The organism is Gulosibacter sp. GYB002, from assembly GCF_036577665.1.
GTDB lineage: Bacteria > Actinomycetota > Actinomycetes > Actinomycetales > Microbacteriaceae > Gulosibacter > Gulosibacter hominis.
Genome location: NZ_JARBDD010000003.1, coordinates 170,815 through 285,612, shown reverse-complemented (window position 1 = coordinate 285,612; position 114,798 = coordinate 170,815). Strand labels below are relative to the sequence as shown.

General features: G+C 62.5%; 106 protein-coding genes, 8 tRNA genes and 4 pseudogenes (2 of these 118 cut by a window edge). 74 read left to right on the top strand and 44 right to left on the bottom strand.

The window, feature by feature from the left end; genetic code table 11:
• From PV375_RS03495 to PV375_RS03480, 4 genes are all read left to right on the top strand, one after another.
• On the top strand, positions 1-754 hold the end of the coding sequence (locus PV375_RS03495) for a hypothetical protein (protein WP_332106139.1). The gene continues 968 nt to the left of window position 1, outside the view; the window shows 754 of its 1,722 coding nt (coding positions 969-1,722); its start codon lies off the left edge, out of view; its stop codon occupies positions 752-754.
• On the top strand, positions 751-2,406 hold the full coding sequence (locus PV375_RS03490; protein ID WP_332106138.1) for a S8 family peptidase: 1,656 nt from the start codon (positions 751-753) through the stop codon (positions 2,404-2,406). Before PV375_RS03495 ends, PV375_RS03490 begins: the two co-directional genes overlap by 4 nt.
• A 161-nt stretch (positions 2,407-2,567) precedes the next feature.
• On the top strand, positions 2,568-2,891 hold the full coding sequence (locus PV375_RS03485) for a WXG100 family type VII secretion target (RefSeq protein ID WP_201518006.1): 324 nt from the start codon (positions 2,568-2,570) through the stop codon (positions 2,889-2,891).
• A gap of 33 nt (positions 2,892-2,924) precedes the next feature.
• Positions 2,925-3,215: a WXG100 family type VII secretion target gene (locus PV375_RS03480; protein ID WP_201518005.1), complete on the top strand. Its 291-nt coding sequence runs from the start codon at positions 2,925-2,927 to the stop codon at positions 3,213-3,215.
• A gap of 574 nt (positions 3,216-3,789) precedes the next feature.
• Here the strand turns inward: PV375_RS03480 and PV375_RS03475 are convergent.
• Positions 3,790-4,959: an FHA domain-containing protein gene (locus PV375_RS03475; protein WP_332106137.1), complete on the bottom strand. Its 1,170-nt coding sequence runs from the start codon at positions 4,957-4,959 to the stop codon at positions 3,790-3,792.
• 57 nt (positions 4,960-5,016) lie between these two features.
• Positions 5,017-6,324, bottom strand: a complete 1,308-nt coding sequence (locus PV375_RS03470) for a hypothetical protein (protein WP_332106136.1) — start codon at positions 6,322-6,324, stop codon at positions 5,017-5,019.
• A 156-nt stretch (positions 6,325-6,480) separates the two neighbouring features.
• Between PV375_RS03470 and eccCa the strand changes: the two genes are divergently transcribed.
• Positions 6,481-10,506, top strand: coding sequence for a type VII secretion protein EccCa (gene eccCa / locus PV375_RS03465; protein WP_332106135.1), 4,026 nt, complete (start codon positions 6,481-6,483; stop codon positions 10,504-10,506).
• Between the two features lie 300 nt (positions 10,507-10,806).
• Here the strand turns inward: eccCa and PV375_RS03460 are convergent, their stop codons facing one another.
• The 4 genes from PV375_RS03460 to PV375_RS03445 all read right to left on the bottom strand — a co-directional run bounded on the left by PV375_RS03460 (position 10,807) and on the right by PV375_RS03445 (position 13,240).
• Entirely contained in the window at positions 10,807-11,619 is an 813-nt protein-coding gene (locus PV375_RS03460; protein ID WP_332106134.1) for a M56 family metallopeptidase, read from the bottom strand.
• 3 nt (positions 11,620-11,622) lie between these two features.
• Complete coding sequence (locus tag PV375_RS03455; RefSeq protein ID WP_332106133.1) at positions 11,623-12,012, bottom strand: BlaI/MecI/CopY family transcriptional regulator; 390 nt, start codon at positions 12,010-12,012, stop codon at positions 11,623-11,625.
• A gap of 294 nt (positions 12,013-12,306) precedes the next feature.
• A tRNA-Gly gene (locus tag PV375_RS03450) sits at positions 12,307-12,380 on the bottom strand.
• A gap of 167 nt (positions 12,381-12,547) precedes the next feature.
• Entirely contained in the window at positions 12,548-13,240 is a 693-nt protein-coding gene (locus PV375_RS03445; protein WP_332106132.1) for a hypothetical protein, read from the bottom strand.
• A gap of 174 nt (positions 13,241-13,414) precedes the next feature.
• On the opposite strand from PV375_RS03445, the gene PV375_RS03440 reads away from it, so the two are divergent.
• From PV375_RS03440 to PV375_RS03425, 4 genes are all read left to right on the top strand, one after another.
• Positions 13,415-13,933: a ferritin gene (locus PV375_RS03440; protein ID WP_332106131.1), complete on the top strand. Its 519-nt coding sequence runs from the start codon at positions 13,415-13,417 to the stop codon at positions 13,931-13,933.
• 69 nt (positions 13,934-14,002) lie between these two features.
• Complete coding sequence (gene dcd, locus PV375_RS03435) at positions 14,003-14,608, top strand: dCTP deaminase (RefSeq protein WP_201613425.1); 606 nt, start codon at positions 14,003-14,005, stop codon at positions 14,606-14,608.
• 12 nt (positions 14,609-14,620) lie between these two features.
• The gene (locus tag PV375_RS03430) at positions 14,621-15,274 is read left to right on the top strand and encodes an NUDIX hydrolase (RefSeq protein ID WP_332106130.1); all 654 of its coding nucleotides are present in this window, start codon (positions 14,621-14,623) and stop codon (positions 15,272-15,274) included.
• A gap of 33 nt (positions 15,275-15,307) precedes the next feature.
• Positions 15,308-16,381: a VIT1/CCC1 transporter family protein gene (locus PV375_RS03425; RefSeq protein ID WP_332106129.1), complete on the top strand. Its 1,074-nt coding sequence runs from the start codon at positions 15,308-15,310 to the stop codon at positions 16,379-16,381.
• Positions 16,382-16,473: 92 nt separating this feature from the next.
• Here PV375_RS03425 and PV375_RS03420 read toward each other — a convergent pair whose 3' ends face one another.
• Genes PV375_RS03420 through PV375_RS03410 form a run of 3 tightly spaced genes read right to left on the bottom strand, consistent with a single transcriptional unit; the run spans position 16,474 to position 19,081 of the window.
• Positions 16,474-17,064, bottom strand: coding sequence for a DUF4333 domain-containing protein (locus PV375_RS03420; protein WP_332106128.1), 591 nt, complete (start codon positions 17,062-17,064; stop codon positions 16,474-16,476).
• Between the two features lie 20 nt (positions 17,065-17,084).
• Positions 17,085-18,014 carry a hypothetical protein gene (locus PV375_RS03415; protein ID WP_332106127.1) on the bottom strand — a complete coding sequence of 310 codons (930 nt, stop codon included), beginning with the start codon at positions 18,012-18,014 and terminating at the stop codon, positions 17,085-17,087.
• Positions 18,011-19,081, bottom strand: a complete 1,071-nt coding sequence (locus tag PV375_RS03410) for a trypsin-like serine peptidase (protein ID WP_332106126.1) — start codon at positions 19,079-19,081, stop codon at positions 18,011-18,013. The genes PV375_RS03415 and PV375_RS03410 overlap by 4 nt, the downstream gene beginning before the upstream one ends.
• A 118-nt stretch (positions 19,082-19,199) precedes the next feature.
• Here PV375_RS03410 and PV375_RS03405 point away from each other — a divergent pair, with 118 nt between their 5' ends.
• The 7 genes from PV375_RS03405 to PV375_RS03375 all read left to right on the top strand — a co-directional run bounded on the left by PV375_RS03405 (position 19,200) and on the right by PV375_RS03375 (position 28,566).
• Entirely contained in the window at positions 19,200-20,207 is a 1,008-nt protein-coding gene (locus PV375_RS03405; RefSeq protein WP_332106125.1) for an LLM class flavin-dependent oxidoreductase, read from the top strand.
• Positions 20,208-20,622: 415 nt separating this feature from the next.
• Positions 20,623-22,215, top strand: a complete 1,593-nt coding sequence (locus tag PV375_RS03400) for a DUF7059 domain-containing protein (protein WP_332106124.1) — start codon at positions 20,623-20,625, stop codon at positions 22,213-22,215.
• 117 nt (positions 22,216-22,332) lie between these two features.
• Positions 22,333-24,894, top strand: a complete 2,562-nt coding sequence (locus tag PV375_RS03395; protein WP_332106123.1) for a DUF7937 domain-containing protein — start codon at positions 22,333-22,335, stop codon at positions 24,892-24,894.
• Positions 24,895-24,981: 87 nt separating this feature from the next.
• Positions 24,982-26,046, top strand: coding sequence for an FUSC family protein (locus tag PV375_RS03390; RefSeq protein ID WP_332106122.1), 1,065 nt, complete (start codon positions 24,982-24,984; stop codon positions 26,044-26,046).
• Between the two features lie 58 nt (positions 26,047-26,104).
• Positions 26,105-26,422: a hypothetical protein gene (locus PV375_RS03385; RefSeq protein ID WP_332106121.1), complete on the top strand. Its 318-nt coding sequence runs from the start codon at positions 26,105-26,107 to the stop codon at positions 26,420-26,422.
• Positions 26,423-26,451: 29 nt separating this feature from the next.
• Entirely contained in the window at positions 26,452-28,083 is a 1,632-nt protein-coding gene (locus PV375_RS03380; RefSeq protein WP_332106120.1) for an alpha/beta hydrolase, read from the top strand.
• 3 nt (positions 28,084-28,086) lie between these two features.
• Positions 28,087-28,566 (top strand): hypothetical protein, encoded by a 480-nt coding sequence (locus PV375_RS03375; protein WP_201518228.1) that lies wholly within the window; start codon positions 28,087-28,089, stop codon positions 28,564-28,566.
• 42 nt (positions 28,567-28,608) lie between these two features.
• Here the strand turns inward: PV375_RS03375 and PV375_RS03370 are convergent, their stop codons facing one another.
• Together PV375_RS03370 and PV375_RS03365 are read right to left on the bottom strand one after the other, a co-directional pair.
• Complete coding sequence (locus PV375_RS03370; protein ID WP_332106119.1) at positions 28,609-29,784, bottom strand: sensor histidine kinase; 1,176 nt, start codon at positions 29,782-29,784, stop codon at positions 28,609-28,611.
• On the bottom strand, positions 29,777-30,448 hold the full coding sequence (locus PV375_RS03365; RefSeq protein ID WP_332106162.1) for a response regulator transcription factor: 672 nt from the start codon (positions 30,446-30,448) through the stop codon (positions 29,777-29,779). Before PV375_RS03365 ends, PV375_RS03370 begins: the two co-directional genes overlap by 8 nt.
• Positions 30,449-30,684: 236 nt before the next feature.
• On the opposite strand from PV375_RS03365, the gene PV375_RS03360 reads away from it, so the two are divergent.
• From PV375_RS03360 to PV375_RS03345, 4 genes are read left to right on the top strand one after another with little or no spacing between them, the layout of a single operon-like run.
• On the top strand, positions 30,685-31,185 hold the full coding sequence (locus tag PV375_RS03360; protein ID WP_201518230.1) for a hypothetical protein: 501 nt from the start codon (positions 30,685-30,687) through the stop codon (positions 31,183-31,185).
• Positions 31,186-31,194: 9 nt separating this feature from the next.
• Positions 31,195-32,250, top strand: a complete 1,056-nt coding sequence (locus PV375_RS03355) for a peptidoglycan-binding protein (RefSeq protein WP_332106118.1) — start codon at positions 31,195-31,197, stop codon at positions 32,248-32,250.
• Positions 32,247-32,951 carry an ABC transporter ATP-binding protein gene (locus tag PV375_RS03350; protein WP_332106117.1) on the top strand — a complete coding sequence of 235 codons (705 nt, stop codon included), beginning with the start codon at positions 32,247-32,249 and terminating at the stop codon, positions 32,949-32,951. Before PV375_RS03355 ends, PV375_RS03350 begins: the two co-directional genes overlap by 4 nt.
• Positions 32,948-34,147, top strand: coding sequence for an ABC transporter permease (locus tag PV375_RS03345; protein WP_332106116.1), 1,200 nt, complete (start codon positions 32,948-32,950; stop codon positions 34,145-34,147). Before PV375_RS03350 ends, PV375_RS03345 begins: the two co-directional genes overlap by 4 nt.
• Positions 34,148-34,310: 163 nt before the next feature.
• On the opposite strand, the gene PV375_RS03340 is transcribed toward PV375_RS03345, so the two are convergent.
• The 3 genes from PV375_RS03340 to PV375_RS03330 all read right to left on the bottom strand — a co-directional run bounded on the left by PV375_RS03340 (position 34,311) and on the right by PV375_RS03330 (position 34,637).
• Positions 34,311-34,383 (bottom strand) — tRNA-Phe (locus PV375_RS03340).
• A 51-nt stretch (positions 34,384-34,434) separates the two neighbouring features.
• Positions 34,435-34,508 (bottom strand) — tRNA-Asp (locus PV375_RS03335).
• A gap of 56 nt (positions 34,509-34,564) precedes the next feature.
• Positions 34,565-34,637, bottom strand: a tRNA-Glu gene (locus tag PV375_RS03330).
• A gap of 288 nt (positions 34,638-34,925) precedes the next feature.
• On the opposite strand from PV375_RS03330, the gene PV375_RS03325 reads away from it, so the two are divergent.
• Positions 34,926-36,284 (top strand): M23 family metallopeptidase, encoded by a 1,359-nt coding sequence (locus tag PV375_RS03325; RefSeq protein WP_201521096.1) that lies wholly within the window; start codon positions 34,926-34,928, stop codon positions 36,282-36,284.
• A gap of 169 nt (positions 36,285-36,453) precedes the next feature.
• On the opposite strand, the gene ppa is transcribed toward PV375_RS03325, so the two are convergent.
• Positions 36,454-36,942 carry an inorganic diphosphatase gene (gene ppa / locus PV375_RS03320; protein WP_332106115.1) on the bottom strand — a complete coding sequence of 163 codons (489 nt, stop codon included), beginning with the start codon at positions 36,940-36,942 and terminating at the stop codon, positions 36,454-36,456.
• Positions 36,943-37,095: 153 nt separating this feature from the next.
• Here ppa and tilS point away from each other — a divergent pair, with 153 nt between their 5' ends.
• Positions 37,096-38,130 (top strand): tRNA lysidine(34) synthetase TilS, encoded by a 1,035-nt coding sequence (tilS, locus tag PV375_RS03315; protein WP_201521097.1) that lies wholly within the window; start codon positions 37,096-37,098, stop codon positions 38,128-38,130.
• A 35-nt stretch (positions 38,131-38,165) separates the two neighbouring features.
• Positions 38,166-38,783: a hypoxanthine phosphoribosyltransferase gene (gene hpt, locus PV375_RS03310; RefSeq protein ID WP_332106114.1), complete on the top strand. Its 618-nt coding sequence runs from the start codon at positions 38,166-38,168 to the stop codon at positions 38,781-38,783.
• A gap of 77 nt (positions 38,784-38,860) precedes the next feature.
• Here the strand turns inward: hpt and PV375_RS03305 are convergent, their stop codons facing one another.
• Positions 38,861-39,589, bottom strand: coding sequence for a hypothetical protein (locus PV375_RS03305; RefSeq protein WP_332106113.1), 729 nt, complete (start codon positions 39,587-39,589; stop codon positions 38,861-38,863).
• Between the two features lie 459 nt (positions 39,590-40,048).
• Between PV375_RS03305 and ftsH the strand changes: the two genes are divergently transcribed.
• The 5 genes from ftsH to PV375_RS03280 are packed head-to-tail and all read left to right on the top strand — an operon-like array spanning position 40,049 to position 44,984.
• Positions 40,049-42,028: an ATP-dependent zinc metalloprotease FtsH gene (gene ftsH, locus PV375_RS03300; protein WP_201518239.1), complete on the top strand. Its 1,980-nt coding sequence runs from the start codon at positions 40,049-40,051 to the stop codon at positions 42,026-42,028.
• 7 nt (positions 42,029-42,035) lie between these two features.
• On the top strand, positions 42,036-42,638 hold the full coding sequence (folE, locus tag PV375_RS03295) for a GTP cyclohydrolase I (RefSeq protein ID WP_332106112.1): 603 nt from the start codon (positions 42,036-42,038) through the stop codon (positions 42,636-42,638).
• Positions 42,635-43,456, top strand: coding sequence for a dihydropteroate synthase (gene folP, locus PV375_RS03290; RefSeq protein ID WP_332106111.1), 822 nt, complete (start codon positions 42,635-42,637; stop codon positions 43,454-43,456). The genes folE and folP overlap by 4 nt, the downstream gene beginning before the upstream one ends.
• Entirely contained in the window at positions 43,453-44,424 is a 972-nt protein-coding gene (gene folK / locus PV375_RS03285; RefSeq protein ID WP_332106110.1) for a 2-amino-4-hydroxy-6-hydroxymethyldihydropteridine diphosphokinase, read from the top strand. The genes folP and folK overlap by 4 nt, the downstream gene beginning before the upstream one ends.
• Positions 44,421-44,984, top strand: coding sequence for a DUF3180 domain-containing protein (locus PV375_RS03280; protein ID WP_332106109.1), 564 nt, complete (start codon positions 44,421-44,423; stop codon positions 44,982-44,984). The genes folK and PV375_RS03280 overlap by 4 nt, the downstream gene beginning before the upstream one ends.
• 9 nt (positions 44,985-44,993) lie before the next feature.
• On the opposite strand, the gene PV375_RS03275 is transcribed toward PV375_RS03280, so the two are convergent.
• Positions 44,994-45,662, bottom strand: coding sequence for a potassium channel family protein (locus tag PV375_RS03275; RefSeq protein ID WP_201518242.1), 669 nt, complete (start codon positions 45,660-45,662; stop codon positions 44,994-44,996).
• Positions 45,655-47,064 carry a TrkH family potassium uptake protein gene (locus PV375_RS03270; protein WP_332106108.1) on the bottom strand — a complete coding sequence of 470 codons (1,410 nt, stop codon included), beginning with the start codon at positions 47,062-47,064 and terminating at the stop codon, positions 45,655-45,657. The genes PV375_RS03275 and PV375_RS03270 overlap by 8 nt, the downstream gene beginning before the upstream one ends.
• A 156-nt stretch (positions 47,065-47,220) precedes the next feature.
• On the opposite strand from PV375_RS03270, the gene PV375_RS03265 reads away from it, so the two are divergent.
• From PV375_RS03265 to PV375_RS03250, 4 genes are all read left to right on the top strand, one after another.
• The gene (locus tag PV375_RS03265; RefSeq protein WP_230972581.1) at positions 47,221-47,436 is read left to right on the top strand and encodes a helix-turn-helix domain-containing protein; all 216 of its coding nucleotides are present in this window, start codon (positions 47,221-47,223) and stop codon (positions 47,434-47,436) included.
• A gap of 81 nt (positions 47,437-47,517) precedes the next feature.
• Positions 47,518-47,616: a 30S ribosomal protein bS22 gene (locus PV375_RS03260; protein WP_005504750.1), complete on the top strand. Its 99-nt coding sequence runs from the start codon at positions 47,518-47,520 to the stop codon at positions 47,614-47,616.
• Between the two features lie 80 nt (positions 47,617-47,696).
• The gene (gene nhaA, locus PV375_RS03255) at positions 47,697-48,941 is read left to right on the top strand and encodes a Na+/H+ antiporter NhaA (RefSeq protein ID WP_332106107.1); all 1,245 of its coding nucleotides are present in this window, start codon (positions 47,697-47,699) and stop codon (positions 48,939-48,941) included.
• Positions 48,938-49,174: a glutaredoxin family protein gene (locus PV375_RS03250; RefSeq protein WP_332106106.1), complete on the top strand. Its 237-nt coding sequence runs from the start codon at positions 48,938-48,940 to the stop codon at positions 49,172-49,174. Before nhaA ends, PV375_RS03250 begins: the two co-directional genes overlap by 4 nt.
• On the opposite strand, the gene PV375_RS03245 is transcribed toward PV375_RS03250, so the two are convergent.
• The gene (locus PV375_RS03245) at positions 49,171-49,641 is read right to left on the bottom strand and encodes an Lrp/AsnC family transcriptional regulator (RefSeq protein ID WP_332106105.1); all 471 of its coding nucleotides are present in this window, start codon (positions 49,639-49,641) and stop codon (positions 49,171-49,173) included. The two genes, PV375_RS03250 and PV375_RS03245, sit on opposite strands and share 4 nt — an antisense overlap.
• A 240-nt stretch (positions 49,642-49,881) precedes the next feature.
• Between PV375_RS03245 and PV375_RS03240 the strand changes: the two are divergent.
• The 3 genes and pseudogenes from PV375_RS03240 to PV375_RS03230 all read left to right on the top strand — a co-directional run.
• Positions 49,882-50,925 (top strand): annotated as a pseudogene (locus PV375_RS03240) (thiamine pyrophosphate-dependent enzyme); the annotation flags it as partial.
• Positions 50,926-51,018: 93 nt separating this feature from the next.
• Positions 51,019-52,098, top strand: a complete 1,080-nt coding sequence (locus PV375_RS03235) for an alpha-ketoacid dehydrogenase subunit beta (RefSeq protein ID WP_442903923.1) — start codon at positions 51,019-51,021, stop codon at positions 52,096-52,098.
• 2 nt (positions 52,099-52,100) lie between these two features.
• Positions 52,101-53,498 (top strand): dihydrolipoamide acetyltransferase family protein, encoded by a 1,398-nt coding sequence (locus PV375_RS03230; protein WP_332106104.1) that lies wholly within the window; start codon positions 52,101-52,103, stop codon positions 53,496-53,498.
• 5 nt (positions 53,499-53,503) lie between these two features.
• On the opposite strand, the gene PV375_RS03225 is transcribed toward PV375_RS03230, so the two are convergent.
• The 4 genes and pseudogenes from PV375_RS03225 to pflB form a co-directional block, all read right to left on the bottom strand.
• On the bottom strand, positions 53,504-54,310 hold the full coding sequence (locus PV375_RS03225; RefSeq protein WP_332106103.1) for a DUF1345 domain-containing protein: 807 nt from the start codon (positions 54,308-54,310) through the stop codon (positions 53,504-53,506).
• A 26-nt stretch (positions 54,311-54,336) separates the two neighbouring features.
• Entirely contained in the window at positions 54,337-55,644 is a 1,308-nt protein-coding gene (gene aspS, locus PV375_RS03220) for an aspartate--tRNA(Asn) ligase (RefSeq protein WP_332106102.1), read from the bottom strand.
• Positions 55,645-56,292: 648 nt separating this feature from the next.
• Complete coding sequence (gene pflA, locus PV375_RS03215; RefSeq protein WP_332106101.1) at positions 56,293-57,135, bottom strand: pyruvate formate-lyase-activating protein; 843 nt, start codon at positions 57,133-57,135, stop codon at positions 56,293-56,295.
• 11 nt (positions 57,136-57,146) lie between these two features.
• A pseudogene (gene pflB, locus PV375_RS03205) lies at positions 57,147-59,509 on the bottom strand (formate C-acetyltransferase).
• Positions 59,510-59,670: 161 nt separating this feature from the next.
• On the opposite strand from pflB, the gene PV375_RS03200 reads away from it, so the two are divergent.
• The 5 genes from PV375_RS03200 to ccsB all read left to right on the top strand — a co-directional run bounded on the left by PV375_RS03200 (position 59,671) and on the right by ccsB (position 64,441).
• Complete coding sequence (locus tag PV375_RS03200) at positions 59,671-60,306, top strand: histidine phosphatase family protein (protein ID WP_332106098.1); 636 nt, start codon at positions 59,671-59,673, stop codon at positions 60,304-60,306.
• A complete protein-coding gene (locus PV375_RS03195; RefSeq protein ID WP_332106097.1) occupies positions 60,303-60,908 on the top strand; it encodes a TlpA family protein disulfide reductase in 606 nt (201 codons plus the stop codon). The genes PV375_RS03200 and PV375_RS03195 overlap by 4 nt, the downstream gene beginning before the upstream one ends.
• Positions 60,908-61,762, top strand: coding sequence for a cytochrome c biogenesis CcdA family protein (locus PV375_RS03190; protein WP_332106096.1), 855 nt, complete (start codon positions 60,908-60,910; stop codon positions 61,760-61,762). The genes PV375_RS03195 and PV375_RS03190 overlap by 1 nt, the downstream gene beginning before the upstream one ends.
• Before the next feature lie 106 nt (positions 61,763-61,868).
• Entirely contained in the window at positions 61,869-63,389 is a 1,521-nt protein-coding gene (resB, locus tag PV375_RS03185; protein WP_332106095.1) for a cytochrome c biogenesis protein ResB, read from the top strand.
• Entirely contained in the window at positions 63,386-64,441 is a 1,056-nt protein-coding gene (gene ccsB / locus PV375_RS03180; protein ID WP_442903921.1) for a c-type cytochrome biogenesis protein CcsB, read from the top strand. Before resB ends, ccsB begins: the two co-directional genes overlap by 4 nt.
• Before the next feature lie 28 nt (positions 64,442-64,469).
• On the opposite strand, the gene PV375_RS03175 is transcribed toward ccsB, so the two are convergent.
• Positions 64,470-65,486 (bottom strand): o-succinylbenzoate synthase, encoded by a 1,017-nt coding sequence (locus tag PV375_RS03175; protein ID WP_332106094.1) that lies wholly within the window; start codon positions 65,484-65,486, stop codon positions 64,470-64,472.
• A gap of 19 nt (positions 65,487-65,505) precedes the next feature.
• Between PV375_RS03175 and PV375_RS03170 the strand changes: the two genes are divergently transcribed.
• Genes PV375_RS03170 through PV375_RS03155 form a run of 4 tightly spaced genes read left to right on the top strand, consistent with a single transcriptional unit; the run spans position 65,506 to position 69,141 of the window.
• The gene (locus tag PV375_RS03170; protein ID WP_332106093.1) at positions 65,506-65,931 is read left to right on the top strand and encodes a hypothetical protein; all 426 of its coding nucleotides are present in this window, start codon (positions 65,506-65,508) and stop codon (positions 65,929-65,931) included.
• Positions 65,932-65,966: 35 nt separating this feature from the next.
• Positions 65,967-66,875, top strand: a complete 909-nt coding sequence (locus PV375_RS03165; protein ID WP_332106092.1) for a 1,4-dihydroxy-2-naphthoyl-CoA synthase — start codon at positions 65,967-65,969, stop codon at positions 66,873-66,875.
• Positions 66,875-68,140 (top strand): AMP-binding protein, encoded by a 1,266-nt coding sequence (locus tag PV375_RS03160; protein ID WP_332106091.1) that lies wholly within the window; start codon positions 66,875-66,877, stop codon positions 68,138-68,140. The genes PV375_RS03165 and PV375_RS03160 overlap by 1 nt, the downstream gene beginning before the upstream one ends.
• A gap of 17 nt (positions 68,141-68,157) precedes the next feature.
• Positions 68,158-69,141, top strand: a complete 984-nt coding sequence (locus PV375_RS03155; protein ID WP_332106090.1) for a 1,4-dihydroxy-2-naphthoate polyprenyltransferase — start codon at positions 68,158-68,160, stop codon at positions 69,139-69,141.
• Here the strand turns inward: PV375_RS03155 and PV375_RS03150 are convergent.
• Positions 69,138-69,479, bottom strand: a complete 342-nt coding sequence (locus PV375_RS03150) for a DUF4229 domain-containing protein (protein ID WP_332106089.1) — start codon at positions 69,477-69,479, stop codon at positions 69,138-69,140. The two genes, PV375_RS03155 and PV375_RS03150, sit on opposite strands and share 4 nt — an antisense overlap.
• Positions 69,480-69,603: 124 nt before the next feature.
• Here PV375_RS03150 and PV375_RS03145 point away from each other — a divergent pair, with 124 nt between their 5' ends.
• The 3 genes from PV375_RS03145 (at position 69,604) to PV375_RS03135 (ending at position 72,856) form a co-directional block, all read left to right on the top strand.
• A complete protein-coding gene (locus PV375_RS03145) occupies positions 69,604-70,029 on the top strand; it encodes a PLD nuclease N-terminal domain-containing protein (RefSeq protein WP_201613451.1) in 426 nt (141 codons plus the stop codon).
• On the top strand, positions 70,026-71,924 hold the full coding sequence (gene menD / locus PV375_RS03140; protein ID WP_332106088.1) for a 2-succinyl-5-enolpyruvyl-6-hydroxy-3-cyclohexene-1-carboxylic-acid synthase: 1,899 nt from the start codon (positions 70,026-70,028) through the stop codon (positions 71,922-71,924). The genes PV375_RS03145 and menD overlap by 4 nt, the downstream gene beginning before the upstream one ends.
• A 71-nt stretch (positions 71,925-71,995) precedes the next feature.
• Positions 71,996-72,856: a polyphosphate kinase 2 family protein gene (locus PV375_RS03135; protein WP_332106159.1), complete on the top strand. Its 861-nt coding sequence runs from the start codon at positions 71,996-71,998 to the stop codon at positions 72,854-72,856.
• A gap of 23 nt (positions 72,857-72,879) precedes the next feature.
• Here PV375_RS03135 and PV375_RS03130 read toward each other — a convergent pair whose 3' ends face one another.
• On the bottom strand, positions 72,880-74,142 hold the full coding sequence (locus tag PV375_RS03130) for an isochorismate synthase (RefSeq protein ID WP_332106087.1): 1,263 nt from the start codon (positions 74,140-74,142) through the stop codon (positions 72,880-72,882).
• 104 nt (positions 74,143-74,246) lie between these two features.
• Between PV375_RS03130 and PV375_RS03125 the strand changes: the two genes are divergently transcribed.
• The 3 genes from PV375_RS03125 to PV375_RS03115 all read left to right on the top strand — a co-directional run bounded on the left by PV375_RS03125 (position 74,247) and on the right by PV375_RS03115 (position 77,518).
• Positions 74,247-74,975 carry a class I SAM-dependent methyltransferase gene (locus tag PV375_RS03125; protein WP_332106086.1) on the top strand — a complete coding sequence of 243 codons (729 nt, stop codon included), beginning with the start codon at positions 74,247-74,249 and terminating at the stop codon, positions 74,973-74,975.
• Positions 74,972-76,087 carry a polyprenyl synthetase family protein gene (locus PV375_RS03120; protein ID WP_332106085.1) on the top strand — a complete coding sequence of 372 codons (1,116 nt, stop codon included), beginning with the start codon at positions 74,972-74,974 and terminating at the stop codon, positions 76,085-76,087. Before PV375_RS03125 ends, PV375_RS03120 begins: the two co-directional genes overlap by 4 nt.
• Before the next feature lie 66 nt (positions 76,088-76,153).
• Positions 76,154-77,518, top strand: a complete 1,365-nt coding sequence (locus tag PV375_RS03115) for an FAD-dependent oxidoreductase (RefSeq protein ID WP_332106084.1) — start codon at positions 76,154-76,156, stop codon at positions 77,516-77,518.
• A 16-nt stretch (positions 77,519-77,534) separates the two neighbouring features.
• On the opposite strand, the gene cls is transcribed toward PV375_RS03115, so the two are convergent.
• Positions 77,535-79,040, bottom strand: a complete 1,506-nt coding sequence (gene cls / locus PV375_RS03110; RefSeq protein ID WP_332106083.1) for a cardiolipin synthase — start codon at positions 79,038-79,040, stop codon at positions 77,535-77,537.
• Positions 79,041-79,048: 8 nt separating this feature from the next.
• On the bottom strand, positions 79,049-79,537 hold the full coding sequence (locus PV375_RS03105; protein WP_201518272.1) for a YajQ family cyclic di-GMP-binding protein: 489 nt from the start codon (positions 79,535-79,537) through the stop codon (positions 79,049-79,051).
• 49 nt (positions 79,538-79,586) lie between these two features.
• On the opposite strand from PV375_RS03105, the pseudogene PV375_RS03100 reads away from it, so the two are divergent.
• Both PV375_RS03100 and PV375_RS03095 read left to right on the top strand, forming a co-directional pair.
• A pseudogene (locus tag PV375_RS03100) lies at positions 79,587-79,841 on the top strand (ZIP family metal transporter); the annotation flags it as partial.
• A gap of 170 nt (positions 79,842-80,011) precedes the next feature.
• Entirely contained in the window at positions 80,012-80,416 is a 405-nt protein-coding gene (locus PV375_RS03095) for a ZIP family metal transporter (RefSeq protein WP_332106163.1), read from the top strand.
• 193 nt (positions 80,417-80,609) lie between these two features.
• Here the strand turns inward: PV375_RS03095 and PV375_RS03090 are convergent, their stop codons facing one another.
• Together PV375_RS03090 and PV375_RS03085 are read right to left on the bottom strand one after the other, a co-directional pair.
• A complete protein-coding gene (locus PV375_RS03090) occupies positions 80,610-81,416 on the bottom strand; it encodes an NYN domain-containing protein (protein WP_332106082.1) in 807 nt (268 codons plus the stop codon).
• Between the two features lie 87 nt (positions 81,417-81,503).
• Positions 81,504-81,585 (bottom strand) — tRNA-Tyr (locus PV375_RS03085).
• 78 nt (positions 81,586-81,663) lie between these two features.
• Between PV375_RS03085 and PV375_RS03080 the strand changes: the two genes are divergently transcribed.
• The 8 genes from PV375_RS03080 to PV375_RS03045 all read left to right on the top strand — a co-directional run bounded on the left by PV375_RS03080 (position 81,664) and on the right by PV375_RS03045 (position 87,896).
• Positions 81,664-82,488 (top strand): inositol monophosphatase family protein, encoded by an 825-nt coding sequence (locus tag PV375_RS03080; protein WP_332106081.1) that lies wholly within the window; start codon positions 81,664-81,666, stop codon positions 82,486-82,488.
• Positions 82,489-82,579: 91 nt separating this feature from the next.
• Entirely contained in the window at positions 82,580-84,082 is a 1,503-nt protein-coding gene (locus PV375_RS03075) for a M23 family metallopeptidase (RefSeq protein WP_332106080.1), read from the top strand.
• A gap of 89 nt (positions 84,083-84,171) precedes the next feature.
• Positions 84,172-84,243, top strand: a tRNA-Thr gene (locus PV375_RS03070).
• Positions 84,244-84,276: 33 nt separating this feature from the next.
• Positions 84,277-84,350: transfer RNA gene (locus PV375_RS03065), tRNA-Met, on the top strand.
• Between the two features lie 393 nt (positions 84,351-84,743).
• Positions 84,744-85,220, top strand: a complete 477-nt coding sequence (locus PV375_RS03060) for an FBP domain-containing protein (protein WP_332106079.1) — start codon at positions 84,744-84,746, stop codon at positions 85,218-85,220.
• 133 nt (positions 85,221-85,353) lie between these two features.
• Positions 85,354-85,674 carry a hypothetical protein gene (locus PV375_RS03055; protein ID WP_332106078.1) on the top strand — a complete coding sequence of 107 codons (321 nt, stop codon included), beginning with the start codon at positions 85,354-85,356 and terminating at the stop codon, positions 85,672-85,674.
• The gene (locus PV375_RS03050; protein WP_332106077.1) at positions 85,674-87,398 is read left to right on the top strand and encodes a hypothetical protein; all 1,725 of its coding nucleotides are present in this window, start codon (positions 85,674-85,676) and stop codon (positions 87,396-87,398) included. The genes PV375_RS03055 and PV375_RS03050 overlap by 1 nt, the downstream gene beginning before the upstream one ends.
• Positions 87,399-87,461: 63 nt before the next feature.
• Positions 87,462-87,896, top strand: a complete 435-nt coding sequence (locus PV375_RS03045) for a hypothetical protein (protein ID WP_332106076.1) — start codon at positions 87,462-87,464, stop codon at positions 87,894-87,896.
• Between the two features lie 8 nt (positions 87,897-87,904).
• Here PV375_RS03045 and PV375_RS03040 read toward each other — a convergent pair whose 3' ends face one another.
• Complete coding sequence (locus tag PV375_RS03040; protein WP_442903922.1) at positions 87,905-89,416, bottom strand: protein adenylyltransferase SelO; 1,512 nt, start codon at positions 89,414-89,416, stop codon at positions 87,905-87,907.
• 202 nt (positions 89,417-89,618) lie between these two features.
• Here PV375_RS03040 and PV375_RS03035 point away from each other — a divergent pair, with 202 nt between their 5' ends.
• Entirely contained in the window at positions 89,619-90,992 is a 1,374-nt protein-coding gene (locus PV375_RS03035) for an NAD-dependent succinate-semialdehyde dehydrogenase (RefSeq protein ID WP_201521132.1), read from the top strand.
• A gap of 132 nt (positions 90,993-91,124) precedes the next feature.
• On the opposite strand, the gene PV375_RS03030 is transcribed toward PV375_RS03035, so the two are convergent.
• Complete coding sequence (locus PV375_RS03030) at positions 91,125-92,069, bottom strand: LysR family transcriptional regulator (protein ID WP_332106074.1); 945 nt, start codon at positions 92,067-92,069, stop codon at positions 91,125-91,127.
• Between the two features lie 68 nt (positions 92,070-92,137).
• Between PV375_RS03030 and PV375_RS03025 the strand changes: the two genes are divergently transcribed.
• On the top strand, positions 92,138-93,634 hold the full coding sequence (locus PV375_RS03025) for an aminotransferase class I/II-fold pyridoxal phosphate-dependent enzyme (RefSeq protein ID WP_332106073.1): 1,497 nt from the start codon (positions 92,138-92,140) through the stop codon (positions 93,632-93,634).
• Here the strand turns inward: PV375_RS03025 and PV375_RS03020 are convergent.
• Positions 93,631-94,296: an HAD-IA family hydrolase gene (locus PV375_RS03020; RefSeq protein WP_332106072.1), complete on the bottom strand. Its 666-nt coding sequence runs from the start codon at positions 94,294-94,296 to the stop codon at positions 93,631-93,633. The two genes, PV375_RS03025 and PV375_RS03020, sit on opposite strands and share 4 nt — an antisense overlap.
• On the bottom strand, positions 94,293-94,463 hold the full coding sequence (locus tag PV375_RS03015) for a hypothetical protein (RefSeq protein WP_201518844.1): 171 nt from the start codon (positions 94,461-94,463) through the stop codon (positions 94,293-94,295). Before PV375_RS03015 ends, PV375_RS03020 begins: the two co-directional genes overlap by 4 nt.
• A gap of 173 nt (positions 94,464-94,636) precedes the next feature.
• Between PV375_RS03015 and PV375_RS03010 the strand changes: the two genes are divergently transcribed.
• The 5 genes from PV375_RS03010 to PV375_RS02990 all read left to right on the top strand — a co-directional run bounded on the left by PV375_RS03010 (position 94,637) and on the right by PV375_RS02990 (position 98,274).
• A complete protein-coding gene (locus PV375_RS03010; protein WP_332106071.1) occupies positions 94,637-95,524 on the top strand; it encodes a class II glutamine amidotransferase in 888 nt (295 codons plus the stop codon).
• Positions 95,525-95,585: 61 nt separating this feature from the next.
• Positions 95,586-96,032: an FAS1-like dehydratase domain-containing protein gene (locus PV375_RS03005; protein WP_332106069.1), complete on the top strand. Its 447-nt coding sequence runs from the start codon at positions 95,586-95,588 to the stop codon at positions 96,030-96,032.
• Positions 96,029-96,457 (top strand): MaoC/PaaZ C-terminal domain-containing protein, encoded by a 429-nt coding sequence (locus tag PV375_RS03000; protein ID WP_201615007.1) that lies wholly within the window; start codon positions 96,029-96,031, stop codon positions 96,455-96,457. Before PV375_RS03005 ends, PV375_RS03000 begins: the two co-directional genes overlap by 4 nt.
• On the top strand, positions 96,454-97,500 hold the full coding sequence (locus tag PV375_RS02995) for a UDP-N-acetylmuramate dehydrogenase (protein WP_332106068.1): 1,047 nt from the start codon (positions 96,454-96,456) through the stop codon (positions 97,498-97,500). The genes PV375_RS03000 and PV375_RS02995 overlap by 4 nt, the downstream gene beginning before the upstream one ends.
• 6 nt (positions 97,501-97,506) lie before the next feature.
• Positions 97,507-98,274, top strand: coding sequence for a hypothetical protein (locus tag PV375_RS02990; RefSeq protein WP_332106067.1), 768 nt, complete (start codon positions 97,507-97,509; stop codon positions 98,272-98,274).
• Positions 98,275-99,176: 902 nt separating this feature from the next.
• Here the strand turns inward: PV375_RS02990 and PV375_RS02985 are convergent.
• The gene (locus PV375_RS02985; protein ID WP_201518527.1) at positions 99,177-100,373 is read right to left on the bottom strand and encodes a pyridoxal phosphate-dependent aminotransferase; all 1,197 of its coding nucleotides are present in this window, start codon (positions 100,371-100,373) and stop codon (positions 99,177-99,179) included.
• 217 nt (positions 100,374-100,590) lie between these two features.
• Here PV375_RS02985 and PV375_RS02980 point away from each other — a divergent pair.
• The 5 genes from PV375_RS02980 to PV375_RS02960 all read left to right on the top strand — a co-directional run bounded on the left by PV375_RS02980 (position 100,591) and on the right by PV375_RS02960 (position 103,307).
• Positions 100,591-100,663, top strand: a tRNA-Trp gene (locus PV375_RS02980).
• Between the two features lie 247 nt (positions 100,664-100,910).
• Positions 100,911-101,465: a preprotein translocase subunit SecE gene (gene secE, locus PV375_RS02975; RefSeq protein WP_332106066.1), complete on the top strand. Its 555-nt coding sequence runs from the start codon at positions 100,911-100,913 to the stop codon at positions 101,463-101,465.
• Between the two features lie 73 nt (positions 101,466-101,538).
• Positions 101,539-102,453, top strand: coding sequence for a transcription termination/antitermination protein NusG (gene nusG / locus PV375_RS02970; RefSeq protein ID WP_332106065.1), 915 nt, complete (start codon positions 101,539-101,541; stop codon positions 102,451-102,453).
• A gap of 227 nt (positions 102,454-102,680) precedes the next feature.
• Positions 102,681-103,013: a hypothetical protein gene (locus tag PV375_RS02965; protein WP_332106064.1), complete on the top strand. Its 333-nt coding sequence runs from the start codon at positions 102,681-102,683 to the stop codon at positions 103,011-103,013.
• Between the two features lie 15 nt (positions 103,014-103,028).
• Positions 103,029-103,307 (top strand): hypothetical protein, encoded by a 279-nt coding sequence (locus PV375_RS02960; protein ID WP_332106063.1) that lies wholly within the window; start codon positions 103,029-103,031, stop codon positions 103,305-103,307.
• 19 nt (positions 103,308-103,326) lie between these two features.
• On the opposite strand, the gene PV375_RS02955 is transcribed toward PV375_RS02960, so the two are convergent.
• The 5 genes from PV375_RS02955 to argC all read right to left on the bottom strand — a co-directional run bounded on the left by PV375_RS02955 (position 103,327) and on the right by argC (position 108,864).
• A protein-coding gene (locus PV375_RS02955) for an IS3 family transposase (RefSeq protein ID WP_332106062.1) occupies positions 103,327-104,561 on the bottom strand; the annotation gives its coding sequence in 2 pieces (ribosomal slippage) (positions 103,327-104,270 and positions 104,270-104,561; 1,236 coding nt in all).
• A 79-nt stretch (positions 104,562-104,640) separates the two neighbouring features.
• Positions 104,641-105,591: an ornithine carbamoyltransferase gene (argF, locus tag PV375_RS02950; RefSeq protein ID WP_332106061.1), complete on the bottom strand. Its 951-nt coding sequence runs from the start codon at positions 105,589-105,591 to the stop codon at positions 104,641-104,643.
• A 53-nt stretch (positions 105,592-105,644) separates the two neighbouring features.
• The gene (argB, locus tag PV375_RS02945) at positions 105,645-106,580 is read right to left on the bottom strand and encodes an acetylglutamate kinase (RefSeq protein ID WP_439108915.1); all 936 of its coding nucleotides are present in this window, start codon (positions 106,578-106,580) and stop codon (positions 105,645-105,647) included.
• Positions 106,581-106,654: 74 nt separating this feature from the next.
• Positions 106,655-107,821 carry a bifunctional glutamate N-acetyltransferase/amino-acid acetyltransferase ArgJ gene (gene argJ, locus PV375_RS02940; protein ID WP_332106060.1) on the bottom strand — a complete coding sequence of 389 codons (1,167 nt, stop codon included), beginning with the start codon at positions 107,819-107,821 and terminating at the stop codon, positions 106,655-106,657.
• Positions 107,818-108,864, bottom strand: a complete 1,047-nt coding sequence (argC, locus tag PV375_RS02935) for an N-acetyl-gamma-glutamyl-phosphate reductase (RefSeq protein ID WP_332106059.1) — start codon at positions 108,862-108,864, stop codon at positions 107,818-107,820. Before argC ends, argJ begins: the two co-directional genes overlap by 4 nt.
• A 105-nt stretch (positions 108,865-108,969) precedes the next feature.
• Here argC and PV375_RS02930 point away from each other — a divergent pair, with 105 nt between their 5' ends.
• Both PV375_RS02930 and sufU read left to right on the top strand, forming a co-directional pair.
• Positions 108,970-110,265, top strand: coding sequence for an aminotransferase class V-fold PLP-dependent enzyme (locus PV375_RS02930; protein ID WP_332106058.1), 1,296 nt, complete (start codon positions 108,970-108,972; stop codon positions 110,263-110,265).
• A complete protein-coding gene (gene sufU, locus PV375_RS02925) occupies positions 110,265-110,732 on the top strand; it encodes a Fe-S cluster assembly sulfur transfer protein SufU (RefSeq protein ID WP_332106057.1) in 468 nt (155 codons plus the stop codon). Before PV375_RS02930 ends, sufU begins: the two co-directional genes overlap by 1 nt.
• 10 nt (positions 110,733-110,742) lie before the next feature.
• On the opposite strand, the gene PV375_RS02920 is transcribed toward sufU, so the two are convergent.
• The 4 genes and pseudogenes from PV375_RS02920 to ppk2 form a co-directional block, all read right to left on the bottom strand.
• Complete coding sequence (locus PV375_RS02920; RefSeq protein ID WP_332106056.1) at positions 110,743-111,954, bottom strand: MFS transporter; 1,212 nt, start codon at positions 111,952-111,954, stop codon at positions 110,743-110,745.
• A gap of 362 nt (positions 111,955-112,316) precedes the next feature.
• Positions 112,317-112,820: a thiol peroxidase gene (tpx, locus tag PV375_RS02915; protein WP_332106158.1), complete on the bottom strand. Its 504-nt coding sequence runs from the start codon at positions 112,818-112,820 to the stop codon at positions 112,317-112,319.
• A gap of 348 nt (positions 112,821-113,168) precedes the next feature.
• Positions 113,169-114,005: pseudogene (locus tag PV375_RS02910) on the bottom strand (EamA family transporter); the annotation flags it as partial.
• Positions 114,006-114,088: 83 nt separating this feature from the next.
• Positions 114,089-114,798, bottom strand: the 3' portion of a protein-coding gene (gene ppk2, locus PV375_RS02905) for a polyphosphate kinase 2 (protein WP_201518369.1). The gene runs 190 nt beyond the window's last position; the window shows 710 of its 900 coding nt (coding positions 191-900); its start codon lies off the right edge, out of view; its stop codon occupies positions 114,089-114,091.

Below are 114,798 nucleotides of genomic sequence, written 5' to 3'. Positions count from 1 at the left end.
CAGTGCTGCCGCGGGTGCCGCTGGTCGCGGCGGGGCCGCGGGCGGTCGTGGAGCCGGATTTGTGGGAGGTTTCGGCGCTGGTGCCGGTGCTGGTGCTGGTTCAGGTGCCGGACGCGGTGTGAATGCTCCCGGTGTTCGGGGCGCAGGAGTCGCTGCAGTGCCGGCCGGTCGCGGTGTTGGAGCCGCGGGCGTCTCGGGTGTTGCCGGTGCCCCGGGTGGTACCGGTGCTACCGGTGCCGCAGGTGCCCGTGGTGGTGCCGGCGCCGGCATGGGGCGCGGGCCCGGCATGATGCCGATGGTTGGCGGTGGTGCGGCTGGTAGTAGTGCCGGTGCATCCGGTCAGCGCAATAGCGGCGGACGCGGTACCGGTGCTCGCGGTGGTGCTGCGATGGTGAAAGGCGGTGCCGCAGGCGCTGCTGGCTCGGGCGGTGCGCGTGGTCTTGGTGTCGGCGGTGGTGCTGCTGGTGTCGGCGCGGGTGCCGGTCGAGGAGCCGGGGCTGTCGGCGCCGCCGGTGCCGGCCGTGCCGGAATGGGTATGGTTCCGTTTGCCGGTGCTGGTGCCGGAGCGGGCGCCGCTGGCCGCGCCAAAGGCGGCCGCGACGAGCGCAATAACCGTCGCCGCAACAACTTTGGTGCCTCCGGTGTCGAGTTTTACGAGGCACCGCAGCAGGTTGAGGTCGGTGCTGCCGGTGAGGCCGGCTCGGTGACCGACCGCGTGATCGAGGTCGCGGCCCCGGAAGGTGACCGCTGGTGACCCCAATTGCTCGAGTAGGTATTTGGCGACGCTCGCAGATGGCTGCGGGCGTCGCCCTAGTTGCGCTAGCCGGCAGCCTATTTGCCCCGGCAATGCAGTCGGCAGCGGCGGCAGAGACCGCCAGCTGGTTCAATAGCGAACTCGGCTACGACCAGCTTCTCGAACAGGGACATGACGGTTCAGGGGTCACAATCGCGATCGCCGAAACCGGTGTTGACCTCAATTCACCCGACCTGCAGGGCGCAGATATTGAGGTCGTGCCAATGCCAGACGAATGCGCACCGCTGCGCGACCTCGCCGAACAGGGCACAGTCGTCGACCTTGACGGCGGCAACTATCAAGACTCGATCAATCACGGGACCAATGTCGCGGCCATGATCGTGGGGCAGGGTGGCCCGGAACGCATCCAAGGTGTCGCACCCGGCGCGAAACTGCTGGTAATGGAGATTCCGTTCGCGGTCACACCAAGCTCGTCACAGTGGCCCGAAGCCTGCGACCCGATGGCGGTTCTCGGCGGCGGCCGGATGGCAGATGCCGAACAACGCGGAGCCGACATCCTGTCAATCTCGATGCTCGGTCCCATCCAGCCCACCAGCTACCAGAGCGCCTACTGGCAGATGCAGGGCAAGGCACTGGTGACCGGTGCGGGTAACGACGGCAACGTCACTGCAGAATCAGCCGGCCTGCCGGGTGTGGTGACCGTCACCGCAACCAAACCGGGCAATGCAGCCACCGACTGGGCTGCGTCAGGCACCGGGCTCACCGTGGCAGCACCCGGTGAGGGGCTCGCGCTGCGCGAGGTAGACGGCAACCTCACGACCGGCGGTTCGGGCACAAGTTTTTCAGCACCAATCGTTGCCGGCACACTCGCACTGGGGCGCCAACAGTGGCCGGATGCAACGTACAACCAGCTCATCCAATCACTCACGGCAACAGCGACAGGCGGCGGTGCCGTTTCAGACACGCTCGGTTACGGTGCCATCGACCCGGTGAAATTCATCCAGAACGACCCCTCGCAGTACCCCGATGAGCCGCTGACCTACCCAGATTCGGTAAACGCCGACCCCGACTGGGATGTGATCCGAGAGATCTGTGACGGCTTCCCGCTCGATGAAACCATGGGATACGTCAGCAATTACCGGGTGGATGCGGGCATTAATCCCGATGTCGTGAAATGGCTGCCGCAGGTGGCAAAAGACGAGGGCTGGCTTGGAATGGCGCCAGATGCCGGTTCATGGGGTGCTGCCGCGCCGAGCGAGGCGGATGGGGCGGATGCTTCGGATGCATCCAGTGCGGCCCCGGCAGAGCGGGGAGGAATTGACCTTCCCATCCTGATCGTGCTCGGCGTAATCGCTGCGGTGGTGATTATTGCTGTGGTGGTGATTGCGGTGGTCGTTGCGAGTCGCAAAAAAGACCAGCCTGGACAGGTGGTGCCAGCGCACGAGCCGCATGCATCCGGTGGATATCACCGCGGTCACCGCGATGGTTACGCGGCACCGGCTGGCCACCCGAACGGTTACCCGGGGCGGCCGCAGGCGCATCCCGGTGCCCGAAGTGACGCATCCGGGGCGCAGGTACCTCCGCAGGCGCCGAATTGGCAGCATCCGAATCATCGTCCGGGTGAACAATCGGGTGAACAGCACCGTCCGTAGAAGGCGCAATCGGCCACTACTTTTGAGAAAAAGCCCTGGTCAGTGCCGATTCTCAAAAGTAACGGAAAAGCAAATTGTCAAATTACCCGAAATCCGTATACTGCACACGCAATCCGCACGAAGCAGGCACACGTCTGCGAACCAATACCCAGAGGTGAATCATGACTGTAAACGCAGAAGCTGGTGCCATTGATCGTGGTGCCCAGATCGTCAACACGTCGCGCAGCGAGCTGACCCAGACCATTTCGACCCTCCGTGGCCAGATCGAGGCAATCTCGGTGGGTGCTTTCGACGGTCGTACCGCCACCCAGTTCCGTCAGCTCATGACGCGCTGGGACGAAGACGCCAACCGTCTCGTTTCGGCTCTCGACAACTTCGAGTCGGACCTCCGCGGCACCCAGGCAGACTTCGACACCACCGATGAGGAGCGCGCAGCTTCGCTCAACATCGAAACCTCGAACATCAACTTCACCTACGGCGCCTAGTCGGCGGCAACGAATCGAAAACGGAGAAAAATCATGACTGACATTCGTGTTGACTACGGCGTAGTTGCCAGCGCACAGAACGACATCGACACCGGTTCGCGCAACATCTCGAACCAGCTCGACGACATGGAGAACCAGCTCAAGCCGCTCGTTGAGCAGTGGACTGGTGAAGCTGCTAACTCGTACCAGGTCGCCAAGGCTAACTGGAACTCGGCCCTCACCGACATGAGCCAGGTTCTGCAGCAGATCAAGGCCCTGCTCGGCGAATCGGCCTCGAACTTCAACCAGACCGACCGCAGCGGTGCGGCTCGTTTCGGTGGCTAATCACTAGTTCGACGCCGTTCAGGCTAGCGACAAGACCCTGGCTCTCGCCGGGGTCTTGTTGTGTCTGCGGTGCTCGTCCGGTTTCCGCTTCCCCGGCTCCGCCTCCCCGGCTCCGCCTCCCCGGCTCCGCCTCCCCGGCTCCGCCTCCCCGGCTCCGCCTCCCCGGCTCCGCCTCCAGCCCCCACCTACCTGCCCCCACCCCTTTCCACAGCAAGTGACCCTGTAACTGTTAAGTGACCCTGTTGTAGGAGGGTCAGTTGACAGCTAACAGGGTCATTTCGTGTCTGGAGGCGGGGGTAGCACGGTCGCGTGTGTGGGGCACGCTCGTCTCGTGAAATAGTGCCTCGCCTTCGTCGCTCACTCCGGCTGATAAGTGACCCTGTAACTGGCGAATGACCCTGTTATAGGAGGGTCATTTAGCAGTTACAGGGTCATTTCCTGTCGCGGGTGGCGAGGTGTCGGGAGGCGCGGGTGGCGAGGTGTCGGGAGACGGGGGTGGCGAGGTGTCGGGAGGCGGGGTGGCGTGGTGGCGGCCAGCCTCGCCGCGCGTCAGGCTCGCGGCGCGTCAGCGCGGCTAGCGCAGCTGCAGTGTAAACCGGCCGATGCGGATCTCATCGCCCGGCAGCAGCGCGACCGGCGAGTCGGCACTCAGCGTCAGCTCGTGCCCGTCTCGGTGCAGACGAGTGCCGTTCGCCGACCCGAGATCCGTGAGCAGCACCGCGCGCTCAATCACATCAATCGCAAAGTGCGTGCGCGAGATTGAACGCTGGTCATCCGCGATCGTCACCACTTGCTCGCCATTATCGGCCGACGGCTTGCGTCCCACGAGCATCCGGCCAACCAGCTGCTCGCTGCGGCCATCCGGCAGCAGCAGCTGCGTCGGCGCAGCGGGCACCTCAACCTTTTCGGCCATTTGGGTGTCATCGATCGACTCGGGCACAGACTCTGGCTCGAGATGCTGAAACACGGTTGGTGACGGATCGTGAGCGGCCGGAACTTGGGCTGTCGGGCCGGGATGCATCGGGCTCTTTGGTAGCGCCGGTCCGGGATGCATTGAACTCGGTGGCAGCACCGGTACCGGCTGGTTTGCTACCGGATATGCGTGCCGTGATTGCGGGCGCTGCGGCATCTCCGGTGTCGGCGGCACGGATGCCGGCCGAGCAGCCGGCGTCGCGGATGATCGCGCCGCAGCGGTGGGCAGCGAATCTGCGGATGCATCCGGGGCCTGGCCGGCAATTCCCGGACCAACGACACCGGCGCGGGCACCAACACCGGTGCCGGTACCCATACCGGCGCGGGCACGCTCAGCGGGCACCGCATCCGCAGCACCCGTAGGAATATCCGGCCGCGCGCCGGCTGCATCCCGGGACGCTGGAGTCGGCTGGGCAGCGCCGGTCTCGTGCCACGGCTGCACCGATTGATACGCGCCGAAGCCGTGGTCTTCGATCGCCTGCTGTACTTCCGCGCTCGTCTGCGCAGCATCCGAGTCACGGGTGCTGCCAATCCCGAACACCGATGTCAAAATCCAGGTACCAGGGGCCGCTCCAGTTATGCGCCAGATGAACCACCACACCACGAGCAGCTGCCCACCGACGATGATGGTGAGCGGCCACGATTCGTGGCTGAGCCACCAGCAGCATCCGGCCGCTGCGCCAATAAAAACGAGGTCGACGAGCAACCCCAGCCACGATGGGCGCTGTGCCGACCCAGTTGTTTCGAGCGCATCAGCAGACGGTGTTGCCACGGTGGCTGGTCCTCTCGTATTCGTTTGGCGCAAAAAATGCGACCCTTCCGGCGGGCATCATACCGAGGCTCGAATCGCACTAAACAGGCCGCAGGTGACGATGGCGGCGGGTATTGCCAGCCCGAGCGCCACCCGCTCAAACACATCCGCCATGCGGGTAATGAGCGGCGCATACATGCCTTTTTTGATCCAAATTCCCACCGCGCAGCAGCCGGCGGCGCCAAGTGCCGCGCCGATGATCCACACCAGTTCATCGCCTGGCGGCCGCAGCAGAAGAAAGCCGCACAGCAGCGCCACCACGACCATGCGCGGGGTCCAGCGCGCAAAGGCGGTGCGTGAGTCGCGCGGCTGCAGCAAAAAGTGCGCGAAGGCGATGCAGACCAGTGCGAGCGCGGCCCAACCCTCGATGGTTGGCTCGCCGATGTAGCCCATCACGCCCGGCGCCGAGGCGATGAGTACGATGCAAGCGGTGCTGATGGCGACGGTGTGGAGGCCGCTCGCCAGCCGCAGGGTATGACGTACGCGCGCCGAGGTGATGCGGGATGGTGAGTGCGTTTCGGGTGCGTGCACCGAGGGTGCGGTGCTCATTACCGCGGGCATATCGATGAGTTGTTCGTCGGGAACCCGCACCGAAAGCGACGGGGCGAGCCCGAGCATCGCCACGGCCGCGGCTACACCCAGCGGGGCCGCAACGGCGTTATCGGTTTGCGCGATGCTGATAATCGAAAGCCCGACGGCGGGGATAAACCACAGCCGGATCGCCGACTCGTAGTGTTCGTGCCGGTGCAGTGTCGGCACCAGCATGGCCGCGAGCGCGCCGGCCCAGGTAAAAACAAGCGCGTACGACCAGCCGGCGGCGATGGTGGGATGCGGCACCAGCGCGGCCGCTGCGGCTGCGGCGGTGACCGGGGCAACTAGGCCGTGCCAGATTGGCTGTGTGGCGAGTCGCCACAGTAGCGATACTGCGGCCGCGGCGAGTACTGCGGCGAGGGTGATTCGTAGTGGCCAGTTCTCACTCAGCAGCAGGCTGATGATCGGGCTCAGGGCGGCCAGGATGCAGATCGCAGCTAGCGGTGCCAGTGAGGTGCGCTGCTCCACCTGTTCGGCGACCTTCGCGGCGTCGGTGCGTTCGGCCGAGCTGACCTCATGTTTGCTGCGCAAAAAGATAGTTGCGCCGGCAGGGATGGTGGTGCCAAACACCTCGGTTTCGGCGAGTTTGCGGCCAAGTTCGTCGAATGCATCCACGGGGTCGGATGCGGTGCTCACCTGTGCGAGCACACCGGCGACGGTTGAGCGTGCGGGCACCGCAATATCGAGCACCTGGTCGCCCCGGTACAGAGTTGCGGTGGTCTGGCTATCGGGCACGCCCTGCACCTCGTTTCGGCCCGGCGGATTCGAACAGATTCTTAGCGGTCGCAGCGGGTTACACCTTGCGGTTCAGGCAATCTGCCCGCCGCTTTGACGGGCTATAGTCTAGGGCAGCAAAACGGCGATCAGGCCAACTCAAGTCAACTCCCGGGGGTGCGAGTGCCGACTCCACGATCAGGCAATGTCGAGCGGCCGAGGCTTCCGAAGGGAACCATTACGATCCAGCCGCCGCCCGATGTTGTTGAGGGGGCTGGGCCCGGCAACATTTTGGCGATGGTCGTGCCGATGTTCGGGTCGATGGGCATCATGGTGTTCATGGCCTTTTCGGCCAACGCCAATCCGCGCATGCTGTTGATGGGCGGCACGATGGTGGTGTTGATGATCGCGATGGTGGCGTTCACTGTTGCGCGTCAGATTTCGCAGCACCGCACAAAGGTGACCAATCAGCGGCGGGAATATCTGGCCTATCTGGGAGATTTGCGCAGGGATGTGCGGCGCGCGGTGGTCGATCAGCGCGCCTTCGCTACCTGGAATCTGCCGAATCCCGAAGCGCTGCCGATGATTGTGCAGCAGCGCGAGCGGCTCTGGGAGCGGTCTGAGCCCGTGGCAGACACGTTTACTGCCCGCATCGGCACCTCGACGCAGCGGCTCGTGCTCGATCTGCGCGAGCCGGAGCTGTCGCCGCTTTCGACCTCCGATCCGGTTTGTCTTTCGGCGGTGACCCGTTTCGTGTCGACTTTTGATCACATTGACGATCTGCCGGTGGGCTTGAGTGTCGCCTACTACGGGCGTATTGAGGTGGCCGGGCAGCGTGAGCACGCCCGTGATTTGGCGCGCTCGATGGTTACTTCGCTGGCCACCCTGGTGAGTCCGGAACTGCTTCAGGTGGCGCTGATCGCTGACGAGGATGGCCTGCAAGAGTGGGACTGGCTCAAGTGGCTGCCGCACGTTCGCAGTCAGCAGACGGATGCGCTGGGCGGGATGCGCATGATGGGTGGCTCGTTTGCCGAGGTGCGTGATCTGCTGCCCGACGACATTTTTGAACGGGCACGGATGGTTCCCGGTGGCGCGCCGGATGTGGCCCTGCCGCAGGTCATCATCATTGTTGACGGTGTGCAGCTTTCGGTTCACGAACGGGATGCGCTGCTGCGCCAGGGGATTTGCGTGGTCGAGTTGCTCGAGGAGTGGGGCAAGCTCGATGACTACACGACGCTGCGCTTGGTGGTGACGCCGCGCACTGACGGCACTCGCGAGCTGACGGTTGCGACGCTGGCGGATGGTTCGAATACGCTCACCGCCGATGCGATGTCTCGGGCGCTGGCGTTGACGGTTGCGCGCAGGCTCGCTCGCTACGGCGGGGCGGGCGCCGACGAGCTGGCCGAGTCGGCTGCGCCGCGGGGTACCAGCGACCCCACTCGCCAGCGCGACCTCCTCGAACTCTTGCACCTGGGCGATATTCGTGACTTCGATCCGAATGTTGACATTGTCATGCGCCAGGGGCGTGACCGGCTCAATGTGCCGTTCGGTGTGACGCCCGAGGGTGTGCCTGTGAAGCTCGACATTAAAGAGAACGCGCAGCAGGGTATGGGGCCGCACGGTCTGCTGATTGGTGCGACCGGTTCGGGTAAATCGGAGGTGTTGCGCACCATCGTTGCGGCCATGGCGCTGACGCACAGCCCCGAACAGCTCAACTTCGTGCTGGTCGACTTCAAGGGTGGTGCCACGTTTGCCGGGATGGCCGAGATGCCGCACGTGTCAGCCACGATCACGAACCTCGAGAGTGAGCTGTCGCTGGTTGACCGTATGGAGGAGGCTCTGCACGGTGAGATGGTGCGGCGACAGGAAGTGTTGCGCGCGGCCGGTAACTACCCGAACGTGCGGGAGTATGAGCAGGCACGCCGCGAGGGGAAGCACAACTATCCGCCGATGCCGGCACTGTTTATCATCCTGGATGAATTTTCTGAGCTGTTGAGTGCCAAACCGGCCTTTATTGACACCTTCGTGGCAATCGGTCGACTGGGTCGTTCGCTCGAGATCCACCTGCTGCTGGCCACCCAGCGACTGGAGGAATCGAAGCTGCGCGGTTTGGAATCGCACCTGTCATACCGGGTGGGTTTGCGCACCTTCTCGGCGCAAGACTCGCGTGCGGTGATCGGTACACCGGATGCATACGAGCTCCCGGCGGTGCCCGGTGTCGGGTTTTTGAAAACCGCCGGTGAGGGAATGACGCAATTCCGTGCATCCTATGTGGGTGCGCCGCCGAAACCGCGCCGCGCTGAATCGGTAACCGCCGCCCCGAAACGCTCGAGTGCGGCGCGCATCCTGCCATTTACGGCGGCCCCGGTGCTGGAACGTGAACCCGACCCGGCAACCCTCGAACCTGCCGAGCCCGAGACCGTGGTGAAAGAGGGCGACGAGCGCTGGGAGGGGATGTCGATTGCCGATATTGCCATCCAAAAACTGCTCCCGATGCAGCCGAAGGCGCATCAGGTGTGGCTGCCGCCGCTTGATCTTCCCGACACGCTCGATCAGCTCTTTGGTGACCTGGCGATCAACCGTGATTACGGGCTGCATTCGCCCAGCTGGCGGGCGAAGGGTCGGCTCACCGTGCCCATCGGCATTAAGGATGTGCCGCGTGAACAGCGCCGTGAACACATGGTGCTCGAGCTCACCGGCGGTGCCGGTAACGTCGTGGTTTACGGTGGCGCCCAGTCGGGTAAGTCGACGGTGCTGCGTACGCTCGTGATGGCGCTGTCGCTCGTCAATACGCCGCGAGAGGCACAGTTTTACATCCTTGATTTTGGTGGCGGTACCTTTGCCGGTTTCCGCAACGCACCGCATGTGGCCGCGGTGGGAAGCCGCGACCGTCCCGATGTGGTGGCGCGCGTCATTGCCGAGATCACGGCGATTATGGCCGACCGTGAGGCGTATTTCCGCGAGCACGGTATTGATTCGATCGGCACCTATCGGCGCGGTCGGGATGCGGGCCGTTACGACGACGGTTATGGCGATGTTTTCCTGGTGATTGACGGCTGGAACAACATGAAGGCCGATTTTGTCGACCTCGACCGCACTATCCAAGACCTTGCCGGTCGCGCGCTGGCGCTGGGTGTGCACCTGGTGGTTGCCACGGCTCGGCAGGCCGATATGCGTCAGGCGCTGCAGGGCGCGTTCGGTTCGGTGTTTGAGCTGCGGCTTGGTGAGGTGCGCGACTCGACCATCAACGCCAAAAAGGCGGCACTGGTGCCCGAGGGGACTCCGGGCCGCGGTTTGGCTCCCTCGGAGCATCACGTGTTGGCTGGCCTGCCGCGTATCGATGGCAAAAATGAGACCGAAACTCTCGCCGATGGCGTCGCCCATGCCTGGAACGCGATCGGTTCAGCTTGGCAGGGTGAGCCGGGTCCGAAGCTCAAGATGCTGCCCGAAATGCTGCCGCTTGAGCGGGTGCGTGCCGCGGCGAAACCGGAGGTTGCCGGCGGGGTGCTGCTCGGCATTGACGAGGCCCGCCTCGAACCGATTGGTTTTGACCCGGTAGCTTCGCCGCATCTGTTTGTCTTTGGTGATTCGCAGACGGGTAAGACGGGCGTGCTGCGATTGATTGCGCACGAGGTGATGCGCCTGAACCGGCCGCCACAGGCGCAGTTTTTCCTGGTCGATTTCCGTCGCAGTATGTTGCAGGAGATCCCGGATGTGTATCTCGCCGGCTACTACACGAACCACCAGGTGACCACCGCCGCGATGGCCGAAATTGCCGGGCTGCTGAAGCAGCGACTGCCGGGTAAGGATGTGACGCCGCAGCAGCTGCGTGACCGGTCATGGTGGCAGGGACCGGAGTTTTACATCATGGTTGATGACCTCGACCTCGTGAACACTTCGCAGGGTAATCCGCTGGCGCCGATCGTTGAATTGTTGCCGCAGGCGCGGGATGTGGGTCTGCACCTATTCATTACGCGCCGCTCGGGTGGTGTTTCGCGGGCGCTGTTCGATCCCGCGATTCGCGCGCTCACCGACCTGGGCGCCACCGGGCTGCTGCTGCCCGGTAGCCCCGAGGAGGGGCCGGTTATTGGCAAGATTAAGTTCCAGCCCGGGCCAGCGGGCCGCGGTCAGCTGATTTCGCGGGCCAACGGTCGGCAGTTGATTCAGGTGGCGTATGTCGAGCCGCAGCTGGCCGATGAGTGATGTGCGGCGCCGTTCGCCTGGCAATTTGCTGGAGGTCTACATCTTGTCGTTGACCAGGATGCATCCGTGCCGTTAATCTACTACCGCATGTAGTAGTTGCCGATCGCTGCAAAATCAATGGCTGAGTGACCCGTTGAAATTGCAGCACCGCGGTTGCAGCAGACCGTGGTGGCGGCGAAGTGGAGCCCGCCGCTACCAGAGTCGATAACTACCGGATGCAACGCCGTAGGGGGCCGATTGATCGAGCGGCAGCAGCGCCAGATCGTCGGCCCCGGGTGCTTTTCCGAGGGCGGCCGCCTGCTATTGCTGTAGTCGGATGGGGTCGGGTAGGTGCCGCTTACGGCCCATTGGCCAGATGCGCAGCGTCAGCCGCATGGCGCGCGCCTCAAGTGACGCATCCCCGGTCGCATTCCCCATTTTGACGAGCGCATTGGCGAGATTCGCGGCGCCGGCCTGCTTGCCGGCCGTATCGTCGGCGATCAGCTCAATCAACAGCGCGGTGGCGCGTTTAAACTCGCGGCCGGCGGGCAACCAATTCGGAAGCAAGCGTGCTGACACCGAAGCGATTCGCATCAGGCGTGGATGCGAACCGCGCAGGTGCGCGTATTCGTGCGCGACCACCGCCTGTAGTTCGGCCGGGCTGAGCAGCGCTTCGAGGGCCGTCGAATACATGATTTGGGCGCCCCGGCCCGGAACTGCGCAGGCAAAAGGCGAGTCGCTGGCGATTCGTGCCAGGGTGAACCCGCGGCGCTCCTCAAGCTCGAGCGCGGTGCGGGCCAGCGCGATGCGCTCGCGGTCTTGGGCGCGCTGGAGCGGCTCGTCGATCTGTGCGACGATCGCGATCGCGCCGCCGACAATTGCCAGGGCGCCCCACGCTGCCCCGGTGAGGATGAGCGACTCGGTTACCGTCGACATGTTTGCGGTGTCGAGGCTTGGCAGGATGAGCGCGAACAGTGCGTTGAGCACGAGTGCGCAACCGGTGAAAAACGTGGCGAACCACATTGAGAGCGCGAGTTTCGGACGGTGGACCGTCCAGGTTGCGCGACTCAGCAATGGGGGCACTGCCAGGATGCACACGAGTGTGAGTGCGAGCGAAATCGCTGCGGCAATCATTGGTTAGCGGCGCTTGTGCTTTCGGGTCGACTGGTTGAAAGCGGTCATGAGCAGGTCGATATCGGCGTCATCAAGATTTCCCGCGAATTGCAGCAGCGCGGCTTCGCGTTCGCCGGTGTTGTTGAGTGCGGTGAGCATCCGCTCGCCGGCGTGCTCACCCGCGCTGTGGGTGGGGATGAAGCGCACTTTTCGGGGTGATTCGGCCTGCCGCTGCACCTGGCCCTTGCGTTCAAGCCGGTCGAGCGCGGTCATCAGCGTCGTGTAGGCGGGGGTGTGGCCGCTGAAGCGGTCTTGGATGTCGCGGGCGCTGATTGGTTCGTCGGTGGCCCAGAGAATCTGCATGACCTCGCCCTCGAGTTCACCGCGTTCGCGGGTGCGGTCGCCAGCCATCATGCCTCCCAGAAGATCTACAACGACTCTACATGATGTAGAGCGCCCCGCCGCATCCGCGCCTATATTTGCCTTCTGTGTGTCTTCGCGTCATTTGTATGTGGCAGAGCACGCACAATTAACGCGAACACACACGAATCCCGAGTGTGCAGTGCGGGGTGATGCCGGAAGTGCAGTGCGGGGCGATGCAGGGAGTGCGGTGCGAGGTGATGCCGCGGGTGCGGTGCGGAAGGTGGCCCCGCGGGTGCGGTGCGAGGGGAGGTGCTCGCGAGATGGCAGCGTGCCGTGTGCGAGGAGTGGAGGGGCTGACGGGAATCGAACCCGCGCCGTCTGCTTGGGAAGCAGAAGTTCTGCCATTGAACTACAGCCCCGAACGCTGCATCGCAGCAAAAGGCAAGTATAGCACCGGGCCGCACCGGCATCCCGGCCCGCTACCGCCGCTGCCGTGCCATGCCGGATGCAGAACACCGGGCCCCGAGGTCACCCCGGCGCGCTTGGCACCGGAGGCCGCGGGGCCCAGCCTGACAAACAACCGCCGCTATGGCAGCTGAACGAGTTCAGGGTTTGCAGCAACAACACCGTCGAGTGCCGAGAAGTTGTACTCGCCGCCACCGCCGTGGTTAATAACGGTGATCCACACATCGTCCACGAACATGTAGTACACGTGGGTCTTGGTGTCCGACTTACTATCTTCGGGCACCACGAGTTCGCGGAACACGGTTACATTGCCGAGCTTCGACTCAGCCAGCTCGTCTTTACGCATCTGGTCGATCGCTTCGTCGCGCACCCGCGCATCAACTTCCGAAACGTTCTCTACCACGTGGCCCTCAAAATTGACGGGCCAGAAGCAGATGCGGGATGAGCTCGCTTTGTTGTAGAAGGGCTGGTATTTGTTGAGCGGCTCCATCGTGTCGGGCGACACCCGCTCTGACAGGTCCGGCAGCTCAACTTCGCCAGCCTCATAAGTGAATTGGTCGGGGCCAAAGTCTTCGTGCTCTTGCTGAGCTGTGGCGTTCATCGCATCGCATTCGGGCAGGTTTACGGGCGACGAGCCATTTTCGCTACCAGATTCCATGGTGTTCACCGCATCGGCGGTCTGACCTTGAGAGGGGACCGTCTGCGGGTCGGTGTTCTGAGCGTCAGCGTCACTGCTGCAGCCGGTCAGCGCAAGTCCTGAAACGCATAGCAGGCCGAAGGCTGTAGCTGCGCCTTTAGTTGTGAGGGTTCGCATGTTCAACATCTCCCTTGGGACGTGCTTGCATCAATTGCGCGGCCCACGTTACCGATCCAGATGCAGAGCGCAATACTCGAAAACTTGTGATCAAAACGCAACCGTCCGGATGCAACTACAGACGGATACCGGAACACTCACCGGATTCACAACTTAAAGAAATAGCTTTCAACCATGGAAATTAAAGGCAAGCTCGCATCCGCAATCAACACCCAGATCACTCTCGAGCAGCATTCCGCACTCGCCTATGAGCAGCTCTCGTACGACATGGAAGCGCTGGATCTTCCGGGGATTGCCAGCTGGTTCCGAGCCCAAGCGGAGGAAGAGCGCGTGCACGCAGCCAAATTTGCGCAGCACCTGCTCGACCGCGGCGGCCGACCCCAGCTCGAAAAAATTGATGCGATGACCGAGCAAGCCGAAACGGTGCTCGAAGCATTCGAAGCGTCACTCGCACAGGAAAAGCGCGTCTCAGATGCCATCCGCGACCTCTACCGCATCGCCACTTCCGAGGGCGATATCGATTCGCTGCCGCTACTGCACTGGTTCATTGACGAACAGCTTGAAGAAGAGGCCAGCGTCAGCGAAATCATCGGCCGGGTGAAACTCATCGGCGACGACGGCGCCGGCCTGCTCAAACTCGACCAAGAACTTGGCTCGCGCCCGGGCGGCACCAATCTCGCCGAAGCCGAATAGTCCTCGCCGAGACCGAAAAGGAACTGAATAGCTCGCGCATCCCGGCGCGGATGTGACTACGCTGGCGTTATGCTGCTCAGCGACCGTGACATCCGCGCCGGCATCGATGCCGGCACCATCGTGCTCGACCCGTGGGATCCACAAATGGTGCAGCCCGCGAGCGTCGACGTTCGGCTCGACCGATACTTCCGACTGTTCGACAACCACCGGTATCCGTCGATCGACCCGTCTCAAGAACAGTCTGAACTCACGCATCTCATCGAAACCGCGCCCGACGAGGCATTCATCCTGCATCCGGGTGAATTCGTGCTCGCCGCAACCTACGAGCAGGTCACGCTCGGCAACGGTATCGCCGCGCGCCTCGAAGGAAAATCATCGCTGGGGCGGCTCGGTCTGCTGACCCACTCAACGGCCGGGTTCATCGACCCCGGTTTTCAGGGGCATGTGACCCTCGAACTTTCAAACGTGGCCACGCTACCGATCAAACTGTGGCCCGGTATGAAGATCGGGCAGCTGTGCTTTTTCCAGCTCTCATCGGATGCCGAAGTGCCGTACGGATCAAAGCAGTACCAGTCGCGGTATTTTGGCCAGCGCGGCCCGACCGCATCCCGATCGTTTCAAAATTTCAGCACCGTCGATGTTTCGCAGCGCACCGATGGCGCCCGCGGCGCCTAGTAGCTCGCCACCATGCCCATCCCCGAATTCATTGTCGAGCTGCGCGCCAAAATCGGCCACGCACCACTGTGGCTGATCGGTTGCACGGCAGTGGTGCTGCGTCCCCATGCAAAAGATGCCGCAACGCTCGCCGACGCTGAAACCGCCGAACAATCAACCGGCACGGTGAACGCCGCACAGGCGCCGCGCGTCGGTCGGGGATTGCGAGCCGTCGACCGACAGAGATGGTCGGCGGGCGACGGCACCGAAGACGTGCTGCTGGTGCAGCGCGCAGACGACGGTCTTTGGGCGCCCGTGACCGGCGTGGTCGACCCCGGAGAGCATCCGGCGATCGCTGCCGTTCGGGAAACGTTCGAAGAAACTCGCGTGGATGCACAAATTGAGCGGCTCGCGCAGGTGCACGTCACTGATCAGGTCACACACGCCAACGGCGATATCGCGCAGTACACCGGCCTGGTGTTTCGATGCCGCTATCTTGATGGCATCGCCGGGGTGGGGGATGACGAATCGCGACAGGTGCGCTGGTGGCCCAGCAATCTACTGCCGCCGATGCGTCAGGTGCATCGGGATGCAATCCAGGCGGCGCTCGCATCCGATCCGCTGTGTGAGCTGCGCGATGGCGACAACATAATTCCGGTTCGACCGCCAGCGCAGGACCTAGGCTAGAGAGGTTGTTGACCTCTCTCGTGAAAGGTTCGCATGTCGACCGCCCCCTCACCCCAGCAGATTCGGCGCTGGCGCCGGTACCTCGCCAACGAACGCGCTGAGGCCGCCACGTATCGCGCGCTCGCCGAGCGACGCACCGGCGAAGAACGCGAAATTTTGCTTGAGCTGGCAGAAGCAGAGGGCCGGCACGAAGCGCACTGGATGGCGCTACTCGGTGAACACGCAACCAAACCGCGGCCGCCGAAAGCAGACCTGGCAACCCGCCTATTTGCCCGCTTTAGCCGCCGATTTGGTTCGGTGTTCACACTCGCGCTGATGCAGAATGCCGAGGCGCGCTCACCCTATTCAGCCGACCCCGACGCCACCGCGCAGATGGCGGCAGACGAACGCATCCATGAAGAGGTGGTGCGCTCGCTCGCCACCCGATCGCGGGCCCGGATGAGCGGTACCTTCCGCGCCGCAGTATTCGGGCTCAACGACGGTCTGGTGTCAAACCTTGCGCTCGTGCTCGGTATTGGTGCCACGGGCGCCCCGGCGCCACTCGTGCTGGCAACCGGTATCGCGGGATTGCTGGCTGGCGCGCTCTCGATGGGTGCCGGTGAGTTCGTGTCGGTTTCGTCACAGCGCGAACTGCTGGCCGCATCCGCCCCTCGTGCCGGCACGGCCGACCAGATTCCGCTGCTGGATGTGGATGCCAACGAGCTCGAGCTCGTGTATCGCGCTCGCGGTATGAGCCGGGAGGAAGCGGCCGCACGCGCCAAAAACATGTTCGCGCGACTGGATGCGGCTGAGCGGCTGAGCGAGCACACCGACACGCATGAGGAGATTGGTACGCCGTGGGGCGCAGCGATCTCGAGTTTCCTGTTTTTCGCAGCCGGCGCCATCATTCCGGTGCTGCCATGGTTGTTCGGGATGCACGGGCTGCCGGCGGTGCTGGTGGCTGCGGTTGTCGTGGGCGCAGCGTTGCTACTTACCGGCGGTGTGGTGGGTGTGCTGTCGGGGGCCTCGCCCTGGAAGCGGGCGCTTCGGCAGCTGCTGATCGGATATGGCGCGGCCGCGGTCACGTACCTGCTGGGGCTGGCGTTTGGCGGTGTAGTTGCTGGCTAACAGAGCTTCCCGGTGAGCTGCGAGTGCCGGTTAACTGAGCTTGCCGGCTAACTGAGCTTGCCGGCTAACTGCGTGTGCCGGCGAGCTGGCCGCTAGTGTTCCGGTGCGCCGACGATCAGCTGCCCAGACTGGGACGATTGGGTGACGGTCACGGTTTGGGTGCCCTCGTTGTATTCAAACTCGCACTGGAATGAATTGCCCTGCTCCACCTTCACCCAGGCCGGGCAGTTCACGCGGTCAACATCGGTGAGCCCGAAATCGTCACGCAGCACATTCGTGACCTCTGATTCGAGCTTGTTTTCGTTGTAGCTGAACACCTGGTTGGCGAAGAAAAAACCGGCTGCGGCGCCACCGACAATGCCCAACGGCAGCAGCAGCGAGAGCACCGCGACGGTACGGCGGGCGCCGCGTCCGGGCTTGTGATTTTTGCGGCGGCCTCGTTTTTTGGGTTCTTCCCATTTCATTGGGGCGGGGGTGCCGTAGTTTGCCTGGCCGGTGGTGTACGAGCTCAGCGGTGCGGGCGCGGCGGGGGGAGTGTTCGACGATGCCTTGGGCACCGGCTGCCAGCGCGGCGCCGGTTGGGGTGCGCCGCCGTACGACTGCGGGGATGCGTTGCCCTGCGGCTGCTGCGGGTGGCGTTGCCCAAAGCGCGGGCCCTGCGGCTGATTTGGGGGAGTGGTCATCGGTTTTTCCTCTCAAACCATCACATCGAATTGAGCCGGCGCAGGAAGTCATCGAGCTGCTGCCGATTGGTAATTCGCAGTACATCATTGCCGGGGATGGCATCGTCGGTCACCGGCTTCATCGAGCCCGAGGGTGCCGTTGCGGTCATCTCGAAACCGATCTGCAGTCGCAGGGAGTGATCGTCATCGCCGGTGAGCGTGCCGTTCACTTCGATTTTGGTGACGGCGCCATCGCCATTCACCCACAGGTGCAGCGGCAGTTTTTTGGCGCGGGCTTTGTCGGTGAGAAAGCCGTCGAACTTTCCGTCGGCGGGAATCAGCCCCACATCTGACAGCGACTGATAGCTCACCGCTGTGGTGAAGTGCTGATCGCCGCTGGCGCTGCGTGACAGCTGCACCGGAACGTTTTCGTCTTGCTCTCTGGTGTTGTTCCACGCATCAACCAGATAACACATATAGGCCACCGAGTAGAGCGTGCAATTCGACTCTGGATTGCGCATCCGGTCGAGATCACCCATCGGCAGCTGCACCCAGGTTTTACCCTCGGAAACCTGCTTCTTGTAGCGGTCGCCCAGCAAGAAGTAGGTGTACGCCGATCCGGCCTGATGCGACTGGTCGAACGAGTCGCCTTCGATCGACGAAACGCGACGCGAAACATAGCTTTCGCCCTCAACCGAGGTGACGTATTCGAAGTGTGCCGAACCATTCGAATCAGATTCGAGATGCAGGTAGCCGGTGGCCTGGAACGAATCAATCTTGGTGAGGCTGGCGGTCGCATCCAGGTTGAGGAGCTTTTCACCTGCATCCGCGTGATAGGCGACCTTCTCGTCGTGATCAGCTACCGCCCACGGTTTGATTTCAAATTCCGGGGTGCATCCAGTCAACAGGGATGCGGCCAGTACCGAACTGAGCGCGGTCACGGTGCCGCGACGCCAGGATGCGCGCATCATGATTGGCCATCCAGGTCGCGGTAGAGATTCAAGGCGGTCTGCCCCAACACTGCAGCATTAGCGGTGGAGTTGTTAAGCGTCACGGTTGAGGTGACGCCCACCACATAGCCCGTGCCCGATTCGGCATCGTATTTGGTGAGCCAGCCGCCGCCCGATGACCCCTGCGTCATATCGCAGGTGTGCGCATAGCCGCCCTGCCAGTTCGACGCGTAATCGGTTGAAGCGCAGACGTACTCATCGAGACCGTCAAATGGTGGTGCTGACGGGTATCCCACCTGCGTCAGGGTATCGGTGGGGATGCCGAAGGCGATGCCCTGCGCCCCGGTCACTTCCTGGATGGAGCGGCCATCCTGCTTCTCCATCTTGAGGAACGCGAAGTCGTAGTTCCAGCCCTCTTCTGAAGTCAGCACGCCGCTGTCGTCGGTGATTGCCTTGTCGACAAACTCCTGCGGCACCGAGACACTCACTGCGGCCCACTTGCCGTAGGGAGCTTCCTGAGCGTTATTGCGATCTCCGGGCACAAAAATCATTGACTCGGCGAGCGTGCCCTTGCCGTCGGTCGACACCACACAGTGCGCGGCTGTGACGACGATGTCGCCCGAGTCAGAGTTCACGACGGTGGCAGAGCAGACGTTCAGGCCGACACCGTCAAACGAAAAGTAGAGGCGCCCGAAAGCACTCGCACCGAGCCCCGCGCGGTCGTAAATTTCTGCATCCGAAATCACTCCCAGTCCCTTCGGCGAGGCTGGCATCGGCGAGGTCGCGGCACGGCTCGCACCGGTTGCCGGATCACCGGGTCCCGACGGCAAACCGTTGTCTGGAGCTTGGAAGTCCATCCCCTCGGCATCGCGAAGCTTGTTCGGGTCGCTCCAAAACTCGTGCGATTCCTGTGGCGACAGTTTGAACTCTTCACGCAGACCCGAATCGGTGCTCTTCGGCACCGGCAAGAACGGCTGATAGCCACCCGGTGAAGCCTGCACCGAAAAACTGGTGGAGCAGCCGGTAAGGGTTAGGGCCAGGAGCGAAGCTACGGCGGCAAGCGCGGTGCGCAGGTGGCGAGCGCCCATACATCCTCCGAAAACCTATTCACGGGGCGGTATCCCCGCTTCACTACTCCATCGTAGGCGCGTTAGGTTGCGCATCGATCTCGAGATGCAATCAGCAATTCATGATGTGCTCTCAAGCATGCCTCGAATCTCACTGCTTGACCTCATCCCGCTGACACAAGACCAAACCCCGCACGACGCGATACGCGACGCGCGTGAGCTGGTGCGCGCTGCTGATCGGCTGGGGTATCACCGGTACTGGGTTGCCGAACACCACAACACACGGGCGATTGCCTCAACCTCGCCCGCGGTGACGCTTGCCTGGCTCGGTGCCGATACCGAGCGCATCCGCCTCGGCTCGGGTGGGGTGATGCTGCCGAACCACGCCCCGTTTGTGGTGGCCGAGCAATTCGCGCTGCTTGAGGCGATGTATCCCAACCGAATTGATCTGGGCTTGGGGCGCGCGCCCGGCACCGACCCGGTTACCGCGGCTGCGCTTCGCCGGGACACCTCGCAAGAGGCCGTGGAGCGCTACCCGAGCGATGTGGCCGAAATCATGCACTATCTCGACCCTGCCAACAGCATTGTGACGGCGAACTCACGCCACCGGTTGCGCGCAGCTGCAGATGTTCCCCACGCACCAGAATTTTGGCTGCTGGGCTCGAGTCTTTATTCGGCGGAGCTGGCCGGGGCGATGGGGCTGCCGTATGCGTACGCCAACCATTTCAATATGGGAGGGGATGCGGTGAGTGCCGCCAACCACTACCGCCGGCATTTCCGTGCCTCGGCGCGGTACGAGCAGCCGCAGTTCATGGTGAGTGCATCGGTGGTGGTTGCGGGCACTGAAGCTGAGTCGCAGCGTCTCGACATAACCCAGCGGGTGTCTCGTTTTCAGCTGCTTGCCGGCAAGCTTGACAAGCTGCTTTCGCCTGGGGCCGCTGCCGAGTTTGCCACCGAGGTCGAGCACACCGAGCTGTGGCAGCGGTCGAAAGGGAACCAGTATGTCGGCACCGCCGAAACTGTGCGCCGCGGGCTTGCTGAGCTTGTTGAGCGCACCGGTGCGGATGAGTTGCTGCTGGCGATTAACGCCTACTCGCTTGTCGACCGGCTCGAAACCCTCTCGGCGCTCGCGCCCCTGCAGTCGTAGCCCGGCTGCGGCCCGCCGCATCCTGCGCTGGCCGCGCCGTGCCTGCCTGGTCGCGCTGCGTATCCCTGCCGCATCCCTGCCCGGATCCTGCACTGCATCCCTGCCTGGTCCTGCACTGCATCCCTGCCTGGTCCTGCACTGCATCCCTGCCTGCATCCCTGCTGTGCCGCCGCAGCGTGCAGATTTTTGTTTCCTGGCCTCAAAATTTTGTTTCCTGATTTTTGTTTCCTGGCTGCATCCTGCGGATTTTTGGCGATTTTTGGCTGAAATTGGCGCGGATCCGGCCGATCTGCAGTCAGGAAACAAATTTCAGCAAGGCGGATGCAGTCAGGAAACAAATTTCAGCAAGGCGGATGCAGTCAGGAAACAAAAATCTTCAAGGTGGCGGGGCGCGGCGGACTGCCAGAATGGCAGGGTGACCGAATCAACCAACATGTTTGACGACCCCAACGACGCTCCCGACGCCAGCGACCTCGACCAGCTGGCCCGCATCCACAGCGCGCTGCAAGAGGCGGGATACACCGTCGACGGGGTGCGTGAACGTCTCGGCGACGAACCCACCGCGGCACTCCACCGCGACCTGCTGGTGCCCGCCGAAGTGGCGGTTGATCGCGGCCCGGCGGATGCGCTCGCCGCGCTGATACGCGTTTACCTGCTGGCGCAGTCGGTGCCAGCCGACCAGCTACCGGCTGCTGCAGATCAGCTCGCGACGGGGCTGCTCGAACCCGCAGCCGACGGCCGGGTGCGGGCGCGCATTGATATTCGCCCCTACGCGGTTACGGGCGCCGAGGGCGATATCAACCTGTGGGTTGCTTCCGACCTGGGCGGCCTGCAGATTGCTGCCGACCGGGCCCTGCGTCGCGACCATGTTGTTGGTATCGGCCCCGCAACCACGAACCTGGCACAGATCACGCCGCGCGAGCCGGTCGAAAAAGCGCTCGACCTCGGCGTCGGGATGGGCGTGCAGACCCTCCACCTGCTGGGTCACGCTCGCCGTGTCGTGGCCACTGACATTTCCGAACGCGCGATTGCGTTCGCGCGGTTCAATCTGCTGTTCAATGCGCACACGCTCGGCATTGACCCCGAGCGGCTCGAAGATCGGGTAGAGCTGCGCATCGGCGACCTGCTTGAACCGGTCAAGGGCGAAACTTTTGACCTGGTGGTGTCGAATCCGCCGTTTGTCATCACGCCGCGCACCGATGGCGAACAGCATCACGACCAGTACACCTATCGCGATGGTGGCCGTCCCGGCGACCGGCTCGTTGAAGAGTTGATGCGTGGTCTCGGCGCGCAGCTGCGCCCGGGCGGTATTGCGGTGATGCTCGGTAATTGGGAAATTCATCGCGGTGATGACACCTGGCACTCGCGAATCGAGAGTTGGCTGCCCGCCGATATCGACTGCTGGGTGGTGCAGCGTGAGCGCGCCACCGGCATTGAGTATGCCGATATGTGGCTCAAGGATGCGCAAGAAAATCGCGAATTGAAATCGTGGCGCGAGCAATTTTTGCGCTACCTCGATGATTTTGCGGCGCGCGAGGTTGAGTCGGTGGGGATGGGGATGCTCATGCTGCATCGACCGGATGCGGCGGTTGCTGAGCCGGTGCGCCGCTTTGAGTCGCTTGAACATCAGCTGGCGCAGCCGCTTGGTCCGAGCGTGCGGGTGGCGTTCACTGCCGATGATTGGTTGCGGCAGCGCGATCAGCAGGACCTATTTGACGAAACTTTTGTGGTGGCGGCCGATGTGACCGAAGAGCGGCACCGTCTGCCCGATTCTGAGCATCCCAATGCCATGTTGCTGCGGCAGGGCGGATCGTTTCGGCGCACCTATCCGCTTTCAACCGAACTGGCCGCGTTTGTTTCGGTGTGTGACGGCGAATTGACCGGTGCACAGATTGTTGCCGCGCTTTCGGGGCTGCTTGAGATCTCGGATGCGCAGCTGCGCGATCAGCTTGAGCGCAATGTTCGCGAGCTGGTGGCGTTTGGGTTCCTCACCCCGCTGTATTGGTAATTGGGATGCATCCATCGTTGTAAATCTCGGCTGAGTTTCGGTTTGTTTATATCCCAACCGGTAGGCTCCAACTGACTCCCCCAACAGGGCTGCCAATAGTGCGAAGGAGACTCAGCCGTGTCAAACGATTTCCCGAATTACCAGCAGGGCCAGCCGCCCTATGGTCAACAGCCGCAGCCTGGCTACGGCCAGCAGCCGCAATTTGCGGGTCAGGGTGGTGGCGACGGCCAGTACCCTGGCTACGGCCAGCAGCCGCAGCAGGCAGGCCCTAATCAGCAGGCAGGCCCTGATCAGCAGCAGTACGGCCAGCAACAGTACGGCCAGCAGCAGTACGGTCAGCAGGGGCAGTACGGTCAGCAGGCGCCGCAGCGCCCGCAGGCACAGCCGATGCAGGGTGCAACCTGGCTTGACTGGGTGCGCGACATTGGTGGTCCGGCACTGCTGCTGATCGCGCTCGTCATGGTGTGGAACATCAGCGAGAACCGATTTGGCGTGGTGCTCACTGCAACCTCGATCGCCGGTGTGCTCACCGCGATTGTGGCCGCGGCAGGTGGCGGATTCATGATGCTTGTCCGTTTCGGCATGGTGCCGGTGGCGCCGAAACTTGCGCATCTGATTCGACTGGCTTCGCAGGCCCCGTTCATCATCGCGGCGCTTGTCTACCTGATTCTTGAAATCATCACCGCGTTTATCGTTAGCGGCGGCAACGGTTCTGGCCCGGGCCAGCTGGGTATCGGTGCGGGTATGGCGATCGGCTTGGCCGGTTGTGCGCTCATCATCCAGCCGCGTGACTACGAGATGCTCGCGCTGGGTGGTATCCAGTCGCCCGCGGCAAGCCTGCACCGCCTGGTGAACAAGATCGGCACCTTTGCCGTGGTGGCTGTTACCGGCCTGGGTATTCTGCTGAGCATCGTGGTGAATGTCATCCTGATGAACGCCGCCGTCCCGTATGCCGACAGTGCCACCGGCTACTTGCTTTTGAACCTGATCGCCGGCGTGGTGCTGGTGGCGGCTATTGTCGGATTCCCGCTGATTCTGATGGTGATGGGATCCGAAGCCGGTCGTCTTGCAATGCTCTCGGTCGGTGCAGCTGCGGGCCTCGCGCTGCTACTCGACGGCACCTTCGGGCTGCTGTTCTCGGCTGACGGTATTGATTCGGTGCTGGGCTCGGGCTACTCGCTCACCATGGCCGCGGTTGCTGGTGCAATTGCGCTCAGCCCCGCGACCATCGCCACTCGCAAACCGATGGACCAGACCGCTCGCTGGTTCTCGGGTGCCAGCCTCGCGCTGCTCGCCGGTGCCGGTGTGGCCGCGTCGGTGCTGCTCTCGGCAGTCGGCTTTTTGACTTCGGGCGCTCAGGAGCCGGCACTCATGATTGTGCTGCTGGTATTCGCACTGCTCGCGGGTGGTGCTGCTGTGTTCGGCAACATTTTGCTGGGGCAGCGCCGTGAAAGCACTAAGCAGATGATGCTGCTTATCGTGCTCGGCGCCACCGCTGTGCTTGGTCTGGTGGCGGTCATTATCGGCACCATTCAGCTTCACGACTTCAAGGGGCTGATGTTTGGTACGCCCGCAGCGGCTCCGGTGCACCTGCTCGCAGCACTCGTGCTGCTGCCGCTGATCGTGCTGGCTGGTGTGTTCTTCCAGCCGCAGATGAAGGAGTTTTTCCAGTCGCGTGGCCTGGCGCTGCAGCTGCAGAACGCCGGTGGTCAGCAGCAGGGCCAGTTCGGTCAGGGCAACTTCGGCCAGCAGGGTCAGCCCGGCCAGTTCGGTCAGCAGCAGGGCCAGTACGGCCAGGGTGACTTTGGTCAGCAGAACCAGTTCGGTCAGCAGCAGGGCTATGGCCAGCATGGCCAGTCGGCTTCCGGCCAGCAGAACTGGGGCCAGTCGAGCTCGCAGCAGTACGGCTCGCCCGATCAGCAGAGCCAGTACGGCCAGCAAGACCAGTACGGTCAGCAGGGTCAGCAGGCCGCCGATCAGCAGGGCTGGGGCCAGCAGAGCTCGCAGCAGTATGGTCAGCAGGATGCGGCTCAGCAGAACCAGCACGGCCAGCAGGGTCAGCCCGGCCAGTTCGGTCAGCAGCACCAGTCTGCGCAGGCTAACTTCGGTCAGCAGCAGAACCAGTACGGTCAGCAAGCGGCTGATCAGCAGGGCTGGGGGCAGCAGAGCCAGTTCGGCGAGGCGGGCCAGCACGGTCACCAGGATGCGGGCCAGCAGAACCAGTACGGCAACGGCGACTCGACCCAGCAGTCAACTGGCTACACCCAGTCGAGCACCAACGAACAGCAGCCTGCCGAACAGCAGCCCGCTGAACAGGGTGCTGGCCAGAGCGATAGCGAAGCGCAGCAGCCGACCGCCGGCGGTAGCGCCGCAGAACAGGATGCTTCGCAGCAGCCAGAGCCCGCTGCATCCGAATCGGTAACTTCGGTTGCGCAGCCGGAGGCCGAGGCACAGCCCGCCGCCCAGCCGAACGGCAATGTTGATCTTGCCGCGATGGCCCGGCGCGCACTCGACCCAAACACGCCCGCGGCAGAGCTGCACCCGATGGCAAACCACCGTGAACTGTGGCCCTACCTGGCTGCAGCTCCCTCGGCCTCGCCCGAACTGCTCGCCTGGCTCGAGCAGACCGGTGACCCGACGGTCAAGCAGTACCTCGACGCTCGTAAAAACCAGCAATAAAAGCCGGTAGCACGCGGCTCGGGCCCAGCCTCCAAGCGGAGCTGGGCCCGAGCTCGCTTTCCGGCGGGCATCGCTACAGTAGAAACAATGTCAGCCACCAATAAGCGACGCAGCCAACAACTGGCCACTGCCTTTCGCGTCAAACGTCGCGGCCCACTGCTTCAGGTGCTGAAAACCGCGATCGCGGTAATCGCCGCCTGGTATGCGGCACAGTGGCTGGTGGGCACCGACACACCGGTGTTCGCAGCCATCGCCGCGATGCTGATTGTGGCCCCGAGCGTCAACCAGTCGCTCACCAGGGGAATCGAACGCACTATTGGAGTGGTGCTCGGGGTGCTGATCTCGAGCGTATTGGGTGCGGTGTTCGGCGTTAGCGGCATCACCATTCTCGCGGCCTGTGTGCTGGCGCTGTGTGTCGGTTGGGCGATTCGCGCCACCCCGCCCACGAGCAACCAGATCGCCATCAGTGCCCTGCTGGTGTTGGCACTCGGCGCAACCAGTGCAAACTATGCGCTCGACCGCATCCTCGAAACCGTACTCGGTGCCATCATCGGGCTGGCGATCAACGCCCTACTGGTGCCGCCGCTGCAGACCGAAGCCGCGCGCGACCAATTGCGAATACTCGGCGGCGAAGTTGCCCGGGCACTCAACCGTCTGGCAGATGCGCTCACCGCCGAGCAGAGCCAAGCGCAGCTGCAGCGGCTCATGATCGAGGCGCGACTATTGCGGCCAATGCGCGACAAGGCAATTGAACGTATCGCGGACGCTGATGAGTCGCTCACCATGAACCCGCGACGCTCCATACACCACCGCGACCTCAAGCAGATGCGCGAGCTGCTCAATGATCAGCTCAGCCCCATCGTGAACCGCGTGGTGGGCATGACTCGCGCGGTATTCGACCACTACAGTGACTCGCTCATCGACGAACCCGCCTCCGCGCAGATCGCCGAGCAGCTGCGCCGGCAAGCACACGATGTGCGCCTGGCTGTGTTCGAAGCGGATGTGAACCCCGAACCGATCACCTCCGCCATCCCGGCCCTCACCGCGCCCCTGCAAATTCGGCCACCGAAATCAGAAAACTGGATTCTGATCGGTTCGCTCATGGAAGACCAGCGTCGCATCCGTGAAATTTTGCTCGGTGAACAGCTGTAACGGCCGCGCTAAGCGTTAGGGATATAATCGCGCCGCAGCGCCGAGAAGGGGAGAGCAAATGGCGGACGTCGAGATTATTGCGGGCGAGTTGCCCCGGCTTGCTGGCCAGCTTGAGTCAGCGTGCACGGCGATCCGCAAGGCCGCCGACGCCGCCACGCTGCTCGGATCGGTAGCCACTGCCATGCCCGGTGCAAAATCTGGTGGCAAAGCAGTAGCTGCCGGCAGATCGGTGGATGACCGCTGCGAGGCTATTGCAGACCGGCTCAGCAACGACGGCGTCTCGTGTCGGGCTGCCGACAACGATTTCACCACGGCTGACGAAGCGTTTGGTGGCAAATTTGCCGCCGTGTGCACGGCACCCGGTTACCAGTACTAGCGCGGACACCAGAACTCGGAGACATAGCGATGGTCAGCTGGCACGACATTCTTGGATGGCATCCCGCCGCCCTCGACACAACCGTCGGTGATCTCAATGAGCGCGGCAACGGCTTGCGTGACGCGGCCGATCACCTTGACGATGCCCGCACCGCGCTGCAGTCGCGCGGTGAAACGGTGAGCGCAGCGCAGCGGGCAACCGAAAAAAACTCGGCCGATACAAACGTTTCGGTGTCGCTGCTGAGCGAGTTGAGTATGGCAACGGCCCAAGCATCCAGCGGCGTCGCAGATGTCGAAACCCGCGTGCACGAGTGCAAGAGCCTGGAAGCGATCAAGGAGCTGGTGATTCACACGGCCGGAATCGTCTCGATCGCAGCCCCTCGCCAGCAGCGAATCAACGAGATGTTCCGGATTGACGCGACGGCCGGGTTCGTGATGCAAAACCAGGCCATACGTGATCGCGACCATCTCAGCGGCGAGGTAACCGACTCGGTGCGCCGTGCCGTCGAAGTGGACAACACCTACCACGGCCGGCTCTCGGCGGTTGAACGTGGCGATGTGACGGCCGAGCGCGCCGATGCGTTTGCGCAGGGGCTGCCTGATCTACCGCAACCGGGGTGGAGTGACCGGGAGGTTGCGGCCTGGTGGAACTCGCTCACGGTCGAAGAGCAGCAGCAGATCATTGACAAGCATCCCGACGCCATCGGCAACCTCGACGGTATCGATGGTCGTTCGCGTGACAAAGCCAACATGAACCGGCTATCGAAACTCATCGAAGAGGCCGAAAAAGAGCTGGCCGAGGCGAAAAAGGGGCGGAGCGTCGCGTATCCGGGGCTTTCGGCCGCAAACAGCGCGGTTCAGGACGCTCAGGACCGGCTCAACGATCTCTACACAATTCGGGATACGCGCGCGGCGGGCGGGCAATTGCTGCTGCTTGACGCCTCGGGCCCCGAAGGTGTGCGTGCGGCGATCGCCACCGGCGATGTCGATTCGGCCAAGTATGTGGCCACGCTCGTGCCGGGGATGACAACAAACGTCCACGATTCAATGGCGGGGATGGTGTCTGATACGACGCGCCTGCGAAACATCACCTCGATCGAACAGGGCATCCCCGCTGAAGACATCGCGATGGTCTCGTGGATCGGTTATGACGCACCCCAGACGGTGGGGGAGGTCGCCTTTACCGGCCGGGCTCACGACGGCGCCGGCAACCTGAACCGGTTCGTTGAGGGGATGCACGCCTCTCGCGCCTATGGTGACCACGGCGATCCCCGGATGACCGTTTTCGGGCACTCATATGGTTCGACCACCGCGGGTATGGGGATGCGTGACGTCAATGTCGGGGTCGTGGACGATCTGGTGATGTTCGGGTCGCCGGGGTCGGGCGTGCAGGATGTGCGGGAATATAACGTTGCCGGTCAGACCTATGTGTCGGCCGTTGACAGCCACGACTGGGTTCAGGGAGTGGGGCCCGACGCCACATTCGGGAAAAACCCGACAAAGGTTGATGGGATTGAGCATCTGTCGAATGATGACGGGATCCGTAACCACTGGTCGCTCAACCCGTTTTCACGCCACTCCACCTACTTGAGGGTTCCCGAGGGGCAAGATTCCACGGGCATCCTGTCAGACTTCGCAGCCGTGATTGCAGGGAATAAATAGGCGATGTCAACTCTTCACAACGATCTTTTTGGTGACTTTGGCGACGATATTGATCTCGCCAACCGGCAGTGCGCTGAGGAGTATTTCGAGCAGATTGTGCCCCGCATCGAGAGCTTCCAAAAGCGCGTGAGTGCCAGCGGTGCGGGCGAGTGGCTGCGTGATATCACCCAACCGCCGCAATATCTGACCCCCACACGAGTTGAGGATGGGCGCATGGCTGTTGTGGTGCACACGAGCCCGGTACGCGGCCAACCAATGCCGATCGAGACGATCATTCAAATCGGTAACCGAATCTTCCCGCCGCTCGGTTTTTCGCGGGCGCAGCGCAGCGGGTTCGGTGTTGGTGATATTGAACGCGCCGTGTGGGTGGATGAACGCAACGGCGGCTATGTGTGGGCCACGGTGAAGGCGGATAGCCACACCGGTATCACCGCGAGCTCGGCACCGCTGCTGCCGCGCGAACAGACCGGGCACGAGGGCTAGGACGTCGGCTGTGGCGCGCTGATATCGCCGCGGCCAGGCCCCTTAGGTCGCGGGCGCTTGGCTCGGCAGCGTCACAGTGACGCGCAAACCGCCGCCGTCGTTCGCGGCCAGGTCGAGCGAACCGTTCGAGCGCTCAACGATTGCCGAAACAATCGATAGCCCGAGACCGCGGTTCGTGCCACCGGTGCGGCCCTTCGTGGTTTTGAACGGCTCGGTCAACTGGCCCAGCTGCGCCGAATCAATTTCCTCGCCGGTATTTTGCACCGTGAGCTCGGCGCGGGTACCGCCATCACGCATCCGGGTGCTCACCGTCACGCTGCCACCATCAATATTGTGCTGAATCGCATTTTGAATCAGGTTTTGCGCGAGCTGGTGAAACAATCGCTCGTCACCGAACGCGGTCGTCGGTGCCAGCTCACGCTCGACAGTCAGCTCGCGTCCGGCAAACTCCGGCTGACACTCACGCAGTACAGCGGCAACCGTGCTTGAAAGATCACACGCGGTTGGTTCGACCCTGCCCACCTCAAGCTCGGCGAGATCGAGCAGCGATTCAACGGTGCGGATGCTGCGCTCGTTTACCCGCTGCAACTTCTGCAACACCTTGCGGTCGACCGCACCGGGTTTCGACAGCTGCACATCGAGAATCGCCCGCGTCGTGGCAAGTGGCGTGCGCAGTTCGTGTGAGGCGTTCGCTGTGAAGCGGCGCTGCGCGGCAGTGGAACGCTCAAGATTTTCGAGCATCTCGTCAAAGGTTTGTGCCAGCTCGGTGATCTCATCGTGCGGGCCGGTGAGCCCGATGCGGTGGTCGAGTCGCCCATCCGCGGCCAGTTTGGCGGCCTCGTTCACGGCCGCGAGCGGTTTCAGCATCCTGCCCGCCAAAAGCCACGCAGCCACCGAACTCAGTACGACCAAGCCGATTAGCGCAATGATCGACACCTGCAGCAAAAGCGTCAGCAAATCGGCCTGGCTCTCGACCGCGATTTTGATATCGCCGGTAACAATTTCCGGGTCATCGACGGCAATTACCAGCGGCCCCTGGGTGCTGTCGACGGAACCAGAATTGAACCCGTAGTCGGGCACATAGCCGATAAAAAGCATGATCAGCGTCAGCAGTGCACCACCGCACAGAATCATCAGCAGCGCATACCAAAACGCCAAGCGAGTGCGGGCGGTGAAGCGCTGCTGGCGGTGACCGAGCGATGAAAGCGACTTAATCATCGTCGGCCGCTTCGATCGTGTAGCCGACACCGGGTTTGGTGCGAATCACCCACGGCTCGCCAAGTTTGCGGCGTAGCGAGCTGATGGTGACCTTGACCGACTGCGTAAACGGGTTGGCGTTTTCATCCCACGCCTCTTCGAGGAGCGTTTCGGCACTGACCACGCGACCAGGTTCACGCATCAGCGACTCGAGCACCGCGAACTCCTTGCGGCTGAGGCGAATGTAGCGGCCGTCGCGAGTGACCTCGTGGCGAAACGGGTCGAGCGTGACACCGGCGGCTTCATAACGGGTTGGTCGAGTCGTGAACTGGCGCCGAGCGAGCGCCCGCACCCGAGCCACGAGCTCGGCAAATTCAAAGGGCTTCGCCAGATAATCATCCGCGCCGAGCTGGAACCCGTCCACTTTTTCCTGGGTGCGTCGGGCAGCCGTGACCATCAAAATCGCTGGTCGCTGTTCGCGCAAATTCAAGAGCCGGCACACCTCATCGCCACTCATCCCGGGAATATCGCGGTCGAGCAACACGACCTCGTAGTCGTTGATGTCGATGGCGGCAAGCGCATCCCGGCCATCGGCGACAGTGTCAGCCGAGATGGAGTGCAGTGCGAGCCCGTCGTGAATTGCCTCGGCGAGGTACGGCTCGTCTTCAACGATGAGTACGCGAATGATTCCTCCCGGGGCTGGCTGCGTGGCTGGATGCGGGCCGCTCAGATTGTGGCCAGTGGTCGCTAGCAGCCCCAGCGGTCGCTGACAGCCTCAGTTTGGCACGCAGCGGGTAAAAGAAACGTAAGTGTTTTCTTTTACGCTGCCGCAACCCTCACTCGCGTGAACTGGGACATGTCCTGAACGGGCCGTCATCTTGACGCCCACAACATAATTCAGAAATCGAAGGGTATCTCACTATGTTCCGCACACGCACTTCACGCACTGCTGTCACCGCGCTCATGATCGGTGCGAGCGCAATGCTCGCGCTCACCGGATGTTCGGCAAACGAACCCGAGCTGCAGCAGAATGAGGCCGCGAGCATGGAGCAGTGGCAGCACGACTTCGACCGCTGCCTGAAAGAGAACGGTCTCGACTCGGCGAACGCGGGTATTCCGGTCAACCCCGATGGCTCACCCATCGAAACGAACGAGGACGGCGTCGACGTAGCGGCGGTGCTGCAGAACTGCGCCGACCAGGTGGGGCCGGCTCCTCAGAGCGCCGACTCGGTGACCGATGAGCAGCTGAACGAGCAGCTGCTCGCCTACGCGAAGTGCATGCGTGAAGCCGGCTATGACGTACCCGACCCGCAGGCGGATGCAAACGGTTTCGTTGTGCAGCAGAACGGCGGACCCGAAGCCGACCCGGCTGATGTTGAGCGCTGCAGCCAGCAGGCTGGTCTCATCAGCCAGGGCGAGTAGGGGCTGTTGATGCCAAAAAAGCGAATTGTTATCGCCGCAACCGCAGCGGCAGTTGCGATTGCGCTCGGTGTCACTGGCTTCACTCTGATGAACAACGCCAACACCGACGAATCCACAAACACCGTTTCACCGGCCGCCGAAACCGCCACCGTTACCAAAACCGACCTTGTTGAACGGGTCGAAACAAAAGGCACCCTCAATCACGGCAAAGCGGCCACCTACGGCACCCAGTTGACGGGCACCATCACTTCGCTAGCCGCGCCCGGAACCAAACTGTCGGTCGGCACCGAGATGATGCGTGTGAATGAGCGTCCCGTGTTCACGATGCACGGCAAGGTGCCCGCCTGGCGCAACTTTGAAGAGGGAATGTCAGACGGTCACGATGTGATGCAGCTTGAACAAAACCTGCAGGCGCTCGGCTACTTCGAAGACGAACCCGATGAGCACTATGGCTGGGCAACCGCATCCGCCGTCGCCCAGTGGCAAAAAGACAACGGATTCGAATGGAGCACCACGCTCGAACTTGGCCGCGTCGTGTTTGTCCCCGGTGATGTGCAGGTGAGTGCACAGCAGGCCAAGGTCGGTGACGCGGCAAGCACCTCGGTGCTGGAGGTTACGGGCACTTCAAAGGTGGTGACCGCCGAAGTGCCTTCGAGCATGCGCAGTCTGCTGCCGGTGGGAGCCAAGGTTGATGTGAAACTGCCCGATGGCACAACCACCCAGGCGGTTGTGGAATCGGTTGATCCGCCGGTTGAAAAAGAAGACAAATCGGGGCAGAAAACTGTGAAGGTGCCGGTGCAGCTTTCGCTCACCGACCCGGCTGCCGCAGAGGCCTACGCTGATGTGACCGTCAACGTGGTAACCACACGTACCATCGCCACCGGCGTGCTCGCGGTGCCGGTGCGGGCGCTGCTTGCCGAACCCGGCGGTAAATACGCTGTCGAGGTGATCAAAAACGGCGTGCCCACCCGCGTGCAGGTAGAGCTCGGTGCGTTTGCCGACGACCTCGTTGAGATCACCAGTGGCAATCTGCACGAGGGCGACAAAGTGGTGGTGGGCGAATGAGCCCCACCGACCCACTTTTGACACTGAGCGGGGTGTCGCGAAAATACGGCTCGCCACCAACAACGGCGCTCGACGATGTGAGTTTCACCGTCGATGCCGGTGAAATGGTGGCGATTACCGGGCCGAGCGGTTCTGGTAAATCAACGCTGCTGAACCTCATCGGCACACTCGACCGAGCCAGCGAGGGCGAGATCACCATCGCCGGCCACCTGGTTTCGGAAGCGAGCGATGCAAAACTTTCGGCGCTGCGGGCGCACCTGATCGGTTTTGTTTTTCAGCAATATCATCTCGAGGATGCGCAGACCGCTACCGATAACGTGGCCACCGGTCTGCTCTACACGGGTATGCCGCTAAAAGATCGACGTGAACGCGCGCGCAAGGCGCTGGAACGAGTGGGTCTGGGTGACCGTGCCGACCACACTCCGCGACAGCTCTCGGGTGGGCAGCGACAGCGCGTGGCGATTGCTCGCGCTGTTGTGGGTGACCCGCCGCTGCTGCTCGCCGATGAACCCACCGGCGCGCTCGACACCCGCTCTGGTGCCCAGGTGGTGGAGATTTTGAAAGACCTCAACCGCACCGGCACGACGGTGTTGGTGATCACTCATGACCGCGAATTGGCGGCCGGGTTTCGGCGACAGATCAGTATCCGCGACGGTGTGCTCGAGTCTGATATCCGCCAGCAGGAGGAGGGAGTCGCATGACATTCGATCGGGAAGAATCTCGCTCACACCTTCGCCAGGATGATCTACTGCGCCTGGGCTGGCAGGGGTTGCGCGCGCATCCCGTGCGGGCAACGCTATCGGCGCTCGGAATTGCGATCGGTATTGCCGCGATGATTGCTGTGATCGGCATCTCGCTGTCGAGCCAGGCAAAAATTCAGGAGCGACTGGCATCGCTGGGCACGAACCTGCTGACCGTAACGGCGGGCAAGACGTTCAGTGGCGAATCGACCAGGTTGCCGGCCGACTCGGCCGAGCGGCTTAAGCGCATCGAGGGTGTGGAGCAGGTCGGTTGGGTGGCGAACCTGTCTGGTGTTGCCGCCTACCGCAGCAGCTACATCGATCCGGCAGCCACCAACAGCTTGACAGTGGCGGCAACCGACACCGGGCTGCTTTCGGCTACGTCAAGTGAGCTGCAAACCGGCAGTTGGTTCAACGATGCGACCGAGCAGTATCCGACCACGGTGCTCGGGGCAACCGCAGCCAAGCGGCTGGGCATTGTTTCGCCCGGTTCGATGGTGAATATTGACGGCCAGAATCACACGGTGCTGGGCATCCTGAAACCTTCGGCACTCGCGCCCCAGCTTGATACTTCGGTGCTGGTTGGAGCGTCGCATGCCACTGAGCGCCTCGGATTCACTGGCTCGCCAACCACGCTCTACGAGCGTTCGACGGATGCGTCGGTTGAGTCGGTGCGGGAACTGATCCCGGCAACTATTAACCCGAAATCACCCAACGAGGTGAGTGTCAGCCGGCCATCTGACTCGCTCGCGGCACAGCACGCCATCGACACGGCCTTCACCGGGCTACTGGTGGGTGTGGGGTCGATTGCGCTGCTGGTGGGCGGTATCGGCGTGGCAAACACCATGGTGATTACCGTGCTCGAGCGGCGGCGTGAAATCGGTTTGCGCCGTGCTTTGGGGGCGACGCGCGCGCATGTGCGCAAGCAGTTTTTGGTTGAGGCGGTGATGCTCGCGACCTATGGCGGTCTTGCCGGGCTTGTGCTGGGTGTGGGCTGTACTGTCGTGGTGTCGCTGCTCAACGGTTGGACGCCCACTGTGCCGCCGTTGATTGCGCTGCTGGGCGTGGCGGTGACCATCGTTGTGGGCGCTGTTGCCGGGATGCTCCCCGCGATGAAGGCGGCTCAGGTTTCACCGACCGAGGCGCTTGCTGCCTAGTGCCGGCGCTCGTTGCGCGTGAGCGGCGATGAGTTCAGCGGAAGATTTCCGGCCGAGGAGGTCTCAGAGCGCATCGAAGGTGCGAAATCCTCCGCTGAACTCACGGTGGCAGTGCGGTAGTGGCCCGGAAAACTAAAAACCCCCGGATCTCCGGGGGTTTCAGTGGCTCCGACCGGCGTCGATCCGGTGACCTTTCGATTTTCAGTCGAACGCTCTACCAACTGAGCTACAGAGCCGAGGCACTTGCGTGTCTCAAGTGGAACGCCCTCCGAAGAGGGCGTCACTCGCGACCCTGACGGGACTTGAACCCGCGACCTCCGCCGTGACAGGGCGGCACGCTAACCAACTGCGCTACAGGGCCTCATATTTATTTTTACTGACGGTTCAGCATAACAGGTCTTGCGACAGCTGTCGCGGTGACCCCAACGGGATTCGAACCCGTGTTGCCGGCGTGAAAGGCCAGTGTCCTAGGCCACTAGACGATGGGGCCGAGGCCCTGTCCATGCGGACCGCCGAGGTAAGAGCTTAGAACACATTCAGCACATTGTGCAAGTCGAGTCGTGTCGTCACGGCGCGTCATGGCTAATTACCTGTATCGCAGGGGTTACATTCAGCGCGCAGGAACACTACTGTGGCCAGTGTGGCATTTGTTACATTTGTGCAACACGTGACAGATGTGTCGAATGTGAATCACTAAAAATGGCCTCGACCTGAGGCACCGACCCGAGGCTTGGGGCCTGAGGCTCGGGACCCGAAGTTGGAGAACCGAAAGGAACGCATGCGCGCCAAGTACGCCGCGACATTTCGTCGAACGTTCGCCGCAGCAGCGATGACCGGCGCGCTCGTGCTGGCCGGGATGCACTTTGGTTCGAGTCCCAGCGCGCTCGCCAAATCGCTCGACGAGTACGCAACCTGGGATGACGTCGTCGCCGCGCAGGGTGATGTCGACCGGCAAAACAAACTCATCGATGAGATCCACGTCGAAATCAAAGAGCTCAAGGGCCAGGTAGCCGAGGCTGAGCAGGTGGCCCAAGAGAAGGGCAACCTCTACAGTCAGGCACAGCAGGCCGCAAACGAGGCCGCGGGGCAGCAGTACACGCTCGAGCAGCAAGCGAATGATGCCGCAAGCCGAGCATCCGAGGCTGAAACTGAAGCGGGCTCCATGACGGCCGCAATGGCAAACCGGGTATCGAGCGACCCCACCCTGCAATTGCTCGCGCAGCCCGAGCGGGCAGATGATTTTTTGAAGAGCATGTCGACGCTATCAAAGCTCGGCAGCCACAGCGGCACCGTTTATGAATCGGCCGTGATTGAGCGCAATAATGCCGACCAGCTGAACGAGCAGGCGAAGGTGGCGCTTGAAGAGCGTCAGCGACTTGAAACTGAGGCGCAGACGGCATACCGCGAGGCGCAGCAGGCGCAAGCTGAGGCGCAGAAGGCGCGCGACCACGCCCTCGAGCGCGGCGCCGAGCTCGAGGCGATGCTGGCGCCGCTTGAAGAGCGCCGCGATGTCGTAGAAGCCGACTATCGCGAGGGTGAGCGACTGCGCGAAATTGAGCGTAAGCGCATCGAAGAACAGCGTCGTCGTGAAGAGGAAGAGCGTCGCCGGCGGGCAGAGGAAGAGCGCGCGGCTGCGGCCGCAGCTGCCGCGAGTAGTCCGGCTCCCAGTGCGCCGAGCGGTGGCGGTGGTGGCAGCGGAGCACAGTCATCATCAGGCATCAGCGGCCCAATCGGTGCCGGCGCCTGGGTGAGCGACCCGTTCGGTTACCGCCTGCATCCGGTCTATGGCACCTGGCGACTGCACGCGGGGCTTGACCTCGTGGTGAACGGTACCTGCGGTACGCCGCTCTACGCCGTCACCTCGGGCACCGTAACCTACGCGGGATGGACCGACGGCTATGGAAACATGGTCGACTTCACCTCGGATGATGGCGTTAACACCTTCCGCTACGCACACATCATGCCGGGCGGTATTGCGGTCGGCTGGGGCGAGCACGTCTCGACGGGTCAGGTCATCGCCTATGCGGGTACGACCGGGCCGTCAACGGGCTGCCACCTGCATATTGAGATCACCGAGTACGGGAACCTGGTTGATCCACAGCCCTGGTTCGCCGCCCGCGGAATTTACTACTACTAGTTACTACTACTGGGCAGCTGCGCTGTCGGCGCCTCGCGACAGGATGCGTTGCTGGGCAAGCGGATGCAAAAATTCCGCTGCCGGTGTTCAGACGCTGAGGGCCGAGTCACCGTAACGGTGCTCGGCCCTCAGCGCGTTCGGCAGCCATCGGATCGCTGCCGAAGCTGGGTTATTCGGCAGGCTGGTACGCGGCGAGCGACTTTTCAATGATCTGTTCGGCCTCGGCGGCCTTGCCCCACGAATCGACCTTTACCCACTTGCCGGGCTCAAGGTCTTTGTAGTGCTCGAAGAAGTGCTTGAGCTGGTTGCGGATGTCTTCCGGTGCATCCTCGAGGTCTTGGATGTGGGCAAAACGCGAGTCTTTGGCGGGCACGCACAGCACCTTGTCGTCGCCACCGGCCTCGTCTGACATGTGCAGCACCCCAACCGGGCGCACTTTCAGACCAACCCCGGGGAATACCGGGTATTCGAGGATCACGAGCGCGTCGAGCGGGTCACCATCGTCGGCGAGAGTGTTTTCGAAGTACCCGTAGTCGACGGGATAAACAAACGGCGTGAACAGTACGCGGTCGAGGTAGACCCGACCGGTTTCGTGGTCGACCTCATATTTGTTGTGGCTGCCGCGGGGGATTTCAATGACAACGTCGTATGCGCCCATCGAGACTCCTTGGAAATAGAACGAATGCTTGCGTTTAGGCTACCGCGCGCAATTGCCGGGTGGCTGCAGTGGCTACCCGATCTGCGCAAAAACTCGGCGATCCATCGTGCAATAGATACTGCGCGTCGAACGCGGGCACAGTAGGCTGGCAGCGTGTCAGTTCGTCCCCGTCTCACCCCTCCAGTAGCGGATGCTCGCCGCGCGGTTCGTAATGCGCTGCGGGGCGTCGCCAGCGAGGGCGATCTCGTGCTTGTTGCGCTATCAGGTGGCGCCGATTCGCTTGCGCTTGCCGCTGCGGCAGCGTTCGAATGTCCGCGAGCCGGTTTACGGGTGGGGAGTGTGATTGTTGACCACCAGTTGCAGGAGGGTTCGGCCGAGCAGGCTGAACGCGCCGCCCAGCAATCGCGTGAACTCGGGCTTGACCCGGTGATTATTGAGCGGGTCGAGGTTGTTGATGACGGTGCGGGACCCGAAGCGTCGGCTCGCGCGGCGCGTTATGGCGCGATTGAGCGAGTTTGTAAGCGGGTGGATGCAAAGTATGTGCTGCTTGGCCACACGCTCGACGATCAGGCCGAAACCGTGCTGCTTGGCCTAGCTCGAGGCTCGGGTGGTAAATCACTGCACGGCATGGCAGCGGTAAACGGCAATCTTGTGCGGCCGCTGCTGGGGATGCGCCGCAGCGAAACCGTGCAAGCTTGCGCGGATCAGGGATTGCAGCCGTGGCAGGATCCGCAGAATGACGATGAACGGTTCCGGCGGGTACGGATTCGTAAAACCGTGATGCCGATGCTCGAGGCCGAGCTGGGTCCGGGAATTGCCGAGGCGCTCGCGCGTACCGCGACAACGCTGCGAGAGGATGCCGAAACTCTGGATGCATTGGCAGCCGAGTGGGCGCGGGAAATCGTTGATGTGGATGCTGAGGGGCGGATTACGCTCGACGTCGGCGGCCTGGTGACCCAACCGGCTGCGCTGCGGCAGCGTATCTGCCGGCTGGTTGCCGAGCAAGGCTTTGGTGTGTCGCTCAGCCGTGCGCACACGATGGCTGTGGCTGCGCTTGCCACCGAGTGGCGCGGGCAGGGGCCGATCGACCTGCCGGGCATTCGCGTTGAGCGCTCGGCCGGACAGCTCTTTTTTGGAGCCGTGCGTTCTGACGGCGCCGACCACGAGGCATCCGAAACCGAAAATTGAGCCATCACCATCGAAGCGACTGAGAAAGGTCAGGCATGCGCGCCGAACAGATTCACGATCAGATCCGTGAAATTCTGATTACCGAGGATGAGATTCGCGGCCGGTTGGCCGAGCTTGCCCGTGAGATCGACAGTGACTATCGCGGTCGTAATCCGCTACTGGTTGGTGTGCTCAAGGGTGCGGTGTACGTGATGAGTGATCTTTCGCGGGCTATGAACATCGATCTCGAGATGGACTGGATGGCGGTGTCGTCGTACGGTTCGGGCACCGAGTCGTCGGGCGTGGTGCGCATCCTGAAAGACCTCGACACGGATGTGTCGGGGCGCGATGTGCTCATTGTTGAAGACATTATTGACTCGGGTCTGACGCTGACCTGGCTGAGTGAAAACCTGCGCTCGCGGGGGGCTGCTTCGGTAGAAATCTGCACACTGCTGCGGAAGCCGACGCGGTTGAAGTCGGATGTGTTCGTCAAATACATCGGCTTCGATGTGCCGAACGAGTTTGTGGTGGGGTACGGGCTCGACTATGACGAGCGGTACCGCAATCTGCGTGATGTTGTGGTGCTGCGGCCGGAGGTGTTTGGTGGCGAGACGATTGATGCGCCGGTGGAACCCGCCCGCCGAGTGGTCAACCTGGGGCTATCGACACAGTAGCTTTTTGCCGCAGCTGAAGTTTTAGCACGTTATGGCCGGGCATCCGATTGGGGATGCCCGGCCATAACGTGATACAGCTAGCTCAGGTTGTGTCCGCGTTGGCGCAGTCGCACCACCGGGTTTGAGGCGCCAACGGTGAATGCAATCATGTGGCCGGCAAGTGCGTTGGCGACCTGGAGGTCGAGCTCGCTGGCCGGTGCTGCCGACGAATAATCGAGTTTTGCTGGGGCGTCGAAGTTTGGAGTGTCGACCAATGGCACCGCCAGCTGTTTTTCATGGTCGATGAAGTGTCCGCTGGTTGCCCAGACACGGCGCACGCTGCCCTCGGTGCGCTGCCAGCGATTGGTGCGGAAAACGTAGGGGGCGTAGCCGAGGCGAACTGGGATGAGGTACTCGGCGTCGGGCTGGGCGGTCCAGTATCCGCGTGCCTGCGACCAGACCTCTTCGGGGCTGTCAAGCAGGTCCATTCCCATGTGGGTGCGGGTGAAGCCCTGGCCGGGATCGACTTCGTTCGGATCGACTTCACGGCGTGCGGCCATGCGCAGCGCGGTGACGTTGACGGGTGATTTGATGCGGGATTCAACATCGAACCGGCTGAGTGCTTTGCCATTGGCGAAGCCCTCGATCAGCTCGGTGGCGAGCTTGGCGCGCAGAGTGTCCTCTTCCTGCAGCGCGCCCGATTCAAGTTCAGCCGGCCAGCCGCGCATAACTAGCAGGTCGATGAGGTCGGTCCGCTCGAGCTGCAGACGATCTGCGAGGTCGAGGAACCGGTCGAGTAGGTTGGCTGACAGTGTGAGGCGGACCATTTTAGAAGCGGGCCCGGTACCACTTTGGGCTTGAGCTTCGGAAATGCGGGGCAAGATTGTACCAATCGTAGTCGGAGTTCACCAATATTTTTCGCCTGGCGACCCCAAAATCCATCTGGGGTCGTATGCAGTGCGGGTCAATCTTAGTGAAAAATAAATGAACTTCAATCTAAGTGCAAGAAGCTTGTAACTCTGTGTTATGGCAAGGCACGGCTCGGTGGCGGCGAGTTGTCGGCTGACGGAGCAGTTTTGTGATTGCTGCCAGAACTTCCGGATGTCTTACTTACGGGTGTGCGTTGGCGAGCTGCGTGCGCAAATACGCGCTCGGCGATCAAGCGGCCCACTCACGGCCGAACACTACCCGGCACAGGTAGAGTTCAGTCAGCGAGCGCCAGCAATTTTGTCGCCGCCGCCTGCCGGTGAGTGATGAAGTCGAACCGAAAGTTCCCAATAGTCAACATGAAGAGCCTGAAGAAATTCCTTAAGAGCCCGATTGCCATCGTGCTCATCGCTGTCATCCTCATCGGGGTTGGTTTCAGCCTCATCAACATGCAGGGCAGCCGTGAGGTGACCACGCAAGAGGGTATCGAGCTGATCAAATCAGGCAGGGCCGAGAAGGTGAAAATCGTCGACGGCGAAAACCGTGTCGATGTCGAACTCACCAAGCCCGACGAAAAATTCGGCAAGCAGGTGCAGTTCTACTTCGTCACCGCGCGCGCCGATGCGGTCGTGGATGCGGTGAACAAGGCCGAGCCTGCCGGCGGCTATAACGACGAGGTTCCCGGGCCCAACTGGCTGAGCACCGCACTATCGCTGCTGCTGCCGCTGGTGCTGATCGGGTTTTTTGTGTGGCTGATGCTCTCGAGCGCCCAGGGCGGTGCCGGCGGAGTGATGCGCTTCGGTAAATCTCGCGCCAAACTCGTCAGCAAAGAAGACCCGAAAGTCACCTTCGCCGATGTTGCCGGTGCTAACGAAGCACTCGAAGAACTCGGCGAAATCAAGGAGTTCTTGAAACAGCCGCAAAAATTCCAGGCTGTGGGTGCCAAGGTGCCCAAGGGCGTGCTGCTGTACGGCCCTCCCGGAACCGGTAAGACGCTATTGGCTCGAGCCGTTGCTGGTGAAGCACAGGTGCCGTTCTACTCGATTTCGGGTTCTGACTTCGTTGAGATGTTCGTCGGTGTGGGTGCCTCGCGCGTGCGCGACCTATTCGAGCAGGCCAAACAGAACGCGCCGGCCATCATCTTCATCGATGAGATCGACGCGGTTGGTCGCCAACGTGGCGTTGGCCTCGGCGGTGGTAACGACGAGCGAGAACAGACCCTTAACCAGCTGCTGGTTGAAATGGACGGTTTTGATAACAACACGAACGTGCTGCTGATTGCCGCCACTAACCGGCCGGATGTGCTCGACCCCGCACTGCTACGACCCGGTCGATTCGACCGCCAGATCGGCGTCGACGCACCCGATATGGAGGGTCGCCGGCAGATTCTTGAGGTGCACGCCAAAGGCAAGCCCATCGCATCCGATGTTGATCTCGCTGTCGTTGCCCGCAAGACCCCGGGCTTTACCGGTGCCGACCTTGCCAATGTGCTCAATGAGGCGGCGCTGCTGACCGCCCGAATGGGTGCGCAAATCATTGACGCCCGCGCCATCGACGAAGCGATCGACCGCGTTATTGCCGGCCCGCAGCGCCGCAGCCGAGTGATGAACGACCAAGAAAAGCTCATTACCGCCTACCACGAGGGTGGCCACGCGATCGCTGCAGCCGCGCTCAACCACACCGACCCCGTGACCAAGATCACCATCCTGCCTCGCGGCCGCGCGCTCGGTTACACCATGGTGGTGCCGCTCGAAGACAAATATTCGATCACCCGCAATGAGCTTCTCGACCAGCTCACCTACGCGATGGGTGGCCGAATCGCCGAAGAGATCGTGTTCCACGACCCCACCACCGGCGCCTCGAACGACATCGAAAAGGCCACTAAGACCGCACGCCGAATGGTCACCGAATACGGTATGTCGAACCGACTCGGCGCCGTGAAATTTGGCGATAGCGAGGGTGACTCGCCCTACGCGCAAAGCCAGGGAGCACCCTACGGTGAAGCGGTTGCCGCGCAGATTGACGCCGAAGTGCAGGCACTGCTCGAAAACGCGCAGCAGGAGGCCTACGAGGTGCTCACCGCCAACCGCGAGATTCTCGACCAGCTCGCCGCTGAACTGCTCGAACACGAGACCCTCGGCCACGAACGACTCGACGAAATGTTTGCCAACATCACCAAACTGCCGCCACGTGAACAGTGGCTTTCGAGCCCAAGCCGCCCGATTTCAAACCAGCCGCCAGTTGAACTCAAACCACACCTGCGCGCCGATGAGATGGACGGCTCGGGACCGGGCACCGCGCACGGCGGCCCCAACACCAACCCGAACGTCGCGGAATAGGCGCGTCATGACCGTAGACCGCGAACGAACCCGGGCAGCGATTGTCGAACTCCTTGACGCCTGGGGGCTGGCCGGCGACCCGCGCCTGGAGCGCACCGCCGACCGGGTGGCTGACGCCTCACTCGAGCTCCTGGCCGGCGAGGGAGTCGACCCGGTACCGGCTCTGCGTGAGGGCCGCATCCCAGCAGCCGATGACGACCTCGTACTGGTGCGCAATATCCGCTTCAGCTCGGTATGCGAGCATCACCTGCTGCCTTTCGACGGCTGGATTCACGTGGCCTACCTGCCCGGCGACTGGATCACCGGTTTTGGTCGCATCCACGACCTGGTCGCCACCTGCACCGCCCGCCTGGCACTGCAAGAACGCATCGGTGAACAGCTCGTTGATGCGCTGATCACCGGGCTCGATGCCCGCGGGGCACTCGCGGTAGTTGAAGCTCGGCAGGATTGCGTCGCCGCCCGCGGCCCCAAACAGCGCGATTCCGATTCGGTTTCGGTGGCTGCGCGCGGCACGTTGGTAGCCGGTGAAGCGCGAGCCGAAGTGTTCCGCCTCATCGCTCTCGGCGGTGCTGAGCACAGCGCCGACGAACAGCGCGAGGAGATGCTGTGACTGAAATCATGGGCGTGCTCAACGTCACCCCCGACTCATTTTCTGATGGCGGCACACACGAGGCCGCCGAACCACAACAGCGCTGCGCGAGCGCCGTCGCTGCCGCCGAACGCATGGTTGCCGAAGGGGCGACCATAATCGACGTCGGGGGCGAATCCACCCGGCCGGGTGCCCAGCGCATCCCGCAGGCCGAAGAACTCGAGCGTGTCGCGCCGGTGGTTGAGCAGCTGCTGGCCCGTGGCATTCGGGTCTCGCTCGACACGATGAACGCCGCCACCGCAGCCACCTGCCTCGAACTTGGCGAGGTCATCATCAACGATGTTTCGGGCGGGCGTGCCGACCTCGAAATGTTGCCACTTGTGGCTCGCACCGGTGCCACCTATGTGCTCAGCCACTGGCGCGGCCACTCGGTGGTAATGAACGACCTCGCCGACTACGACGACCCCGGCAGCGAAATCCTTGCCGAATTGATTGGGATGCGTGACCGCGCGCTGGCGGCCGGGCTGGACACCGAACAGATCATTCTTGATCCCGGGCTCGGCTTTGCAAAAGACCACGATGACAACTGGGCGGTACTGCAGCGTCTCGACGACTTCCTCGCGCTCGGCCACCCACTGCTGATCGGAGTCAGCCGCAAACGCTTCATGGGTGCACTGCTGCCAGATACCGCGTCGATGCTCGACCGTGATCTGCCCACGGCAGTGGTTTCGGCCCTGTGCGCTGAACGGAACGTGTGGGGCGTGCGGGTGCACAACGTCGCGGCCAGCGCCACCGCAATAGCGGTCACTCGTTCGTGGCGGGCAGGGAAGCAGCAATGACCCGGCAGCATCCGGTTGCTCGGGCACTCGAATTGATGCCCAATCGTCCCGGCCCCGAAGCGCATCCGGCACTGCCGTCGCCCGAGCTCGACCGCATCCATATTGAACGATTGCACGTGCACGGTCGACACGGAGTATTCGCGCACGAGCGCGCAAAAGGTCAAGATTTTTACATCGATGCCGAGGTGTGGCTCGACACCCGCGCCGCGGCCGATAGCGACGATATCGTCGACACCCTGCACTACGGCCATCTCATGCGGGCACTCTACGAGGTGGCGCTCCATGAACCGGTTGACCTGCTTGAAACCCTCGCCGAACGCCTCGCTGCGGTCACGTTTGCGTTTGCTGGCCCGCAGGCAGTGCGTATCACGGTGCACAAACCGCAGGCGCCCGTAAAACTGCGATTCGAGGATGTGTCGGTGAGCGTGCTGCGCTACCGCCCGGAGGGCCCCGAACCCACGGCGCCGCGGCGCCCCACCGCCCGCGCTGTGATTGCACTCGGTGCCAACCTCGGCGATCGCGAAGCGGCAATCCGACAGGCAATGGATGAAATCGAAGCGCTGCCGGGCGTGTGGCCGCACCGCCGCTCACGACTCTACGAAACCCCGGCGCTGACTACGCACGGGGTGGATGCGAGCGAGCCGAGCTACCTCAATGCCGTCATGACCGTGCACACCGATCTCGAACCGCACGCGCTGCTGCGCGAACTACTGCGGATCGAAGACCAGCACGGCCGGGTGCGCACCGAACGTTGGGGGAGTCGCACCCTCGATCTCGACCTCATCGAACACGGCGGGCTGGAGTTTGCCGACGAAAACCTCGAGCTGCCACATCCGCGCGCCTTTGAACGAGCATTTGTGCTGGCGCCGTGGGCCGAAATTGAGCCCACCGCCACCATCCCCGGCCGTGGCGCAATCGCCGCGCTGCTCACTGAAACCACGGATGAGGTGCGGAGGTATCGAGGGTGACACCAACGAATCCGCTCACTCTGGTGCTCGCGGTCATCGCCGGTGGCGTGGTCGGTTGGGCCTTTGAACTGTGGCTTGTGAGCACCGGTTCGGCAGCGTTCATCCCGTCGCCGCTGCTGGGTATCACTCTCGCGGTGATCGGTTTGGCGGTGTTAGCGGTGGCGTGGCCGGTGCGCGGATACACCTCACGGCTGCGCGAGGCCGTGCGCCGTCGCCAGCAGGCATCCGATGCTGTGGCCGGCACGGCCGGGCACACGGCGGCTGAGCACGCGGCCGCAGCAGCCGAAAAGCAGGCCACCGCGCACCGGGTGAACCCGTTCCGAGCCGTGTTTGCGCTCGCCCTCGCCAAGGCTGCGAGCCTGGTTGGCGCGCTCTTTTTGGGCTTCACCGGGGGCACGCTGCTGTGGCTGATTTCGCGCACTGTCGTCAATTCGGGTGCGCTGCTCACGCTTTTTTCGAGCGGCGGTGCGCTCGTGCTGCTGGTTGCCGGCCTGATCGCTGAATCGTGGTGCCGGCTGCCGCCACAAGACACCGCCGGGGCTAGCGCTGAGGCAAGCTAAAAGCTGCCGCTACGTCACAACCGAGAAGGCCTCGACGCTATCGCTCGTGCCCGCCACAATGATCACGTCGTAGTTGGTGATGACGGTGTCGGCCGTGGCGTAGGTAAATTCCTGGCCGGGAGACTTCACACCCACCACAGTCACGCTGTACTTCGAGCGCACCTGTGAATCACGCAGCGACTTGCCGCGGATCGACTTCGGCGGATACATCTTTGCCATCACAAATTCGTCGTCGAACTCGATGAAGTCGAGCATCTTGCCACCAAGCAGGTGCGCCACGCGCTCGCCGGCCTCGGCTTCGGGGTAGATCACGTGGTGTGCACCGATACGTTTGAGGATGCGGCCGTGCGTGGACGACATGGCCTTGGCCCAAATCTGGTTGATTTTTAGATCCGCCAGGTTTGCGGTCACGAGCACACTCGCCTCAATCGAGGTGCCCACGGCAACCACCGCCACCGAGAACTCCTGCGCGCCAATTTGCCGCAACGCCTCGATATTGCGGGCATCCAGCTGCACGGCGTGAGTGACCCGCTCGGCCCACTTCTGCACCAGATCGGGGTCGGTGTCTACGGCGAGCACCTCGCGACCCTGCCGCTGCAGCTGCCCGGCGGTGGCGGCACCGAATCGGCCCAGGCCGATCACCAGCACTGGTGAATTTTTGCTGTTCGCGTCAACCAACGATGATCCTCTCTTCAGGAAGTCGATACAGCTGTTTTCGTTCGCTCGAAGCAACCGCCGCTGCCATCGTCACAGTTCCCACGCGGCCGAGCCACATGGTCACCGCAAGCACCAGCTGCGCCGCCGGGGTGGTCGACTCGGTCAGTCCGGTCGATAACCCAACGGTAGCGAACGCGCTAATAGTGTCGAATATTGCCTCGCGCATCCCGGCGCCGCTCAGCGACATCACCAGAATGGAGCTGACCCCCACCACCATGGCACCCCAAAGGGCCACCGCAATGGCCAAACGCAACACATCGTGGGGGATGCGGCGGCGGAACAATTGCAGATCTGAACTTCCGCGGGCCTCGGCAACCGCCGCGAGGAAGAGCACCGCCAGGGTTGTCACCTTAATACCGCCGGCGGTGGAAGCCGAGCCGCCACCCACAAACATGAGCGCGTCCAGCACCAGCAGTGATGAGTCGTTCATTGCATCGATGTCAATCGTTGAAAAGCCACCCGAGCGGGCCATCACCGACAGGAACGAACCGCCCAGCAGCCCCTCGATCGGAGTTCGCGAACCGAAAGTGTCGCTGTTGCCACTTTCGAGCAACCAGAGCGTGAGCGCGCCGAGCACGAACAGCACCAGCGTTGCCGCCAGGGTCAGCTTGACATGCACACCGGGACGCTTAGAACGGTCGCGCGCCCAACGAACCAGCGAAAACAGCACCGGAAAGCCAAGCGAGCCGAGGAAGGTTGCGGCCGCCAAGCATCCCAAAAACCAACCGTTATCAGCGAATTCGGGAACGCCGCCGGGATTCGGTGCAAAGCCGGTGTTGGTGAAGGCGCTGGCCGAGTAGTAGAACGAGTAGCTGACAGCATCCCACCAGTGGGTCACGAGGTCGGAAGCCCAAAAGACCGGCAGGATGAACAGCGCAATGATCGTCTCGATAATGATGAGCGACAGCGCCACCGTGGCGAGCATCCCCCCAATTTCGCCTAGGCGAACAGCCTGACTTTCGGAGACCGCGCCGCGATGTAGTCGCAGGGCGTTGCCGTCTGAGGCAGCGATAAGCCGCTGTCGCAGCCCGAGTTTGCGGGTCACCACGCTGCCGAGAATTGATGCCAGCGTCAGCACCCCGATGGCGCCAACCTCAATGCCGAGGAAGATCACCACATTGCCGAAGGGCGACCAGTGCGTGCTCATATCCACCGTGGACAGACCTGTCACACAGATCGTTGAGACCGCGGTGAACAGCGCATCCAAATATCTCGTGGGAGTGCCGTCGGCCGAAGAAATCGGTAGCGTGAGCAGCAACGACCACAAAAAAATGATCGAAGTAAACACCAGCACCGCAAACCGACTCGGCGAAGCCGAGCTCATTTTTGAGATTGCCTGGCGCCAACGCTGAAGCAACGGCATATGCACGATGCTACTCGGTTTGCCAAGCACGTCCGCCGGCGGTGCGATTTGCTTCGTCCGCGGGCGAACTTTAGTGCCAGAGCTTGGAGAATCGGCGGCGACACTCTAGGGTTTAGCTATCACGTGTTTACATCTGCCACAGAAAGTGAGCCTGCGGTGACGCCAGAACAGCGCGCAGCGAACGACCTGCAAGACGTTCGTTTCCTGACTGTGGCCGAGGTCGCGCAGCTGATGCGTGTTTCGAAGATGACCGTGTACCGCATGATTCATGCGGGCGAGCTACCCGCGGTAAAGTTTGGGCGTTCGTTCCGAGTGCCGGAATCATCGGTGCAAGAAGCGATATCGGGTGCGACCGGAACGCGTAGCGCGTAGTAAGCTCGTATGAGCGCAAAACTTCGCCGATGCGTTTCATCGGCGAGTTCGTCAACATTTTCCAGATAGTTGGGAGAGCCCATGGGTTCAGTGATCAAGAAGCGCCGTAAGCGCATGTCGAAGAAAAAGCACCGCAAGCTGCTTCGCAAGACTCGTCACCAGCGTCGCAACAAGAAGTAGCGCTGCTATGCAGATGCCCCGCTTATCGGCGGGGCATCCCCGTTTTCCCAGGGTTTTTGCAGCGGCGTACCATGGAGTGCATGGCAGCGATGCGAATTCGACCCCCTGACGACACGTTCTCGCTGAAAGAACGACTCGGCTCCCGCAAGGTGGGTGGGGTGCTGCTCCTGCTCGCCGCGCTGCTGGCGTTTATTTTCGCAAACTCGCCACTCGAGCCGTCGTACACGGCGGTAAAAAACTTCAACCTGCCAATCCCATTCCTCGGCATCGATGACATGCCGATCGCTCGCTGGGCCAGTGACGGTATCCTGGCCATCTTCTTTTTTGTGGTGGGCCTCGAACTCAAACGCGAGTTTGTCACCGGACAGCTGCGCGATCCCCGCAAGGCGGCCCTCCCCATCGCCGCCGCAGTGGGCGGCATGGCGGCACCCGCAGCCGTGTATGCCATCGTCGTTGCGACAAGCGGCGTGGATGCGATGCAAGGCTGGGCGGTGCCGGTGGCCACCGATATCGCGTTCGCGCTGAGCGTGCTCGCCGTATTCGGCAAGGGGCTGCCGTCACCATTCCGCGTTTTCTTGCTTACTCTCGCGGTGATGGATGATCTTCTCGGCATCCTCGTGATCGCCATTTTTTTCACGCAGCACCTCAACTTTTGGTGGCTGCTGGCGGCGCTCGCCGCGATCGTGGTCTACGCGCTGGTGGTGAACAGCGGCATCAACCTCGCGGTGATACTGATCCCGCTGGGCGTGCTGGCGTGGTACTTCATGCTCTGCTCGGGCGTGCATGCCACGATTGCCGGAGTGCTGCTGGGGCTTGTCGTGCCGGCGCTACCGAGACGCGGCCAAGAGATCTCGTTTGCTGAAGATATGGAGCACGACTGGAACGCGCTCTCGCAGGGTTTTGCGCTGCCGGTCTTCGCGTTTTTCGCGGCCGGTGTGCCAGTGGCTGTCGGCAGCGGCACCATGCTGGATGCGCTCCAGCATCCGGTATTTCTCGGTGTCTTCCTGGGGCTACTCATCGGCAAACCCATCGGTATCTTTTTCACCGTGCTCCTGCTGCACCGGTTGCCGATGTTCAAACTCGACAACAATATGCACCTCGCGGATGTCGCCGCGCTCGGTGGACTGGCGGGCATCGGGTTTACCGTGTCGCTACTCATCGGCGAGCTCGCGTTCCGTAGCCAGGAGCAATTCACCGACTACGCGCACTTGGGCGTGTTGTTCGGATCGATCGCTGCAGCCGTCATCGCCGCGGTGACGCTGCGGCTACGAGCAAAGGCGGCTGTTAACGAACAGCTCGATGATGACGAGGCATTCCTGCCATGACCCGCATCAACTTTTATGAACGCCAGGGATGCCACCTGTGCGACGATGCGCTCGAAGTGGTGCTGGCCGAGGCTGCTGCCGCCGATGCCGAAGTGGTGCGCCACGATGTTGACGCCAAACCCGAACTGCAGGCGCGCTACGGCGAGCTGGTGCCGGTGGTTGAAATTGACGGTGTGCAGCACTCGCAGTGGTTTGTTGACGCCGGGCGATTGCGGGCGGCGCTCACCCGTTAGTCGGCTGTGGTGGGTGGGGATGCATCCGGTTCGCCCCGGTGCTCGCCAATAATGAGGTGCGTGCGCACTGATACCACGCCGGGAAGTTTCAACACGCCCTCCAGTACGGTGGCACTGAGATCGGCGTGTGAGGGTGCGGCCACCTCGACCACATAGTCGATATCACCGGCGATGGTCAGCGTGCGCACCACATGGGGCACGCCCGCGAGATCGGTGGCGAGTTCGCTGCCAGCGGGGGAGGCGCCGGTGTCGATCACCAGGATCGCGCGCACCGGGCGGCCAACCTTGGCGAGGTCAACCTGGGCGCGGTAGCCGGTGATGACACCCGCATCCTCAAGCAATTGCACCCGCGCATGTGCGCTCGACCGAGAGATATGCACGCGTTCGGCGAGCGCCCGCACCGAGAGCCGCGCATCATTGTGCAGCTCGCGCACGATCGCCAGGTCGATCTCGTCGAGTTCTCGCATGGGTTTAGCGTAGGTCACCGTGAGTGCAGTGGAACATTTTGGGGGCAGGATGTTGCTCAGCGCATCCTGGGGGCGAAATGTTCTGGTGAACTCACGGCGCCCCAAAACCGCCAGCCAAATGGCTGTATCTGGTGGTCAAACTAGGCCAAATGTCTGCAAAATGTGGACAATTGGCGCCGCTTGACCGGAGTTGCTCGCAGCATCTGGCGCCGATGCTGCCCAGCGCGTCACTATCGACACATGAACGACAACGAGGTCGCTCGACGCGCTCCCGAGCTTGACGACGCGAGTGCCAGCACCGCCCACGAGATGATGCTGGCGCAGCTGCCAGGAGCGCAACCCACACAGCTCATCGCGCCCGACGGCACCCTGGCCGACCCAGAACTCGCCGGCGGGCTTGACCTACCCGATCACGACACCCTGCTGCACGCCTACCGCCGCATGGTGATCGCCCGACGCTGGGACACTCAGGTCACCAAGCTCACCCGGCAGGGGAGGCTCGCGACCTTCCCCTCCGGGCTCGGCCAAGAAGCAAGCGAAATCGGCTCGGTGCTCGCACTCGAAGAGCACGACTGGATGTTCCCCACCTACCGCGACTCACTCGCGCTACTCACCCGCGGCATCGAACCCGGCGAGCTGCTGCCATTCTTCCGCGGCGACTGGCATGTGGCCTACAACCCCTACGACCACAACGTTTCCAACCAGGCCACGCCGCTCGCCACCCAAACTCTGCACGCGGTTGGGTTTGCACACGCCGAGCGGCTGCGTGGCCGTGACACCGTGGCAATCACCTACCTGGGCGACGGTGCCGCAAGCGAAGGCGACGCATTCGAAGCACTTAACTTCGCCGCCACCTGGCAAACCCCCACCGTGTTCTTCGTGCAAAACAACCAGTACGCCATCTCGGTGCCCATCGAGCAGCAAACCCGCTCGCGCTCAATTGCCGACCGTGCAGCGGGGCTCGGCATGCCCGGCGAATGGGTCGACGGCAATGATGTGGCGGCGGTGCTTGCCGTGGTCGGTGAAGCCGTCGCCCGCGCCCGCCGCGGTGAGGGCCCGACTCTCATTGAAGCGCGCACCTACCGTCTCGAAGCCCACACCAATAGCGACGACCCCGGCCGCTACCGCACCGCCGAAGAACAGGCCGCCTGGGAAAAATTCTGTCCCATCAGCCGCCTGGCCACCTATTTGCGCGCCCAGGGCGTACTGACCGATGAGATCGAAACCGAACTCACCGCCGAGGCCGAAGCTCTCGCAGCCGCCACCCGTGATGTCATGAACGACGAGCCCGAGCTCAACCCGCTCGAGCTGTTCGACCACGTTTATGCCGAACCCCGTGCAGCCCTGCAAGAACAGCGCCAGGCACTCGCAGCCGAGATGGTCGAGCGCGAGGATCTCAGCGACCAGCTGCGTGACACGGCCCGCGCCGCACTCGACGAGCAGCCGGCACCGCCAACCGCAACTGTCGATGCATCCGAAACCGCACCGGGTCCCGCCGAAACTATGACCATGGCAGGCGCGCTCAACGCAGCCCTGGCCGACAGCCTCACAGCTGACGACAGCGTGGTCGTATACGGCGAGGACATTGGCGCTCTCGGCGGCGTGTTCCGAGTCACCGACAAACTCGCCGCCGAGTTTGGGCCCGAGCGGGTGTGGGACTCGCCGCTTGCCGAATCGGGCATCGTGGGCACCGCCATCGGTATGGCCATGGCGGGGATGCGACCAGTGGTCGAAATGCAGTTCGACGCCTTCTCGTATCCATCGTTCGAGCAGGTGGTGTCGCATGTCGCCAAAATGCGCAACCGCACCCGCGGCAACGTTGCGCTGCCAATGGTGATTCGCATCCCAACCGCCGGCGCAATCGGCGGGGTAGAACACCACAGCGACTCATCCGAGGCCTATTGGGCGGCAACGCCCGGGTTGACCGTGATGCAGCCAGCCACACCGCAGGATGCGTACACGATGCTGCGGCAGGCGATCGCCTCACACGACCCGGTGATCTTCATGGAACCGAAGAGCCGCTACTGGATGCGTGGCGAAGTGCGCCGCGAAGGTAGCGCGCACGGCGCCAAAGTGGTGCGTGAGGGCACGGATGTGACCCTGATCACCTACGGTGCGACGGTGCGCACGGCGCTCGCGGCCGCCGAATCGGGCGCTGCCGAAGGGCTGTCGATTGAGGTGATCGACCTGCGCACGCTCTCGCCGTTTGATGACGCCACCGTGGCCGCATCCGTTAAAAAGACCTCGCGCGCCGCGGTGATCCACGAGGCAGCCCAATTCGGCGGTTATGGCGCCGAGGTGGCCGCACGCGTGAGCGAGCGCTGTTTTTACTGGCTGGATGCACCGGTGCTGCGCATTACCGGGTTTGACGTGCCCTATCCGTCACCCAAACTTGAAGAGTTTTATCTGCCGACGGCCGAGCGGGTGCTCGCCGCCCTCGACACCTGGGAGTGGTAACAGTGCTGGTTCGTGAGTTTTTGCTGCCGGACCTCGGTGAGGGATTGACCGAGGCAAAAATCGTCGAGTGGAAAATCGGCGTCGGGGATGCGGTAGAGATCGACCAGCCGATCGTCGATGTCGAGTCGGCGAAGGCAGTTGTGGAGCTGCCAGTGCCGTTTGCAGGGATCATCGAATCGCTGTGCGGCGAACCCGGCGACACCATTGAACTGGGAGATGTGCTGGTGCGGGTGCGCCAGATTTCCCCCGACGGCAGTGAGGCTGAGCTGCCAGCGACCCAGCCCGATGCCGGGCGCGAGGCTGCCGAGCAGCTTGCGGATGCTGATCCCGCCGATGCCGAGTCGTCGGAATATTCGGGTGCTGTGCTCACCGGCTACGGGCTGCACGAGTCGAAGGTGCGGCTGCGGCGGCCCGAAGGCGGGCGGTTTCGAAACCGCGGAGCCGCGGCGGCAGTGAGTTCAGCGGCCACGATGCCGCAGGACGCATCGAAGCTGCTGGATTCGACGCGAAACTCACCGGTCATGTCGCCGCTGGTGCGTCGCGAGGCAAAAGCCGCCGGATTCGATGCCCGTCACCTTGCCGGTTCGGGCCGCGGCGGGCTGGTGCTGCGCGCGGATGTGCGGGCGGCAATCGAGCAGCTCGGCGACACCGCAACGGTGGTGCCTGCCCGCGACCAGCGCCCCAGTGGTCAAAGCTGCGCGGCCGGCGCCGGTGATCGCCGCATGCCGCTCGATGGGATGCGGCAGTTGGTCGCCGAACACATGGTTGAATCACACTCGACCGTGCCCAAGGCGACAATCTGGCTGGATGTGGATGCGACCCCGCTGCTCGAGCTGCGGCAGCAGCTGCAGACCGCCACCGATGAGCGGTTCAGTCTCACCACGCTGATCGCCCGCATCGTGGTGGCGGCGTTGCGCGAGCATCCCCGACTGAACTCGTCGTTTGACTCGCGCGAGGGAGTCATCGTGGAGCATAGTGCGATCAACCTGGGGCTGGCCGCGCAGACCCCGCGAGGCTTGATGGTGCCGGTTTTGCACGGGGTCGAGGGATATACGCTGCGAGAGCTGCGGGATGCAGTGGGCGAGCTGGTTGCCGAATCGAAGCGCGGCAATTTTTCGCCTGCGCAGCTTAGCGGCGGCACTTTCACGTTGAACAACTATGGCGGGTTCGGTGTGGATGGCGCCTCGCCGATCATCAACCTGCCACAGACCGCGATGCTCGGGCTCGGTCGGCTGAAAGAACGCCCGTGGGTGGTGGACGGTGAGCTCGCCGTGCGCCGCGTGATGACGGTGAGTTTCGTGTTCGATCACCGGGTGTGCGACGGGGATGCGGCCAGCGCGTTCTTGACCTATGTGACCGATCGCATTGAAAACCCGGTGCTGCTGCACACCGACCTGTAGCCGCGCTACACGAGCGACGGGAGCGCCACCGAGATGAGCAGCGCAAGAATCACGGTGTTGAACACGAACGCCAGGAGATTGTGTGCGGTGGCGGCTCGTCGTAGTGCAGTTGTGCGTAGCTGGGCGCCGGCGAGGTTGTAGGTGGTCGACATTTGCAGCGAGAGGAACACCATGTCAGAGAACACGGGTGGTTCTTCGCCGAAGTCGTAGTGGAGCCTGCCGAGCGCCCACTCGCGCAGATAACGCACTGCAAACGAGACGAGGATGAGCACCCACGAGCAGGCGACTCCGGCGAGTGCCGACACCGAGAGCAGCAGATTGCCACGCAATTGCGTCGAGCTCAGCAGCATCACCACGATTGCGAGCGAGATGAAAGCTGATCCGACTGCCTGGGCCACCTCGCCGGTTCCTCGGCGTCGCTGTGTGGCTAGTTCGGCTTCAGATCGAGGTGACGACCACGCGGCCACTTGGCGCATCGCCGATCCCGAAAGCTGTCGGAAAGCGAACAGCGTGAGTGGCACATACACCAGTGTCGACACGATCATGATGACCGCGTAAATGTAGATGACCTGCGTGAGGTAGCGAGGCATCCCCTCGGTGATATCGAAACGGATGCCCGTAAAGATCGCCAGCGGCACTATCGTGAGCACTGCGGCGGCAGAGCTGAGATATTGCCGGGGGGCTTCTTTCGCGAGCCAGCGCGGTTTGATGCTCTGGCTGCTGCCGGTTAGCTGCCCGCCCGTGCCCGCCGCCTTGTGGTGGCGACGGCGGACACGGTGCGTGGACCCGTTGCTATCAGACTCGGCAGCCAAAGCACGCATTTTGTCGATCCGGATGCCTAAGGCTGGAGGCGGTTCGGGCCACGGAACAGGTAGGTGACCTCGCGCAGGTTGGGTTGGTGGAGCATGAGCATCATCATGCGGGCGAGTCCCATACCGAAACCGCCGTGCGGGGGTGCGCCGTAGCGGAAGAAGTCGAGGTAGAAACCGAGCTCGTCTGCATCCATCCCCTTTTCGGTAACCTGCTGCTCGAGCACATCGATGCGGTGCTCACGCTGTGCACCGGTGGAGATTTCAACACCGTTCCAGATGAGGTCGTATGACTTCGTCAGGGATGCGTCGTCGTCATGTCGCATGTGGTAGAAGGGGCGGATCGAGGCGGGGTAGTCGGTGAGGAACACGAACTCGGAGCCGTGCTCTTCGAGTGCCCAGCGGCCGATCTCTCGCTCGCCCTCGGGATCCATGTCGAGGTCTTGGCGCTCAAACTTGTGGCCGCGCGATTCGACAATCTTGCGGGCTTCGAGCAGCGGCACCCGCGGGATGGGGCCGGGAACCTTGATTTCGACACCGAACACGCGCTCGATGTCGTCGCCGTGCTTTTCTTTGACGGCGGTGAGGGCGGTGCGCAGGAGGTCTTCCTGCATCTGCATCACGTCTTCGTGCGAGTTGATCCACGAGACCTCGGCATCGACGCCGGTGAATTCGGTGGCGTGACGTGAAGTGAAGGACGGGTCGGCGCGGAAGACGGGACCAATTTCGAAGATCCGCCCGAAGCCAGCCGACTGCGCCATCTGCTTGAAAAACTGCGGTGATTGCGCGAGGTAGGCCTTGCGGTCGAAGTAGCTGACCTCGAACAGTTCGGCCTTGGTTTCGGATGCCGAGGCCATGAGTTTCGGGGTGAAAATTTCGATGTAGTCGTTCTCAATCCAGTACTGGCGCATCGCGTTAACGAACGTGGTCTGGACGCGGAACATGAGGTTGTTGCGCTCGGTGCGCAGGTCGAGGAAGCGCCAGTCGAGACGCACGTCGATGGCGGAATCATCGGCGATCGGGGTTTCGGGGAGTGCCGCCGACTCGACCGTGATCGACGAGATCTTGACCTCGAGGCCGCCGAGCTTCACACGCTCATCGTGCTTGAGATCGCCTTCGATGGTGAGCATGGTGCCCTTGGCGAGCGGCGAGATGACCTCGCTAATGTGCTCGCGATCTTCAGTGCGCGGGTTGACGAGCTGGCATGCGCCGGTCTCGTCGTGCAGCACAATGAACTGCACTTTTTTCTGGTCGCGGACGGTGTCAACCCATCCCTGAACCTTTACTGGGCCTTCTTCGAGGGCGGCAAGCGCCGAAATCACGGTACGTTCAGTCACGCATCTAAGCCTAGTGGTTGCATCTTGCCGTGAGCACAAAAGCTGGCGACGCCGCGTTGGACGCGCGCGGGCGGCGCGGTGCGAGGGTGCAGGGTGCAGGGGTGTGCAGGCTGGCGCTCGGGTACACCGCGGGTGTTGGGGTACACCGCAGTAGCGGTGTGCCCGAGGGGTTTTCGGTGTACCGCAGTGGCAGAACGGTGGATGCGCGCGCACATCAGTGGGCACTAGCGGCAAGTGACACCGCTTTTGACTTGTGGCACCGGTATGCGGGTGCCTTTTGTCGGTTGCGGTGCCATTTTGCGGGTGAGATGCGGGAAGTGGCACCGCGCGAGATGCGCGTGGCATGCGCGTGACGCTCGGGTACACCGCGGATGCTCGGGTACACCGCGGATGCTCGGGTACACCGCAATAGGGGTGTACCCGAGAGGTTTTGGGTGTACCGCAGCGACAGAGCGGGTGCGCGTGTGGTGCGCGTGGGGGATGCGCGGGGCCTGGGTGTGCAGCTCGCGGGATGCGCGCGACGCTCGGGTACACCGCGGATGCTTGGGTACACCGCGGAGGCTTGGGGACACCGCAATAGCGGTGTCCCTGAGGGTTTTGGGTGTACCTCAGGGCAGAATGGGCGCAGCGCGAAGCGGCGAAATGCCGCTAGTAGACGGTCAGGCCGCGCTCGCGGAACTGCCCGCGCACCCGCTCGAGTAGTTCAAGCGAGGGCGGCTCAACACCCTCGAGCTGGTATTTGCGGCCGAGCCGCTTCCACTTGTCGGCGCCCATCTGGTGAAAAGGCAGCACCTCGGCGCGTGAAAGTGTCGACCAGCGCGCCATGATGTCGGCCACGCGCTCAACGTTGTCGTATGCATCCGTGTAGCCGGGAACCAGCACGAAGCGGCCCCAGATCTCGGTGCCACTCGCCGCGAGCCGGTCACCAAACTCGATGGTGGGCGCCAGCTGGCGTGAGGTGATGCGCTCGTAGGTGGCCTCATCCCCCGACTTCACATCGAGCAGCACCAGATCGATATCCGCGAGCATCTCATCGGTGACATTGCGCCCCAAAAAACCCGACGTGTCAATGGTGGTGTGCACCCCGAGCGCTTTTGCCTCGCGCAACAGCCGAGCCGCAAACTGCGGCTGCTGCAGCACCTCACCACCCGAGAGTGTGATCCCGCCGCCGGTGGCATTGAACACGGTGCGGTAGCGCTTGACCAGGCTTACCAGCTCACCCAGCGCCACATCCTGCCCGTCTTTCGCGTACAGCGTGTCGGGGTTGTGGCAATAGAGGCAGCGCAGCGGACATCCCGCGAAAAAGATCGTGAGTCGAGTTCCCGGCCCATCAACCGCGGTGACCAGCTCCCACGAGTGAACCGACCCGAGCTCACCAGCGCGGATCGTTGACAGCCGCTCATGCCGTTCAAGATCGAGGTCGTCAACGCCGTCAAGGCCCGCGCCAACGCGACGCGGGCCCTGCGGCAGTTCAGTGATGTTGATGGCCACGAGCGAACCGATTAGGCGTGCTGGTGGAAGGTGCGGTTGAGTACGTCACGCTGCTGCTCGGGAGTGAGCTTCACAAAGTTCACGGCATACCCCGAAACCCGCACCGTCAAGTTGGGATACTTTTCGGGGTTCTCCATGGCGTCCTCGAGGGTGTTGCGGTTCAACACGTTGATATTGGCGTGGTAGAGACCCGACTCCATATTGTTTTCGGAGCGGTTTTTGTGCATCGAGGCGAGTCGTTCTTCAAAGCTTTTAACCGACATTGTTGATTCTCCTAATCCTGCATGATGAAGCCGGCGTCGAGGATGCCGACCAGGTTGCGAACGCGTTCGTCTGGGGTGCGGCCCAGCCCTTGCGGGGTGATGGTGTTGGTGAGTGAAATGCCGTCGAGGGCGTCGTTGTAGTCGAGCTTGCCGACGCTGAGCATCGACGCGACCATGCCGTGTGTGTCCATGGAGTTCTCGGGGTTGGCGCCCGGCGAGAACGGGGTGCCGGCAACGTGCCCCGAGGGGAACGAGCCGGTGTTCTTGCCGTACACAACATTGGAGGTGATGGTCAGCACCGACTGCGTGGGAATCGCATCGCGGTACATCGGCACCTCCTTGAGCTTGCTCATGATGGTGTGCACGACAGTGGCGGCAATGTCGTCAGCCCGGTCGTCATCGTTGCCGTACACCGGGAAATCTCCCTCGGTGATGTAGTCGACCACGAGCCCGGTTTCGTCGCGCACCGGGGTGACCTTGGCGTACTTAATTGCCGCGAGCGAGTCGGCCACGATCGACAGGCCGGCGATACCGCATCCCATGGTGCGAACAATTTCGCTGTCGTGCAGTGCCATTTCGATGGCCTCGTAGGCGTAGCGGTCATGGCAGTAGTGGATGATGTTGAGGGCCTCAACATAGGTGCCAATAACCCAGTCGAGCATGTGCTCGTAACGCTCCCACACATCGTCGAAGTCGAGCGGGCCGTCGCCCTGCACCGGCTCGTAGCCCTCGACGATCTGCTTACCGCTCATCTCATCGCGGCCGCCGTTGATGGCGTACAGCAGTGCTTTCGCGGCGTTGACGCGGGCGCCGAAAAACTGCATCTGGCGGCCGACGCGCATGGGCGAGACACAGCAGGCGATTGCCGCATCGTCACCCCACTGTTCGCGAATCTGACGATCGGATTCGTACTGCAGCGACGAGGTCTCGATCGACACTTTCGAACAAAAATCCTTGTAGCCCTCGGGGAGGTTTGGGTCCCAGAAGATGGTGATGTTCGGCTCGGGTGCCGGGCCGAGGTTCATCAGCGTCTGCAACAGCCGGAACGAGGTCTTGGTGACTAGCGAGCGGCCGTCCTCACCGAAACCGGCGTCTGTCCAGGTTGCCCAATAGGGGTCGCCCGAGAAGATTTGGTCGTACGAAATGGTGCGCAGGAACCGCACGATGCGCAGCTTGATCACCAACGCATCGATGATTTCCTGGGCCTCCGATTCGGTGAGGGTGCCCTCGGCGAAGTCACGCTCAAAGTAGATGTCGAAAAATGCCGAGAGGCGACCGAACGACATCGCGGCCCCGTCCTGGCTTTTCACCGCGGCGAGGTAAGCCATATAGGTCCACTGCACCGCCTCTTTAGCGTTCCGTGCCGGACGGCCGAGCTCGAGCCCGTACACTTCGCCCAGGTGCAGCAGCTTCTTCAGCGCCTTGATCTGCTCGGAGTGCTCTTCGCGGTAGCGAGCCCAGTGTTCGCTGAACGGTTTGTCTGCCACCGAGTCTTTGGCGTGCTGTTTTTCTTCGATCAGTGCGTCAACACCGTAGAGCGCGACGCGACGGTAATCGCCGATGATGCGGCCGCGCCCGTAGGCGTCGGGCAGGCCGGTGATGATGTGCGAGCTGCGGGCGGCCCGGATGCGCGGTGTGTAGATGTCGAATACGGCATCGTTGTGCGTCTTGCGGTAGCGGGTGAAGATGCGTTCGACATCGGGATTAACTTCTTTGCCCGCCTCTTCGATCGCGGTGCGAACCATGCGCCAGCCGCCGAAGGGCATCATGGCGCGTTTGAGGGGAACATCGGTTTGCAGGCCGACGATCACGTCGTCGTCCTCGCTGATGTAGCCAGCCGGGAACGCATCAATATCCGACGGGGTGTCGGTGTCGACGTCGTAAACGCGCTTGCGGCGCTCCACCGACAGATAGTCGCGCTCGAGCGTGTCCCACACGCGCAGGGTCTTTTCGGTTGGCCCCTCGAGGAAGCTCGCGTCGCCGTCGTAGGGCGTGTAGTTGCGCTGGATGAAATCGCGCACGTCGATCGACTCGTTCCAAACGCCCGGGGCGAAGCCCCGCCAGGCTGGTTCGGTGGCGATGTCGAGGTGAGAAAACTGCGGCTGAGTCATTGCATCACTACTCTCGTTGCGTCGTTGTGGATGCTTTGGATGGCCTCGTGAGCCCTCCGGCTCTAGTTTACGCGCTCACGGCCCGGAAATCCTCGGTAAAAAGGCGCCTCGAGCGGCCCGCATCGGCCGTGTTTAGGGCGGCGCATCTAGACTGCATCGGTATGCGAGAACAGCGGGTTTTTTTGGTTCGTCACGGTGAGGTCGATAACCCCGACCATGTGCTGTATGAGCGGCTACCCGGCTATGGGCTGAGCGCTCGCGGTGCGGCCATGGCGCAGCTGGCGGCCGACCACCTGGCTGGCGTCACTGAAGATCCGAAACTCGTGGTGTCGCCGCTGCAGCGCACCCGTGAGTCGATGGCGCCGATCGAGCGCGCCTTCGGTGTGAGCGCCGAAGCAGATGAGCGGGTTATTGAACCGTGGAACCGGTTTGCTGGCACGCGCATCAGCACCGCGCTGAAATCGCCCCGGAATTGGCCGCTGGTGCGCAACCCGCTGCGGCCGAGCTGGGGTGAACCGTTTCGCAGCATTACGGACCGGATGCTTACGGCACTGCGCGAGCAGGCCGTAGCGGCTGCGGGTCGCGATGTTATCGTGGTAAGTCACCAACTGCCGATTTGGATGGTGCATCGCGCCGTAACACAGCAGCGGCTGGCGCATCATCCGGGTCGCCGTCGCTGCGCGCTTTCGAGCGTGACGACGCTGCAGTACCACCCCGCCACCGACCTGCAGGAAATTGACTACTGCGAACCCGCAGCCGAACTGCTGGTTGGGGCCACTGACCTTGGAGCCGTGTGAACCGATACACCGCCCGCCGGATGAGCGCGGTAGCCGCCCTGCTGCTGGTCGCGGGAGCGCTTGCCGGCTGCACGAATGACTCACTGGCTGACAAGTACGCCGCTTCGGAAGAACAGGGATATGTTGCCGGCGACGGCTCTTGGCAGGAGTTTGTTCCCGGCGAGCGTGCCGCACCGGTTGTGTATGGCGGCACCACCTCTGACGGCGCCGCGATCTCGAGCGATGAGCTCGTCGGCGATGTGGTTGTGGTCAATTTTTGGTACGCCGCCTGTCCGCCCTGCCGGGCAGAGGCCGAAGATCTTGAACAAGTGCATCAGAAGTACGCCGAACAGCGGGTGCACTTCGTCGGGGTAAACGTCTACGACCAGGCCGAAACCATTAATTCGTTTAATAGCGAGTTTGGTGTGACTTACCCGTCGATCATTGATGTCAATGACGCCGAGGTGCGGCTGGCCTTTGCCGATAATGTGCCGCCGCAGGCGATCCCCTCAACCCTCGTGCTCGACCGCGAGGGGCGGGTGGCTGCGGTGATCCGCGGTGTGGCCGATCCTTCGGTGCTCGGGGCGATGATTGATCGGGTGCTCGAAGAAAACGCTGCTTGATGATTGAGGTTTTGGCTGCGTCGCCCGGCGAAATTATCGTCAGCGGGCAGCTTGTGGTGGCGCTTCCGCTAGCACTTTTGGCGGGATTGGTTTCGTTTGCATCCCCCTGCGTGCTGCCGGTGGTGCCGGCCTATCTGGGGCTGATTGGCGCAACCACCGAGGTGTCGGCCACCGAGGGTGTGGCCGTGCGTGCGGCATCGGATGCAGACAACACCGGCGCTAAAAAAAGCGCCGCCAGCGCTGTGACTCAGCAGCGCGCTGTGACGCCGCAGCGCCGCGACGGCGGTCGTGTGGTGCTCGGATCGCTGCTATTTGTGCTCGGCTTTTCGGTGATCTACGTGATTACCGGGGCCGCTTTCGGGCAGCTCGGGGTGCTGTTTTTGCGCTGGCAAGATCCCATCACCCGGGTGTTGGGTGTGGTCGTCATACTCATGGGCGTCGTATTTCTCGGCCTGGTGACCCCGCTGCAGCGCACACTGCGACTGCGTGCCGCCCCCGCGGGGCTGCTGGGAGCGCCGCTATTGGGCATGGTGTTTGGGCTGGGCTGGGCGCCGTGTTTGGGGCCGACGCTCGTAGCCATCCAGTCGCTGTCGTTTCAAGAGGCGTCTGCGTGGCGTGGCGCGCTGCTGGCTTTTGCCTACTGTCTGGGCTTGGGGGCGCCTTTTGTGCTGGCGGCTTTCGGTTGGCAGGCGGCGACCCGCTGGCTGGGCTGGCTGAAGCGGCATGTGCGCATCATCAATATCATCGGGGGTAGCATCCTGGTGCTCATCGGTCTGCTGATGGTGACCGGCGCCTGGAGTGCCCTCATATCGCAACTCGGAGCAGTACTTCCCGGCTATGTCACACCAATCTGATTCCGCACCCGCTGTCGAACGCTCGGCCTCGAAATCTGCGCGTGCATCCCGCGCGAACAATCCGCTGGTGCGCGGCTGGCGCAGTGCCTGGGCGTGGCTTACGAGCATGCGCACGGCACTCATTTTGCTGCTGATGCTGGCGGTTGCGGCGGTGCCCGGTTCGCTCGTGCCGCAGCGTTCGAGTGACCCGAATGGCGTCACCACCTGGTTTAACGACAAGCCCGATATCGCGCCGCTGCTCGACAAGCTGCAGCTGTTCAACGTCTACACATCGTGGTGGTTTTCGGCCATCTACATGTTGCTATTTGTGTCGCTGGTCGGCTGTATCGTGCCTCGCCTGGTGCATCACTGGAAGGCACTGCGGTCGGCTCCGCCACGCACCCCGGCACGACTATCGCGCCTGGATGCGTATGCGACAGTGCGGTTGGATGAGCGCTGGGCCGGGCGCGAGGCCGAAGTCGTCGCGGCGGCAAAAGAAGTGCTGGGGCGGCGGCGCTATCGCGTCGCGGATTATGAGTCGCGCGGGACTGTTTCGGTGTCGGCCGAACGCGGCTATTTGCGCGAGACCGGCAACCTGCTGTTTCACGGCGGGATGCTCGGGCTGATCGTGTCGGTCGGCTTGCTTTCTGGATTCAACTGGCACGGCCAGCGGGTGCTGGTTGAGGGACAAACGTTTGTGAACGGCCTGGTGAGCTATTCATCCTTCAGTCCCGATCGTTTTTTTAACCCCGACCAGCTGAAGCCGTTTTCGTTGCGTCTCGAAAAACTTGACGTCACCTATGAAACTCAAGACCAAGAGCATCTGGGTCTACCGCTTGACTATGACGCGCAGGTCACTGTGCAGCTGCCCGGTGAGGAGCCGAGCAAACACAACGTCAAGGTCAACTCGCCTCTGCGAATCGACGGCAATGATATTTATTTGCTCGCCAACGGTTATGCGCCGACCATTACGGTGCGCAACCCCACCGGCGAGGTGGTTTTTCGCGACTCGATCGTGTTCATTCCGCAAGACCAGTTCCTCACCTCTACCGGTGTGGTGAAGGTGCCGGATGGACTTTCAGAGCAGGTGGGGATGCTCGGCTTTTTTTATCCGTCGGCTCACGAACTTGAGTCGGGGGCGTTCGCATCCGATCATCAAGACCTGCGCAACCCGCTGCTGACCCTCAATGTCTATACGGGGGATCTCGGTCTCGACACGGGAATGCCGGTGTCGGTGTATTCGCTCGACACCGAAAACCTCACGCCGATTGCCGCGCGCGACCTCGATGTGAAGCCGCTGCAATTGCATCCCGGTGAGACGGTCGAGCTGCCGAACGGGCTCGGCACCATCACGATGGATGCCGAGATTCACCGCTATGCCTCATTCAACGTGCACAGCGACCACACTCGCATCCCCGGCGGTATTTTTGTGGCGTTGAGCATCCTCGGGCTGATCGGTTCGCTGCTGGTGCCGCGTCGCCGTGTGTGGGTGGCGGCTCGCGAACACGAGGGTGGTGTGCTCGTCGAATATGCCGGGCTTGCCCGTGGTGAAGACCATCAGCTCGCTCGCGCGGTCAACTCACTCGTGGACGAGCACACGGCGGTGCTTGTATCCTGGAAGGCAGACTCTCGAAGGGATCTACAGTGACACAGGTGTTGTCGGACTGGTCGGACGTTTTCGTTTACATCGCAATGGCGGTGTACGCTGTGGCGTTCGTCACGTTCACGCTCGATTTTGCAATGCGCGGATCGAAGACCGCAGCCGCCGCGAAGCAGTCATCGGCGGCCGGTGCCACGGCCCGCAACCGTGAACTCGTGGGCGCCGCAATTGCCGGTGGCTCGTCAGCCGCGAGCGACGCCGGTATCACGGTGGCAAAGCGTAACGATGTCGGCAGTGGTGTGAGCGCCAATCGCAGCGCTGAGCCAATGTGGAAAGACTCGAAGTCGACCAAGCTGCTGCCGGTAGCAATGGTGCTCACCGTGGCCGCCTGGGTGCTGCACCTGGTGGGCGATGTGCTGCGCGGAATTGCCGCCGCACGAGTGCCGTGGGCCAATATGTACGAGTTTTGGCTCACCGCGACCCTGCTGATCGTGGCGGTGTTCCTGCTCGTGCAGCTGTGGCAAGACCTGCGATTTTTGGGTGCATTTATCACCGGGTTCACCACGCTGACTCTCGGCATTGCGCTCATCAGTTTTTATGTGCCGGTGGCGCCGCTGCAGCCGGCACTGCAGTCGGTGTGGCTGGTTATCCACGTGTTCGTGGCAACGCTATCAACCGGCTTTTTGGCGCTTGGTTTTGGGCTGTCAACGCTGCAGCTTTTCCAGCATCGTCGAGAAGCGCGCGTGCGTAGCGGCCTTGTCAGTGGCGGCCCGTTGACCGCCCTGCCCACCAGTGTGCGGCTCGAAGACCTGGCCTTCCGCGTCAACGTGGTCGGATTTATCCTGTGGACTTTTACGCTCGTGGCCGGTGCGATCTGGGCGGAGCGCGCCTGGGGCCGCCCGTGGGGATGGGACACCAAGGAGGTGTGGACCTTCATCATCTGGGTGGTCTACGCCGGTTACCTGCACGCCCGCACCACGCACGGCTGGCGCGGTAAGCCCTCGGCCTGGCTGTCGATCGTGGGCTTCCTTACGGTGCTGTTCAACTTTGCCGTCGTGAACGTGTTCTTTAAGGGGCTGCACGCCTACAGCGGTCTCTAAACCACTGCGTCAAGCCCGCTCGGCCGCGCTATTCATTTGCGGCGAGATGTTGGTAGCAGTGCGTGATGCGTTCGCGCCACCAGTGTTGCCGCTCGGGTGCGGCAGCGTGCTCGGCCAGTAGCGCCGCGGAGGGCACGGCGGGTGCGAGCGAGATGCGGCCGTTTTCGGGCACGCGGGGATGCTCAAGCACGTCGGCAGCAAATAGCGACACGGTGCCGAGCCCGGCAGCAAATCGAGGTTCGGGCATCCGGGCAGCCAGTTGGGCGCCCATCACCGTGCCAACCGAAGTTTCGAGTGCGCTCGAAACCGTGGCGCTGAGCCCGGTTTGTGCCACCACCTCGGCGGCACGGGCGATGCCACCCAGCGGCTGCACTTTTACCACCACGTGATCGGCCGCGCCCGCGCGAGCCACTGCGAGTGGATCGCTCGCCTTGCGTACCGACTCGTCGGCGGCGATGCGCGTTGCGATACCGCGTTGGCGCAGCCGGTCGCGCAATTGCGCGAGCTCGCTGACCGTGGCCACCGGCTGCTCGGCATATTCGAGATCGATTCCGGCTGCCGCGATGGCAACCAGCGCATCCTCTGCCGCATCCAGTGACCAGCCGCAATTCGCATCGATCCGCACGCGAGCGCCGGGCAGCGCATCCTGCACCGCTTCGAGTCGCGCGAGATCGTCGCGCAGCTGCTGGCCGGCCTCGGCAACTTTCACCTTGACTACTTCGCAGTTACCAAAGCGCGCGAGCACCCGCGGCACCTCGGCTGCCGTGACCGCGGGCACGGTGGCATTCACGAGCACCGAACCCGACTCGAACCGCGGTAGTGCCGGGTCAAATCCGTATTCGAGCGCCGCCGCCAACCAGGTGGCGGCTTCGGGCACCTCATACTCGAGGAACGGCGAAAACTCCGACCACACCGGCTGCCCCGCCACCGTGGCGGTCCCGGCAAACAGTGCTGCTTCGCGGTGCGTCACGCCGCGGAACCGGGTGCGCAGCGGTAGCGAAACGATGTGGGTGCGGGCGAACAGCTCTGGCAGGTCGATCAGCATGCGAACTATACTTGCAAGGATGACAATGATCGACCAGGCAGCTGCCCAGCGGCGCCCACAGTACCGGCACGCAACTGAGGTGCCGGTGCCGGTGGCCGAGCAGCTGCTGAACCCGTTTAGCTGGCGAGTCGGTCACTGGGCGTTTTTCCTCGGTGTGATGACGATGGTCGCCGACATCATCGTGGCACTGTACGTCTTCAACTTCTTTGGGCTCTCACGCCAGTTTGAAATTTCAATGTGGCTGCTGGTGGCCGGGCTGCTTGGCTTTGCTGCCATCACGCTGGCGCTGTATGCGGTGGTGTTCAACGCCGGCCGAGGCATCGGCATCGCGGCTTTCCTGCTGAGTTTCTTTTTTGGTGCGGCACCGGCCTGGCTGGTCGGCAACACCATCTGGCAGCTGATCATTAACGGCGGCCAGCTGCCGTACGCTCCCATCGACTGGTAGCGGATGCTGTGGCGACTGCCGCTACGGTAGTTGCTATGGCGCATCCGCTTTCAGATACTTTTGACCCGACCCGCTGGCGCGAGGTTGATGGCTTCGATTTTGACGACATTACCTATCACCTCGACACTTCCGGTCGGGTGGCGCGAATCGCTTTTGACCGGCCCGAGGTGCGTAACGCGTTCCGCCCACAAACAGTGGATGAGCTCTACCGGGCCCTTGATGACGCCCGCTGCAACCCCCGTGTGGGCGTGGTGCTGCTCACCGGGAACGGGCCGAGCCCGAAGGACGGCGGTTACGCGTTTTGCTCGGGCGGCGACCAGCGCATCCGCGGCCGTGACGGCTACCGCTACGCCGACGGCGACACCGCAGACTCGATCGACGCCGCCCGCTCGGGGCGCCTCCACATTCTCGAGGTGCAGCGGCTGATTCGCACGATGTCGAAGGTCGTCATCTCGGTGGTGAACGGCTGGGCCGCCGGCGGCGGACACTCACTGTATGTGGTGACCGATCTGACCATCGCATCTCGCGAGCACGCGCGTTTTAAGCAGACTGACGCCGATGTGGGGTCGTTCGATGCGGGCTACGGCTCGGCCTATTTTGCCAAGCAGGTGGGACAAAAATTTGCCCGCGAGGCGTTCTTTTTGGCCGAAACCTATGATGCCCAGCGCGCCTACGAGATGGGTGCGGTCAACCGGGTGGTGCCGCATGCCGAGCTCGAAACCGAGGCATTGAAAATGGCGCAAACCATCCTGGGCAAATCGCCAACGGCCATTCGGATGCTCAAATTTGCGTTCAACCTCACCGATGACGGGCTGATGGGCCAGCAGGTGTTTGCCGGTGAGGCGACGCGCCTGGCCTATGGCACCGACGAGGCGGTGGAGGGGCGCGACTCGTTCCTCGAAAAGCGTGACCCCGACTGGTCGCCGTACCCCTGGCACTTCTAGTGGCCGGCGAATCTGCAACGATCGGCGAGCCGCCGGCGCTGCGCGAAATCGACTCGCGAGACGTTGTCGAGGTGTTTGCCGCGCTGCGGGAAGCGCTTGCCGGCGGTGCACCGGTGCTGCCACGCGACCGGAGCGCGGCGAACTGGGCAACAGTGAGCTGGGGCGCAGATGCATCCGCGAACGGTGTCGAGTCGGCCGCCGGTGATATTGCCCTGGTGATTGAGACGAGTGGCTCAACCGGCACGCCCAAGCGCGTCGCACTGAGCACGGCGGCGTTACGAGCCAGCGCTACCGCAACCTATCGCTGGTGTGATGCGCGCACAGGCAAGGTGCCGGAATCGCGGCAGTGGCTGCTGTGCCTGCCCACCCACTACATCGCCGGGGCTCAGGTGCTCGTGCGTTCCATCCTCGCCAAAACGCAGCCCGTGGTGCTCGAGGGCAGGTTTACTGCCGCCGCATTTGTGGCCGCCGCAAAGCAGCTGACCACAGCCGCCCGCTATACGAGCCTCGTGCCGGTGCAGCTGCAGCGGCTACTCGCTGCCGCTGCCGACGACGCGGCGCTTGCCGCTGACATCGACCGGGTGATGCAACGCTTTAGCGCGGTGCTCGTTGGCGGGCAGCAAACCCCGCCGGCACAGCTTGCCGCGGCCCGCGAGCGCGGCTGGCCAGTGGTGACCACCTACGGTGCCAGCGAAACCGCGGGCGGCTGCGTCTACAACGGCGAGGCGCTTCCGGGCGTGCGGGTGCGCGAAGTTGACGGCGAAATCTGGCTCGGCGGCGATCAGCTCGCGCTCGGCTATCTCGGCGACCCCGAGCGTCAGGCCCGCAGCTTTGTGACTGTCGACGGTGTGCGCTGGTACCGCACGAACGATCACGGCACGGTCAGCGATGCATCCGGATGCCAGCGGGTGCGAGTGACCGGACGTATCGACCAGGTGATTATTTCGGGTGGCGAAAAAGTGCATCTCGGCGCGGTCGAACGTGCCGTGCAGACTGTGCCGGGATTTGAGCAAGCGGTTGCGGTGCCGGTGGCTCATCCCGAATGGGGCCAGTCGGTAGCAATTGTGGTGCCGAACCCGGCTGCCGCTGCGGCGACGATCGCATCCATACCGACAGCGGTGCGGGATGCCTGTGCGCCGCTCGGGCGGGCCGCGCGAGCGGTGCTGCTGGTTGAAATACCCGAGCTGCCGCGGCTGAGCAGCGGCAAACCCGATCGCCGGCAGCTTGAGCAAATCGCCGCCGAGCACGCCCATTTTTGTAACTGAGTGCGACAATCGTTGCCGTGAGTAAACGCAGCCAGCAAAACAAGCACAATCCCACCCAGCGCAAACGCCACGTCGAAACGGCAGTCGAGCAGGGCCCGGTAACGATCGGCGATTGGATCGAGGGCGCCCGGCTGCGCACCCTCCCACTGGCCGCCGTGCCGGTGCTGCTCGGCACTGCCGCGGCACTGGCAGCCGCCCCCGGCGAATATCACTGGGTGCGCGCGCTGGCGGCGCTCGCGGTGGCGCTGCTGCTGCAAATTGGGGTGAACTACGCCAACGACTACTCCGACGGTATCCGCGGCACCGACGACTATCGACAGGGGCCCCCGCGACTCACCGGTTCGGGGCGCGTTGAGCCGAAACTCGTGCGCAATGTGGCATTTGGATGCTTCGCGGCAGCCGCGCTGGTTGGTTTCGCCCTGTGTGTGGTGACCGGGCAGTGGTGGCTGCTCGCGGTGGGTGCGCTGTGCATCCTGGCGGCCTGGTTTTACACCGGTGGTAAGCATCCCTACGGCTATTACGGGCTCGGCGAAGTGTTCGTATTTGTCTTTTTCGGCCTGGTGGCAACTGTCGGCACCACCTATGTGCAGATTCTCGCCGTGCCGCAAGACACCTGGATTTTGGCGACCGCTGCGGGCCTTTTTTCGTGCGCCGTGCTGATGATCAACAATGTGCGCGATATTGACCAGGATGCGGTTGCGGGCAAGCGCACGCTGGCGGTGCTAATCGGGGATATTCCGGCGCGCATCACTTTTGCGGTGCTGACCGTGCTGCCGTTTGCCGCGACCGTGATGTTCGGGCTGCTCTACCCGCGCGTGTATCTGTCGCTGTTTTCGCTGCTGATCCTCATCCCGGCGATCATCATTGGCCTCACCGGTCGCTCGCCGCGCGAACTCGTGTTGGCGCTCAAGCTCACCTCGTTGGGGTCGCTCGTGTGGGCGATCCTGATGGCGATCGGCATCGTGGTGCCGTTCATGCAGTTCGCGCCGACGCCGTACTAGCGATCGTTGTCGGTGGCCGAGCCCTCGTCGGTGGCAGCAGCCGTCGACTCGGCCTGCGCCGCTTCGTACTCGTCGAGCAGCGCATCCTCTTCAATATCGATCGGTGCCCGGTGGTCAACTTTTTCGGCGCGGCGAGCGGCCAGCTGCTCGGCCATCACCGCGCGGTGCTTCGACAAAAAAATCTGTGAAATGCTCGCGCTCACCACGGCGCCCACCGCGATGCCGACCAGCCAGTTCCACTGCCAATCGGGCAGGATGAGCATGATTGCCACGAACGGCACGACAAAGCTGCCCAGTCGGGTAAGGGTGTAGATAATCCAAGCGCGGGTCGCGGTCATGCCGGCAAGTCTACGCGGCCGGGTCAGTGCGCGGACGCCCAGGTCGGCTGGCCTGGCAAATGCATGGACGACCGGGGCGCCGGTATAACGGATGCATCCAGGCGGGTGCTCGTAGACTGACGGTATGTCTCGTGCTCTCATTGTGGTTGCCGTTGTGGTCACCGTCTTGACGGTGTACTCAATCGTCGACTGCGCCATGACCGATGCACGTCGCACCAGGGTGTTTCAGAAGCCTATCTGGCTGGTTGTCATCCTGTTCTTGCCGGTCGTGGGTGCGCTGCTGTGGATGTTCATGGGTAAACAATCTGTCGATACGGGTGCACAGCCGGTGGTGCCGGATGAAGACATCGCCTATCTCGACCAGCTGCGTCGCGACACCGAGCACGATGCGCGTATCCGTGACCTTGAAGAGCAGATGCGCCAGCTCGACGCCGAAATCGAGCAGGCTCGACGTGACACCATGAAAAACCACCCCTCAAATATTGATCAGCAGCCCAGCGATGATGAAGAGGGCCATGGCGACGCGGGTGACGAGGCCAAACGCCAATGACGGTTCCTGCCGTTGCCGCTGCGGTGGCGCTGCTCACCGCGGCCACCGATCAGGTGCATGATGTGGTGGTCTGTCCGGGGTCGCGGTCACAGGCTTTTGCGCTGGTCGCCGCCAAACTCGAACAGCTCGGTACGATCCGCCTGCACGTGCGCCTCGATGAGCGAGCGGCGGCGTTTTTTGCGCTCGGACTCGCGCGCGAATCACTGCGTCCGGCGCCGGTGATCGTCACCTCTGGTACGGCCGTTGCCAATCTGCATCCGGCGATGCTCGAGGCTCACCACGCCGGGGTGCCGCTTGTGGCTATCACGGCCGACCGGCCCGCCGAACTCGTTGGTACGGGATCCAACCAGACAACCACCCAGCCCGGTATTTTTGGTCCGCTGCTCCCCACGCGATCGCTCGCGGCACCGAGCGAAGCCGACGCAGTCGACAACTTTGCCGACTGGCGAGCGTTGGGCGAACAAATCGCCAGCACTCGCATCCCGTTGCATTGCAATCTCGCGATGCGCGAACCGCTCTCGGGCGCAATTCCCGAGCTGTCGACCCCCAACCGGTTCCGTGGCACCGCCGAACCCGCCACGCACGATCTTCCCGAAGACGGTGACCGCCGCATCCATTTCGGCACCGGGCCGCGCGGGCTGAGTGACAAACTGGCCGCCGCCATCACCCGTGAGCTGGCGCACGGATCTGCAAACCGCTCGCCAGCGACTGCGTCCGAAACTCAGCCGGTCTCTGAACGTCAGCCCGATCCCGAACGCATCCTCGAAATTGATCCGGTTGACTATCCGCGCGCAATCGTAATCGCCGGCGATCGAGCTGGTGCCGAAGCCGAACAGGTTGCCCGCAAGGGCGGCTGGCCGCTCATCGCTGAGGTGTCGAGCGGCGCCCGATATGGCCGCAACGTGGTGGTTGCCTACCGTGATCTGCTCGGCGCCAACAGCCCGATTCCGGGGCTGCGCGACAGTATCGACCTGGTGATCGTTTATGGGCATCCCACTCTCAGCCGCGAAACCAATGCGCTCGTGCAGCGCCCCGGCGTGCGAGTAGTGGTGGTAGACGACCCTGCGATGCCGCCACTGCGCCCGGGCGGTGAAGAACATATTGACCTGCTGCGGGTAACCGCGTTCGCGGCAACGCGATTGCTTTCGCGCTGCGAGGCGATGGAGCTGCGGGCCGAGGCCGATGAGTGGCTGCAAGGTTGGTTGCACGCATCCTGCGAACTCGAACTCGCCCGCGATACCGACCCCGAAGCGCCGGATATTGCCGCCTCACGCAGCAGCGATTCGCGCGAGCGGGCGCGCTTTGGTCGTACCGAGCTGGCGGTGTCTCGCGAACCGGTGCACCGCCGACTGCTGGCGGATGCGGTGTGGCGGGTCACCTGGCCGCACGACCGGTTGGTGGTGGCGGCCTCGCGGCTGATTCGCGATCTTGACGCTCAGGTGCCGGGTAAGCGCATCCGGGTGCACGCCAACCGCGGACTCGCCGGTATCGACGGCACGATTGCCACCGCGCTCGGGGTGGCGACGGCCAGCCAATTCGGCGGTGACGAACGCGCTGCGACCGGCACCACTCGGCTGCTGATTGGTGATATCGCCTTTGCCCACGATGCTTCGTCGCTGCTCGTGGGACAGGGTGGCGAGCTGGCGCCTCGGATGCAGATCATCGTCGGCGTTGATGGCGGCGGTAGTCTGTTCGACAGCCTCGAGGTGCGGAAAACGGCCGAAGCCGCGGCCTACGAGCGGGTGCAATTCACACCGCTCACTCTCGATATTGAGGCAATTGCCAGAGCCTACGGCTGGGAGTACGAACTCGCCGATACCCGCGGGACGCTCGAAGCAGCGTTGACCGATCAGCGCTCAGCCCGCAAGATTATCGCCGTGCCGCTGCCGCGCTAGCGACCCTTTGCCGCTGCCAGGCTGGCCGGTGACCGGCGATTTAGAATCGCAGGGTGGCTAAGAAAAAAGGTATGGATGTTCCCGTCGATCTTTCGCAGCTGCGCGGGCTCGAGGTGGGAGCCGGGTTCCGTCTGGCCGATATCGACCCGAACTCGACTCCGGGGTTCACCGGGGCCGATGCCAAGCTCGAGGGGCAGCAATTGTTCAGCGCCCGGGATGCCGAGATGGCTGACTTGCAAGAGCGCATGTATGCGCGCGCCCGTGCGGGGCTTGACGATGCCCCGAGCCTGCTCGTGGTGTTGCAGGGTATGGATGCGGCCGGCAAGGGCGGCATTGTGCGGCACGTGTTCGGGTCGGTTGATCCGCAGGGGCTGCAGATCGCCTCGTTTAAGGCTCCCACCGAAGAAGAACTACAGCACGATTTTCTTTGGCGCATCCGCAAACAGCTCCCGAAGCCCGGTCGCATCGGGGTGTTTGACCGCTCGCACTACGAGGATGTGCTGGTGCAGCGGGTGCATCAGTATGCGCCCGCTGATGAAATCGATCGGCGCTACGGCGCCATCGTGGAATTTGAGCGTGAGCTGGTCGACTCGGGCACCCGGGTGCTCAAGTTCATGCTGCACATCGACCGGGATGAGCAGGCCGAGCGGTTGCTCGAGCGGATCGACCGTCCCGACAAGCACTGGAAGTACAACCCGGGCGATATTGATGAGCGCGCCCGCTGGGATGAATACGCCGAGGCCTATCAGATCGCGCTTGAGCGCACCTCAACACCGGTTGCGCCCTGGTTCGTGATTCCGGCCAATAAGAAGTGGTACGCGCGCCTGGCGGTAAAAAGCATCGTGCAGCACGAGCTGCGCCGAATCGACCCGCAGTGGCCCGCAGCGAGCTTCGACCAAGAAACTGAGCGGCAGCGGCTGGCGCAGTCGTAGCGCACGGCCGCTGGTGACCGTCGTTAGCGTTCAGTTTCGAGCGCAGTCCGAACCGGTGCGAGTTTTACCTCGGTTTCGAGCCACTCGTCATCGGGTTGGGATGCGGCCATAATCCCGCCACCCGCGAAAGCAACAACTTCGCCATCGTCGGCAAATTGTGCGCCGCGTAGCGCCACCACCCACTCGCCGTCACCAGCGGCCGACACCCAACCGGTGGGCCCGGCGTAGCGGCCGCGGTCGCATCCCTCAAGTTCCCGGATGGCGTCCACGGCCGCGGCGGTGGGCGTACCACCCACGGCGGCGGTGGGATGCAGTGCCTCAACCAGGTCGAGCGGGCTCGCGCCCGCGGGCATGCGGCCGCGCAGATCGCTCGCCAGATGCCACACATTCGGCAGCTGCAAAAGGAACGGTTCGGGGGATGCGGTGAGCCCGCCGGCGGGGTCGTCATGCGAGTCGAGTCGGCCAAGCGAGGCGAGTGCCGATTCGACCGCAAAACGGTGTTCGGCACGGTTTTTTGCCGATACTCGCAGGGCTTCACGAGCCGCCGCGTCCGAACCCGCATTGCTGCCGCGCGGTGTGGTGCCGGCGAGCACCCGCGCGGCCACTTCGCCATCGAGCACCCGCACGAGCATTTCGGGGCTGGCCCCAATCATCCCGGAAACCGCGTAAATCCAGGTGCCGCCGTAGTTTTTTTCGAGCCGATAGAGCAGGTGGCGCAGATCGGCATCGGGGCGGATGCGCCCGGTTGCTCGGCGCGCCACCACCACCTTTTGCAGCTGGCCGCGGCGGATGCGGGCGATGGCATCGGCAACCGCGGTGTGGTGCCGTTCGCGTTCACCGGTCGGAGCTACGAGATCGCAGCGTGGATCGGGGCCGAGCGGCTGTGCCGGCGCCGCGATCGTGTGCGCTGGAGCATCCGCGGTGCTGATCTGCGTGATAAAAGCGCGGTCACCGCGTCGGCCAACAATGGTTTCGGGCACCACCACATGCGATGGTGCGGCATCGCGGTCGTCAAAGTTGAACGAACCGAACGCCACCAGGCCGCTACCGGGCAGCCGCACCGAATCATCAACGCTCGCGGCTGCGGTGAGTTTCGCAAACCACTGCCGGGCCTGCGAAACCTGGCCCTTCGATGAAAACTCGGCGCGCACCGCAACGCCGCGGCCCACCAGCCCCTCGCCGCGCCGCACCATCACCAGTGGGTGCCGTGCATCCGCAAATTGCAGGAGCTCGGCCGGCGAATCAATTGGTCGCGACACAACGCGCAGCTGCGGTAGCTCATCCATCGCCTTCTAGAGTATCGGCGGACGACCGTCACTCAGCACCCGGTTCGCAACCGGCTTAGTTGCACGCCGGGCAAGCGCCCGCGCGGACACGTAGGATAGACAGCATGCATCACGTCGATCTTGAGAAACGGCCGGACGAAGTCTCGGCGATGTTTGACCGCGTCTCGACTCGATACGACCTCACCAATGACGTGCTCAGTCTCGGCGTCACCCCCTATTGGCGGCGCCGCACCCGCGAAGCGATCGACCCGAAACCGGGCGACCTCATCCTTGACGTTGCCGCGGGAACGGGCACTGTGTCGCGCATCCTCGCCGATTTTGGCGCCTCGGTGGTTGCGCTCGACTTTTCGGCCGGCATGATCCACGAGGCGCGTCGTCGGCACGGCGGCCACCCGCTGATCGAATTTTTGCAGGGTGACGCCACACAGCTGCCCTTCGACGACAACACCTTCGACACCACCACGGTGAGCTTCGGGCTGCGCAATGTGCAAGAACCAAAACGCGCGCTGGCAGAGATGTACCGCGTTACCAAGCCGGGCGGCAAGATCGTCATCTGCGAATTTTCGACCCCCACGAACCCGGTCTTTGGAAATCTCTACGACTGGTATATGACCACCGTGCGTCCCGTCGTCGTGAACCTCGTTTCGAGCGATCCGGAAGCCTACGAGTATCTTTTCGACTCGATCAAGGCGTGGCCCGATCAACGTGAACTTGCGGGCTGGTTGCGAGCAGCTGGCTACCGAAAAGTTGCCCACCGCAACCTCGCCTACGGAATTGCCGCACTGCATCGCGGCGTGAAGTCCATCAACCGCAGCGAGGAGCCCACCGAGTGACTCACACTTCAGCGGCACGCCGTCCCGCACACAGCACCGTAGGGGCGGGGTTTGCCAAGCAGCTTTTCGCAAAACCTGCCGAACGGCGACTCAAAGCGACGCTCGATGCGGGCTTGGAACGCGTCGAACAGGTTTTGAAAGAAGAGGTGCGATTTGCCGACGAGGTGGCGCAGGTAACCGCCACCTATCTGCTCAACGCGGGTGGTAAGCGACTGCGGCCGATGCTGCTACTGCTTACCGCACAACTGGGACCAGAATCGGCCGCCCCGCAAATTGATCGGGCCGCTGCCGCGATCGAGATCACGCATCTGGCATCGCTCTATCACGATGATGTCATGGATGAGGCGACCCTGCGTCGCGGGGTGACTGCCGCGCATCTGCGCTGGTCGAACTCCACCGCGATTCTCGCCGGTGATCTGCTCTTTGCCCGCTCATCACAAATTTTTTCGGCGCTTGGCACCGAGGCAGTTCAGCTGCAGGCCGAGGTGTTTGAGCGCCTCGTGCTCGGGCAGATGCGCGAAACTATTGGCCCGCGTGAGGGTGAAGATCGCATCGCCCACTACCTGCAGGTGCTCGCCGACAAGACCGGTTCGCTCATCTCGGCGGCGGCGCGCCTGGGCGTCATGCTCTCGGGGGCACCACGCGAGTACGAGGCAGCGATGCACAGCTTCGGCGAGAGCGTGGGCATCGCCTTCCAACTGGTCGATGATGTCATCGACCTGTCGCCAGAGAGCGACAAAACCGGCAAACTTGCCGGCACCGACCTGCGCGCCGGGGTTGAAACGCTGCCCGTGCTGCTGCTTGAAAAACGCAGTGAAGCGGGGGATGCGGCGGCAACCGACCTGCTGCACCGTATCCGCACCCGCGTCGCCGGCACCGCGCCCGGCAGTGCCGACCCGACGCTCTCGCGCTGCGACGCCGTCGAATCAGACCCCGCAGAGGTGGATGCGATCGTTGCCGAACTGCGCAATCACGCCGTCACCGCCGAAACCATTGGGGCCGCACACGAATATGTGTGCCGCGCGGTCGACGCACTCGACCAGCTGCCAGACGGTGTGGTGCGCGAGGCGCTGCGCGAATTTGCTCGGCGTCTGGTCGAACGAGACTTTTAGGGTGCCGCCCCGGTAGGCCCGGGACGCAACCCGCATGAATTACAAACGCACTGAAAGGGAAAGACAGTGGCAACGCTTCGAGTAGCTGTAGTTGGTGCCGGCCCCGCTGGGATTTATGCCAGCGACATCCTGCTGAAGGAGGCCGAAGGCACGCACAAGGTATCGATCGACCTGTTCGACCGTCTCCCCGCACCCTACGGCCTGGTTCGCTACGGTGTTGCCCCCGACCATCCGCGTATCAAAGGCGTGGTGAACGGGCTGCGTGAGGTGCTCGACACCGGTCGCATCCGGATTTTTGGCAACGTCGATTTTGGTACTGACATCACCCTCAACGATCTGCGCAGCCGCTACCACGCGGTGATTTTTGCCACCGGCGCCAGCCGCGACGCGCACCTCGATATCCCCGGAATTGACGCCGAGGGTTCATTCGGTGCCGCCGATTTTGTGCACTGGTATGACGGGCACCCCGACTATCCGCGCGATTGGCCGCTCGACTCTGAATCGGTGGCCGTGATCGGTAACGGCAATGTGGCGCTCGACGTGGCCCGGATGCTCGCCAAGCATCCTGACGACCTCATGCCCACCGAAATTCCCGCAAACGTTGAGGCGGGTCTGCGCGCATCCAAGGTCACCGATGTGCACGTTTTTGGTCGCCGTGGACCGCTACAGGTGAAGTTCACGCCGCTCGAGCTGCGTGAGCTCGGTGAAGTGCCCGATGTTGACGTGATTATTGACGAGGCCGATTTTGATCGCGACCCCGAAGCCGACGCCGAGTCGCTCAAAAACAAGCAGCGCCTGGTGATCAACCGCATCTTCGGCCAGTGGCGTGAGCGAGCGAACGAACCGCGCACGGCATCGCGCCGACTGCACCTGCATTTTTGGGCAAAACCCAGCGAGGTGCTCACCGACGAAAACGGTCGCGTGCGCGCACTGCGCGTAGAGCGCAACAACCCCAACGGTGACGGCGGTGTCATGGGCTCGGGAGAGTTCACCGAGGTTCCCGTGGGGCAGATTTACCGCGCGGTGGGCTACTTTGGCTCGCCGCTGGATGAAGTTCCCTTCGACGAGACCCGCGGCGTGATCCCCAACGAGGGCGGCGTTGTCATCGACGCGGCCGGCGAAAAAGTGCCGGGGCTGTACGCAACCGGCTGGATCAAGCGCGGCCCGGTGGGGCTTATCGGCCACACTAAATCGGATGCAAAAGAAACGATCGCGAACCTGCTCGGTGGCCCCGAACACTGGTGGCAGCCGGCCGACACTGATACCGAATCGATCGTCAAACTGCTTGCCGAACGCAATGTGCCGGTGACCGATCTCGACGGTTGGCACCGCCTGGACGCACACGAACGTCAGCTCGGTGAAGCGGCGGGTCGTGAGCGCATCAAGGTGGTTGATCGCGAAGAGATGACCCGCATTTCACGCGGCGAATAGCCCGCCGGGGTGCGAGCTACTGCACCACCGAAGTGAGCCGGCACAGATCGTCAATCGCCACCTGCATCCGCCCTCGGGTGAGCCACTCATCGAGGGTGAGCTGGCGCGATTTGGCAAAATATTCTCGCTCGACCGCCGATAGTTCGCTGGCGAATTGTTTGCCGTAGACGATCAACATGAGTTCGGCATTCAGGGTGAACGAACGCATGTCCATATTTGACGACCCCACCATCGACACCTCACCGTCAACCGTGAGGTATTTCGAGTGCAGCACATACGGTTGTTCGTACAGCCAGATCTGCACCCCCGAGCGCAGCAGCGCCTCGTAGTACGACTGCTGGGCGTGCTGGGTAAAGAAGTGGTTGCCGCGTTCGGAAACAAACAGCACCACCTCGATACCGCGCTGCGCCGCAGTGGTGAGGGCATAGAGCATAGAGTCGTCGGGCGCGAAATAGGGCGATGAAATCACCACGCGCTCGCGGGCCTGATAGAGCAGCTGCACGAATAGCCGCAGGTTGTTTTCGTGCTCGTAGCCGGGGCCGGATGGAACGAGCTGGCAGTCGTAGGTGGGTACCGAATCGACCGCGAGTCGCTGCGCCTCATTGAGCTCGGCCTCAAATTGCGCGGCGGATGGGTCGCCACCGTCGCGGGGAATGTAGCCGGTCTCATCGAACCAGTCGTTGCGGAACACCGCGTCGACACCCACCGCCATCGGCCCCTCGAGCCGTACCATCAGGTCTTTCCACAGCAATCGCGTACCGTCACGGTCGGCTTTTTGGTGGTAGCCGCGCTCGATAATGTTTTGCGACCCCAGCCACGCCACTCGGCCGTCAACCACGAGCAGCTTGCGGTGATTGCGCAGGTCGATGCGCTGCCAGCCGTTGCGCCACGGCCAGATCGAATACAGCTGGTGCCAATCGCATCCGGCAGCCTGCAATCGCCGTTTCATGTGTCGATAACCGCGGTAGCGTATCGAACCGAACTGGTCGTAAGCGACGCGCACCTTCACACCGCGCTGCAGGGCCCGCTCGATGGCAACGAATACCGGCTCGGTCACCTCGTCGGCGGCCAGCGCATAAAACAGCAGGTGCACATAGTTTTGTGCCGTGTCGATTTCGTCGGCCATTTCGCGAATGGTCGCGTCGTAGCTGGTGGTGATGCGGATGCGATTGCCCGGCAGATGCGGGATGGCGGTCAGTTCTCGCGCCAGCTGCGAGAGGTGCTGGAAGCGGGTGGGGAGCTCGGTGAACCCCACTCGCTGCTCGAGCTGCACGGTTGCCTCGTGCAGCAGTTGATTGAACTGTGCCTGTTTGCGGCGGCGATGCTCGGGCAGTCGGGTTGAGCCGAACATCCAAAACAGCAGCAGCCCGATATAGGGGATGAGGCCGATGGTGAGCAGCCAGGCGACGGCGGTGGTGGGGCGGCGGTTGTGGCCGAGCGTGAACGCCGCGATAACGACGATGATGACGTGTATTGCGGCGGCCGTGACGTACAGCCAGCCCTCACCAAAGATGTCGAGCATTTCCGCGACTAGCGGAAGTTGACGAACTGCAGGTCTACATCCAAGTCAGCCGCCTTGAGCAGCTGGATCGTGGCCTGTAGATCGTCGCGGCTCTTCGAGCTGACGCGCAGCTCGTCGCCCTGAATCTGCGATTTGACCGACTTTGGGGCCTCGTCGCGGATGAGTTTTGAGATCTTCTTGGCGTTTGCCTGGTCGATGCCTTGCTTCAGGGCGATTTCGAGGCGGGTTTCTTTGCCCGAAACATACGGATCGCCGGTCTCGATCGATTTGAGTGAGATGCCGCGCTTGATGAGTTTTGACTGCAGCACATCGAGCACCGCGAGGACGCGATCTTCACTCACTGCTTTCAGCATGAACCGATCGTTTGCGAACTCAACTGAGGCACCGGTGTCTCGGAAGTCGTAGCGCTGCGAAATCTCTTTCGCGGCCTGGTTGACCGCGTTGTCGATCTCCATCGGATCGACCTTGCTTACCACGTCAAATGAAGAATCAGCCATGGTGATAAGCGTAGGCGACAACGGCTGACAGCGGCGAGCGAGCCGCAGCATGCGACTACTGTTAGTGCCACGTGGGTGGGTGAGAAAGGCTGCGATGACAGATATTTGGGTGCCACTGGTGCTGACTGTGCTGGCAGGGCTCGCTACTTCGATCGGCGGGATGATTGGCGTGGCCGGTCGCGGTGATTCGCGGCGGTTGATGTCGATGGGTCTTGGCTTTTCTGCCGGTGTGATGATCTATGTCTCGCTGGTAGAAATTTTGCCGAAGGGGCGCGAGGCACTTATCTCTGAGTTTGGGGATGCGGCCGGCGAATGGCTGGTGCTGCTCGCGTTTTTTGGCGGGATCGCGGTAATTGCGTTGATCGACCGGCTGGTTCCCGAAGAAATCAACCCGCACGAGCCGGGTACGGTCGACGATCGGGCGCGGCAGCGGGCGCTGATGCGAACCGGGATACTCACCGCCATAGCGCTCGGGTGCACAACTTCCCGGAGGGGTTCGCGACCTTTATCGCGGCGATACAAAATCCGGAGATCGGGGTGGCGGTGGCAGTGGCGATCGCCATTCACAATATTCCCGAGGGGTTGGCAGTGGCGGTGCCGGTGTATCAGGCCACCGGTTCGCGGCGCAAGGCGCTGCGCTGGGCGACCGTGTCGGGTCTTGCCGAACCCGCTGGCGCGATCGTCGGCTATTTGCTGTTGATGCCGTTTATTTCGGATGGTCTGTTCGGCGTGGTGTTTGCGGCGATTGCCGGCGTAATGGTGTTTATCTCACTCGATGAACTATTGCCCACGGCCGAGGAATATGGCGAACACCACTGGGCGATCTACGGTCTGGTCGCCGGGATGGCAGTGATGGGGATTTCGCTGGTGTTGCTGTAGGGATGCATCCGGTGCTTCGGTGTTGCCATCGACCAGGCGGGTTCCCGAATGCATTTGGAATGGATGTGCTCAGTGCTGAGCCTCTACAGTAAAGAAAAACCCGGCCCACAAGGGACCGGGTGAGTAATAACTACATCCTATATCGCTGACGTGCTCAGGCAAGTTCGGGTCTGGGTCTGGCGTGTCAACGCGGCTACCATCCGCAGGGTTTTGACAGGTTGCCGATCGTTGACGGGAGTTGACTCTGTTCCACCGACTCTCTACGGACTTTGCGCGCCCAGCTCTGGCCAGAACGATCCGTGGGAGGCAAAGCAAGTGCCCCCGCAACCTTTTCGCTCGGATACAAGAGGCCAACCGGCATCAAACCTCGCACGTGATGAACTGGCAGTTTCAAATCTGAGTCGTTGGACACCACGACCACAGCATCAACAACGCTTGTCAAAGCATCAATCAGCATGTGGCTAGCAACGTTCACGTCGCTACCTTTCTCCTCATCATGCTGATAGGAAACGATGAACTTCGCGTCCGGAACGGGGGTGCCTGCGGAGTCTTGAATCATTACTGGCCAAGCTGATGTCACAATTTCTGGCCGACGTCTGCTGTCGCCTGGCACTGCAAGAGGTGCCTGCTTGACGCGCGATACATAGTTCCCATACTCGATTCTGTCGACTGCCTGTGAGGAAACTAGCGCTTTCAAATAGATGTCTTGATCTCGTTGCCCACCAGGGTTGCTTGCGCCGTCAATTCGTGCCGTGCAGTAGACAATGCGTTCAATGTGGGCATCGCGCCAGGTGTCAGCCTGCTCGTTCCAGCCCCGTTGTTCGGCGAACTTTACTTGGTCGTGGAGCGATGTTTCTACGAGAGCACGGACGTTAAGCCAACGCCAACCGGGGGTACCGCGACCGAATTCTCGCCGCATCCCGTAGTACAAGTTGTAGCCATCTACGTACACGCCAACACGCATGAAGTGATGATAGATGGCCTGCTGAACACCAGCCACCAACGCCGACTCCCGAACCTGCAAATGTTTCGTATGAAACAAAAACCCCGGCCTGGAACTATGCCATGGCCGGGGTCTTTCAAGCGGTGGCGAGAGAGGGATTCGAACCCCCGAATGCAATGCAGGCTGATTTACAGTCAGCTCCCTTTGGCCGCTTGGGTATCTCGCCGAGCAGGCGCGCTAAAAAGCGCACCAGCAAAGCTTACACCAGATTCGCTCGTTATGTGGCACTGCTAGCTTCACCGGTATGAGCAATGAGCAACTCTTGCACCTGGCTACTGAACTGGCACGCGAAGCTGGTGAACTGATTTTTGAGCGGCGGCGACAGGGAGTTGCTGTCGCCGACACAAAAACGAGCACGGTCGATGTGGTGACCGCAGCCGACCGCGAGTGTGAGCAATTGCTGCGTGACCGCATCCGTGAACTTCGTCCGGATGACGGTTTTTATGGCGAAGAGAGCGATCCGAGTCGTTCGCGTTCGGGGATTACCTGGGTGGTTGACCCCATCGACGGCACCGTGAACTATTTGTACGGTTTGCCGCACTACGCCGTTTCAATTGCTGCGGTTGAGGGTGACCCGGCTGCCGAGCCGACGGAGTTCACGGCGCTTGCCGGTGCGGTGTTCGCACCGGCGCTCGATGAAATGTACGCGGCGATGCGCGGTGGTGGTGCCACCCGAAATGATGCACCGATAGTGGTTGGTTCGGGTCCGGAAGATATTGCGCGCACGCTGGTTGCTACCGGCTTCTCATATCGGGCCGAGCGCCGCAAACTGCAGGCTCAGGTGTGGTTGGCGCTTGCTGACCGGGTGCGGGATATGCGCCGTAACGGGGCGGCCTCGCTTGATCTGTGTGCGGTGGCGGCCGGGCAGGTGGATGTTTATTACGAATTTGGTCTTAAACCCTGGGATTGGGCTGCCGGTGCGCTCATTGCGAGTGAGGCGGGTGCCGAAGTTGTGGGTGTGTCACGCGATTCGCGTGAAAGTAGGGCTATGCTGGTTGCTGGTCATCCCCGGATCATGCCTCAACTGCACGATTTGCTGCTGGAATCACTGCCATCACATCTGCTCTGATCAGGGAAATTTATAAAACTGTGATTTTTGCTAGCTAATTCGTGATCTCTTCGTTACACTCGAATCCGTTCGAGTTTTTGAGGAGGTGTGCATGTCGGAAGGCGTAAACGTTCAGCGCCCGCTCACGCGCCGCGAACTTCGCGAGCAGGAGCGGCGAGCTGAACAGCAGCGAATCGCCGCCGAGCAGGAGGCTCGAGCTGCAGCAGCCGCTGACAGTGCAACCCCGGTCGAAAGTGCTTCGGTAGCGCCGGCTGCTCGGGATGCTGAAACAGTCAGTGCCGATGCAAGAACCCAGGTCGCTGCAAAGGCCCAGGGTCAGCAGTTCACTTCGCGCCGCGAACGTCGCGAAGCAGAGCGGGCCGCAGCACTCGCTGAGTTCAACCAGCGTGCCGAACAGGCACAGATTGCTGCCCAGCAGGTAGCGACGCAATCGCCCGAGCTCTTCGCGGATCGTGCTGCAAAAACTAAGTCTTCGGTTGCCGCCCAGGTGCAGATTCACCGGGTCGCGATCAACCCCATCCCGAACGTCGCAAGCCGTCCAGTGGTGGCGCCAGTTTTCACCGTTGCTGACGAGGCTGCCACTGAAACGTCGGCACAGCCGGCTGCAGTAGTTGACACCACCACGGCGGCACCGGCAGGTATTCCGGTCGCCCCGGCTGACGAACCGAAGATCGAGTTTGCCGCCGCATTCGCTTCTGGTGGCAGTCTGAAGGCAACCCGCCGCGTGCGTCGCAGTGATGGCGGTCGGCGTGCCAGCCGAGTGGGCGGTTCGATGGTGGCATTCGGGCTCATTGCTGGCACCGTGGCGCTCGGTACCGGTTCGGCTGCAGCGATCAGCGCGGCGGCCGCGGCCGATGAGGGTGCAGCCGAAGTTGGCGAGCCCAATGCCGATCAGCCGGCGCCGCAGACGCTGAAGGTGTCGCAAGAAGAGACGGTTTCGGTTGCTGCGACCCGCCGCTCGGAGGTGACCGCAGTCACTTCGATCGGTACCGCGCACGCCGCCAACCTTGCGGCTGGGGTCAAATTGCCTGACTCGAACGCCTACACGAATGACATCACCGCCAATGTGCAGTGGCCGTTCCCTCAGGGCGTTCAGATCACCGACCCCTACGGCCCGCGAGTGTCGCCCTTTGGTGGCGGTTCGAGCTGGCACGGTGGCGTTGATTTCACCCCCGGAGAAGGCACACCGATCGGATCGATCGCGGATGGCCGCGTCAGCTACATCAGCGAGAGCGGCACCACCTACGGTATTTATGTCGAGGTGGAGCACATCATCAATGGTGAGCGAGTGACCTCGCAGTACGCGCACCTGCAGCCAGGCTCGATTTCGGTGAAGGTCGGAGATGTTGTGCAGGTTGGTGACCAGATTGCAAAGGTTGGAAACACCGGCGCATCAACCGGACCGCACCTGCACCTCGAAACCCTCATCGATGGCGGCACTGTCGACCCGATGTACTTCTTGAAAAAGCTCAACGTCGCCGGTGTCGACGTGAAGGTTCCAGAAGAAGTGCCGACCGGTGGCGTTGCTCTTGGTGCTGAACGCCGAGGCGTTGAAGATAGCCACAAACTCGTTGATGAGACCTTCGGTAACTAATTAAAAATCCAACACGTTGCGATTTGCGTGCGGCGGGGGAGTGTGTGATAAGCTCTCCTGGTGCCCAAGCGAGAAATCGCAGCGGACTCGCCCCGATAGCTCAGTGGTAGAGCACTTCCATGGTAAGGAAGGGGTCGCCAGTTCAATCCTGGCTCGGGGCTCTCTCAGTTGCTCGACCGGTGACTGTGAACCCTGGCAGGGTAGCTCAGTTGGTGAGAGCGCACGACTCATAATCGTGAGGTCGCGGGTTCGAGCCCCGCTCCTGCTACAGACCCCAACTCAGTCAAAAAGGCCCCGCCAGGGGTCTTTTTTTATTGTGCGGCAAGTTCAATTCCGGGCTGATTCGTCGCTCGGATGCGGAGTCTCGCTCGGATGCGGGTTGCGCGGCTGCCGGAAGGTGCCAACGGACCATGACGGTCAGCTTGTTGCGGCGGTAGGATGATCACGTGAATTTTCGTTCTGAGCACTTCGATGTGGCTGGAGGTTGTGGCAGCGCAGCTGCCACAGGTAGGTAACCTCGCCGCAGCTGCCGACGTTCCGCGCATCAGCGCCGTCGGGCGATCGCACCGTGCCTGCGGCGGCCGTTGCCGTGCCGGTGGCGCATCAATACCGAAACTCACCGATGCTGCGCAGCAGCAGATTTTTGAAAGGCGTACGCCGAATGCTTTCCATCACTGAAAAATACATCCGCAATAACTTCCTCAACGCATCCAAGAAGGAGCGCGCCGAACTCACCCTGCCCCAGAACTTCGAGACGATCGACTGGGACGCAATCGATTTTCTTGGCTGGTGTGACCCGCGTATTTCGCGCCGTGCCTATGCGTTTGTTCCGGTCGGTGACGATGTGAAGGGCATCCTTTTCCAGCAGCAACCGCCGAACTCCCAGCCGCAGTTGTGTGACTGGTGCCGGGACGTGCGGCTGCCGAACGATGTCGTGTTCTCGAGCGCGAAACGGTCGGGTCCGTCGGGCCGCAAGGGCAACACCGTCGCGGTATATGTGTGCAAGAGCTTTCAGTGCTCGTTCAATGTGCGCAATGATCCGCCACAGCCCTACGACGGCTTCGATATGGAGACGGCTCGAGCGGAGCGAATCGCGGCGCTACAGGAGCGCATCCGGCGATTTGCCCAGCAGCTCTAGCTGTTGCATGGCTGCCGGGTCGCGTGATGTAGCTGCGCGCGACCCGGCCGTCTTTTTGTGGTTCGAGCGTCGTGTTACACTCCGGCGCCGTACTCGAAGTCGAGCACTTCGGCCGCAAAGTTAGGTGGGACCCATGGTGTTAAAGATCCTCGCGGGAGACCTGAGCAACCTCGCCAGTAACTGTGGGCATGCAGCCGGAGAGCTGTCGCCAATAAACGTGAGCGCCATGTCATACGCAGCCGCCGCATCGATGCGGGGTGGCTCGGCTGCGAGTGCGCTTCCCAGTGCGACCAGCGCGATTGACAATCGCATTCGCTCCTTGGCTGCTGCCATCGAAGACATGGAAGCTGCAGCTGCTCAAGTTCAGTCTGACCACGATGGCACCGACTCGCAGGGCGGCGGCAACATGAGTTCGATGCAAGGCAATATCGACGTATCGAAGGGGATCTACTGATGGTCGGGTGGAGCGAAATTGTTGACTGGACGCCAGACCGGCTCGAGGTAGCCTATGATTCCTTCCGTCGTGACGAGGCTCAGGTCCAAGCAGCGGGTGACCAGCTTTATCGCTCATCAAGCGAAATTAGGAATGAGGGACACTCGGCTGATTCCGCGCGAAGCAAACTAGGGCAGTTGCGGGCCGAATCTGACGAGATTGAAGGTCTAATCTCGGATCTGCTCTCGGCAACCAGGGTCGCCGCTACAGAAGTTGGCCAGATTGCGGGTGGGGTTAAGGAAGCCCAGGCGTTCGCGGCGTCTAGCCACCTGATGATTAGTCCGACAGGTTCGGTTTCGCTTCAACCAATTGTGGAAACTATTGCTCGATCAGAGCTAATTCAAATGCTTGGTCCGGCGGCCGGTGCCCTCGCGCCAATTATTACCGCCCCCTCTTACATTCAAGCGCTGATGCATAAAGCACAGCTTGAGGGGCAGATCGCGACACTGATCACTCAAGCCAACCGGGCCGATTCAAATTATGCCAGTGCGCTTCATGCAATCGCAGACGGCCGAGTCTCCCATGCCTCAAGTGCGGCGTCTGCGGGCAGCTCGAAGGAAGGCCTTGATAAGGGGCTGATGATGAGCACGCTGAGGCAGCGAGAAAACCTCAGTGAAGTACGTGCGCTATGGGACTCGCTCAGTTACGAGCAGCAGCAGGAACTCATTGCGGCTTTCCCTGAAGAGGTCGGTTCGATGCGCGGAATTCCTTTCGAAGCGCGTGTGCAGGCGAATGATCTCAATATTGACCGAGAGGTTGGAGAGCGTCAGGATAGGCTCCGTGAAGTGGAGGAAAAAAAGAAACAGCTGGAGCGTAACTGGTCTTTCGGCAAGAAGGATGATATCGAGCGCTACGACAAAGAAATCGAACAGTTGCAGAAGGAGATCGACTTCTACAACTCGATGAAAACTTCAAACGGTGGTGCTGGGGCGATCTTGTTTGACCCTGATAATAATCGCCTTATCACGGCTCAGGGCGATATGCGCAAGTCGGCTGGTGAAGTCGTCACGTTTGTTCCAGGAACTACGACTACCAAGCTTAAAATGGAGAACTATGCCGATCTCACCGGTTATTTGGTCGATCAGGGAAACACGCTCGGTACGAACACTGTAGCGTTCGGTTTCTTTGATGGGCGATTTGACCACTTTGATCCGTTAGTGGGGGAGGATGACCAGTGGATCAGCTGGGATGGAGCTCATTCCAATGCGAATCCATTCCACCTTCGTCAATTGGGTGCTAACCTCGCGGAGTTTCAGGAAGAGCTCGCCTTGGAAGAGTTCAGCCGGGATGCTGACAACAACGTTATCGGCCACAGCGCGGGGCACTCGGTGGCGACTGCTTCAGAAATCGCATCAAAAACTCGCAGCGGAGTGCCAGATGCGCACTACGACGGTGTGCATTCGCTGTCAGGCTCCTACGCGCCCCCCGGATGGGAACGCCATTACAGCACTGAATATGACCACTACGCCTACGGTAGAGATCCAATCCACCTGCTGGACAAGCTGCCAGGCGTGGATACGCCTCGAGAGAGTCACATTTGGGACAACCATATTCACGGGACCAGCGAGACAGAAAAAGGGTTCACGCTGCATCCTGTGGATATTCATGGTCGCTCCGCCAGTGGCAACACGCACGATAACCTGCCAATCCTGCAGGATCTGAAGCACGAAATCTTCAAGGATTAGCATGATGATTTGCACCGCCCATCTCGGCTACGCGGGCATCATCTCGGCAATAAGGAGAACCCCATGGCGCTGACACTGGCCGAGGCGAAACAAGAAACGGTTCGCATCCAAAAGTCTCTCGTGGCGCTCATCCCCGAAGAATTATGCTCGCCCGACCGGCTTCCGGCACCTGGTTCGGTGAAGATGACGCCGGTGGCCGGATCCGATGGCAGCGGCTTCCGCTACCCGGGAAGCGCGGCCGTGCGGCTCGTGAAAGACGCCGATGGTCAGGCAATTGTCGAGCTGCTCGAGCAAGAACTGCGTGCCCAGGGGTGGCAGGAGACCCCGATGCCCACCGTATCGCAGCCCAAACGTCGGCTGTTTGCCAACGCAGTCGGCTACGAAACGATTATTTCGACCATCGACCGCGGCGACGACCTACCGATGGTGGTCCTCGACGTGTGGAGCCCGCCCGCCACGGCCCCGGAGAATTTCAACAGGTTCGTCGACAAGATCTAGCGCCGCGCCTAGGTTCCGCAGAACGTCCGGTAATAGCGGGCGAAATCGACGGCTGCGGGCTGCGTGAACCGCTCGCGATCAGCGCCGCGCTCAGTGAACGGGTCGGTCACCGCTTCGAGCAGCGCAAAAAGCTCCGCAGCATCTCCAGCGGCAGCCCCCTGCAGCGCTCGCTCAACGGCATGATTGCGCGGAATCACCACCGGATTCACGCGCCGCATCAGCGCTGCATCCGGCTTCAGATCACCCCAGCGCTGCAGCCAAGCAGCGAAATCGGCGTCGTCATCGGGTAGCAGGGGGTCAAGCGGTTTGCGGTCGCCGGCCGCGGCGGCGGTGAGTGCCCGGAAGGTGTTCGTAAAATCGAGCCGGTGCCGCTCCATCAGCTGCAATAGCTGCGCTGTGAGTGAGTTCGGCGGAAGGCTTGGGTCACAGGATGCAAATGATCCTTCCTGGGTGTCGGATATTCCGCTGAGCTCATCCTTACGTGCCGCCAGACCAAGTTTTTTGGCCATGCCGCCAAAAAACTGCTGCTCATACTGGTCGGCAAACTCGGCGAGCGCTGATTGCGCCAATTCAACCGCCCGGTTGGTGTCATCATCGAGCAGGGGCAGTAGCGTCTCGGCAAATCGGGCCAGGTTCCACTCAGCCATTGCCGGCTGGCGGTTGTAGGCATAGCGGCCCGCGGTGTCGATCGAGCTGAACACTGTGGCTGGGTCGTAGCCGTCCATGAAAGCGCAGGGGCCGTAATCCAGGGTCTCGCCACTGATGGTCATATTGTCGGTGTTCATCACGCCGTGAATGAAGCCGGTCAGCATCCACTTCGCCACGGTGTGTGCCTGCGCGCTAATTACCGCGCGCAAAAGCCCCAGATAGGGGCTGTCAGCTGTGGCAAGTTCGGGGTAGTGCCGCTCGATGGCGTAGTCGGCGAGCCGCTGCAGCAGCGCGCGGTCGCCGCGTGCGGCCGCAAATTGAAACGACCCCACGCGCAGGTGGCTGGATGCGGTGCGCACGAGCACGGCGCCGGGTTCGCGACCGTGGCGAAACACCGGTCGCCCGGTCGTGAGCACCGCGAGCGAGCGGCTGGTTGGCACTCCGAGTGCATACATGGCCTCGCTCACGATCAGCTCGCGCAGCATGGGGCCGAGTGCCGCTCGGCCGTCGGCACCGGCTCGGGAAAACGGTGTGGGACCCGAGCCCTTGAGATGCACATCAACCGGCCCATTCGTGGTGTTGAGTTCGCCCAGCAGCAGTGCCCGTCCGTCGCCGAGCAGCGGTGAGAAGCCGCCGAACTGGTGTCCGGAATATGCCTGTACCACCGGTTGAGTGGCCGCATCCAGGCTGGCGCCGGTGAGCCAGCGAATACCGTCGGCCGAGGCGAGCCAGTCGGCATCTAGGTCGAGTTCGTGCGCGAGCGATTCGTTGAGCACCACGAGCTGCGGTGACGGGCAGGGCTCGGCTTGCCAGGGATGCGAAAGCTTGGGCAGGCGGTCGGCGAACTGGTGGGTGAGGGGTATTGGATGCATGAATATCGGGATCTTCTCAGCGTGCGGCACCGTTGTTGTGTAAGCGTAGGACGCGGTACTGATCACCCGATCAATCCAGGCGACATGCTCGGGATGCATCGCCTTGAATCCCCAGGAACGGGCCCGTAGACTGCCCACGGGAAGTAATAAACGGGTTTCATTTCGAGTCCGATTCAACGAAGAAACAAGGAGACAAGTAGAAATGGCCAATTTCGCAGTCATCAACCCCGCGACCGGTGAGACGGTCAAGGAGTACCCCAGCGCAACCAACCAGGAGATCGAGGCTGCGCTCGCGAGCGCCCAGTCGGCCTACCAGAACTGGTCGCGTAAGACCACCGTCGCCGAGCGTGCCAAGCTCGCTCAGCGCGCCGCAGAACTCTTCGAAGAGCGCAAGGAAGAGCTCGGCGCCATCATCAACCGCGAGATGGGTAAGCCGCTCGACCAGTCGGTCGGCGAGGCAGAGTTCTCGGGTGCTATCACCGAGGCGTTCGCCAAGAACGCTGAAGAATGGCTCGCTGACGAGCCGCTCGAGGTTGAAGACGGCCTCAAGTCGTTCTTCCGCTACCAGGGTCTCGGCGTGATCCTCGGCATCATGCCGTGGAACTACCCCTACTACCAGGTCGCTCGCTTCGCGGTGCCGAACCTCATCCTCGGTAACACCGTCATCCTCAAGCACGCTAGCCAGTGCCCCGAGTCGGCACTCGCGCTGCAGCAGATCTTCCTCGACGCCGGCTTCCCCGAGGGTGCCTACGTCAACGTCTTCGCCGACCACGACCAGCTTTCGACCATGATCGCTGACGACCGCGTGCAGGGCGTCTCGCTCACCGGTTCGGAGCGTGCCGGTGCGATTGTTGCCGAGCAGGCCGGTCGCGCACTCAAGAAGTGCGTGCTCGAGCTCGGTGGTTCGGACGTCTTCCTTGTGCTCGACACCGATGACATCGACTACGCCGTCGAACACGCCGTCGGCGGCCGCATGGAGAACACCGGTCAGGCTTGCAACGGCTCGAAGCGCATCGTCGTCATGGACAAGTACTACGACGAGTTCGCCGAGAAGTTCACCGCCGCTATCGGTGGCCAGTCGTACGAGAAGGGCGACTTCGGTCCGCTCTCGTCGGATGGTGCCACCAAGACTCTGACCGAGCAGGTCGGCCGCGCTGTTGAGCAGGGCGCTGAGATCCTCGTTGGTAACAACGAGCCCGAGGGCAACGTCTACACCCCGACCGTCATCGGCGGCGTCACCCCCGACATGGACGTCTACAGCCAGGAGCTGTTCGGCCCCGTGGCTCAGCTCTACAAGGTTTCGAGCGACGAAGAAGCAATCGAACTGGCCAACTCGTCGCAGTACGGCCTCGGCTCGATCATCATCTGTGACGACCTCGAGCGCGCTGAGCAGGTTGGTAACCAGCTCGACGTGGGCATGGTCTTCATCGGCGGTGCCGGCCTCGAAGGTCCCGACGTGCCGTTCGGTGGCGTGAAGAAGTCGGGTTACGGCCGCGAGATGGGTCGCGTGGGTATTCTCGAGTTCGCCAACAAGAAGCTGTTCCGCTACGCGGACCGCACTGGCGCAGCCGAGTAACGACGCGAACCGCTCGCGTTCTCACTGACGCAGCTGTCGACACGGTGGGCATCGACTTCGGTCGGTGCCCACCGGCGTTTTTGCCGACATCTCACGGCTGGTCTCGCCAGTTCGCGTGTGGTCGGTGTGCGACTATTCGGCCGGCAGGTGCTCGGCGCGGAACACCTCACCGGCTGCCTGGCGCAGGGCTGAAATCACCGCGGCAATGGCTGGGTCGCGACGGCCGGTGGCAATCACCGTGTCACGGTGCAGCAGCGGCTCAGTGAACGGCAGCAGGCGCAGCCGAGGATCATCCGCAGCCACCACCGATGCCGGTACCGCAGCCACAAAAAGCCCCTCGGCAACCAGCTGCAAAATCACCCGATAATCATCCGAGCGCATCCCGACCCGCTGCGAAAAGCCCGCCATTTCACAGCGGCGAGCGATCTCGCTATCCACCGGGTCGTGATCGGATGCACCAACCGCCCAGCGGTCGGCAGCAAAATCACTCAGCTGCACTGCGGTGTTATTCGCGTGCGGATGATTGCTGGGGGTGGCCAAGAGCATCGGCTCGCTGCGCAACAATCGCAGAGTGTAAGCACTGTTGCGATTGCTGGTGCGCGGCCCCGCGGTAAACAGCACGGCGATATCGAGGTCGCCGGCTTCAAGCCCCGCGCGCAGCGAAACGGTCTCATCAAGTGAGACCACCAGATCGATTCCCGCTTCAGTAGCGAGCTGCACTGCGGCCGGAATGAGCCCAGCGGCAGTGGGGAAGACCCCGAGTCGCACGCGCTGGGCGCGGTGCTCGAGCCAGCTGGTGGCCAGTTCGCGAGTTTCAGTGTTGAGGGTAAGCGTTCGCTGAGCCTGCTGCGCGACGATCAGACCAAATTCGGTGAGCTTGGAGCCGCGCGGGTGACGTTCAAGCAGTTTGCCACCCAGGCTCGCCTCGAGTCGACGCAGGTGATGGTCGGCGGTGGGGTGTGACCAGCCGAGCCGAGACGCGGCTGCGGCCACCGAGCCAAACTCGGCCACGGCTGCCAGGGCCAGCATCCCCCGCAAATCGAGCAGCGCATCCGGTGACTTCTCATTAAGTTCCATAGCGACTATGAGGCTACTTGCCGATGATGCCATTCTCAATGCCAAGCTCAATGAATAACGTAACCGTTATGACGCTTGCATTTTCATCGGTGCCCGGCGGCGACGAAGCCGTAACTGAAGGCGCCCCCTACGCGCGAGCCCTCAACCGGCTCGCCAAGGCCTCGACTCTCTCGTTCTACGTCCCCGGACACGGTGCCACCAGTGATGGCGCCGGTTCATCACTCGCCGAATACTTCGGTGACCGTGCGGTCGAACTCGACGTGCCGCCGATGATCGACGGTATCGACCTGGGTGAAAACTCGCCCCGCACACAGGCCATGGAGCTTGCCGCCGAAGCCTGGGGCGCCCGCCGCACCTGGTTCCTCACCAACGGATCGACACAGGGTAACCGCACCGCGGCCCTGGCCATCCGCTCGCTCGGCCCCGACATCGTGATGCAGCGCAGTGCGCACTCGAGCTTCGTTGACGGTGTCATCCTGGCCGGCCTCAACCCCACCTACGTGCAGCCCACTATCGACACCGAGCTCGGCATCGCCCACGGCGTCACCGCCGAATCGGTGGCAGCGGCAATGGATGCACACCCCGGCAACCCCACCGCCGTATATGTCGTATCGCCCAGCTACTTTGGTGCCGTCGCCGACATTCCCGCCATCGCCGAGGCCGTACACGCCCGCGGCGCGGCGCTCATCGTCGACTGTGCTTGGGGTGCACACTTCGGCTTCCACCCGGAGCTTGCCGAATCACCGCTACGCCAGGGTGCCGATCTGTCGATCATGTCGACCCACAAACTCACCAACTCGCTCACCCAGTCGGCCATGCTGCACCTGGGCCACGGCGAATTTGCCGACCGTCTCGAGCCGATCGTTGCGCGCGCCCACGCCATGACTGCATCCACGAGCGAATCATCGCTGCTGCTCGCCTCGCTCGATTTGGCCCGCCGCGACCTCGTAAATGGCGGCGACCACTATGAAGAGTCGATCGCCAACGCCGCTCGCGCCCGCGAACTCCTGCGTGCCGACGGACGCTACCCGGTGGTGTCAGACAGCTTCGACCGCTATGACGACATCGTCGGCCAAGATCCGCTGCGCATCCCCATCGACGTGCGCGCAACCGGCCTCGACGGCCACGCGGTGCGCAACCAGCTCGCCAATAAGTACGGTATTTACGTTGAAATGGCGACCGCCTCGACCATCGTGCTGGTGATCGGCTTCGGCAAATCGCCTTCGATCGAGCCGGTTATTAAGGCACTCGACGAAATGACCGTTCCGGACGGCGAACGCTTCGCGGTGTCACTGCCACAGCTGCCGCCAACCGGCCCGATCCACAGTCTGCCGCGCGAGGCATACTTCTCGGAGGCTGAAATCGTGCCGGCACACGAGGCAATCGGACGCGTCTCGGCAGCATCGCTCGCGGCATACCCGCCGGGCATCCCGAACGTGCTGCCGGGTGAAGAGATCACCGCTGAAGTGGTTGACTTCCTGCAGGCATCGGCCGCCGTGCGCGGCGGCTACGTGCGCGGGGCGGCCGACTCGGCCGTGCAAACCATGATGGTTGTGCGCGACTAGTCAAACGCAACTGAAAAGCGCCCCGGATCGTGGGTTGTTCGCACACGCACCTGATCCCAGTGTGTGATGCGCGGCAGCCCGCGAGCCTCGTTTCCGGCAAAATCACCCACCACAACGCACTCGGCCCCGGCGGCGGTAGCTGAGGCCAGGCCCGCGGCCCCATCCTCAAACGCCAGCAGCTCAGATGTGGGGAGCCCCAGCGCGGCAGCCCCGCGCAAAAATGGTTCGGGATGCGGTTTGCCCCGCTCAACCGACTCAATAGTCACCCGCGGCTCCGGCATCGGCACCCCGGCAATTGCGAACCGGCGCCGCGCCAGCTCCAGCGGAGCCGAGGTCACGATCGCCATCGGCAGCCCCAGCTGCTGGGCGCGGCGGATGAACGCGGTGGCACCCGGCACCTCGACAATGCCTTCGGTGCGGCGCAGCCCCTCGTGCTCAACCCAGTCGCACCAGCGCTGCTGAGTGGCCGCATCCGCATCCGGAATTGCCCGTCGCACAGTTGAAATCGTTGGCAGGCCGTGCGAATAGCTCAAAATCTCCCGCGCATCCAGATCATGTGCGGCAGCAAACTCGCCCCAGATCGCCTCAACCAGAGGCGTGGAATCAACCAGCGTGCCGTCCATATCCAGCAGCACGCCGCGTACCAGAACCGTCTCGGTCACTTCCTTAACCGGTTTCGACGCAGGGTGCGCAGCACAATCGCGCCAAAAAACACGGCCACGATAATCCCGCCAACCCACCACATCACGGTGTCGCCGACGCTGGCGCCGTGAGCCGGGGTATCCGTTTCGGCCGCAGCCAAAAGCGACCACCACATTTCATTTGCCATAGCGTTTCCATCCTTGCACTAATACGCGGCAACGTCTCGGTGAGCGCGGGCCAGATCTGCACGGGGCACAGAGCGGGGCACAGATTGTGACCCCAAGTTGCCCGTATCCCCGCCCATAAACCCGTTCAATGCAACAATTGGGGCACCGCGCAACCGCGCCCGAAGGAAAAACAATGTGCCGACTCTTTGCCTACGCCGCCCCCGTCGAAACCACGGTGGGTGAGATGATTGGTGTGAGTAACGCCGAAGCCTTCCAGCAGATGACCACGATCCACAACGACGGCTGGGGAAGCGCCTGGCTTGCCGCCGGGCCCGGCGAAACCGTGCCCGAGGTGGAATCGGTTCGGGTATCGACACCCGGCCAGCACGATCCGATGCTCAGCTCGGCACTGCTGTCGGTGCCCTCCTATGCGCGCCTGGTGCACCTGCGGCTCGCAACCGACGCACACAAGCGCACAAAGACCAACACACACCCGTTTGTTGCCGACGGAATTGCCTTCGCCCACAACGGCTCGATCACCCCGGTCGAAGGATTCGACGAACTTCTTCCCGAACCGTGGCAGCAGGGCATCGAGGGCAGCACCGACTCAGAACGCTATTTTGCATTCGTGCGGCGCATGATCGCCGAAAGCGACGGCACCGTGGCCGACGGTTTGACCCGTGCGGTGCGAGAACTACGCGCCAAATTCCCAACTGCGAGCCTCAACGCTGTGCTGCTCACCGAAGACGAGCTGCTCGTGGTGCACGCAAACTCAACCGCGATGGTCACCGACGAGTCGTTCCGCGCCTGCGGAATCGACCCGACGCTGCTGCCAGCCGACCACGCCCACGACTACTACAAACTCGCCATGCTGCAGCTGGCCGACGGTACAACAGTGTTCTCATCCACGGGAATCGACCTGGCCGGCTGGACACGCATCCCCGACGACACCATCACCCGCATCGACCTAAACACCCTCGAACTTTCGCAGCGCAAACTCTTCGGCGGCCGCGAAAGCGCCTCGCGCAACGAGCGGGCCGCGCTCAACGACCGCACGATCTTCGAACTCGCCCGCCGGTAGCATCCCGATTGCATCCCAAGATTCAGCAGCTTGCGCGCCGGCACTCGTTAGGGTGGGATGCGTGAGTGTGAATCCTGATCTGGCCGGTCGACGCTACCGGCTCAATGAGCCCTATCAGGTTGGTCGTGAACACGTACGCGAATTTGCCCGCGCCGTATTCGCCACCAGCCCCATCCACTTTGACGTTGCCGCAGCACGCGCGGCAGACTACGCGGATGTAGTTGCGCCAACAACCTACTCGGCAGTGCTGCAAGACCGCGCGATGCAGCTCATGCTCGCCGACGAGCTTGTCGACTTCGAACTCAAAAACATCGTGCACGGCGACGAACGATTCACCTTTACGCGACAGATCGTCGCCGGTGACGAGCTCACGGTCGAGCTCGAGGTGACAAATGTGCGCGCCCTCGGCGCCAACGGCATGATTTCAGCGACCACCACGGTGACCGATCAGCGCGGCGAAACCGTGCTCACCGGTGCCGCGACGCTCGTAGTGGGAGGCAGCAAATGACCGGTATCGATCTCACCACCGCGGCCGTCGGCGATACTGTCGCCGAACAAACCCTGCACTTCACGCGCGATTCGCTCGTGCGCTACGCGGGTGCATCCGGTGACTTCAACCCCATCCACTACCGCGACGATATTGCCGCTGAGGTTGGGCTGCCGGGCGTGCTGGCCCACGGGATGCTCACCATGGGCGCCGCGATTCAGCCGCTTATTGCCGAGCTTGGCGACCCTGGCCGCGTTGTCGACTACCAGGTGCGGTTCACAAAACCGGTCGTGGTCGATCCGGTGACTGGCGCCGACGTACATGTAATCGCGAAGGTTGCCCAGCTCGCCGACGAGGACGGTATTGGTCGCATCGATCTTGAAGTCAGCTGCGATGGCGTGAAGGTGCTCGGGAAATCGCAGGTGCGCGTGAGGTTTGCTGCATGACCACCTTTGCCGAACTCACCACCACACAGGTGTCGGATGCGACCGCGCAGCTCGTGGCGCCGGCCAGCCGGGATGCGCTCGCGGCCGAATATCGGCGCCTGGTCGAGGCGGACGAACCATTCCTCGTGATTGGCGGCGGCTCGAACACGATCGTGTCCGACAGCGGATTCGGCGGTGAGGTGCTGCACATTTGCACTTCGGGCATTGAAGTAGCGGATGCTGGCGACGGGGTGTTGGTAACCGCCGAAGCGGGTGAGTCGTGGAGCAAACTCGTTGACCGCACCGTTGCCGACGGGCTCAGCGGCATCGAGGCGCTCGCGGGCATTCCCGGCACGGTGGGTGCCGCGCCGGTGCAGAACATTGGTGCCTACGGGCAGGAACTTGCCGATGTGCTGGAGCGCATCGAGGTGGTTGAGGCTGAAACCGGCGAGATTCGCTGGGTGTCCGCGAGCGAGCTCGGGCTCGGTTATCGCACTTCGGCGCTGAAGCGGCGCGAGTTGCGCGCTCTGGTGTTGCGTGTGGTGTTGCGTTTGCAGCGGGTGGGGGATGCGGCGGGTGCCGCGGTTCGCTACGCGCAGCTCGCAAAAGCTCTCGGGGTTGAGCTGGGTGACCGGGTGCCGGTAGCGCAGCAGCGGGATGCGGTGCTGCGGCTGCGTGCGAGCAAGGGCATGGTGCTTGATCCCGGCGACCCGGATACGCGCTCGAGCGGCTCGTTTTTTGTAAACCCGGTGGTGCATCGCGAATTTGTGGTGGACCTGCCGGAGGATGCGCCGCAATTTGATGCGGGTGCGGATGAGGATGGTCGGCCGCTGGTGAAACTCTCGGCGGCCTGGCTGATCGACCATGCCGGGGTGAAGCGAGGGTTTGCTCTACCGGGTTCGGGTGCGGCGATTTCGTCGAAACACACGCTCGCCATCACGAATCACGACGGGGCAACTGCCGGACAGATTGCTGAGCTCGCGCGCTTTGTGAGGGCCCGGGTGATGCAGGAGTTTGGGGTGCTGCTGGTTCCCGAACCAAACCTCATTGGTCTTGAGGTGTAGTGACGGGTGCGCGACTACGACTTCCAGCCGCCGGTGCCGGTGTATCCACCGGAAGCGCAGGATGCGCAGCGGGTGGTGCGGCTGCGGCGGCCAGTGGGTCTGCTCATCCTCACGGTCGTTGCCGCGCTGACTGTGGTGGGGCTGGGTATCGCCGCGGTGGTGGCCGGTGGGCGGGTGGCGCAGCCCGCGGCTGCTCCCACCGGGACGCCGCTGCGCTTCGGTGACGAAACTGACAGCACCGATACCCGTACACCGCTACCGACCACGACTCCCGAACCGGTGCAGCCGGGAACCCTGGTGCCGATCACGATGAACGCGCAGTTCACGCAGGGGCTCACGGTGGTGGAGCCGCAGTCGCGCGGTTGGTCAAAGCAGGAAATTCTGAACCGTCCGGGGCAGTTGACCCTGAACGATCCGGGGTATGCGGCCCGGTTTGAGCTGTGGCAGACGGGGCTTTACACCTCGGCGCAGTCGGATGAGTCGCTCACTGAGACACAGCTGTTGCGCATCGGTGATGAGTGTTTAAGCCAACTGCAGAATGTTGGTGAGCCGGAGGTGTACGTGCTCCGGGGTCGTGACGGCACCAAGCTTGAATTGCTGGGGCAGCGGGCGGTGCAGTGCGATGGTGGCGAGATCGTGATGTACGAGCGGTTGATGCCGCACTCAGGCACCCGCATCCATATTGTGCTGTGGTCCGAGGGTGGCGAGGGCGCGGTGGCGGCTAACGCTGAGCTGCAGCGGCTACTGCGCGAAACGAGCTTCACGATTCCGTAGCGCGCGGATGAGTGGAGGGCGCACGTCTGCGCCCACGTCTGCGCTCACGTCTGCGCTCACGTCTGCGCTCACTTCTGCGCTCACTTCTGCGCTCACGTGGCCCCGCGCGCGCTCGTTCGCTTCGCTTCGCGCCTCCCGCCCCGCGCCGCTTCGCGCCCCGCGCCGCTTCGCTCGCTTCGCGCCCGCCCGCCCCGTCGCGGCGCCGTTTCCCGCTCACGAGCCGGATCTGTGTGTGTTCGCGTCATTTGTACGTGCTCTGCCACACACAAATGACGCGAACCCACACAAATGGGCGTGCAGAGGTGGACGGGTGCGGTGAGAGGAGGCGGGGCGCGCCGCAACGCTGCGCTCCTGCTCCCCGTCTGTTCGGGTACACCGCGGGTGCTCGAGTACACCGCTATGGCGGTGTCCCTCAGTGATTGCGGTGTCTTTGAGCGCAGCGTGGGTGTGCACGCTAGCGGTGTGGGAGCACCACACGCTCGCCAGTGCTAGCGGTGCCATTTCGCGCAGTTCTGCCACGAAGTGGCACCGCGATCGACTAGTGGCACCTGTATGCCGGTGCCATTTGTGAGTTGCGGTGCCATTTCCCGTAGGGAGGGGTTCAGGGGGGGGCGGCGCCCGCCTGTTCGGGTACACCGCGGGTGCTCGAGTACACCGCTATGGCGGTGTCCCTCAGTGATTGCGGTGTCTTTGAACGTTCGCGGCGTGCAAAGGTGCGGGTGCAAAGGTGAGGGGGCAGGGGGATGCAGAGGGATGCAGAGGTGAGGATGCAGGGGGATGCAGAGGGGTACAGAGGCGCGGATGCAGAGGGGCGCGGCGCGGGGCGAGCCAGCGGCACCGTGCAGATACGGCGAGGGCCCCGATCGTGATCGACCGGGACCCTCGCCTCAAGCAAACGCGAGTTAGCTGAACAGATCGCGGATGCGGCGCACACCCTCAACGAGCTGCTCGTCGCCGAGCGCATAGCTCAGGCGCACATAGCCCGAAGGTCCGAACGCCTCACCGGGGACGATCGCCACCTCGGCCTTGTCGAGGATGTAGTCGGCCAGTTCAAGCGAGGTGTTGATCTGCTTGCCGTCGTACTCCTTGCCGAGCAGTTCGGTCACGTCAGCGTAGACGTAGAACGCGCCCTCGGGGGTCGGCACGCGGAAGCCCGGCACCTGGCTGAGCTCTTCAACCATGAGCTTGCGGCGACGGTCGAAGGCGACACGGAACTCTTCGATCGGCTCCATCGGGCCGGTGAGCGCGGCGATAGCGGCACGCTGCGCGATGTTGTTCACGTTGCTGGTGAGGTGCGACTGCAGGTTCGCGGCACCGGCGATAACGTCTTCGGGGCCGATCATCCAGCCCACACGCCAACCGGTCATGGCGAACGACTTCGCGACACCGTTCACGAGGATGCAGGTGTCGGCGAGCGCCGGAACTGCCTCGACGATCGAAGTGGCCTTAGTGCCGCCATAGGTGAGGTTCTGGTAGATCTCGTCGGCGATCACCCAGACACCGTTTGCGAGTGCCCATTCACCGATGGCGCGGGTCTCTTCGGGGGTGTAGACGGCGCCGGTGGGGTTCGAAGGCGAGACGAACAGCATGGCCTTCGTGGCCGGGGTGCGAGCGGCTTCGAGCTGCTCGACGGTGACCTTGTAGTCCTGGTCGGCGCCAGCAAACACCTCGACGGTGGTGCCGCCAGCGAGCTTGATGACCTCGGGGTAGCTAGTCCAGGCCGGGGTGGGGAGCAGTACCTCGTCGCCCTCACCAACGATGGCGTTAATGGCTTGGAATACCGACTGCTTACCGCCGTTCGTGACGATAATGCGGTTGATCGGCACCTCAAGACCCGAGTCGCGAGCGGTCTTGGCTGCGATCGCTTCGCGCAGCTCGGGCAGGCCGGTGTTTGCGGTGTACTTGTGGTTCTTCGGGTCGCGTACGGCTTCGAGCGCCGCGTCAATCACGTGGGCCGGGGTGGCGAAGTCGGGCTCACCGGCGGCGTACGAGATCACGGGGCGTCCCTCGGCTTTGAGCGCTTTGGCTTTGCCATCAACTTTCAGGGTTGCGGAGGGGGCAATGGCCGCGATGCGCGGCGAGAGTCGGTTAGCAGACATGCCACCAGATTAACCCCTTATGAATGTGGTTCGCAGGGATGCGGCTGGTTAGCCAGACAGTTTTCAGGGCATCGGTGATTGGTTCCTGGATGCGCGGCCGGCCAGTAGCAGCGTGGCCAGGGCCCGTAATTGCGCGGGCTGGCTCAGAATGGCGAGATTGCCAGAAAGCGACTAAACTAGGCGAGTCGCTGACTGCGCTAAGCTGATCGGCAGACCTAGGGCGGTAGCTCAATTGGCAGAGCAGCGGTCTCCAAAACCGCAGGTTGCAGGTTCGATTCCTGTCCGCCCTGCAGCTGACAAGAACCCCGTGGCGAGTCCCACGGGGTTCTTGTTTTGGTGTCGTGGTTGTTTGGTTTCGTTGCGGCCGCGCCAGCATTCCGGATGCTCTGCTCAATGCATCCATTGGTGGGAATGAGTAGACGCATTCGTGCCGGTGAAGTAACCTGGTGGAGTTGCCCAACGGCATCATGTGGCGTGCCCAAAAACAACCGCACCCACACCCAACGACAGGGGCATCCAACGACAGGGGGAAATCGCGTGGCCACTGACGAGCGTGATGACGAGCAGATCGACTCGACGAGCGACGAGCTGACGAGCCGTGAAGCCGACGACGCTGCCAGCGAAAAGCCAAGCGACGCTGACGCCGAAACGGCGACCGACGACGCTGCTAACGATGCAGAATCGGGTTCGACTGATGCTGATGACGCCGCTGAGGTGGCCGGGGCAGCCAAAAAAAAGTCGAAAAAGGTGAAGGCTGCGTCGACCGAGCCGAAGGGTAAACGCACCCCCAAACGCAATGAAAAGCGCGACAAAGACGACACCGAGGGTGAGCGTCGTGGCGTCAAGAAGTTTTTCCAAGAGGTCGGGGCCGAGCTCAAGAAGGTGGTCACTCCCACCAGAAAAGAGCTGTGGCGCTATGTGGGCGTGGTGCTCGGCTTCCTCGTGGTGATGATGCTGATCGTCACGCTGCTTGACTTTGCCTTCGGTATTGGGTCGAGCTGGCTTTTCGGTAACGGAACACAACTGTTCCCGGAAGCACCGGCAAGCCCTGACCCGACCGCTATTCCAACTCCCGCACCGACGGGACAGTAATCCCGTTCCGCGCTAGCCAACGGTGCTGGTGCGATGACTTCACTTCACAACGATCGAAACGAGAAGAGTTCAAGTGTCTGACCGCAACCTATCCGACCCCAATAACCTGTTTGAGTCGGCCGAAGAGCAGGACTCGGAAGTTCAGGAGGCCCAGGAGGGCGACCGCGTCGACGAATTTTCGGCTGACGAGGTTGCCGCGGCCATCGATCAGGAAGACGCCGACTTCGACGACGATAGCGACGAGGCCGAGCTCACCAGCGAGCTGAGCGACCCCGAGGTGGACGAGCAGGTTAACGACGTGCTCGATGTCGATAACGCCGAAGAGGAAGCCGCCCAGGCCGCCGCCACCACCGACGAAGCTGAGGCTGCCGAGCAGGTCGACCCGCTCGTTGCCTTCAAAAAAGACCTGCGCCGCCGCCCCGGCAAGTGGTACGTCATCCACACCTACGCCGGTTTTGAGCGCAAGGTGCGTGAAAACCTCAACCAGCGCGCCCAGACCATGGATGTTGAAGACGACATCTATGAGATCCAGGTGCCGATGGAAGATGTCGTTGAGATCAAAAAGGGGCAGCGCAAGATGGTCTCGCGCGTACGCATCCCCGGCTATGTCATGGTGCGTATGAACCTCAACGAAGACACCTGGTCGGTTGTGCGCCACACTCCCGGTGTGACCGGATTCGTTGGCAACGCCCACAACCCCGTGCCGCTGCGTCTCAACGAGGCATTCGAGATGCTCAAGTCGACCGTCGAAGTGCCCTCGGATGCTGCCGGCGCCGCCGCCACCAAGGGTGGTGCTGACAAGCAGCCGATCACCGAGGTTGAGTTCGAGATCGGCGAGACCATCACCATCAAGGAGGGCTCGTTCGAGGGTCTCAACGGTACGATCACCGAAATCAACACCGCCAGCGGCAAGCTCACGGTGCTGGTTTCGCTGTTCGGTCGTGAGACTCCGGTTGAGCTCGCCTTCAACCAGGTCATCAAGCTCTAGCGAGCTACCGATATCGAGCAATTGGTCGCGCCGCCCTTTTGAAAGGGCGGCGCGACTTCGTATCTCTGCTCCCAGCAAAACGAGTCACTTCTGTTACTGAAACATCTGGAATGACAGAGTGGATGGTCGTAGCATCGTGACGTGCGGAGTGAACGAATCGACCAATGAAGGTCGATGAAACTGGTTCTGCTGCTGCACACTGTGGCCACTAATCAAGGGAGAGACAAATGGCTCACAAAACTGTCCGCAACGTACTGATTTCTGTGGCGCTGGGGGGCACCTGCGCCTTTGGTGCAGTGGCGACAGCCCAGGCCGCAACGCTCTACGATCACATTAACTACGGCGACGAAATGGGTTCTTGGGGGTCGGGAGATCTTCCAAGTTGGGCCAATGACAGGGCCAGCTCGATCAAGAAAGGGGCATCACGGTTGATGTGTGAAAACAAGGGCTGCACCGGTCGTACGGCACCGCTCGACAGCGACAAAAATGATTTGCGTTCATTCACCGTAAATCTTCACATTGGTGAGAGCTGGAGTGACCGGATCAGCGCGCTTCGCTAGGTGAGGGTAGGTTCAATGCGCAGTTTACGAGCGCTGCGTGTCGCCGTGAGCGTGGGGGCGCTAACCAGCGTGCTCGCGCTCACGGCGTGCAGCGAAAGCACCGATTCGGTGTCACGCGACGAATCGGCACATGCCCGCCTCGATCGAGAAACGGGGCAGATCATTACCCCCTTTTCGGAGTATCTTCTATTCGATGATGCCGCTGAGCAAGCCGTAGTAGACCAAGCACACCGTGTCTATCTAGGGCACTGTATGGAGGCTGCGGGGCTTGCCTTCAACGCCACCATGGCCTGAAGTGCCCTGAGTTTTGTTCCTAGGCTTGTGCCTTGATTTCCATTATTCCTTGACCGGGGTGGTGTTCCCAAAATTCGGCTTCTACTTCAGCCGGCGTGCGGTAGCCCAGGCTCTGGTGAAGCCGTGACTCGTTCCACCAGTTAACCCACTCGAATGTGGCGATTTCCACGTCGACGACATCGGCCCACGGCCGCCTATGGATTAGCTCATTCTTGTAGGAACCGTTGACGTTCTCAGCCAAAGCATTGTCATAGGAGTCGCCCACCGTCCCAGTGGACGCTGCGATACCGTGCTCGGCCAGGCGCTCGTTGTAGACGATGCTCACATATTGTGAGCCGTGGTCTGAATGGTGAATCAATCCCGTTGTTTCCTTGGCATACACGATTGCCTGGTTGAGCGCCTGCAGCGGCAGGGCTTCGGTGCGCATCGAATCCGACAGCGCCCATCCGACGATCCTGCGGGAGAATACATCGGTCACGAACGCGGTGTACACAAAGCCTTTCCTGGTGCGCACGTAGGTAATGTCCGCCACCCACAACCGATTAGGGCCAGGAACCCTAAATTCACGATTTACCAAGTCGGGGCGAAGGTCTGGGCCCTTGGGTTTGCGCGTTGTGATTGGTGCCCCACCTTTGCCCTTGCCGGACAGACCAGCGCTGCGCATCAGCCGGGCTGTTTGCTCGCGGCCAATGTCAATGCCTTGGCGTTGCAGCACGCGCCACATCTTCCGCACACCGTAGACGCCGTAATTTTCAGCATGAACGTCGCGAATATGCTCTACAAGAGCAGCGTCGCGAAGACTGCGGGCGCTTAAGCCCCGGGCCTTGGATTGGCGGTATCCACGCGAGCTAAGAAAACCGCCTTCGCGATGCGTGTTTAACGTCTGACAGATGAACTCGACTGAGAAACGATTCCGATGCTCATCGATGAATCGGATCATTTCCGACGTTTTAGGTCGAGTTCGGATGCGAAAAAAGCCGAGGCGGCTTTCAACAACTCATTGGTGTCCCGCAGCTCTTGATTTTCTCGACGTAACCGTGCGTTTTCTGCAGCAAGGTCCTCGGGCATTGATTCCACAACACGTCCTTCGCGACGAGCGGCCTGCGTCCATTGCCTCGCCGTGTGCCACGAGACACCCAGTTTGGGTGCCACGATCTTGCAGGCTGCCTGCATGGACATGTTCTCCGCCAGGATGCGATCTTCCACGAGGCGGACCACACGGTCCTTAGCATCCTGATCAAATTTTCTAGGCATGTTCCAGATTTTCCCATCTACTCAAACGGAACAAAACCTGGGGCACTTCAGGTTGTGCACCGTTGTGTATGGCTCGCGCCTAGTCGCGCAGCAGCACCGTTTCGTCCTTGGCCTTCGCCAACAGCCACGCCAGCAGGGCCTTCTGCGCGTGCAGGCGGTTTTCGGCCTCGTCAAAAATCACCGATTGCGGCCCGTCGATGACGTCGGCGTCAACTTCGAAGCCCCGGTCGGCAGGCAGGCAGTGCATAAAAATCGCGTCGTCAGCGGCGTACGCCATAACTTCGCGGGTGACGCGATAGTCGGCAAACGCCTCCAGGCGGCGCTGTTTTTCGGCCTCAAATCCCATCGACACCCAAGTGTCGGTGACGACAATATCCGCGCCCGTGGTGAGCTCGACAATGTCTGAACCGACCAGCACCGATCCCCCGGTTTCGGCGGCGATACGGCGTGCATCCTCGACCACATCCTCGCGCGGCAGGTAACCGTCGGGCGAAACGACCCGCACGTGCATTCCGGCCGTAACACCGCCGAGCAAATATGAGTGCCCCATATTGCTGCGACCGTCGCCGATGAACGTCATGGTGCGTCCGGCGGTGCCGCCCTTGTGTTCACGAATTGTCAGCAGGTCGGCCAGCAGCTGGCAGGGGTGAAAGTCGTCGCTGAGCCCGTTGATGATCGGGATGCGCGTGCCCGCAGCCATCTGCTCGAGGCCTTCCTGGGCGTAGGTGCGCCACACGACAGCTTCGACCATGCGTTCGAGCACCCGCGCGGTGTCGGCGGGCGTTTCTTTACCGCCGAGCTGGCTGGTTGCGGTGGTAAAAATCAGCGGGCTACCGCCGAGCTCTGAAATACCCACGTGAAACGACACTCGGGTGCGGGTGGACGACTTGTCAAAAATCACCGCGACCGATTTCGGGCCCTCGAGCGGACGGGCGGCGAAACGGTTGCGCTTGAGTTTTTCGGCCAGGTCGAGAATCTCAGCCTGCTCGGCGGGCGTGACATCGTCATCGCGGAGGAAGTGGCGAATCATTTGGAACCTAATTTCTGCTCGGTGTTGAGGTCTGTTCGATTGTCTCGGGTGGCCTAGTCGGCCTTCACTTCGGTGCCGAAGCCGTCGTGGGTAAAAATTTCCATGAGCGTGGAGTGCGCCACTCGCCCATCAATAATGGTGGCCTGTTTGACGCCGCCATCGATCGCTTCGAGGCAGGCCTGGGCTTTCGGGATCATTCCCGAAGCAAGGCCTGGGAGCATATCGCGCAGCTCTTCGGGGGTGAGCGAGGATGCGAGCGAAGAGCGGTCGGGCCAGTTGCGATAAATGCCCTCCACATCCGTCAGCATCACCAGCTTTTTGGCGCCGAGCGCCACCGCGAGCGCCGCCGCTGCCCGGTCGGCATTGATATTGAGCGCTTTGCGCGGGTGATCGATATCGGATGCGATGGTCGACACCACGGGGATGCGTCCGGCGGCGATGTCGGCGAGCACCACCTGCGGGTTCACCCGTTCGATCTCCCCCACCAGGCCGAGATCGATGGGGTTGCCCATCGCGTCGGTGGTCTTGCGGCGCGCCTGAAAGAGGCTCGCATCCTCACCCGATACGCCGGTGGCAACCGGGGCAACCTCGTTAATGGCGGCCACGAGCTCACGCGCCACCTGGCCACCGAGCACCATGCGCACAATCTCCATCGCCTCGGGTGAGGTGTAGCGGTAGCCGGCACGAAACTCGGATTCGATGCCGACACGTTCCAGCATCCGGCTAATGTGCGGGCCGCCGCCGTGCACCACAACCGGGCGCACGCCCGCGTAACGCAGGAAGGCGATGTCGGCGGCGAACGCGTCGAGCAGCGACGGGTCGATCATCGCGTTGCCGCCAAATTTCACCACGACAATCTGCTGGTGGTATCGCTGCATCCACGGCAGCGCCTCGATGAGGGTTTCGACTTTGGCGACTGCGGGTCGGTAGCGCGGATCAAAATCGGGGTATTGCGCCTCGCTTGCGCGCTGTTCGGTCAGCGCCGGGATGGCGCCGGTGGTTGCCGGAATTTTGCTATCGGTGAGGTTCGAAAAATCGGTCACAATATCTGCCGTTGCTGCGCCTACGAACTGTAGGCGCTGTTTTCGTGGACGTAGTCGTGGGTCAGGTCGTTGGTGAGGATCGTGCCCTCACACTCACCCGCGTGCAAGTCAATCAGCACGGTGGTTTCGCGCGGTGTGAGATCAACGCGATCAACGGGTTCGTACGGCGTTCCGGCTTTGCAGACCATGACGCCGTTGATGGTGACGTCGAGCTCTTGCGGTTCGAAGATCGCGTCGGTGGTGCCGGCTGCGGCGAGCACGCGCCCCCAGTTGGGGTCGTTACCGAAAATCGCTGCCTTGAACAGATTTGAGCGGCTGACGGCACGCGAAACTGCCATCGCATCCTCAACACTGGCTGCGCCCACGGTGGTGATGGTGATGTCGTGGCTCGCGCCCTCGGCATCCTGTTGCAGCAGCTTGGCGAGTTCGGCGCACACCTCGATGAGTTGGCTGGTGAACTCGGCCTCGTCGGGGGTGATGCCCGAAGCGCCCGATGCCATGAGTGCCACAGTGTCGTTGGTTGACATGCAGCCGTCGGAATCGACGCGATCGAAGGTGACGGCGGTGGCGGACCGCAGCGCGCGGTCGAGCGCTGCATGTTCAAGATCGGCATCGGTGGTGATCACCACGAGCATGGTGGCAAGCCCCGGTGCCAGCATCCCGGCGCCCTTGGCCATGCCGCCAATGACGTACCCGCCCTCGCCCTGGCGCTGCGAGACTTTTTCGTGGCTGTCGGTGGTGAGGATGCCTTCGGCCGCGTTGTGTGCCGAAGTTTCGTCGCTACCGAGCTCGTTCACGGCGGCTTCAACACCGGCGAGCAGTTTGGCGCGGAAAATTTCGTCACCGGCTCCGATGAGCCCGGTGGAGCACACGAGCACATCGCTCGGCTGCAGGTCGAGCAGTTCGGCGGTGCGCTGGGCGGTGAGTTCGGTGGTTTCGTAGCCGAATTGGCCGGTGTAGCAATTGGCGCCGCCCGAGTTGAGGGTGATGGCGGATGCGGTGCCGTCGGCGATCGCTTCGATCGACCAGATCACGGGGTTGGCCTGGCAGCGGTTGCTGGTGAACACGGCTGCCGCTGCCGCGGAGGGGCCGTCGTTCACGACGACCGTGACGTCTCGCTTACCCGTCGACTTAATACCGGCAACAACGCCGGCCGCGCGAAATCCTTTGGCTGCGAGAACACTCACGGTGCAACTCCGTTCACTGGGAGGGCCAGCTGTTCGGGCAGGCCCAGGGCAATATTGGTTGATTGGATGGCGGCACCGGCGGTGCCTTTGACGAGGTTGTCAATTGCCGAAATGACGATCAGCCGTCCCGCGCGTTCGTCAATGCCGAAGCCGATGGCCACACGGTTTGAGCCGACAACATCGCTGGTGCGCGGATAGGCGCCCTCGTCAAGCAATTCGATGAAAGTTTCGTCGGCGTAGGCGGCTTCGTAGGCCGCGCGGATCCGGTCGAGGTCGACTCCTGGTGCGAGTCGAGCACTGCAGGTGGCCAGAATACCGCGCGCCATCGGCACGAGCACCGGCGTGAACGCGAGGGTGCTGTCGAGATCCGAAGCCCGGCGCAGGTTTTGTTTGATTTCGGGAATGTGTCGGTGGCTGCCATAGCCGTTATAGGGCACGGCGTTGCCGAGCAGTTCGCTGCCGAGCATTGCCACTGATGCTTTTTTCCCGGCGCCCGAGGGGCCAACGGCAAGCACCGCGGTGAGGTCTTCGGGGTCTACGAGCCGCTCGGCAATTGCCGGGGCGAGCGCCAGCGATACCGCGGTGGCATTGCATCCGGGCACCGCGATGCGTCGCGCGTCGCGCAGCTGGCGACGCTGTTTACCGCCGGATGCAAGCGGCAGTTCGGGCATCCCGTAGGTGAACGTTCCCGCCCACGGACCGGGATAGTAGTCGCGCCAGTCTTGCTCGCGTTCGAGCCGAAAATCGGCGCCAGCATCAACAATCAGTGCCGAATCATCGAGCTGCTTGATGATTTCGGCCGAAGCGCCGTGCGGTAGCGCCAAGAACACGATGTCGTGCTCGGCGAGGGTTTCGGCGCTGGTGGGTGCGAGCTGCATATCGCCGTAGCTCGCCAGATGCGGATGCACCTCTCGCAGCCGCTGCCCCGCCTGCGAGTGGGCGGTTACGGTGCGCACCTCAATTTCGGGATGGGCAGCGAGCAGACGGAGCAGTTCGCCGCCGCCGTATCCGGATGCGCCGGCTACTGCTGCGGTAAATGTCATGTACCTATCCTAGTGCGGCCAATGCACACCCCGATTTCGCGTCTCAGGCGCGTAGCACTTCGCAATGCGGCGCGTGTTTTCGGGCGGCTCACGTACGCTCGAAATATGAGCACCGTGACTGATTCTCACAACCCCGAGGCCGTCCTCAGCGATGAGCAGGCGCGCCAGCTGCGTCGCGACTTCCCGATTCTCGCGAGCACAGTGCACGATAAACCGCTCACCTACCTCGATTTTGGGGCCACCGCGCAGCGTCCACAGGCGGTGCTCGATGCCGAACTCGAGTTTTTGACCGAACACAATGCTGCGGTGCATCGTGGCGCACACGAGCTGGCGGCACTGGCCACCGATGGGTTTGAAACGGCGCGCGAGACGGTGGCGGCGTTTATCGGCGCCGATGCCGACGAAATTGCCTGGCAGCAGAACGCAACCGATGCGCTCAACACGGTGACGCTCGCACTATTGCGTGCGTCGCTGGCAGGCACCGGCCGGTTTGCGTTGCAGCACGGCGACGAGATCTTGATTACCGAGGCCGAGCATCACGCGAACCTGGTGCCCTGGCAGCAGCTTGCCGAGGCGACCGGCGCGAAGCTGCGCTGGGTGCCGGTGAATGAGCGCGGCACCTGGTCGGTTGCGGATGCGCGGGCGCAGCTTTCGGCCCGCACGCGCGTGTTTGCGTTCGCGCAGGTGTCGAATGTCACCGGACATATTGCACCGGTTGCCGAGCTGGTTGAGCTCGCGCACGCCAAGGGGGCGATCGTGGTGCTCGATGCCTGCCAGTCGGTGCCGCACCGCCCGGTGGATGTGCACGAGCTCGGTGTTGATTTTGCGGCGTTCTCGGGCCACAAAATGTGCGGCCCGACGGGTATCGGCGTGCTGTATGGCCGCCAGGATGCGTTTGCCGAGCTTCCGCCGGCACGCACCGGCGGTTCGATGATTGAGATTGTCGAGATGGAACGGTCGACTTTTTTGCCCGCTCCCACCCGTTTTGAGGCCGGCACGCAACCGGTTTCGCAGGCGGTGGCGCTGGCGGCGGCATGTGACTACTTGGATGCGGTTGGTATGTCGGCGATCGCGGCGCATGAGGAAGCGCTCGGCGCTCGGCTTGTGGCCGAGCTTTCGGCGCTGCCCGGTGTGCGGGTACTCGGCGATGATGCGTCGGTGCCGAGGTCGGGACTGGCGACGTTCTCGGTGGCGGGGCTGCATCCGCATGATCTGTCGCAGTTTTTGGATGCGGAGGGTATCGCGGTGCGGGGCGGGCACCACTGTGCTCAGCCGCTGCATCGCCGACTGGGGCTCACCGCTTCGACTCGCGCGTCGACCTATCTGACCACCTCTGGTGATGAGATTGATCACCTGGTTGACGCGGTGGGCCGCGCGATTGACTGGTTTGGAGCGCGCTGATGAGCGAGCTTGCAGAGCTGTACCAGCAGGTGATTTTGGATGCGTCCCGTCGGCGCCACGGTGAGGGCGAACTCGACCCGTTTGACTGCGAGCATTTCGAAAAGAACCCCTCGTGTGGGGATGAGCTGCGGGTGCGGCTGCGTTTGTCGGGAAATGGCGAGGATGCGGTAATTGATGCGATCGGCTGGGTGGGCGATGGTTGCTCAATCTCGATGGCGTCGACGTCAATTGCGGTCGAACAGCTGCGCGGCCGCAGCATTGCCGCGGCACGGGAAGCGATTGCGGCGATGCGCGAGATGATGCGTTCGCGCGGCAAGCTCAGCTATGACGTGGATTCCCGCGAGGCTGAACTGCTGGGTGATGCGGTCGCATTTGAGGGCGCGGCGAAATATGTGATGCGGGTGAAGTGCGCCATGTTGGCGTGGGTGGCGGTGGAGGCCGCGCTGCGCGAGCAGATGTCGCAATAGTGCGGACTGATTACGTCTCGATGTGGGCAGCTCGGGGGCGCGCCACGGCGGTGAGTGTCAGACAGATAAGGCCGCTCAGCAACAGCCCTGGAATCGGGTTCTCGACAACCTGAAACAGAAACCCGAGCCAGACGCCGATGAATGACCCAAGTGCCGAGAGCGTGAAAACCCAACCGATGACGCGCCGAAATTGCGCAGTTTTTAAGATCGCCTGCCGAGCAGTCGATGATATAAATGAGAACGCCATCAGGCCGCCGGTAATTACCAAGAATCCTGGCACCACGAGCATCCGGTCCGAGCCCCAATGCTGACTGCAAAGCGCACCGATAAACGCCAGGATGAATCCCGCGGTCGCGACAACGAGCACCCAATAGGCGAGACTGTGTTTTGCATCGCTCCACCGCTTCATAAACCAGCCGCTAACCAATGGCACCGCCACGGCGGTGATACCCACAAGCAGCATGACCACACTCATCCGGATCGTAATTTCTGTTTGTTGAGCACCGCGCGCAATCCAAATACCGAGATAGCTGCCAGTTACCGCCAGCGTGAGTGTGCAAAAGCCTGCTGCTGTGGCAGATAGGTATCCCCCGCTGAGGAGCTCTGCTCGCCAAACGCGTGCCCGCTGCCAAAACGACAACTGTTTTCGTGCGCGCTTGGCTGAGCTGAATTCTTCGGCGCTATCGGATTCCTGATCGGTTGATTTCTTGGCGCTGCTGGATGGGTCGAATTGGCGCACTGAAAAGTGACGCAGCAGCAGTGCAGTAAGCGACATGAGCGCGCTCAAGGCGAGCAACACCATCACGCTGAGCGCGCCAAGTACCACGCCCAATGGCCGCCCCATAATGCTGCCCGCAATTGCGGTTGCTGTTGAGATCAGCACATTCCCACGCAACACAACGCTCTCATCAAACTGCCCCAAGTCGTTGAGATAGAGTTCCTCGGCAATATCCACAAAAAGCGGCAGCGGCGAAACGACAACCAGATATCCGATGAGCACCCACAGTGCCGTTTCAGGAAAAATCATCACGATGACAAGTGCCGCAACGGTGACGAGCAGGTCGATCGCTTCGATGCCGAACAGTACACGGGTCGGCGGAAAACGTTCCAACCACCGCGTCACCACGACCGCAAGCATGTCTTCAGCCTGAGTCAGTGTTTGGTAGAACGGCACCCAAATCACCGCGAGCGCGCCCAGTGCCACCGACCCCGACAACGGCACCGTCAATAAGCTCGGAACCGATATACGAGGCAATGAATCCGAGCACCATGAATGTTTGTGCCCGGCGCAGCAGGCGCAATTGACGATGCCCCACGACAGAACTCCCCTCAGGCCCATCACTTAGTTCACGAGCAAGGGCCCGCTTGCCACGCCGGTTTATCCGCTTTGATCTATCCGGTGATGTTAGCCACTTTACCCCCGCCCCTGAATCGATAGGGGGAGCCATGATTCCCATGTCCCGCACGGCAATCACTGCGCAGCAACAAGCAGCATTCCAAGTCGAGATAAGTCACAAAAACGCGGTGTGCTCCTCAAATCGAAGGAGCACACCGCGCTACGGATCATTCAGCGATACCTAAGCTCTAGGCGCTCAGCGCAGCCTTGGCCGCGTCGTAGTCGGGCTCCTGACCGATTTCGGGCACGAGCTCAACGTGACGCACAGTGCCGTCGGTGTCGATCACCACGACGGCTCGGGCCAGCAGCGCTTCGAGCGGGCCGTCGACCATGAGCACGCCGTAGTCATTACCGAAGCTCGAGCGGAATGTCGAGGCGCTGACCACGTTGTCGATGCCCTCGGCACCGCAGAAGCGTTCTTGCGCGAAGGGCAGGTCGGCTGAAACGCAAACCACGACAGTGTTGTCGAAGCCTGCTGCCAGCTCGTTGAAGCGGCGCACCGATGCGGCGCACACGCCGGTGTCGATCGATGGGAAGATGTTGAGTACAACGCGCTTACCGGCGAAGTCGCTCAGCTTAACCGGTTCGAGGTCGGTGCCAACGAGAGTGAAATCGGGCGCCTTGCTGCCGACTGCGGGCAGGTCGTGGGCGAGGTTGATGGTGGTGGAGCCTTCAAGAGTCACATTTGCCATGTGGTTCATCGTCACAGGTGAACTTGTGTGTTCGCCCGAAGCCGCCGCATCGAGGTGTTGTTTTGCCGAGCGCTGTTGCTCTGCGGCCCGCTGTTGAATGATCGGGATCGCCTCGGTGGTCATCCCCGGCTCAAGGAACATCGCCCGCGAGGCACGCGCACGAGCCCCAGCAATACCGCCCACGCGCCGCTTATAGGCGGTGCGCTGTTTCACCAGGCGATGCGTTTCGCGGGCGTTTGCCTGCAGGCGGCTCGGCAGAATCGGCAGCGTGATCGGTGCGGTATCGGTTCCGGGGCCGGGATCAAGATCGACCTCAACCACCTTGCGGGCACCGAGCGTGATCCCCACGCTCGCACCGATCACCAGCAGCATCGATAGCAGCCGCAGCGGACCCGCCACCTGGTGCAGGATGAGCCAACCAAACGCCGTCGCCACCGCCGGTTCGAGACTGGTCAGCACCCCATAAACCGGTTTCGGTACTCGCCGCATCGCGTAGTACTCGAGGGTGAAGGGAATCACCGAGGCGAGCATCGCAACTGCCACCATGATGGCCACCAGTTCGCCGCTGCCGAATGCCGCGAGCGCCGCTACCCCGCCGAACGGCACCGCAGCCACAGCAGAAACTGCGAATGCCACGGCCAGGCCACCGGTGCCCTCGATTTTTGCGCCCGCGTTGGTGCCGGCGATGATGTACAGCGCCCAACAGGCGCCCGCCGCGAGCGCAAACACCACTCCCCACGGGTCGAGCGAGCTCACACCCACAAACGACTCCACGGCCAGCAGCACCATCGAGACAAACGCGAGCCCGATCCAAATGAAGTCGCGGGCGCGTTTTGACAGCACTGCCGAAAGCGTCAGTGGCCCGAGAAACTCGATTGACACCGCAATACCGATCGGCAGCCGCTCAATTGCCTGGTAGAACGTGACGTTCATCGCGCCAAGACTCAACCCGAGCCACACCGAGGCAAGCCACTGGTCTCGGTTCCACCGGTGAACTTTCGGGCGGGTAATCACCAGCAGCACGATCGCGGCGATCCACAGTCGCCAGGCACTGATGCCCAGCGGGTCGACGCGGTCGAAGGTCATTGCCGCGAGCGTCGACCCAAATTGCAGCGTGGATGCGGCCAGCAGGAGCGCGCCGATGGCCGGCAAAAGATTGCGGGATGGTGCGCTCGATGGACTCATAGCAAGATATGGTGCCTGTTGAACGTCACCATCGGCAAATCGATGACGAAAGGTGTCGGCGCGCGCCTGTCGGGTCGGTACGGCTAGTCGCGGTCGGCGGTGTGTTTTGCACGCGACACGATCAGCGGGTCGGGTGCGTACACGACCGATTCATCCTTGCCCTCATAGTCGAACTGGTTGAGGTAGGCACGCATGGCGTTGATGCGGGCGCGCTTTTTGTCGTTTGATTTGACGATGGTCCAGGGCGCGTAGCGCTTATCGGTGTATTCGAACTGCGCTTCTTTTGCCTCGGTGTAGTCTTCCCAACGGTCAATGCTCTCAAGGTCCATCGGTGAGAGCTTCCACTGACGCACCGGGTCGATCTGCCGCAGCGCGAACCGGGTGCGCTGTTCCTGCTGGGTGACCGAGAACCAAAACTTGGTGAGCGTAATCCCCGACTCGACGAGCATCTGTTCAAAGCGTGGCGCCTGGCGGATGAACTGCCGGTACTCGTCTTCGCTGCAGAACCCCATCACGCGCTCAACACCCGAGCGGTTGTACCAGCTTCGGTCGAACATCACGATTTCACCGGCGGTGGGCAGGTGTTCAACATAGCGCTGGAAATACCACTGGCCCCGTTCGACATCCGAGGGTTTGTTGAGCGCCACCACCCGTGCCGCACGCGGGTTGAGGTGTTCGGTGAAGCGTTTGATCGTGCCACCCTTACCGGCGGCGTCACGCCCCTCGAAGATGATGATGTGTTTTGCGCCCACATCCTGGCTCCAGTACTGGAACTTCAGCAGCTCGACCTGCA

Coding starts and splice junctions, on each gene's coding strand:
- PV375_RS03485 (WP_201518006.1), top strand. CDS start 2,568: ATGACTGTAAACGCAGAAGCTGGTGCCATTGATCGTGGTGCCCAGATC.
- PV375_RS03480 (WP_201518005.1), top strand. CDS start 2,925: ATGACTGACATTCGTGTTGACTACGGCGTAGTTGCCAGCGCACAGAAC.
- PV375_RS03460 (WP_332106134.1), bottom strand. CDS start 11,619: ATGATTGCCGCAGCGATTTCGCTCGCACTCACACTCGTGTGCATCCTG.
- PV375_RS03455 (WP_332106133.1), bottom strand. CDS start 12,012: ATGATGGCTGGCGACCGCACCCGCGAACGCGGTGAACTCGAGGGCGAG.
- PV375_RS03445 (WP_332106132.1), bottom strand. CDS start 13,240: ATGCGAACCCTCACAACTAAAGGCGCAGCTACAGCCTTCGGCCTGCTA.
- PV375_RS03440 (WP_332106131.1), top strand. CDS start 13,415: ATGGAAATTAAAGGCAAGCTCGCATCCGCAATCAACACCCAGATCACT.
- dcd (WP_201613425.1), top strand. CDS start 14,003: ATGCTGCTCAGCGACCGTGACATCCGCGCCGGCATCGATGCCGGCACC.
- PV375_RS03430 (WP_332106130.1), top strand. CDS start 14,621: ATGCCCATCCCCGAATTCATTGTCGAGCTGCGCGCCAAAATCGGCCAC.
- PV375_RS03425 (WP_332106129.1), top strand. CDS start 15,308: ATGTCGACCGCCCCCTCACCCCAGCAGATTCGGCGCTGGCGCCGGTAC.
- PV375_RS03420 (WP_332106128.1), bottom strand. CDS start 17,064: ATGACCACTCCCCCAAATCAGCCGCAGGGCCCGCGCTTTGGGCAACGC.
- PV375_RS03415 (WP_332106127.1), bottom strand. CDS start 18,014: ATGATGCGCGCATCCTGGCGTCGCGGCACCGTGACCGCGCTCAGTTCG.
- PV375_RS03410 (WP_332106126.1), bottom strand. CDS start 19,081: ATGGGCGCTCGCCACCTGCGCACCGCGCTTGCCGCCGTAGCTTCGCTC.
- PV375_RS03405 (WP_332106125.1), top strand. CDS start 19,200: ATGCCTCGAATCTCACTGCTTGACCTCATCCCGCTGACACAAGACCAA.
- PV375_RS03390 (WP_332106122.1), top strand. CDS start 24,982: ATGTCAGCCACCAATAAGCGACGCAGCCAACAACTGGCCACTGCCTTT.
- PV375_RS03385 (WP_332106121.1), top strand. CDS start 26,105: ATGGCGGACGTCGAGATTATTGCGGGCGAGTTGCCCCGGCTTGCTGGC.
- PV375_RS03380 (WP_332106120.1), top strand. CDS start 26,452: ATGGTCAGCTGGCACGACATTCTTGGATGGCATCCCGCCGCCCTCGAC.
- PV375_RS03375 (WP_201518228.1), top strand. CDS start 28,087: ATGTCAACTCTTCACAACGATCTTTTTGGTGACTTTGGCGACGATATT.
- PV375_RS03370 (WP_332106119.1), bottom strand. CDS start 29,784: ATGATTAAGTCGCTTTCATCGCTCGGTCACCGCCAGCAGCGCTTCACC.
- PV375_RS03360 (WP_201518230.1), top strand. CDS start 30,685: ATGTTCCGCACACGCACTTCACGCACTGCTGTCACCGCGCTCATGATC.
- PV375_RS03355 (WP_332106118.1), top strand. CDS start 31,195: ATGCCAAAAAAGCGAATTGTTATCGCCGCAACCGCAGCGGCAGTTGCG.
- PV375_RS03350 (WP_332106117.1), top strand. CDS start 32,247: ATGAGCCCCACCGACCCACTTTTGACACTGAGCGGGGTGTCGCGAAAA.
- PV375_RS03345 (WP_332106116.1), top strand. CDS start 32,948: ATGACATTCGATCGGGAAGAATCTCGCTCACACCTTCGCCAGGATGAT.
- PV375_RS03325 (WP_201521096.1), top strand. CDS start 34,926: ATGCGCGCCAAGTACGCCGCGACATTTCGTCGAACGTTCGCCGCAGCA.
- ppa (WP_332106115.1), bottom strand. CDS start 36,942: ATGGGCGCATACGACGTTGTCATTGAAATCCCCCGCGGCAGCCACAAC.
- hpt (WP_332106114.1), top strand. CDS start 38,166: ATGCGCGCCGAACAGATTCACGATCAGATCCGTGAAATTCTGATTACC.
- PV375_RS03305 (WP_332106113.1), bottom strand. CDS start 39,589: ATGGTCCGCCTCACACTGTCAGCCAACCTACTCGACCGGTTCCTCGAC.
- ftsH (WP_201518239.1), top strand. CDS start 40,049: ATGAAGAGCCTGAAGAAATTCCTTAAGAGCCCGATTGCCATCGTGCTC.
- folE (WP_332106112.1), top strand. CDS start 42,036: ATGACCGTAGACCGCGAACGAACCCGGGCAGCGATTGTCGAACTCCTT.
- folK (WP_332106110.1), top strand. CDS start 43,453: ATGACCCGGCAGCATCCGGTTGCTCGGGCACTCGAATTGATGCCCAAT.
- PV375_RS03270 (WP_332106108.1), bottom strand. CDS start 47,064: ATGCCGTTGCTTCAGCGTTGGCGCCAGGCAATCTCAAAAATGAGCTCG.
- PV375_RS03260 (WP_005504750.1), top strand. CDS start 47,518: ATGGGTTCAGTGATCAAGAAGCGCCGTAAGCGCATGTCGAAGAAAAAG.
- nhaA (WP_332106107.1), top strand. CDS start 47,697: ATGGCAGCGATGCGAATTCGACCCCCTGACGACACGTTCTCGCTGAAA.
- PV375_RS03250 (WP_332106106.1), top strand. CDS start 48,938: ATGACCCGCATCAACTTTTATGAACGCCAGGGATGCCACCTGTGCGAC.
- PV375_RS03245 (WP_332106105.1), bottom strand. CDS start 49,641: ATGCGAGAACTCGACGAGATCGACCTGGCGATCGTGCGCGAGCTGCAC.
- PV375_RS03235 (WP_442903923.1), top strand. CDS start 51,019: ATGGTCGAGCGCGAGGATCTCAGCGACCAGCTGCGTGACACGGCCCGC.
- PV375_RS03200 (WP_332106098.1), top strand. CDS start 59,671: ATGCGAGAACAGCGGGTTTTTTTGGTTCGTCACGGTGAGGTCGATAAC.
- PV375_RS03190 (WP_332106096.1), top strand. CDS start 60,908: ATGATTGAGGTTTTGGCTGCGTCGCCCGGCGAAATTATCGTCAGCGGG.
- resB (WP_332106095.1), top strand. CDS start 61,869: ATGCGCACGGCACTCATTTTGCTGCTGATGCTGGCGGTTGCGGCGGTG.
- PV375_RS03175 (WP_332106094.1), bottom strand. CDS start 65,486: ATGCTGATCGACCTGCCAGAGCTGTTCGCCCGCACCCACATCGTTTCG.
- PV375_RS03170 (WP_332106093.1), top strand. CDS start 65,506: ATGACAATGATCGACCAGGCAGCTGCCCAGCGGCGCCCACAGTACCGG.
- PV375_RS03165 (WP_332106092.1), top strand. CDS start 65,967: ATGGCGCATCCGCTTTCAGATACTTTTGACCCGACCCGCTGGCGCGAG.
- PV375_RS03150 (WP_332106089.1), bottom strand. CDS start 69,479: ATGACCGCGACCCGCGCTTGGATTATCTACACCCTTACCCGACTGGGC.
- PV375_RS03145 (WP_201613451.1), top strand. CDS start 69,604: ATGTCTCGTGCTCTCATTGTGGTTGCCGTTGTGGTCACCGTCTTGACG.
- menD (WP_332106088.1), top strand. CDS start 70,026: ATGACGGTTCCTGCCGTTGCCGCTGCGGTGGCGCTGCTCACCGCGGCC.
- PV375_RS03135 (WP_332106159.1), top strand. CDS start 71,996: ATGGATGTTCCCGTCGATCTTTCGCAGCTGCGCGGGCTCGAGGTGGGA.
- PV375_RS03130 (WP_332106087.1), bottom strand. CDS start 74,142: ATGGATGAGCTACCGCAGCTGCGCGTTGTGTCGCGACCAATTGATTCG.
- PV375_RS03125 (WP_332106086.1), top strand. CDS start 74,247: ATGCATCACGTCGATCTTGAGAAACGGCCGGACGAAGTCTCGGCGATG.
- cls (WP_332106083.1), bottom strand. CDS start 79,040: ATGCTCGACATCTTTGGTGAGGGCTGGCTGTACGTCACGGCCGCCGCA.
- PV375_RS03105 (WP_201518272.1), bottom strand. CDS start 79,537: ATGGCTGATTCTTCATTTGACGTGGTAAGCAAGGTCGATCCGATGGAG.
- PV375_RS03080 (WP_332106081.1), top strand. CDS start 81,664: ATGAGCAATGAGCAACTCTTGCACCTGGCTACTGAACTGGCACGCGAA.
- PV375_RS03075 (WP_332106080.1), top strand. CDS start 82,580: ATGTCGGAAGGCGTAAACGTTCAGCGCCCGCTCACGCGCCGCGAACTT.
- PV375_RS03060 (WP_332106079.1), top strand. CDS start 84,744: ATGCTTTCCATCACTGAAAAATACATCCGCAATAACTTCCTCAACGCA.
- PV375_RS03055 (WP_332106078.1), top strand. CDS start 85,354: ATGGTGTTAAAGATCCTCGCGGGAGACCTGAGCAACCTCGCCAGTAAC.
- PV375_RS03050 (WP_332106077.1), top strand. CDS start 85,674: ATGGTCGGGTGGAGCGAAATTGTTGACTGGACGCCAGACCGGCTCGAG.
- PV375_RS03045 (WP_332106076.1), top strand. CDS start 87,462: ATGGCGCTGACACTGGCCGAGGCGAAACAAGAAACGGTTCGCATCCAA.
- PV375_RS03040 (WP_442903922.1), bottom strand. CDS start 89,416: ATGCATCCAATACCCCTCACCCACCAGTTCGCCGACCGCCTGCCCAAG.
- PV375_RS03035 (WP_201521132.1), top strand. CDS start 89,619: ATGGCCAATTTCGCAGTCATCAACCCCGCGACCGGTGAGACGGTCAAG.
- PV375_RS03030 (WP_332106074.1), bottom strand. CDS start 92,069: ATGGAACTTAATGAGAAGTCACCGGATGCGCTGCTCGATTTGCGGGGG.
- PV375_RS03025 (WP_332106073.1), top strand. CDS start 92,138: ATGACGCTTGCATTTTCATCGGTGCCCGGCGGCGACGAAGCCGTAACT.
- PV375_RS03015 (WP_201518844.1), bottom strand. CDS start 94,463: ATGGCAAATGAAATGTGGTGGTCGCTTTTGGCTGCGGCCGAAACGGAT.
- PV375_RS03010 (WP_332106071.1), top strand. CDS start 94,637: ATGTGCCGACTCTTTGCCTACGCCGCCCCCGTCGAAACCACGGTGGGT.
- PV375_RS03000 (WP_201615007.1), top strand. CDS start 96,029: ATGACCGGTATCGATCTCACCACCGCGGCCGTCGGCGATACTGTCGCC.
- PV375_RS02995 (WP_332106068.1), top strand. CDS start 96,454: ATGACCACCTTTGCCGAACTCACCACCACACAGGTGTCGGATGCGACC.
- PV375_RS02985 (WP_201518527.1), bottom strand. CDS start 100,373: ATGTCTGCTAACCGACTCTCGCCGCGCATCGCGGCCATTGCCCCCTCC.
- PV375_RS02965 (WP_332106064.1), top strand. CDS start 102,681: ATGGCTCACAAAACTGTCCGCAACGTACTGATTTCTGTGGCGCTGGGG.
- PV375_RS02960 (WP_332106063.1), top strand. CDS start 103,029: ATGCGCAGTTTACGAGCGCTGCGTGTCGCCGTGAGCGTGGGGGCGCTA.
- argF (WP_332106061.1), bottom strand. CDS start 105,591: ATGATTCGCCACTTCCTCCGCGATGACGATGTCACGCCCGCCGAGCAG.
- argC (WP_332106059.1), bottom strand. CDS start 108,864: ATGACATTTACCGCAGCAGTAGCCGGCGCATCCGGATACGGCGGCGGC.
- PV375_RS02930 (WP_332106058.1), top strand. CDS start 108,970: ATGAGCACCGTGACTGATTCTCACAACCCCGAGGCCGTCCTCAGCGAT.
- sufU (WP_332106057.1), top strand. CDS start 110,265: ATGAGCGAGCTTGCAGAGCTGTACCAGCAGGTGATTTTGGATGCGTCC.
- tpx (WP_332106158.1), bottom strand. CDS start 112,820: ATGGCAAATGTGACTCTTGAAGGCTCCACCACCATCAACCTCGCCCAC.